The organism is Bradyrhizobium sp. LTSPM299, from assembly GCF_000938235.1.
Classification (GTDB): Bacteria; Pseudomonadota; Alphaproteobacteria; order Rhizobiales; family Xanthobacteraceae; genus Bradyrhizobium.
Genome location: NZ_JYMU01000006.1, coordinates 1 through 111,595, shown reverse-complemented (window position 1 = coordinate 111,595; position 111,595 = coordinate 1). Strand labels below are relative to the sequence as shown.

Here is a 111,595-nt window from a genome sequence, read left to right as displayed (position 1 = left end):
CGATCAGCCCGTGTCCACTCCTGAGGGGAGTGCGGAGATGGGCTGATCGGATTCTTACACGCTCTAGCGCCTGAACTGCGCCAGGAACAACCGCAATGAATCGTGCGGGCTCTCGACATCTGAGATCACCCAACCCTCCGGCCCATTGACCACGATGAAGTTGAGCGTGATCGTGCGGCCCTGGTTGTCGAAGCGCGCCGTCACGTAGGTCTTGTCGAACTGTCTGCGCAGGATCGCGATCGAGACAGCGCCGAGCCGCCAGGTTGGGCTCTGCACCAGGAAGTCATAGGGCGCATCGTGCGGGGCGGTCCACGCGTTGCGCAGGCCGGGGTCGAAGAACTGCCGGGCCGTGGCGTCGTCGCGGGGCAGGCCGTTGGAGAATTCCGAGCTACCGTTGCCGTAATGGGCGTAGACGTTGCGGACCAGCGATCCCGGCGAGCGGAACCCGGCATCGGCGGTGGCCACGCCCAGAGCGGCCGCCGCCAGCGAAAGGCCTGCGAGGAATTTGGCTTGCCGCATCGGCTTTATTTGCTGTTGTCCATGACATATCTTGCAGGGAAATCCTCGGAAACGAAAGTCGGCCGGCGCGATGCGCGAACTCTTTGACGAAGCTGCAGGACAATCCCCGTTCGACCCGCAGGAGTTGGTGCGGCGCCAGATGCGCGTGCCCCAGCGCAAGCGGTTCTATACCAGCGCCGGTGTTGCCGAGGCCGATGGCGGATTTTCGGTCACGCTCGATGGCCGGCCGATCCGTTCGCCGTCGGGCAAGTCGATCGTAGTGCCGAGGCGCACCATTGCGGAGGCGATCGCGGCGGAATGGGATGCGCAAGGCGAGACCATCGCTCCCTTGAGCATGCCCGTGACACGCTTTGCCAACAGCGTTGTCGAGGGGGTGATCGAGCGCGTCGGCGAGGTGGCGGAGGACGCCGCAAAATTCCTCCGGAGCGACATGCTGTTCTATCGCGCCGGCCATCCCGAGACGCTGGTGGCGCGGGAAGCCGCGCATTGGGACCCGGTCGTGTTCTGGGCCGCCGAGGCGCACGGCGCCCATTTCATCCTGGCCGAGGGGATCGTGCACGTCAGCCAGCCTGAGGCCGCGATCAAGGCGGCGCGTGCGGCGTTCCCGGCCGATCCCTGGGCGGTTGCGGCGTTCCACGTGGTGACGACGCTGACCGGCTCGGCGCTGCTCGCACTCGCGCTGGCGCATCGGTTTCGCGACGAGGACCAGGTCTGGGCGGCGGCGCATGTCGACGAGGACTGGAACATCGAGAAATGGGGCATCGACGAGGAGGTCGCCTCGCGCCGGGCCGCCCGGCTGGTCGATTTCAGGGCTGCCGCTGATATCCTCAGGGGCCTGATGCCGGCCGGCGGTTAACGAGGGGTTTACGGCGCCGGGCTAGCCTGCGGCACGACCTTGCCGCATGGCCGAGACCCCCGACATGGCAAATTCCATCAATCCCGTGCTGCCGGTGCTTGCCGCCCAGGAGGCGGGCAGTGTCGCGCCCGATCTCACGCTGCAGCAGGGCAGCGTCGTCAATGCGCAGGTGCTAAAGGTGCTGTCCGCCGATCTGGTGCGGATTGCGATCGCGGGCCTGTCGATCGACGTCCAGAGCGAGGTGCCGCTGCAGCCGGGCCAGAACCTGCAGCTAGCGGTCTCGCAAACCCAGGATGGCATCCGCCTTCAAATGGTTGGATCAGGCGCTGAGGCGACCGGCACATCCAGCGATGCGGTGCGGCTGTCGCCGGGGATCGTGACCGGTCTTGGCGCCGCTTCCCAGGCGAACGCGACCGTATCAGGCGCGGTGTTGACGCCGCTCGAGCGGGTCACTGTCACTGCGGCCGTGCAGAGCGCGGCGGCGGTGCAGGGCAGCCAGGGACCGCTATTTGCCAACCTTGCCGCGATCGTATCGGCCAATCTGCCGCCGGGGCTGCAGGCCGCGATTGCGCAGGTGCTGGCGCAGCAGACCAATCTCGACGACGATCTCGGCGGTGACGGCCTCAAGGCCGCGTTCCAGAAGTCCGGCCTGTTGTTCGAGGCCACGCTGGCCTCAGGTGTCGCGCCGTCTGATGGCAGCGCGCCGGATCTGAAGGCCGCGCTGATTGTGCTGCGCCAGACGTTGCAATCCTCGCTCGGTCCGGACGACGCCGTCAAAACGGGCGCGCAAGGCGCGCCATTGCACAGCGCGGCGCCGAGCCTGGTGCCGGCGGGGACGCTGGATCTTGAATTTCAGGAAATCCTGCTGCCGCAGGCGCGCCTGCCGGTCGCGGACGATCTCGTGACGGGACGTGCGGGCTTCGCCGGCGCGCTGGCCGATGCGCTCGACGCCGGCCCGTCAGCGGGCGGTGCGCTCAATCTGATCCAGGAAGCGCTGCAGGAGCTGGACGGTCACACTCTTCAGGGTGCTGATACAGATGACCTGACGGCCGGCGACGTCGTTGTGCGCACCAACACACCGCCGCCGCCGTTTCGTGGATCGCTGCCATCAGCCCAGGCCATCGCCGAGCCGTCGATCGCGCCGGACGCGCCGCTTGCGACCGTCGCGCACCGCCTGTTGGATGACACCGATGCCGCGCTGGCGCGGCACACGCTGCTGCAGGTCGCCTCACTGCCTGATCGCCTCGACGGACGCTCGCAGATCGATGCGATGCTGCCGCGCTGGAATTTTGAGATCCCGTTCTTGACTCCGCAGGGCACGGCGATGGCGCAGTTCGATATTTCCCGCGACGGCGGCAGCGAGGCCACTGATGCGTCCAAGCGGGTCTGGAAGGCGCGCTTCACGCTCGACGTCGAGCCGGCCGGTCCGGTGCATGCGCTGGTCTCGCTCGCCGGTGAGCGCACCTCGGTGCGGATGTGGGCGGAGCGGCCGGTGACCGCCGCGCGGCTGCGCGCCGGCGCCTCCGAATTGAGCCTGGCGCTCACCCAGGCCGACCTGACGCCCGGCGCCATCGAAATTAGCGACGGCGCGCCACAGCAAGCCATGCCGGCCCGGGCCGGCCATTTCCTGGATCGCGCGCTATGAGCGACACCAAGAACCAGCTTGCGATCGCCTTGCACTACGAACATGGCGGCGCGCCCCGCGTCGTCGCCAAGGGCAGGGGTGCGATCGGCGCCAGGATCATTGAGGTCGCCAAAGCCAACGACATCCCGATCCGGGAGAACGAGGTGCTGGCCGGCGCGCTCTCCAATGTCGATCTCGGCGAGGAAATTCCGGCCGACCTCTACAAGGCCGTCGCCGAGGTGCTGATCTTCGTGCTGAGGCTGTCGCGCCGGGTGCCGCAGCGATAGAACCGCGTCAAAAGGGAGCGGCTGGTTGCCATCCTTTCACCACGATGGCATCAACCATCGTCCTCAGTCCAAACCAGTCCAGGTCCCCGTCGTGATCCATCGCCGCCATGCGCTCGGTCTGCTTGCCGCAGCGAGCATCCTGCCGTCCCGCAGCTTCGCCAACGTGTCCTCCCAGCGCAGCGAGTTTCGCGAGGATCTGGCAAAACGGTTCTTCGATCTCGGCACCGAGGGCAGCTTCGTCGGCTACAAGGTCGACGACTACCTGATCATCGCGAGCGACAAGAACCGGTCGGGCGAGGGCCGGCTGCCAGCCTCGACCTTCAAGATCCCGAACTCGCTGATCGCGCTCGAGACCGGCGTGGTCGAGGATCCCGACAAGGATGTGTTCAAGTGGGACGGCGTGACCCGCAGCATCGAGGCCTGGAACAAGGATCACACGCTGCGGTCGGCGATCGCGGTGTCGGCCTTCCCGGTCTATCAGGAGATCGCCCGCCGGATCGGCGCGGAGCGGATGCAGAAATATGTCGACGCGCTCGACTATGGCAATCGCGACATCGGCGGCGGCATCGACCAGTTCTGGGTGGCGGGTAACTTGCGGATCGATCCGGTCCAGCAGGTCGATTTCGTCGACCGGCTGCGCCGCGGCGTGCTGCCGGTCTCAAAGCGCAGCCAGCAGCTGGTGCGCGACATCCTACCGGTGACAAAAGTCGGCGACGCCGTCATCCGCGCCAAGACTGGACTGACCGACAAGGAGCACGGCGCGCTCGGCTGGCTGGTCGGCTGGGTCGAGAAGGGCAGTGCGGTGACGGTGTTCGCCATGAACATGGACTGCAAGACGCCGGCGCAGATCGACGCGCGGATGACGGTGACGCAGCAATGCCTCGCCGATATCGTCGCGCTCTGACGGGCTGACCTGCGCGCGCCACGGCTGGCGGCCAAGGCGCGGCTCGACTAACATGCCTCCGATAAAAGAAGACCGGAGGAAACCAATGCATTCAGCGCCAGTCTGGCTGTCGTCGCTCACGCTCGCCGCGGCCGGCGGCTGGTTCGCGGCGACTGTCTTCGCCGGCCCCGCCACCAGCAAGGAGCCGCGCTTTCCGCAGCTCACGATGGAGCAGCTCAACGATCAGCAGCGGCCGCTCGGCGAAGCCATCATGAAGGTGTCGAGCGTCGGCATCGGTGGCCCCTACAATCCGATGATCCGCAGCCCCGTGCTCGGCCAGCGCCTGTACGATCTGTTCTACTATTTGCGCTGGCAGACCTCGGTGCCGACCAAGCTCAACGAGTTCGCGATCCTGATCATCGGCCGGCAGTGGCGCTCGCAGGTCGAATGGTTCGCGCACGCGCCGCTCGCAGCCAAGGCCGGATTGTCGGCGGACGTGATCGCCGACCTGAAGGCCGGCAACCGGCCGTCCAAGATGGCCGAGGACGAGGCGCTGGTGTACGATTTCGTCACCGAGCTGACCACGACCAGGAAAGTCTCCGACGAGACCTACGCGCGGGCCAAGAAGCTGTTCAACGATCAGCAGATCGTCGACCTCACCGCGCTCGCCGGCAACTACGTGATGGTCGCGATGCTGCTGGCGATGGCGGAAGAGACCGTGCCTCCGGGCAAGGAAGAGCCGTTCAAGGTCGGGGAGAAGTAGGGGCGGGCGCCGTTACGGACGAGCGCAGGCGAGGCATACTCGATGTGCCATGCCCCGCTTCAAGCGGGGCATCCAGTACGCCGCGGCCTCTCCATTGAAAACTGCCGTCTCTGGAATACTGGGTCGTCCGGTCAAGCCGGACGACGACAGAAGCAGCGCCTTGCGGGCCTCGATCGCCGTGGCTGCATTGTCGCCGACATGCGGGCCGAGCTCGGCGCAGGCATCCTGGTAGCAGCAAGCGTCCGTCACCCTGTCAATTTGTCCTTCCCGATCCGCCCGAGATGGGTGAAGCCAAAGCCGTTGGAGTATTTCAGCCCGTAGCCGAGCGCGCGGTCGATCCCGATATGGGCGAGCCAGATCATCGCGATCGAGAGCACCAGCGGTCCGGAGCCGGCGAAGCCGAACGTCATCAGCGCGACCGGCGCCAGATAGGTGTGGGCGGCGTTGTAGGCGATGGCGCCAATTCGGGGGCCGGCCAGATAGGCGGCAAAGCTCAAATCCGGCACCAGGAACAGCAGGACATAGACCAGCCACGAGCCCTCCCATTGGTAATAGAGCAGGGTCATGCCGAGGAACAGCACCAGCCCCTCCAACCGGAGCAGGGTGCGCACCCCGCCGGTCGCAGCGCCGGTCTCGGCCGTGGTCGTGTCAGTCATCGTCGTCTCCCCCAGATATCGGAAAATGCTACCGTTTTTACCATCCGGGCTGCCCACAACCCGGTTTCCGGTTGGGAAAATGCCGTGTTAGAACCCGGCCCAATCCCTCACGCAGGTCCAGTAGCTAATACGGGCGGAAGCAAATGAAAGATATCCTCGACACCCTCGAAGAACGGCGCGCCGGCGCCAAGCTGGGCGGCGGCGAAAAGCGCATCGAGGCGCAGCACGCCCGCGGGAAATTGACGGCCCGGGAGCGAATCGAGCTGCTGCTGGACAAGGGCTCGTTCGAGGAATTCGACATGTTCGTCGAGCACCGCTCGACCGAATTCGGCATGGAGAAGAACAAAATCCCCGGCGACGGCGTCGTCACCGGCTGGGGCACCGTCAACGGCCGCAAGACCTTTGTGTTCGCCAAGGATTTTACCGTGTTCGGCGGCTCGCTGTCCGAGACCCACGCGCTGAAGATCACCAAACTTCAGGACATGGCGATGAAGGCGAGGGCGCCGATCATCGGCCTCTATGACGCCGGCGGTGCGCGCATCCAGGAGGGCGTCGCCGCGCTGGCAGGCTATTCCTACGTGTTCCGCCGCAACGTCATCGCCTCGGGCGTGATCCCGCAGATCTCCGTCATCATGGGCCCCTGCGCCGGCGGTGACGTCTATTCGCCCGCGATGACCGACTTCATCTTCATGGTGAAGAACACCAGCTACATGTTCGTTACCGGCCCGGACGTGGTGAAGACCGTCACCAACGAGGTGGTCACCGCCGAAGAACTCGGCGGCGCCTCGGTGCACGCAACGCGCTCCTCGATCGCCGACGGTGCGTTCGAGAACGACGTCGATACGCTGCTGCAGATGCGCCGCCTGATTGACTTCCTGCCGTCGAACAACACCGACGGCGTGCCGGAATGGCCGAGTTTCGACGACATCGAGCGGGTCGACCTGTCGCTGGACACGCTGATCCCCGACAATCCGAACAAGCCCTACGACATGAAGGAGTTGATCCTGAAAGTCGTCGACGAGGGCGACTTCTTCGAGATCTCGGAGACGTTTGCCAAGAACATCGTCACCGGCTTTGGCCGCATCGCCGGCCGCACGGTCGGCTTCGTCGCCAACCAGCCGATGGTGCTGGCGGGCGTGCTCGACAGCGATGCCTCAAGAAAGGCCGCGCGCTTCGTGCGTTTCTGCGATGCCTTCAACATCCCGATCGTCACCTTCGTCGACGTGCCGGGCTTCCTGCCGGGCACCGCGCAGGAATATGGCGGCCTGATCAAGCACGGCGCCAAACTGCTGTTCGCCTATTCGCAATGCACGGTGCCGCTCGTCACCATCATCACCCGCAAGGCCTATGGCGGCGCCTTCGACGTCATGGCCTCAAAGGAAATCGGCGCCGACATCAACTACGCTTGGCCGACCGCCCAGATCGCCGTGATGGGCGCCAAGGGCGCGGTGGAGATCATCTTCCGCAGCGACATCGGCGATGCTGAGGCGATCGCCGCGCGCACCAAGGAATACGAAGACCGCTTCCTGTCGCCCTTCATCGCAGCGGAACGCGGCTACCTCGACGACGTCATCATGCCGCATTCGACACGGAAGCGGATCGCCCGGGCGCTGGCGATGCTCAGGGATAAGAAGGTCGAGATGCCGGCGAAGAAGCACGACAATTTGCCGTTGTGAGGGATCGTCGGCGCATGATTGCGACTCTTGAAGAGCTGATTGAAGCCGTCAAAGGTATGACTCCGACGCCAGAGCATCTGGAGCAGCAGCGACGAAGCTTTGACTACGGGAACACGCATCTTGAGAATGAGTTGATCACGCGAGAAATGGTTGATCGCGCAGCGGAGAGTTTAGCGCGAAGCGTAACCCGCCATCTTTCGTGAACGACGAGTGCGGCGGTTATAACTGTGCCTCATCCGCTCCGCGGGACCTTGAATCCGATGACCGAAGACGACCCGACGGATGAGATTTCAGAGATCGAAGATCGGATCGAGGCGCTTGCCGAGATCTCCGAACGATGCCGGAAGATCATTCTGGCGTCCAAGACGGCCATCGGTGGCGGTTTCGCGTTGCTGTTCATCACTTTGCTCGGCTGGCTCGGAGCCAGTGAGGTCGTCGCGCTGGGGTCGATTGCCTTGATCATCGGCGGAATCGTGTCGCTCGGATCGAATGTCGGGACGCTGCAACAGACCGAGGCCGCCGTCAGCGCTGCCGAAGCGCGCCGGTCGGACCTGATCAGCAGGATCGATCTTCGCGTCGTTCACGATGCGCCGATGAAACTGATATGAGCCGATGGCTCGTTAGCGCGTAGGGCGGGTTAGTACTACTGAGTCAGAAGGCCGCAGGCGTCGGGTCTGAGAATCAAATAATTGAAGAGATTCAGATTTTGGCACCATGGCGGCTGGCGCCATCGGCATTGGCACCACCGGCATTGGGGCTGGCGTCGCCGCCATTGGCATCGTCACTGGCACCGCCGCCGCTGGTGAGGCGCGCGCCAGATTTTGAGTGAACCGTTTTTGAAGTGCGCGAACCTAGTAACTGTTGTGTATCAACGGAAAGGATTGGTCATGAAAATTTTTGCTGCTTCAGTGCTTGCGCTCGGCCTCAGCCTCGCCGCGATCTCAGCCTCACAGGCGATGCCGGTTGCGCCGCTCGACCAGGCCCAGGCCGGATCAGACAACACCATCCGCGTTGCCGGCGGCTGCGGCCCTGGCTGGCATCGCGGGCCCTATGGCGGTTGCCGTCCGATGTTCAATTGCCCGCCCGGGTGGCACTCGGGTCCGTTCGGCCGCCGTTGCTTCCGCAACTGGTAGCGTTGGTTTGCGGCGGGGACCGCATTGTCGTCCCCGCCGCAAAAGAAAAACCCCGCAATCGTGCGGGGTTTTGTTGGCCGGGGAGCAGGATCCGGAAAAGTGGAAGCCGGTTTTCCGACTAGATCATGCTCAAACAGAGAGTCGCGATCAGATCGGGCGGCAACGGCCGTAGCGCCAGGCGAAGCCATAGGGGCAGGCGCGGACGATTGGCGCCACCACCACGGGCCGCTCGACGACGACGGCACCCGGAACGACGACGACTTCGCCACGATTCCTGGCGCATCCGCCATAGGGGCCGCGATGGAAGCCGGGGCCGCATCCGCCCGCAGCGTCAGCCGCACTGATGCCGGCGAATGCTGTCGTAACCAAAACTGCTGCTGCAAAAAGATACTTCATGTCTTCTCCCTTGGATTTGGTCCGCACTGCGGCACCGCAACAAACTTTTCGTTCAACGATTCGCCCGGCGGAATATTCGCAGACGCCGTGCCCGATGTCTTGGACCATAGGGCCTCCGGCTGAACGCGGCATGAACATGCCAGTCCGTTGCTACGTCACTGCGACGCAAGGAAGCCGAGCAACAATTCGTCATACTTCGCCGGCGCTTCCAGAAACACCAGATGCCCGGTGTTGGCGATCACCTCGACGCGGGCGTTCGGCATCTGTGCCGCCAGCGCTTTCGCGAGGTCGGCGTTGTGCCCCATCTTCGGCCGCAGCGCCTCCGGCGCGTTCGGCCGGCCGGGCGCGTTGTGATCGTCGGCGCCCATGATGAACAGCGTCGGCTGCGTGACGAGCGGGATCTCGTGCACGACCGGCTCGCGATAGATCAGTTGCGCGGAGGCGACGAAGGCGCGCAGCCAGCGCGGATATTCGGCGCTGCCCTTGATGTTGAAGCGCGCGTCGATGAACGGCGTCACCTGGTCGGGCGGCAGCTTCAGCGAATAGTTGGTCTCGAGCTGCTTGCGATAGCCGTCGGCGGTCAGCTTCTCCTCGTTCTCGAGAATCTTCTCGGTCGGCGTCGGCGGCACGTAGAGCCGGTAGTCCTCCAGCCCGATCGGTGCGGTCAGCAAGAGATGATTGACGCGATCCGGATAGGCGCGGGCGATGCGGATTCCGACCATGCTGCCCATCGAATGCGCGACGATGTCGGCCTTGGCGATTTGCAGTTGATCGAGCAGCACAACCGTGTTGCGCGCGAGATTGTCGAAATGCAGGTTGCCTTGCGGCTTGGAGGATTTGCCGAAGCCGACCTGGTCCGGCACCACGACGCGATAGCCGGCATCGGTCAGCGTCTTGATGACCGGCGCCCAGTAGCTCGAGGGGAAGTTGCGGCCATGCAGCAGCACCACGGCGCGCCCGTTCGGCTTTGCCGGCGCCACGTCCATATAGGCCATCCGGAGCTGCTCGCCGTCATTGACCAGCGGCAGCATCTGGACGGGGTAGGGATAGGGAAAGCCTTCGAGCCCGATGCCGTAGGGTTCGCGCTCGGCGGCGGATGTGGGCGCAAGCGGCACAGCGAGCAGAACGCCGAACAAAGCAGCGGCGGCGAGGAAGCGAGGATTCATCGAAGGCTCCGGAGGCGAGGTCACGCGTTCGTGCACGCCAGCCGTGACGGCTGGCTTGAATGCGCGCCGTTATTCACCCGCCCCGAACAGCGCTGCAAACCGCTTTTCGCCGTTTCGCGAAAAATTGACCACGCGGCTGCCCGGCGTGATGTCGCGCGCCGCCCATTTCAGTTCCGTGAAGCGGTCCATCATGGCCGCTCCGAGCGTGCCTGCGAGATGGTGCCGGCGTTCGCTCCAGTCGAGGCAGGCCTTGCACACGGGACGGCGCGGATGCGCCAGCGTATCAGCATCGATCTGCAGCGCCTCGGCCATGAAGCGCTTGCCTTCGCCGGTCAGCTCGATCGCCTGCTTGGTCTGGCGGATCAGCTTCTGGCTCTTCATGCTGTCGAGCATCTGCACACCGAGGTCGCCGGCGAGATGGTCGTAGCAGATCCGCGCACGCCGGAGCTCCGGATCCTTCGGCCCGGTGCGCACGCGCATGTGACCGGCGCGGGCGGCGATGCCCTGCAGGCCCTCGAGCATGTCAGCGACGTCAGCACCGGTGAGGCGGTAATAGCGATGGCGGCCCTGCTTCTCCGGCTCGATCAGCCCGCCGGCTTCGAGCTTCGCCAGATGCGAGCTCGCCGTCTGCGGCGTGATGCCGGCCTCCTGCGCCAGCTCGCTTGCGGTCAGCGCACGGCCGGTCAACAGCGCGGTCAGCATGTTGCAGCGGGCGGGATCGCCGACGAGCGCGGCAATCCGGGAGATGTCGGGTCCTGCTTTCATAGTTCGATGATAGCCGAAGCATCGACGTCGGGCAAGGGGCTAGTGTCGCAATGACGCCAGCATGCATCGGAGGCCATCAATGACCATCACCGTCTTCATCCGCTACCAACTCGATCCGTTCAAACGCGCGATGTTCGAGGAATATTCGAAGAAATGGCTCTCGATCATCCCGCGATGCGGCGGCGATCTGATTGGCTATTGGATGCCGCACGAGGGCACCAACAACATTGCCTTCGCGCTGATCTCGTTCGAGAGCCTCGCCGCCTACGAGGCCTATCGCGCGCGGTTGCGCACCGACAAGGAAGGCATGGCGAACTTCAACTTCGCGGAAGGAAACAAGTTCATCCTGGCGGAGGAGCGGACATTTCTGCGCAAGGTGGAAGGATAAGGGCCGCGGGCTCGCACGCCGGACTGGCGCGCCGCGCCGCGCATGCCTATCTCTGCGCGGCGAACCAAACAGGGAGAGAACGATGCCAGTGACAACTGCTGACAAACGCGCCGCCTTCAAGAAGCTGCATGACAGCGGATGCTTCATCATTCCGAACCCGTTCGATGTCGGCAGCGCGCTGGCGCTGCAGCATCTTGGCTTCAAGGCGTTGGCCTCGACCAGCGCCGGCTTCGCCTGGACCATCGGCAAGCCCGACAACCGCGTCACGATCGATGATGTTTGCAACCATCTGACCGCGGTGTGCGCGGCGGCCGACATCCCCGTCAATGCGGACTATGAGGACGGCTTTGCGGTCGAGCCGGAGAAAGTAGCCATCAATGTCGCGCGCGGTGTCAAGACCGGCGTCGCCGGGCTCTCGATCGAAGATTTCACCGGCGATGCCGCCAATCCGCTGTTCGAACACAAGCTCGCGGTCGAGCGCATCAAGGCGGCACGCAGGGCTATCGATGCCGACAACAGCGGCGTGCTGCTCACTGGCCGCTGCGAGGCGTTTCTGCGGGGAGTGAAGGACCTGAAGCTGGTGATCGAGCGGCTGCAGGCCTATGCGGACGCCGGAGCCGATGTGCTCTACGCGCCGGGCATTTCAACCAACGAGGAGATTTCCGCCGTCGTGAAAGCGGTGGCGCCGAAGCCGGTCAATCTCCTGATCGGCGGCGCGTCCGACCTGTCGCTGCAAAAGGTCGCCGAACTCGGCGTGCGCCGGATCAGCATCGGCGGCGCGCTGGCGCGGATGGCGTGGACCGGCGTCATGAACGCCGCCAAGGAAATGGCCGAGAAGGGCACCTTCACCGAATTCGCCAATGGCTATCCCGGCGGTGAGCTCAACAAGATGTTTAAATAGCCGACGCAAAAGGCGGCGGGCCGATTGGGCCCGCTGCCTGCGTGGTTCTCGCCTATCAGCCGCTTGCTTACTTGGCGTTGGCTGGCGGGGTCGCGGGCTGTGCCGGCGCCGCGCCCGTCGTCATCCCGGGTTGACCATTTGTCCTCGGCGTCACGTCGCGCATGCCGGGAGGCGCCCCGGCGGGATTGACCGGCTGGGTCTGTGCGGTCTGCGTCGACGGCGTCGTGCCGGCCTGGTTCACCGACGTGTTGTTAAGCCCATAGAACAGCGCGCCCAGCACCACGGCTACCGCAACTGCGAACATAGCGATCTTTGTGCTGCTGCCCGGACCTTCCGCGAGTTCCGGATCCGGCTGCAGCTCGTTGTCGAGGCTGTTGAAGCGCGCCTGACGGCGGATGTCGTCATCGGTCAGGTTGGCGCGATACGGATCGTTGGGTTCGTAGGTCATTATCGTTCCTCCGTGAGCACCCCAAAGCTAAACGCAGGAGACAATGGCTGGCGCGGGAGGATGTTCCGCGCCAATGTTGCAACCCGTTCATGATGGAACTGCCGATTCCCGGTTCCAAACCCTGTTTCCATGGGGCCTTTCCGATGTGGACCATGCCACCCGTCGATTCGGTGCTGCACGTGCTCTCGTTCATTGCAGTCGCGGCGCAGGCCATGACGGCGGCGCTCGCCGCGGGCCGGCGCAGGATGGACTGGGCCGGCGTCTGCATGCTCGGGGCCATCACCGCGCTCGGCGGCGGCACCATCCGCGACGTGCTGCTCGGGCACTATCCGCTGCTCTGGGTCGCGCAACCGGTCTATCTTGCGATTGCGGGGGCTGCGGCCTTCGCCACCATCCTGCTGGCGCGGCTGGTGCATCGGCTCAATCTCGCATTCCTCGTGCTCGACGCAATCGGGCTCGTCGTGTTCACCATGGCTGGTTGCGACGTTGCCTGGCAGGTCGATGCCTCGCTGGCGATCGTGATCGTCTCCGGCATGATCACCGGCTGCGCCGGCGGCGTGTTGCGCGACATCCTGTGCAACGACGTGCCGCTGTTGTTTCGCAGCGAGCTCTACGCCAGCGTCTCCGTCGTCACTGGACTGTTCTATGCGACCGCCTTCGGCCTGCAGTTGAACGAGCACCTCTGGACCGCGCTGACCTTCGTGCTTGGGCTTTCGCTGCGGCTGCTCGCGATCCGCTATAAATGGGAAATGCCGAAATTCGTGTTCAGCGGCGAGGAGCGGTGACTGGCTATTTTGTCTGGCGAGCCGTCGCTACCTGGTCCGCGGTCACCGCGGGGGCCGCATTGCCCCAGGAATTGCGGATATAGGTCGCAACATCGGCGATCTCCTGGTCGGTGAGCTTCGGATAGGACGGCATCGAGCCGGCGTTCGGCGCCCGTGGCGTGGTCACGGTCTGCGCGCCGTCGAGGATGATGCGCAGCGTGCTCGCGGGGTTGGCCGATTGCAGATTGGCGTTGCCCGGCAGCGGCGGATAGATCCGCGGCGCACCTGAGCCATCGAGCTCGTGGCAGGCGACGCAGGCGCCGCGATAGATCCGTTCGCCGTCGCTCATCTGCGCCGGCGAGGGCGGGGTGACGTCCGGCTCAGGTGTGCCGGCCGGCAGCGCCTTCAGGTAGACTGCGATCGCGCGCACATCGGCGTCGCTCATCTGCGAGGTCGAGTTGACGACGACCTCCGACATCAGCGGGCCGGCATGGCTGCGCCCGTTGCGGCCGCTCTGCAGATATTCGACGACGTCGTCGACGCTCCAGGATTTCAGCCCGCTGCGTTCCACGCCATCGAGCCGCGGCGCGAACATGCCCTGGACCATGCCGCCGCCGAACGCCTGGCCGCGCTTGTCGGCGCCAAAGGCGTTCTTCGGCGTGTGGCAGGCGCCGCAATGCGCGACGCCTTCGACCAGATAGCCACCCCGATTCCATTCGGCAGTCTTGCTCTGGTCCGGCTGGAAGATGCCGGGCACAAAGAACAGGTAGTCCCAGGCCCGCATCAGCACGCGGTAATTCAGCGGCCAGCGCAGCTCCGGCGGCGGCTCCTTGTTGCTGACCGGCGCAAGGGTCGCGAGATAGGCCCGGATCGCCAGGATGTCGTCGCGGATCAGCTTTGTGAAATTGGGGTAGGGGAAGGCGGGGTAATAGTGCGCGCCATTGGGCGAGACGCCGGTGCGCAGGGCGCGGAGGAAATCGTCGTCGCTCCAGCCGCCGATGCCGGTATCGCGGTCGGGGGTCAGGTTCGGCGAAAACACCGCGCCGAACGGCGTGTCGATCCGTTTTCCCCCGGCAAAGGGTTTGTCTGAAACGGCAGTGTGGCAGCTCGCGCAGTCGCCGGCGATCGTCAGTGCCTTGCCACGGGCGATCACCTCATCGGACGGCTCGGCCGTGCACTCGCCTGATATGAACGCACCGCACAACAGAAGGGCCGCCAGAATCGCCCGCATCGCCTGAAGCCGTTGCCGCATTCGTCCACCTTCCGGTCCGCACGACGCGTTACGCCGTTGCGCCGCGGGCCTGTTCTGCGACAGAAAACGAAACGGCGCTCCGATATTCCCGGCACTAAGTTGCGATTTTCGAACCCCGGGCGTCATGGCCCAGAATTGTGGTGCGCGCGTTGGAACATCCGACATAGACTGGTTCTAACAAGCTCGGATGACTAGCTAAAACACAGTCGTCGCGACCAGGAAAAAGAGGGCTAAATGGGTATCAACCAAGGGCCTATCAGCCTCGACCAGAAATACACCCAAGGCACCGGCCATGTCTTCCTGACAGGCATCCAGGCGCTGGTCCGCTTGCCGATGGCGCAGATCAGACGCGACCGCGCCGCAGGCCTCAACACCGCGGGCTTCATCTCCGGCTATCGCGGTTCCCCGCTCGGCGGCTACGACCAGCAGCTGTTCGCCGCGCGCAAGCATCTCGAGCAATATAACATCAAGTTCCAGCCCGGCGTGAACGAGGACCTGGCTGCGACCGCGATCTGGGGCTCACAGCAGCTTGGGCTGTCGCCCGGCGCCAAATATGATGGCGCGGTCGGCATCTGGTACGGCAAGGGCCCCGGCGTCGACCGCTGCGGCGACGTGTTCCGTCATGGCAACGCAGCAGGTTCGGCCAAAAATGGCGGCGTGCTCTGTCTGGCCGGCGACGACCACGGCGCAAAGTCTTCCACCGTCCCGCATCAGTCCGACCACGCCTTCATCTCCGCGCTGATGCCCTACCTCTACCCCTCCAGCATCCACGAAATGATCGAGATGGGCCTTCTGGGTATCGCGATGTCGCGCTACTCCGGCTGCTGGGTCGGCATGAAGGTAATCACCGAGACGGTCGAGACCACAGCCGAGATTGACCTCACCGACGAGATGACGCCGTTTATCATTCCTCCCGATTTCGAAATGCCCCCGGGTGGGCTGAACATCCGCTGGCCCGACGATCGCTTCGAGCAGGACCGGCGCTTACAGGACTACAAGGGCTTTGCCGCGATCGCCTTTGCCCGCGCCAACAAGGTCAACCGCATCACCATGGACTCGCCGAACGCGCGCTATGGCATCATGGCCTCGGGCAAGAGCTACGAGGACATCCGCCAGGCGCTGCGTGAGCTCGGCATCACGCCTGACATCGCCGCCAAAATCGGCATCCGCCTCTACAAGATCGGCATGCCCTGGCCGCTCGAACCGGAAGGCGTCCGCAATTTCGCCGTTGGTCTCGAGGAGATATTCATCGTCGAGGAACGCCGCGAGATCGTCGAGAACCAGGTCAAGCAGGAGCTGTTCAACTGGCGCGACGACGTGCGCCCGCGCATCGTCGGCAAGATGGACGATCACGACAAGCGCTTCCTCACCTTCGCCGCCGAACTCAGCGTCGCCTCGCTTGCGAGCTCGCTCACCGAGCGGCTGCTTCGACTTAATCTCAATCCTGAAATCGCCGAAATGCTGCGCGCCAAGGCCGACTGGTTCAACGGCCGCCAGTCGACCCAGATGCAGGCGGTCGCTCCGGTCAGCCGCACGCCCTATTTCTGCTCGGGCTGTCCGCACAACACCTCGACCAAGGTGCCGGAAGGCAGCCGCGCGCTCGGCGGCATCGGCTGCCATTTCATGGCGCTGTGGATGAACCGCTCGACCGAGACCTTCACCCATATGGGCGGCGAGGGCGTGCCGTGGGTCGGCATCGCGCCGTTCACCAACGAGAACCATATCTTCGCCAATCTCGGCGACGGCACCTATTTCCATTCCGGCATTCTGGCGATCCGCCAGGCGATCGCCTCCAAGGCCAACATCACCTACAAGATCCTCTACAACGATGCGGTCGCGATGACCGGCGGCCAGCATCATGACGGCGACCTGTCGCCGCAAAAGATCACCTTCCAGATCCACGCCGAGGGCATCCGCGAAATCTACCTGGTCTCGGAGACTCCCGATGCCTATCCGTCTGACACCATCGCGCCCGGCGTAAAACTGTTCCATCGCGATGAACTCGAAAACGTCCAGAAGATGTGCCGCGACACCAAGGGCACGTCGGCGATCGTGTTCGTGCAGACCTGCGCGGCCGAGAAGCGCCGCCGCCGCAAGCGCGGCCTGATGGAGGATCCGGCGCGCCGCGTGCTGATCAATCCGGCGGTCTGCGAAGGCTGCGGCGACTGCTCGGTGCAGTCGAATTGCATCTCGGTCGAGCCGCTGGAGACGGAGCTCGGGCGCAAGCGCGCCATCAACCAGTCGACCTGCAACAAGGATTATTCCTGCGTGAAGGGTTTCTGCCCGTCCTTCGTCACCGTCGACGGCGGCAAGCTCAAGCGACGTGCGCCCGCCGAACTTGGCGATGTCGGCGCCTTGCCGGAACCGGCCTCGAAGCCCGCGCTCGACCGGCCCTATAACATTGCGGTCGGCGGCGTCGGCGGCACCGGCGTGCTGACGATCGGCGCGCTGCTCGGCATGGCCGCACACATCGAGGGCAAGGCCAGCATGATTCTCGACATGTCCGGCCTTGCGCAAAAAGGTGGCGCGGTGCTGAGCCATGTCCGGCTCTCCGAGCACACCGCCGACGTCACCTGCTCGCGCATCGTCACCGGCACGGCCGATCTCGTGCTCGCTGCTGACGAGGTCGTGGCGGTGTCGAAGGACACCATCTCGCTGTGTGACAGTAGCCGCACCGTCGGCGTCATCAACAGCCACATCATCCCGACCGCGGATTTCATCCTGAATCGCGATTTCAATTTCCAGAGCCGCAAGGTCAACAATGTGCTGGAGACCGAGCTGCGCAAGGACTCCGCGTTCTTCGACTTCACCAAGCCGGCCGAGGCGCTGCTTGGCGACTCCATCGCCACCAACATCATGATGATGGGCTTTGCCTATCAGCGCGGCTTCCTGCCGCTGTCGGCGGAGTCGATCCAGCAGGCGATCGAGGTCAACGGCGTCTCGATCAAGATGAACACCCAGGCCTTCCAGCTCGGACGCCTGGCGGCGGCCGATCCGGCGCGCCTCGCCTCAATGATGAAGGGGCAAGACGACGACGTCGCGGCCCCTGTGAAGTCGCTGGATGCGATGTCGCTCGACGAGATCATCACCCATCGCATGGCACTATTGACCGACTACCAGAACGGACGGTTGGCAAAGCACTATCGCAAGCTGGTCGACCAGGTTCGCGAGGCCGCGACCAAGGGTGGTTATGACGAGGCGCTGCCGCGCGCGGTCGCGATCAACTACGCCAAGCTGCTCGCCTACAAGGACGAGTACGAGGTGGCGCGCCTGTTCACCGATGGCCGTTTCGAGAAGCAGTTGCGCGACCAGTTCGAAGGCGATTTCAAGTTCAACTTCAATCTGGCGCCGCCGATCCTTGGCGGCGGTCTCGACGCGCAGGGCCGGCCGAAGAAGCGCGAGTTTGGCGCCTGGATGATGTCAGCCTTCAAGGTGCTGGCGAAATTCCGTGTCCTGCGCGGCACGCCGCTCGACGTCTTCGGCTACAATTCCGACCGCAAGCTCGAGCGCGACTTGATCGCGGGCTACGAGAAGGACGTCGCGACCGTGCTCAACCTGTTGTCGCCGCTCAATCACGATATTGCGGTCGAATTGCTCTCGCTGCCCGATCGCATCAGGGGCTACGGCCCGGTGAAGGAGAAGGCGGTCACGGACGCCAAGGTTCGCTACGCGCAACTCGCCGCCGACCTCGCCAACCCGCCGCCCGCGCCGCGGCAACTGGCGGCGGAGTAGGAGAGGTCGCCCTGATGAGCGAGTGGCTGGCTCTCCACTGGCCCGAATTGTCGGTCGGTTTCGTGTGCGGAGTCATCTGCTCGCTCCACCCGCAGTTTTGGCGGAGCTTCTTGCTCGCCGGCGGGATCGTCCTGTCGACCTACTTTCTTATGGTTCGCGCAGTGGCCCACGCCGGATTCAGGTGGGACAACGAAATTGCCGCCCTTGGCCTGCTGGGCGCTTTGCTGGGATGCTCTGTGCGTCCCGCGCTGGGTTTTCTCTACCGGAGAACGATGAACCCGTAGCTCGTGTAGGGCGGGTTCTCTTTAACCCGCCACCTCGCACGGCATTCGGCGGGCTAAAGAGCACCCGCTCTACGCAGCTGCTGATCGTGGGTTACGAAAGGATGTCGCCACGGTGCTCGGCCCTCAATCGTTCACGGACAGCACCATCACCGGATTGGGGATCTTCTCCGGTGCGATCTCCTCAGCGAGCGGCAGCACGGCGGTTCCGATCGCAAAAAACTCGATCACATGGGTTTGCCAGCCATGACTGCCCTCGTGAATGTCGACGCCAACGACCCCTTCGGCCTTCGCCGCCTCGGCTTCGTACTGCATCCGATCGATCGCGATCTCGCGGGCTTCGTACATCGCGGAGGTGTAGTTTTCGAGCTCGACGTTCTGGCCGACGCTGGCGAGGCCAGCCAGGATGCCGCGATGCGCCACGTGATAGACGCAGCTTCCCATCACCATCTCGACCGGCCGATATCCGGAATGCAGCAGCGACCAGAAATCCTGTCCCGACAGATCGGAGGTGAAGGGACCGCCATCATGTGCGCGGAATCCGGTATGTCCCTCGCCGTGGACCACGCCGGTGCCGATGGCGATGAATTCGAGTAGATGCTCGTCCCATTCCAGCCGCTTGATCGTCAGCTTCACGCCGACGATGCCATCCGCCCCCATCGCGGTGGCTTCCGCTCGCATCCGGCTCATCGCCAATTCGCGCGCGTGATACATCGCCTTGGAGAGAACATCGAGCTCCTGGTTCTTGCTCCAGCTGCGGTACTGAATTCCGACGTGATACACACAGGTGCCGACGCAGAGGCCGATCGGTTCGAACCCGGCCTTGCGCACCAGCAGAAATTCATTGACCGAAAAATCGGAGGTGAACACGCCGGTCGCATGCGCCGAACTGCGCAGGCCCTTCAGGCGGTCTTTGGCGTGCGCCGGCATCTCATCGGTCATGTCAAATGGCTCCCTCGGATTCATTGGACGCATAGGATTGGTGATGCTGCGCGGTTCCGACCAGCGGCGACCGGCCGGCGTGCATATCCACCACCATTCTCACCTCGTGCGGAATTGTGGTGCCACGCTTGGCATCGACTGTTGTCGCCACCACGATATGGCGTGCCAGATATTGCTTCTGCTTGTTCTGGCCCTCGCGTTCAAACATCTCGCTGAAGTTGAGATGCGCCAGCACGCCATTGCCTTGCGCGCGCGCATTGGTGCGCAGGTTCTGGTGCGCCCGCTGGCGGACGTGTTCCCACAATTGGCTCAACCGTTCGGACTCGATATTGCCCATCCACGTCAAATTCGTATTGTTGAGCCAGTCGTTCATCCACTCGTAATAGGCGCCGATGGCAATGCCGGTCGGTACCACGTCGGCTTCCAGCAGCTTGACGAATTCGAGGGCAGGGACCGTCGCGATGATCGGCTCACGGCTTGGCGGCAGCCCCTCGACGCGGACCGCCGTTCCGACCAGCGTGAAGTCCATGCTGTTCTCGACGTCCAACGGGATCGTGCGCATCTTGACGTCGAGGACGGCGTTCGCACCGGCCGCCAATGCTTCCTCCCGCATTCGGCTCAATGCCATATTCCAGCCTTCGGAGTGTCCGTTGGTCCACGACCATCCATAGTGCAGCCAGCAGGTGGCCGAGATCGCCGCGATTGGCTTCAACCCATGTGATCGTGCAATCAGCAGCTCGGCCGGCCGCAGCGTTGCGGTCCATGGCCGACGCCCGCTGCGCGCGCCCTCCAGCCGATCCTTGATCGCGGCCGGCACCCCGCCGTTGCGGAGAGAATCCTGAATGTCGGCGATGCGTTCGTCATGGGCGGCGCGCTGGGCGACGGTGTCGGCATCCGGCCCCTTGAAGATGTCGAAAATGCCCATCTCAGTTCACCATGAAGTCGCTGAGTGACCCACTCAGCGCCCGCGCATAGTCGCTCGCCTTTCTGGTTTCTTCCGCCAGCCGCGCGAACCATTCGGCCGGGTCGACGCTTTTGGTATTGAGGACGATGCCGTGAACCACCATGGCGATACTGGCCTTCAGCCTGCCGCCATCGATTTCAAGATTATATCGCTTCTCGCCCAGTTCGACCGAGACCCCCTTGGTCTTCACGCTGCGCGAAAACAGGCCCCGGCTTTCGTGGACCGTCACCAGTTCCGGCAAGGCCTCCTTCAGTCGAAGCGCGAACGCCCTGAGATTGCTTTCGGCATCGGACTTGAAACGGCGCAGCCACGCTGCGTGCATGTCGAAATCGAGTTTCTCGGTCACCGCTGCACCGCCGCTGCGTTCACGCCCTGCATGCCCTGCACCAGGCGGTCGCGGATCGCGGTCAGCTTCGCCTCGCGCTCGCGATCGCCTGAGGCGACCTCGCGCTCGATCTCGATGACTTCGTGCATGGTCTTGATCGCTTCGTCCGCGACCTGCGCCAGCACGTCGATGTTGCGCTGATCGCCGCCCAGGCTGCGCGCCGCACTGGTCGCCGCGTCGTGCGCACCTTTCGAGGCCAGGATCGTGATCTGCCGCGCGGCTTCGTCCAGCTTCTCGGATTCCTGGGCGGCTCGGGCGATATCGACCTGCACCACCGCCTGACTTGCGACCGCCATCAGGCGCGGGATCACCACCAGCATGCCGTTGGATATCTTCATGATCCGGGTTTCGGCGGCCTTCTTGTTTTGCCCGATGATCGGAATCAGCATCGCCGACGCCACGAGGTTCTCGCGCATCTCGGCGATCTTGCCGCGAAAGTTCGCGACCGCCGAACGAAACTCCATCACGTCAGCGGCGTCGGCGGCATCGCCGGTGCTGACTGCGTTTTGCCGCAGCGCCTCCAGGTCTGCCTGACCACGGTCAAGTGCGAGTTGGCCGCCCGCGATTTCGATCTTCAGGTCGTTCAGGCTCTGTCGTATCGCCAACGCCTGCTGGTCGAGCAGTTGGACCGACACGGTCAAATCGGCCTTGGTCTTGCGCGCCTTGGCCTGCTCGGAATCCATCAGATCGAGAAACTGCTTGCGGTTCTCCATGAATCCCTTGAACGCGGTGTGGGCATCGGCGGCGACGCCGAGCAGCTTGCCGATCAGTCCCTTGCGCGCGACCGGCCGATCGCCCCTCGCTTCGGCCTGCAGGTCCTGGATCCGCAGGATATTCACGCCGTCGATCACGCTCGCCGCGATACGTCCGACTTCGCCGGCATCCTCGAGCCGCACCCCCGTCAACAACTGCCGCGAGGTCTGGGCGATGGCGGCAAGCGCACCATCGCCATGCGCGAGGAGCGTCGTGGTGTTGCGGAAATCCACCTTCGCGGCCGACGTCTGCGCGGCTGCCAGATCCGCCGCGCTCAGATTGGCAATCTCGACCAGCCGCTCGGGGGCCGGTTCCGGCGTCAGCCGCGGGTCTGTGGTGGTCAAAGGCTGTGCTTCCGGACGGAGCGCCGGCACTTGTCCCGGGGGAGGTTCTAGATTGTCAAAGACGGAAAGATCGAGTGGTGGTGCGGTCGGCTTATTGTCGGGCATTTTCAGCTCCACCGATCGCTCCATGTTTCCCGGTCGGTCGGGTGAACGGAGCAGATTCTGCCGCCACAACATAAACGTGTTGCCGACGGGCGTATAGCGCTCGAGTATGCCGATTCCGACGGAGCGGCCAACATGCTTGCCTATGCGTTAGTGCCTTCCCGGCGGTTCGCGTTCAAAAGACGGTGTGTCGGGAAGTAACCACACAACCGATGTCGTCCCGGGCAAGCCAACCGGTCGCTCGAATGCGCGTCCGATGACAGGCTCCGCGCGACCCGGGACGACATCATTATTGCAGCACGCATACGTCACGCGCCGCGGTCTCGCCTGACGGAATATTTCCGCGCTTGCCAAGGTCGTGCGAGCGGTTCAGAAAAAAGCTGGACATGAAGAAACGCCAGCGGAGAACGATTTGACCATCAAGGGCAAGGCCTACATTGCCGGGATCTACGAGCATCCCACCCGGCACGCACCCGATAAATCAACCGCGCAGCTTCACGCCGAAGTCGCCAAAGGGGCGATCGAGGATGCCGGGCTCACCAAGGACGATATCGACGGCTATTTCTGCGCCGGTGATGCGCCGGGCGGGCTGTGGCCGATGGTCGATTATCTCGGGCTCAATACCAAGAAGCTGCGCCACGTCGATTCCACCGAGACCGGCGGCTGTTCCTACCTGATCCATCTCGGCCACGCCGCCGAGGCGATCGCCGCCGGCAAGTGCTCGGTGGCGCTGGTGACGCTGGCAGGCAAGCCGCGCACTGGGGTGATGCCGCCGCGCGCCTCCGGCGCCGAGGCAGATTTCGAACTCGCCTACGGGGCGACCACGCACAATGCCTATGGCATGTGTGCCATGCGTCATATGCACGACTACGGCACCACCTCCGAGCAACTCGCCTGGATCAAGGTCGCGGCCTCGCATCACGCGCAATACAATCCGCATGCGATGCTGAAGGAGGTCGTCACGGTCGAGGACGTCCTGAACTCGCCGATGATCTCCGATCCGCTGCATCGGATGGATTGCTGCGTCGTCACCGACGGCGGCGGTGCGATGATCGTCACCACGCCCGAAATCGCCAAGAGCCTGAAGAAGCCGCTGGTGCGCCTGATCGGCCACGGCGAGGCGGCAAAGGGTCCGCGCGGCGGCAAGGATCTCGACCTGACTTACTCCGCCGGCGTGTGGTCCGGTCCGCGCGCCTTCGAGGAAGCGGGCGTGACGCCGAAGGATATCAAATACGCCTCGATCTATGACAGTTTCACCATCACGGTGCTGATGCAGCTCGAAGACCTCGGCTTCTGCAAGAAGGGCGAGGGCGGCAAATTTGTCGCCGACGGCAATCTGATCTCCGGCGTCGGCAAGCTGCCGTTCAACACCGATGGCGGCGGCCTCTGCAGCAACCATCCCGTCAACCGCGGCGGCATGACCAAGATCCTCGAGGCCGTCCGGCAGCTGCGCGGCGAGGCGCATCCCAAGGTGCAGGTGCCGACTTGCGATCTGGCGATCGCGCACGGCACCGGCGGTCTGCTCGGCGTTCGCCACGCCGCCTCAACCTGCATTCTGGAGCGTGCGTGATGCCTGAAGCGAAGAAGTACAATGCCCCGGTAACCAACCCGGAGACCGCGCCGTTCTGGGACGCGGCCAAGGCCGGCAAGTTCATGATCAAGCGCTGCACCGCCTGCGGTGAAGCGCACTACTTCCCGCGCTCGATCTGCCCGTTCTGCTTCTCCGACAAGACCGTGTGGGAAGAGAGTTCGGGCGAGGCTGTGGTCTACACCTACAGCCTGATGCGGAAATCGCCGACCGGTCCCTATGCGATCGCCTATGTCACGCTGAAGGAAGGTCCGTCGCTGCAGACCAATATCGTCGATTGCGATCTTGAGACTGTGAAGATCGGCCAGAAGGTGAAGGTGGTGTGGAAGCCGACCGACGGCGCGCCGCTGCCATTCTTCACGCCGGCCTGAGTTTTTACCCTCTCCCCTTGTGGGAGAGGGTGCCTTCGCTGAAAGCGAAGGCGGGTGAGGGGTTCTCTCCGCGCGAAGAGTCTCTCTGCGGCACGAACCCCTCACCGAAGCGAGTTTGCTACTGAGACCGGTGTAGCCCTCTCCCACAAGGGAAGAGGGCGCAGCAATGGCCACCGGCAAGAAAGAACAGGTTTCGGGAGAAAACGACAATGCCGATCGTGTACGAACAGCTGATGGCCCTGAAGAACCTCGGCCAGAAATACAGCTACGCCGACCGCGACGTGATGCTCTATGCCTATGGCATCGGGCTCGGCGCCGATCCGATGGACGAGAAGGAGCTCGCCTTCGTCAATGAGGGCACGCTGACACCGCGCGCCCTGAAGGTGGTGCCGACCTTTGCGTCGGTTGCGGCCTGGGGCGCAGGTCCCGGCGAGATGAACCTCAATCGCGTGATGGTGGTCGATGGCGAACGCGACATCACCTTCCACAAGCCGTTTGCGACGGCCGCGCACATCACCGCCGATTCCACCGTGCTCGACGCCTTCGACAAGGGCAAGGACAAGGGCGCGGTGATCCGCCACCAGACCGTGCTCCGGGATGAGAAGGGCGAGAAGCTTGCCACATTGGTCGCCTCGCGTTTCGCCCGCGGCGACGGCGGCTTTGGCGGCCCGCCGGAAGGCCAGCCCGAGCCGCACAGAGTGCCGGAGCGCGCGCCCGACAAGGTCGTCGACATCACCACGCGGCCCGACCAGGCGCTGATCTACCGGCTCTGCGGCGACCGCAATCCGCTGCACTCAGATCCGGAGTTTGCGAAAAAGGCCGGCTTCCCGCGGCCGATCCTGCACGGCATGTGCACCTACGGCATCACCTGCCGCGGCGTGCTGCAGACCTATGCCGACTACGATCCATCCGCCTTCAAGCAGCACGCGGCGCGGTTCTCCTCGCCGGTGTTTCCCGGCGAGACCGTGACGATGGAGCTGTGGAAGGACGGCAATGTGGTGTCGTTCGAAGCCAAGGTGAAATCGCGCGGCGTCACGGTCATTAAGAGCGGCAGGACGGTGCTGGGTTGATTCATCCGTCGTTCCGGGGCGCGCGTGAGCGCGAACCCGGAACCTCGAGATTCCGGGTTCAGCCCTGCGGGCTGCCCCGGAATGACGGCAACTAAAAGGGAGAAGAAACCATGGGATTACTCGACGGCAAAGTCGCCATCATCACGGGCGCCGGCGGCGGACTTGGTGAGGCCTACGCAAAACTGTTCGCGCGCGAGGGCGCGGCGGTTGTGGTCAACGACCTCGGCGGCCCGCGCGACGGCACGGGCTCCGACAAATCGATGGCCCAGAAGGTCGTCGATGCGATCAAGGCCGAGGGTGGCCGTGCAGTCGCCAACGGTGCCGATATCTCGACGCTCGCCGGCGGCCAGTCGGTGTTCGACGACGCCATCAAGAATTTCGGCCGCGCCGATATTCTGGTCAACAACGCCGGCATCCTGCTGGACGAGACCTTCCACAAGGCCAAGGAAGAGAACTGGGACAGGGTGATGAAGGTGCATCTCAAAGGCACCTTCTGCTGCACCCAGCCGGTGTTCAAATGGATGCGTGACAATGGCGGCGGCGTCATCGTCAACACGTCCTCGACCTCGGGCCTGATCGGCAATTTCGGCCAGACCAATTACGGCGCGGCCAAGGGCGGCATCTGGGGTCTCTCCAACGTGCTGGCAATCGAGGGCCGCAAGTACGGCATCCGGATCTGGACCCTGGCGCCGGGCGCCTTGACCCGCATGACCGCAGACCTGCCCCGCTACAAGGAGAACCCGGGTGCGGCGCTCGGCCCCGACGGCATCGCGCCGGCCGTGCTCTACATGGTCAGCGATCTGTCGGGCGACCAGACCGGGAAGGTCCTGGGCGTCTCCGGCCCGCGCGGCGTCCGCGAGATGCGGATGATGGAGATGGACGGCTGGAAACCGCCATTTTCGGGCTGGAAAGCCGAGGATATCGCCAGCCATGCCAAGGAGATCTTCTTCTCCGAGGAGCAGATCAAGATGGGCGCGCGGCGTTTTTAGATGATAAACGTCGTTCCGGGGCGATGCGGCAGCATCGAACCCTCAGGTGCGCAATTGCGCACCGAGAACCTCGAGATTCCGGGTCTGGTGCTTAAGCACCATCCCGGAATGACGATCAAAAATTGAGGCATACATGACAAAACTCACCGCCGAGGCCGCAGGCACCTTCGCCATCGCGCCGACCCCGTTTCATGACGACGGCCGCATCGACGAGGCCTCGATCGACCGGCTGACCGATTTCTACGCCGACGTCGGCTGCGATGGCGTTACCGTGCTCGGCATCCTCGGCGAGGCGCCGAAGCTCGACGCCGCCGAGGCCGAGCAGGTCGCGGTGCGCTTCGTCAAGCGTGCGAAAAACATGCAGATCATCGTCGGCGTCTCGGCGCCGGGATTTGCCACCATGCGCTCGCTGGCGCAGAAATCGATGGATGCAGGCGCCGCCGGCGTCATGATCGCGCCGCCGCCGAACCTGCGCACCGACGACCAGATCGTCACCTACTTCAAGCAGGCGCAGGAAGCCATCGGCACCGATATTCCCTGGGTGCTGCAGGATTATCCCCTGACCTTGACCGTGGTGTTCACGCCGGCCGTGATCCGCAAGATCGTGATGGATTCGCCGTCCTGCGTGATGCTCAAGCACGAGGATTGGCCGGGACTGGAGAAGCTCTCGACCTTGCGCAATTTCCAGAAGGACGGCTCGCTGCGGCCGCTGTCGATCCTGGTCGGCAATGGTGGCATGTTCCTCGACTTCGAGATGGAGCGCGGCGCCGACGGCGCGATGACCGGTTATGCCTTCCCCGAACTCCTGATCGACGTGGTCAATCTCTCCAAGGCCGGCAAGCGCGATGCCGCGCACGATCTGTTCGACGCCCATCTGCCGATGATGCGCTACGAACAGCAGCCGGGCGTCGGCCTCACGGTGCGCAAATATGTGCTGCAGAAGCGCGGCATCATCTCGTCCAGCGCGCAGCGCAAGCCCGGCGCCGTCATCACGCCGCAGGCGAGGGCGGAGGTCGATTATTTGCTGTCGCGCGTGGCGCGCGTCGACCGCCGCGCCAATCTGCAACCGCAATCCAGCGCAGCAGGCTAGCGCATGACCGACATCGTCGCCCCACGTCTCGCGTCGACCGTATTGCTCTTGCGCGACAGCAAGAGCCGCGTCGGCGACAGCAAGGCTGCGAACGAGATCGAGATCTTCATGATGGTCCGCCATCACCAGATCGAGTTCAATTCGGGCGCGCTGGTGTTTCCGGGCGGCAGCGTCGACAAAAATGACAAGGAGATCGCGGCCAACCCCGCGCTCTATTCGGGCGGGGACGGGCTCGACGCCGATGCGCTCGGCTTTCGGATCGCTGCGATCCGCGAAACCTTTGAAGAAAGCGGCATCCTGCTGGCGCGGCCGAAAGGATCGAATGACCTGGTCGATGCCAAACGCGCGAGCGAGATTGCGACCGCGCATCGCGCCGACCTGAACGAGGGCAAGATCACCTTCCTGAAGGTGTTGACCGACAACGGCATGCTGCTCGCGCTCGACGATCTCGTGCCCTATGCGCACTGGATCACGCCGGAAGGCATGCCAAAACGCTTCGACACCTGGTTCTTCCTCGCGGCAGCACCGCCGGAGCAGCTCGGCGCCCATGACGGCAAGGAGTCGACGGATTCGATCTGGGTGTCGGCGCGCGAGGCGCTGGCGGGCGGCGAGACCGGCCGCTTCAAGCTGCCGTTCCCGACCACACGCAATCTGATCAGGCTCGGCAAGCAGGGCAGCGTCGAGGCCGCGCTTGCCGACAGCCGTGGCAAGTCGATCGTCACGGTCATGCCCGTCATGACCAAGACCGCCACCGGCCGCCAGCTCCGGATTCCCAAGGAAGCCGGCTATGACGGCGAGGTCTTCGACGTCGGCGCGGTGGGGTAACCCAGCGGCGAAACATATTCGATGTCGTCCGGGCGAAGGCCGGGACCCATAACCACCGATGCCAATTGTTGCGCGACGCTGGGGCCACAGCGCAGTTCAACAACTCAACCCTGTGGTTATGGGTCCCGGCCTTCGCCGGGACGACGATAGAAAGAGAAGCGCTCCTTCCACACTTCGGTCCATACCGAAATATCGTCGTCCTCCAGCGGGGTAGAGTCTGTCCTGATCAACGGACGGAACCTTTGCCATGACCACCTCGCGCCCGCCCAACATGGCCTTCGAGATGGCGCTGCTGCTGGCGCTCGCCACGCTCTGGGGTGGGTCCTACACCTTCATCAAGCTTGGGGTCGCGACCATTCCGCCGATCACGCTGATCGCGGCGCGCACCGCGATCGCAGGCGCCCTGCTGCTGGTCATCATGCGCTGGCGCGGCGTGGCGATGCCGGCGGATCTTCCGACTTGGCGCCGCTTCGTCTTCCAGGCCTGCCTCAACAGCGTGATCCCGTGGACGCTGATTGCCTGGGGCGAGCGGATGGTCGACGCCGGGCTGACCACGATCCTCAATTCGGCCTCGCCGATCTTCACCTTCCTGTTCACGGTCGCGATCACCCGCCATGAGGCCGCAAGCCCGAGAAAGCTGTTCGGCGTGGTCGCCGGCATGGCCGGCATCTGCCTGATCGTCGGGGTCGACGCGTTCCGCGACCTCGGCACCGGGATCGTGGCCGAGGTCGCGATCGTCGTCGCCACCATCAGCTACGCCTGCGCCGCGATCTTCAGCCGGGGGTTCAAGGACCTCGACCCGATGGCGCCGGCGGCGGGCTCGCTGATCGCAGGCGCCGTGATCCTGATTCCGGTTAGCCTTGTCGTCGACCAGCCCTGGACGCTGTCGCCGTCGACCAGTTCGCTGCTGGCGCTGTTGGCGCTCGCCGTGTTCTCGACCGCAATCGCCTTCGTGATCTATTTCCGCCTGATCCAGACCCTCGGCTCGGTCGGGACCACGGCGCAGGCCTACCTGCGGGTGCCGATCGGGGTCGCGCTCAGCGTCGTCTTCCTCGGCGAAGGGCTGAGCCCAACGGCATGGATCGGGCTCGCCTGTGTCGTGGTCGGGGTCGCAGCGATGACCATCCCGGCGCGAAAGGCCGCCACGGCCTGAAACCGGCAACGGTTGTGGCCCCCGGAGCTTGCACGATTTCGGAATAATGGAATAATGCCACTGATTTGCCCGACGTGTCAAGTTGTCGTGTCGAAAGCCGGCGGCCCACCGGCTACTTTGCATGGGGTTGTTTTCGATATTTTAGCAGTGCACCCCTGCGATAGCCCTGCGGCGGCCGGGGCCGGCGCGGCCGCGCAAGTCCCGGATTGAGGCGATCCGCGTCATCAGCGTGACGCAAATCACCCTCGGTCGCGCCGATGCCCTGTTGGTGAGCGTCAGCCTGTTCCCCACAGCCCGTAATTTCCCCTATATTGCGGCCGACTGGACCCCGGCCTCGATGACATGACCGCTGAATTGCCGCCGAATTCGCAACCGCCGCGCGCATTTTCCCTCTCGATCGGACAGCTCACGTTCGGCAGCTTCCTGTTGGTGCTGGCCGTGATCATCATCACATCGACCGCGAGCGTGTTCGCGATCCGCCACATCGACGCGACCTTTGCCGAGCTGCAGCGGCTGCAAAGCGTCGGCGACATCGCCGAGGATATCGACCGCCGCATGAACGAGCTGCGGCTGGCGGCGCGGGATTTCGTCACCGAGCCCGGCAGCCAGTCGGCCCAGGTCGCGGAAGCTGCGCAATCGCTGAGCGACATCCTGAAGAAGACCCGCATCGTGCTGGCGCCCGAGCAGCAGGAGATGATCGACGGCGTCACCCAGCGGCTTGCGACCTATCGCGGCGGCATCGATCGCATCTCGACACTGCTCAGCCGCCGCGCCGAACTGGTCGCCGGAGTGCCGCCGCTGCGCGATGCCTTCGACCAGGCGATTGCATCGATCGCCGATCCGGGTCTGGCGACGACGCTGCTGGAAGCGCAAAGCCGCATCGCCACGGCGCTGCTCGCCCACAATACGTCTGCGGCCGAGCAGGCCGCGCAGAGCATGCGGGTGATGGCCATTTCCGACGCTGCCTTGCGGAGCGCGGTCGACAATTACGCCGAGGCGATCATCGCGATCTCGGTGCGGGAAGGGCAGATCGCCGATATCGACAAGGAAGTGCTCGGTGAGGAAGGCCGGCTGATCCAGCGCGTCACCGAGCTCTTGCGCGAACTCAGCACAAGGCGTGGCCACGTGCTGTCGCGGGATTTCGCGCGCACATTGGCCGAGGCAAAGTGGCAGAGCATCGTGCTCGGCACGGCCGGCGTCCTGATCGGGCTGTTCGCCGCGGCGCTGGTGGTGCGCCGCACTGTGCGGCCGCTCGCCAAGATTGCGCGCTCGATCCGCAGGGTCTCAGGCGGCGAGAAGGACGCGTTCATCCCGGGCGCCGATCTCGACAACGAGATCGGCGACATCGCGCGCGCCGCCGAAGTGTTCCGCCAGGCCCTCGTCGATGCGGATAGCGCGCGCGAGGCGGCGCTGCGTGCGCTTGCCGAGCAGCGGCTCGCCGAGGAGAGCTACCGCAAGCTGTTCGAGGCCTCTGTCGAAGGCATCTATGTGACGACGCCGGGCGGCGCTTTGCTCAATGCCAACCCGGCGCTGGCGCGGATGATGGGTTATGCCACCCCGCAGGATCTGATGAACGGCATCGCCGACATCGCTTCCGCCGTCTATGTCGATCCGGCGGCGCGGACGCAGTACCAGCAACTGATGCAGCGCGACGGCGTTGTGCGCGACTACGAGTACCAGGTGCGCTCGCGCGACGGCTCCGTGCTCTGGCTGTCGGACTCCGCCACCGTCGTGCGCAACGACGAAGGCGAAGTGATCCGCTACGAGGGCACGGTGCGCGATATCACCGACCAGAAGCGTGCCGAAGACGCGATCGCCGAAGGCCGCCGCCTGCTGCAGATGGTGATCGACACCGTGCCCGCCGTCATCAACGTCAAGGACCGCGATCTGCGTTATGTGATGATGAACCGCTACATGGCCGGCATCTTCGGCGTCGAGCCCCAGGACGCCACCGGCCAGACCACCGCCGATCTGATGTCGCGCTACGGCGCGGCCAAGACCGATGAAAACGACAAGCGCGTGCTGTCGGCGCGGCGCGAACTCGGCTTCTACGAGGAGGAGTACAAGGATTCCGCCGGCAACATGCGGCAATGGCTGGTCAACAAATTGCCGATCCTCGGCCCGCAGGGCGAGATCGAGAACATCGTCACGGTCGCGCTCGACATCGGCGAGCGCAAGCGCTCCGAACAGGAGATGCGCAAGGCAAAGGATTCCGCCGAAGCCGCGCTGCGCAATCTGCGCGAGACCCAGAACTCGCTGATCGAGGCCGAGAAGCTTGCAGCCCTCGGGCGGCTGGTGGCCGGCGTCGCGCATGAGGTCAACAACCCGGTCGGCATCAGCCTGACGGTGGCCTCGGCGCTCGAACGCAAGACCGCGATCTTCGGAGGCCAGGTCGAGCGCGGCGATCTGCGCCGCTCCACCCTCAATGACTTCCTGGAAACAGTCCGGGATGCGTCCTCGCAGCTGGTCGCCAATCTCAACCGCGCCGCCGAGCTGATCCAGTCGTTCAAGCAGGTGGCCGCCGACCGCAACTATTCGGACCAGCGCAGTTTCGACCTCGGCGATCTCACCGAGCAGGTGGTGATGAGCCTCCGGCCTGGCCTGCGTAAGCACAATTTGACGCTCAACGTCGATTGCGAGCCGAACCTGGTGATGAACTCCTATCCTGGGCCCTATGGCCAGGTGCTGACCAATCTGTTCCTCAACGCGGTCGCACACGCATTTCCGGACGGCAAGGCCGGCGAGGTCGACATCCAGGTGCGCGCGTCGGGCAATGACAATGTCGAGGTGATCTTCGCCGACAATGGCTGCGGCATGAGCCTCGACGTGCGGCGCCGCGCCTTCGATCCGTTCTTCACGACACGGCGCGACCAGGGCGGCACCGGGCTCGGCCTGCACATCGTCTACAGCATCGTCACCACGCGCCTCGGCGGCCGGCTCGCGCTCGAGTCTGCGCCGGGCACCGGCACGCGCATCCAGATCGTGCTGCCCCGCGTCGCACCGCTGGAGCAGGCGGCGGAGTAGGCGGGCACGACGAGCGGAGAACAAGTCCAGCCGTCATTGCGAGCGGAGCGAAATCGCTAGTTGATATCGGCGAGCTTGTGCAGCGTAGCGCCGAAGATCAGGCTGGCTTTGCCGACCAGCGCGGTTCCGTTCATGGTGCCGCGGGTGTCGGTGAAGGTGCCGGTGACGCCGATGCCGACCGGAGCGGGTCCGCCGAACAGCGGATTCTGCGTTTCGCGCGGCGTGGTGTGGCGCTGCACGAGCACTTCGCCCTTGAAGGCGTCGCCCTTCACCGTGTAGCTGCCGGTGTAATAGAGATAGGCATCGCCGCCGAAAATCTGGCCATCGCGGAATAGAATCACGCCGCTGCCTTTGCCGACGCGTCCGTCCAGCAGGGTCACGTGAATCGAATATAGCCCGTTCTTCATAGTGTCCCGATCGCCGGCCGCCGCGCCCACGGAAAGCCGGTTGTTTTTTATGCCAAAGCGCGCACGATCGTGCAACGCGGCAGGTTGATTCCGGGGCGCGCGCAGTTGGGTGGACCCTCGGTTCCTGCCAGCCTGTGTGACGGCGCAATGACAGCGGACCATGCCCGCGAATCATTATGGCCCGCGAAATGCATAGCTCTGGTTGCACTGGCCGGTGAGTGCTGGAGCAAGAGACATATGGCAGACTGGATTGATTCCGGCGGCCGTTTGGCACGCCATCGTAATGACAATGGAACTTCAGCTTGGCGTCGTATCGGTCGTGTGACGGCGCTATTGAAGCTCGGCCTGATAGTGTTGGTGTCAGTGGCAGCCGTGCAGTTCGCACAGGCGCGTGATCCCGATGGCCGCTACGCCAATTCGCCGCTCAAGCAATGGTTCGATGGTTTGCGCAGCGGCAAGGGCCCGTGCTGCTCGGATGCCGACGGCAGCGCGGTCAGCGACGTCGACTGGGAATCCAAGGACGGGCACTACCGTGTCCGTCTCGATGGCCAGTGGATCGACGTGCCCGAGGAGGCCGTGATCACCGAGCCGAACCGGGCCGGTCGCACCATGGTGTGGCCGATCCGCGGCTACATGGGCGTGACGATCCGCTGCTTCATGCCGGGTAGCATGACGTAGCGGCGCACGATCACGTTCCGCGTCATCGACGCGCAACGGCAACGCCGTTGCGCGGGGATGACGGTGACGCGCGCGCCGACTTGCTGGTCGCGCTCACGCGTATTTCTTGTCGCGCTCCAGGAGCTCGATCGAGATGCCCTGCGGGCCGCGGATGAAGCAGATGCGCACGCCGGGGCGGATGGTGGTCGGCTCCTTGGTGAACGCGACGCCCTTGGCCTTGATCTCGGCGGCGACCGCGTCGATGTCCTTGACCGTCAGCCCGAAATGATCGAGCCCCTGATAGGGCGTCAGCGGGGCTGCGTTGACGCCGTCACCGGCAGTCACTTCCGCGATAAATACTTTGGCGCCGCCGAGCTGGATATCGATGCGGCCGGGGCCGCGGATGATCTCGGCGCCGAGGACGTCGCGGAGCCAGGTGGCCGTTGCCTCGGGATCGGGACTGCGCAGGTGGACGTGGTCCCAGGTCACGGTCGGCATCGCGATCTCCTTGGTTATTCATGCCGCGCGGTGAGCGCGACGGAAGCGGGCGCAAATCTAGCGGCCAGTCGGACGCAATTCCATCCCCGCGTGACATCGGCAGCAATATTGAGCCGCAATCTCGCCGTGCCGGAATGAAACCAATTTGGCTCTCGGCGATTGTCCCGACAGTGGCGCCCCGTACAGCGGTCATCGTCGCTGGAAGCCTTACGGTGCGGCGCCCGTATGGCTTTTTTCATGAGCGGCAGCGGCCGCCGGGTGAGGGAACGGCAATGCGAATCGGCTGGGCGTCGTTTCGTGGCCTTGTAGGTCCAGGTTTTGGACATCTTGGTACCGCCGGCCTCGGCATGAGCCTGGTTGTGCCGCTGATCGCCGTTGCAGGTATCGCGGCATGGCTGATGCTCCCCGATCCGAGCGATGCCGATGATCTGGATGACGCGCCAGCGTCCTCTGCGATCATCCTCGCGGCACAGAACGCCTCGATACAGAATCCATTGGCCGAAGCTCGGCCGGGCCAAGCCGCTACTGCAACCGTACCCGCAGTTGAGCCCGCCGCGGCCGGGGTCGCCAGTGAGCCGGAGGCCAAGCCGGAGAAATCGCCGCTCGATGGCTTGCGGATCGCATCGCAATCATGGCGCCGGGGCGGGCTTGGCTCGAAGGCGCTGGTCACTCTGACGCTGCGCAACGCCAACGACTTCGCGGTGAAGGATATCGAGATTGCCTGCGCCTTCATCCGCCGCGACGGCAGCCCCCTGACCGAGCGCAAGCGCCTGATCAGCGACACCATCGCCATGAAGAGCCGCAAGACCTATCCGCGGATGTTGATCGGATTCGTAAATATTAATGCAATTAAAGCGAAATGTTCCGTGGTGACCGCGAGCCGCCTCTAAACCCTGCATCTCGAAAAAGTGACTGCCGGGGGTGAACCATAAACGGCCGCAAGGAACTAACTGATACATCGCCAGTTAGACCATGACCCGGCAGCGCGGATGAGGGCTCCCCGGGTGATCATGCGCAAACGAACACAACGTTGGCGCACGGTGGCGTTTGCCGCTGTGCTCCAGGCGAGTTGAACCGCGCCCGTTGCGCGGGGGGAGCTACCGAAATGCCAGTCGCGCGTTATTTCCTGTTCGTCGGCGGAGTTCTGCTCGCGCTGCTGTTCGTGATCAACGCCATTGTCCCGCAGGAGACCGTGGTCGCCGCCGTCACCAACCCGTCGGCCCCAAGCTTCGACAGGAGCACGGTCCGCATCAGGTCGACCCAGAAATTGCCGGAGCGGGTGGTGTATGACACCAGCCTGCCAACCGTGGTTCCGCCGCAGGTTAACGTTGTCGCCGCAGCTGCTCCCGCGGCCGCGCGGGAGACGTCGGCTCAGGCGCGCGTCCGCGACACCTTCGCCCAGTTCATTCCTGCGGAAGCCAAAAACGACGTGAAGACCGATGCTCGCGGCAAGCCGGCTGTGGCGGAGGCGAAGCCGCTCGAGCAGCAGGCGCAGCTCCAGCCGGTACAGGCACCGAAGAAGCGCAAGGTCGCCAAGACCCACACCAACCCGCCGACGCAGTTGCAGCCGACGCGCTTGGCGCAGCCTGGCCCCTTCCAGCCGTTCCGCGTCGCCCAGCAGCAGCCGCGCTCCGGGCTGTTCAGCGGCTTCGGCACCTGGTAGCCGGATTGACCAGCCTGCAATTGACCGGGCGGCGGCACCGTCGGTCATGATCGCATCGTCAAGCTGACAAGCGAACGTCCGGATCGCCGCCGCATCAGCGACGGCGATTGTGGTTAACGCGGCAGCCGCGGGATCTTGTCGGCAAAGCCGTTGTAGCAGGTCAGCCGCTCGTCCTCTTCCTTCAGGAAATGGCAGTCGCTCACACCCTTCGCCGCCGGAGGCTTCGGCTTCGGCTGCGGCTTGAAGATCGCGTCGTAGCAGATCAGCCGGTCCTTGGTCGCATCGTCGATGTCCTGACACTCCTGCAGCCGGAGCGCGATCGATTGCGGCTTGCCCGGCGCGGCTGATTTCTCGCCCTTCTTGGCGGCGGGCTTCTTGCCGACCTGGACCAGCGGCTTGTCGCCGACCATCGGCGGTGGCGAGGCGGCTGGCTGGGCGGTGGCGGCAGGCGGGGTAGCCCCTTGGGCAAGCGCAGCGGCCGGGTACAGGAGCGCGAGCGCGAGGATGATCTGTCTCATGTCGAAATGTCCGAAATGGCGTGATGACCGGGAGGAGGGCGCCGGGGATCGGAAAAGCCCGGCCGGCGCCGTGACTTATCGCAACTTATTGGTAAATCCTACCCCAGAGTTTGACGGTATTATGTAACCGTGACGAGTTAGCCGATTGCGGCCCTTAGGGCCGATGCGGTGATTTCCCATTGTCCGGCCGGGCCGCTATGAAAGCGCCATCTGCGCGACTGGCGCTTGGATGGGATACCATCGGGGAGCGCAGAGACTGACGCCGCGCGCCTGGGCATCGCTTCGACATCGGAGGTGCCATATGACGGCGATCATTCTGGATGGGCACGTACACGCCCAGATTCTCATCGACAATATCGCAGACGAACTGGATCGGATGCCCCGGGCGCCGGGGCTTGCCGTGGTGCTGGTCGGCGACGACCCGGCCAGCCACATCTATGTGCAGAGCAAGATCAGGATGGCCGAGCGGCTCGGCTTGCGCGGCGAGGTCGAATTGCTGCCGCACGATGCCGGCGAGGGCGAGTTGCTCGCGCTGATCGAGAGGCTCAACGCGCGCGACGATGTCGACGGCATCCTCGTGCAATTGCCGCTGCCGGCACATATCGACGCGTTGCGCGTGATGGCCGCGGTCGATCCGTCCAAGGACGTCGACGGTCTGCATGCGCTGAACGCCGGTCGCCTGTTCCACGGTGACGACGCGCTGGTGTCGTGCACGCCGCTCGGCTGTCTCCGGCTGATCAAGTCGATCCGGCCGGATCTCACCGGCGCTCATGCCGTCGTGATCGGAAGCTCCAACATCGTCGGCAAGCCGATGGCAGCACTGCTCCTCAAGGAGCAGGCGACCGTGACGCAGACCCACATCCACACCCGCGGCATCAGCGGCATCTGCCGTCAGGCCGACATCCTCGTCAGCGCGGTGGGCAAGGCCGGGCTGGTGCGTGGCGACTGGATCAAGCCGCAGGCGATCGTCATCGATGTCGGCACCACCCGCGTCAAGACGCCTGACGGTGGCTACGCGGTGCGTGGCGATGTCAGCTTCGATGAGGCGGTTCTGGTGGCCGGCGCTATCACGCCGGTGCCGCGTGGCGTCGGTCCGATGACGATCGCCTGCCTGATGGAGAACACGCTGAAGGCGGCGAAGGCGCGAGCCGCGCGGCTGCATTAGCTAGTCGAACTTGACGACCGACGCCACCGCGCGCCGCAGCGGAACCTGCATCGCGCGGTCAAACTGCGTGCGACGCGGGGAACGTTTCGCTGCGGCATCGGTTCGGGAGTCCGAGGCCCCCTGAGGAAACGGGCGAAGCGGGGAGGAGACCAGCCAAGGCCGGAACCCAAAACAGGAGCAGCTGATGAAGCTAAATTCCGAACAGGTGAAACGGACGATGATGCAAATGGAGGCCGAAGTGCTTCCCGAGGATCATCCCGCCGTCGCTCGATTGAACAGCGTCTTCGGAGACCACACTTTTTTTGTCGACAGAAGCGGTCTCAAGGTGCTCGAGCCCGCCGAAACGCGCGACATCGAGGGAGAGGCCGGCGAGGTCGTGAGTCTCGCCGCGTGGAGCGACGCGACGTTGACGAGTCTGCAGCCGCACGAGCCGGAACCGACCGGCGTGATCGTGGTGCTTGACCCAACCAAGCACTGATCGGTTCTCTTAGGACAGAACGGTGCCGTGGCCGGCCCCTTGCGGGGCCGGTGGCGGGCCGATTCCTTTTGATGCGTCGCCCGTCGCAGCCGCTGCATCGCCGACAGTCCCCTTTGCCACATCAAGAGGTGCCGAAAGTCACATGGCAAATCAGCTTCGCCTGCGTATGCATCGGGTCCAGGTGGAGCGCATCCTGGCGATGAGGGGCAAATGGGGACCGTGCGGCGCTGGACCTTTGACGAAGATGAGAAGCTCAGGGACCTCGCGAGAGCCGGCAGGAATGCCCTCGAGATCAGCAACGAGCTGACCCGCAGCGCCTCGGCGGTGCGGCGGCGCGCCGAAGTTCTGTCGGTCCTCATCGTTGCGAAAGCCTATCGGGCGCGCCCGTCGCACGTCGCCACCCATCTCGAACGGGTGGCGATCGACGCGATCACGAACGGCCGCCGGTTTCCGGCCGGCGTAGGCCCGAGCACCATCGCCGGAATGATCGATAAGGGCTGGATCGTTCCCGAGGGCGGACGGACCTATCGTGTCGCCGACGCCGGCGTGGAAGCGGTGCGCCGCAAGATCCCGAGCAGTTCGTAAGCGGACGAAGACAGCCTCGCAATTCTCCTTCATCTCCGCGGCTGCATGGATGATTTGTAATCGTCCGTCCGGGCTCGCGCCCGAACGCGATTCAAACAGGCTTCGACCAATTGGCAGGCGACCCATCCATCCGGAGATGTCACATGCCGATCAAATCCAGCATCGCCACCTCAGCCCTGGTGGCACTCGCACTGACTGTCGCAGCCGTCACAACCCAACCGGCCGCCGCCGGAGAACTTCATATCGACGGCGGCATGATCGACGGAATCCTGAACAACGCCCTGGCCGCCAACCGCAGCTACTACGGCACCGGCGATCCGCGTTGCCCGCTGGTTCACACCTCCGATTACTACGGCCATTATGTCGGCTGGGTTCACACCTGCATGCTGCCGCCGACCATCTCGCACGGCGTCCTGCAACTCCGCTCGCCGCGTTTGATCGTCGGCGATGAAGACCGCCGCGCGGCGCGGTGGTGACGCGTGGACGCATGCAGCGCGACTCGCTATCACCGCGGCAAGCCTGCGGTTTCGCGTGACCGGACCGCCATCTTCTACAATTACTTCTCGCGCCGGCCGCTGCGTCCGTTCCTCTGCGAGCGCTCCGGTCTGTCGCGCGCCCAACTCGCTTCGCTCGCCGTCGGCCTGTCGCCCGAGCAGCGCGCGTGCCTGCTGTGGCGCGACGACCTGCCATGGATCGCCAAGGTGATTCCTCCGGCGCCGCTCTGACGTTGCTTAGAAGGACATGACGGCGCGTCGTTAAAACAAACGCGGCCTTACTGCATTGCAACTCACTACCGAGCGCGACACTTGAGACGGGATGGTGAGCAGCCATCACAGAACGGTGGCGCCGGCCATCAAATTTGCGATCACGAGCATGCGTGCCTTACGAGTCCACACCGAGCCCATCATAGCCATCGCTCCATTTTGAACAATGGGGGGGCGCTAGGCCGGGTTTGTTTCGGGTCGGCTTCGTGGTCTGGGAAAATGATTTCGTGGGCCGCCCGGCCGGTTTCTTCTTGCGGTATCGTGCGCTAGCGCTCTAGGCTGCCACCATTACTTGAAAATGGGAGAGCGGACGTGGCGACAGGCACTGTGAAGTGGTTCAATCCAGTCAAGGGATTTGGGTTCATCCAACCCGACAGCGGTGGCAAAGACGTATTCGTGCACATCTCGGCGGTGGAAAAGGCCGGTCTGAGCAGCCTCAATGAGGGTGCCAAGGTGAGCTACGAGGAGAAGGAAAACCGCGGCAAGACGTCCGCGGAGAATCTGAGAGTCGGCTAGGCCCGATTTGGTTCCGCGATTGCGCTCACCGGTTCACGCCGGTGGGTTTTCACTTTGTGGCTCCCCGCCCAGCTTCGAATTGGGGTGCCCGCGGGGTTGAGATCGAGCGCGGAGTTACGGTGCACTCAATTGACAACGAAGGCGCGTGCGGTTGTTGTTGTGCGAGGTGATGTTGCGCGGTGTACCGGGGACGACGATGCGGACGAGGCGGGCTCTGCCTGCGTGATGGGTGCGGAGACGGAGTAGGTCAATTGAGTGCACTGGACTGCACCCCGTAACTCCACAGCCGTGGTCGCCAAATTGTAGCGTTGAAATGGCGCGCTCGGAGAGATTCGAACTCCCGACCCTCGGAATCGAAATCCGATGCTCTATCCAGCTGAGCTACGAGCGCGTAAGTAATTTCAATGGGTTAGCAGAAAGAGCTAAGTTTTTGGCTCTTTTTTGGCTCTCCCGTTGCCGATGCGTTCCGGCACGAAGCGTCAGACCGCCGCAGCTAATTCGCACTTAGCCAGTTCGTTTTCAAGCCGCTTCCAAACGGGTTCCTATCCCGCCTTCCGGCGGCCCGTAGCTTGCTCGGGCTTGGTCGCCTTCTTTGCTGCGGGCTTCTTCCCCTCGATCGGAAGGAGCATTTCCTTCTGGCCGGCAGCGGCCTTGCGGGGCTTCTTGCCTTTGCTCGGCGGCGCCTCGCCGGCAATGCTTTTCTTGAGTGCATCCATGAGATCCACCACGTTCTCACCGCGCGGGCGCGCCTTAGCCGCAATGGTCTTGCCGTTGCGCTTCGCGTTGATGAGTTCCGTCAGTGCCTCTTCGTAGTGGTCTTCGAACTTCTCAGGATCAAAGTCGGCAGCCTTCTGATTGACGATATGCTTCGCCAAATCGAGCATGTCCTTTGTGACTTTCACGTCCTGGATCTCGTCGAAATATTCCTTCTCGTCCCGGACTTCGTAGGGGTATCGCAAGAGCGTGCCCATGAGGCCTTTGTCGAGGGGTTCCAGGCTGATGATGTGCTCGCGATTGGTCAGGACGACGCGGCCAATGGCCACCTTGTCTAGGCTGCGGATGGTCTCGCGGATCACCGCAAATGCGTCGTGTCCGACTTTGCCGTCGGGGACCAGGTAATATGGACGGATGAGATAGCGCGGGTCTATATCGCTCTTCGGGACAAACTCATCGATATCGATGGTCCGGGTGGATTCCAGAGAGATGTTCTCAAGCTCGTCCTTCGACACCTCAATGTAGGTGTCGGTATCGACCTTGTATCCCTTGGTGATGTCCTCGCTAGCAACTTCCTCGCCGGTGTCGGCGTCGACCTTCAGGTACTTGATACGGTGGCCGGTATTCTTATTGATCTGGTTGAAGCTGATCTTCTCGGAATCGGAAGTGGCCGGGTACAAAGCGACCGGACAGGTAACAAGCGAAAGGCGCAAAAAGCCTTTCCAGTTGGCGCGGGGGGCCATTCAAATACTCCAAACGCTACAGAACCTGGATTCAAGACGAACGAGGACCGTTGGTTCCGACAACCGTTTGGGTGTTTTTTTGCTGCCGACCCACCATCATTCCTAGCGGCTTGCCGGTGCTGTCCTAATTCGGACACTCGCAATCGGGAACTAGGACACTCCCAATGTCAGGAGTCAGACCGACACCGCGTCGAACTAGTGTTTAGCTTGATTAGTGACGGGATAGGTGGAGACGCCTGCGTCGTCCAAGTGAAGGACGGCCCCAGCCATTGCGCCAGCCCCCAGTGCTGGGGCCGCCTCTTTGAGCGCACCCGACAACACAACGCCGCCCACTTGAAAAGATTGCAGACGGCGCTGGTCCTAGCCCCGGGAAGGTGATCGTAAAATCCCGTTATGAGTGTGTCAGCACACCCGGCGCAAAGGTTCATGGCCCAAACGGGTTACGGGCCTGTTTGCGAGATCATAAATCCGGGCTGGGGATAGAAGCGGGGATTTACTCCTACGGCGCTACGGGGATGTGGCAGGCAGCGCACCGAAAATCGGTGCCGTATGGCCCCTCATGGACCTCAAACCCGACTGGAATGATGTCGTAGCTATTTCTGAACTGGGCGATCTCGGTCAGCGTGGCTTGCCCAGTTCGACCGCACCTGGGGCACCTAAGATTTTCGGTCCATGTATCGCCCGTCATAAAGGGAGCATCTGCGCTGACCGCGAACCGCGCTGTTCAAAATTGATCACTCCAGTCGAACTATCAGGCCGGTTGCGAATGACCACGCAGGGCAGAATGCGGATATTTGCTGGACAGCTCGCCAGCTGAGGCGGCCTCACTTCTATTCCGGTGCCCTAAGCCCGGGTGATGAAAGCCAGTCATTGACGTGAAAAGCGGTTTCGGCCTGGCGAGCCTTGCGAAGAAGTTCGTCCCGTTCGGATCCGGGCGGCAATTTTTCGGCCTCTGTTCGGAGACGCTTGGCTTCCTGATCGAGACGTTCTGGGAAAGTCAGAATGTGTTTGAAACGACGACGCTGCATGACACACCTCTTGGCTTCCGGGTCCTAACCGTTGGGTTCCAGAGTTCCGATCCTAACTATGCCGAAATCGCCCGGTCTGTTCAATTGTGAACACAATCAAACTAGGCCACTGCATATTTCAAATTAGGCCACCAGGGGTCGAAACAGGCCAGGACCCCAACTGAGGCGGCCTTCGACTTCTGTCAAATTGCGCGCGGCGCTTGGAGGTCTAAGGTGATCGCATGCGTGGGGCGATCATCATAACGGTGGGATTATTGGCGCTGGCGTTCGCTCTGCAGCATAGGCATCAAACGGCTATCATGCCCACGCGGTCGCTTCCCCCGGTGAACGCGCCTGACAAATAGCCCCAGCCAACCGCTCGGTCGCACTGGAAGGTGCGACCGAGCGGTTTCATGGGCAGGCTGCATACCGGGCAAAGGGGCGACATTGGGTCCCAGCCTTACTGCACGAAGGCACCCGTTAGCATCGCCACGCGCCGATGATCGCGATGCCAAGACAGATGCGCGCTCGAACCAAATACGAATCGGGGATAAAAAAGGCTAGCACGGGCTTGCCAGCAAGAACATTTAGTGAACAAATACTGCGAGTAACTCTGAGGCTGGCTATGGGACTGGACCACATCCGAAATGAAATCGAGCGCATGCGTACCCAGGTAGGGCGGCAGCGTGGTGAAATCCGCCAGCTGCAGCGGGCAGGGATACCTACAGTCGCGGCCGAAGCGCTCCTAGAGCGAATGCTCAACAAGATCGATGCGCTTTGTGCGGAGCGGGACAAGTTGAAGCGCGAGCTTCCTGCTCACTCGAAAGGGAAAGTTTTGGGTGGCCGCCAATGGTGAGCGAGCCTCTCAAGTACTTCCAAGACGAAGCCAATCCTCCGCCGTGGATTAAAGTTTTGGCGGAGGTCCGGCACTTAGCGGCCAGGGAAGGGTACCTGCTATCAGCACGTCCAAGCGATTATGGTGGCCATAGATCAGTACGCGGAGAAGGCTTTGGGCAATCGAAACTACTTCTTAAATAGGCCCTACAGTATTGGCGGCCGCAGAGACGATTCGATACCTTAAAGCTCAGATCGCAAGGGCGGTAGGGTAGGGAAGCTTATGAGTAGCGACGAATGGCTGCCTGAAACCGAGCCTCTGCTGAAAGCTCCGGTCGTGAAGTTAGATCGTCGGCCGCTTGCGGAGCGCTCCAGGCTTTGCGATCGAGGCCTCGTGGATTTCCGTCGGGTCTGCGATCGGATGGGCATTCTCGATCGCGCGATGGATACGATCATTCCTGGGAAAGAATATCTGGAGAAGGGACTAGAGAAATAGATGAAACTCGAAAGCCATCATAGGGAAGACCGGCGGAGGCGCTAGACGCCCCCTTTCGTATCCATCAATGTTGAACTCCTCCGGGATATTGGACAATGGACGGTGCTTAGGTTGTGCAGGCCCATGAGCCTCTCCTCACACGCGTTGAAGCAATCGCTGCTTCAAAGAAAAGTAATTCTCGGTGAAATGCACCGTAACTTATTTTTCCAGCCAGCGCGCGTAAGCGCGGATGTCGATCATAGGAACCGTCGCGAATTCTTGAAGACGCGCGATTAACTCCAGCAAAAACGAAGTTGCAGCCTTCTTTTCGGGGACAAGTGAGTAGGATTGCCCGATACGATAGAAAATCCCGTGTGCGGCAATGCAGCCCAAGTCGAGGCTGTTGGCCTGATCGCCTGTTTCCAAAGCCGTTGTGAGCGGCTTGCCAAGAGGTGGGGACCACTCGCTTTCAAAGGTTAGAATGCCGGCAAGAATGGAGTGAGGTGGCTTTGGCTCATAGGTGCCGCCCGCGTGTGGAATTGGAAGACTCGTCCGCTTGAGCTTTCTAACGCTAGCAGCCTTTGCTCTCGCGTAGGCCACGAGTTCTGCATTTATCGTCTGCTTTGCCTCGAAGACCGCATACACACCCTCTGACGGAATGATCATCTGCCCTTCAAATTTAAAGATAAACGGCGTGTAGTGTCGGTCGAAGATGACAACGTCAATCTGCTCACTGAAATTGCCTTCGCTATCCACTACATGAGCTGTCTCGGCGCTATAGCGCTGCGGAAGGTAATTCTTGAAAAGTTCAAGCCAAACGTGCTCGCTGGCATCGCCTTTGGTCGGAGCGTGCGCGAATGATTTGCGAGCGAGGCTTAGGCGCGCTTCAATGTCCTCGTGCAAACCCGATAGAAGTTGGGGAAGAGACCAGCTCATACGACAATCTGATTCCAGCTAGTGGCTGCAATTGCTTTCTGAGCTTCAGCCTTGATCTTGGCGCGGTCCGCCGCCGAGAGGTCGTCTGAGATAATGTTATTCGTATTCGCAGGATCGACAAATCGCGCCGTCGGAAACGTGTCTCGCAGATACTCAAACACGCTAAGAACATTGTGCGAGAGTTCTTTTCCTTTGCCAGATAGTGCGGCAATTACGACCAGCTCCAGATAAAAGGAAGGGAAGTCCAATTTCTTCTGGTCTCTCCATAGCTTTATGATGCGAATTTCGGAAATGCGGTTTCCATTTTGGACTTTGACAATGTGAGTGGTCACGTTCGTCTTGGTCCAGGTGTCCGCCCGTCTCCGGTACAAGCTGTGGTCTTCGCCCTGACCGCCTTGATGTTTGGCGGGCACAAGGTCAACGTCGTAGCCGCCGACGCGTATGTTTATGGAAACGTTTTGCTGCTTTGGCGAGTAGCCCTTACTCTTGAGTGTATCAAAGAGCTTTGTGTAGATATCTTTCAGAGTATCGGTAAGGTCGCTAGAGAGTGAAACAAAGAGATCAATGTCTGTGCCGCTGCTGTTCGCGGAGCCTTTCGCGAACGAGCCACTGGGGTGCACCCCTCGCAATAGCTTACCGGCCCATTCGGTTAGGAGCGGCTGCAAAGTGGTCTGTACGGCCCGAACTGGAGACGTCGCTGATGTGTCAACGGCTTCTCGCGCCAATATATTTCTGAGATATTCGTCGGCAGTCATGGAGATATCCTTCGAGTATGGCTTGATCATACTCCCAAACGATTTAGCGTACTAGTTGTATCAATTAAATTAGTCGCTTCTGACTAAGCCCTGAGAGGTCTTGAGGTAGATATGGCGCCGGAGATTCAGTTCGAGTTGTTTGCGAACGGGAGCCCGATCGGAAAGGACTTGGTGCGTCATTGGCACCGCCGAGCTAAATCGGCTGGGGAGAGGCAGGACTACGACTCTTTTGATGCCTTCACCCGGTTGTGGACCGGGTTCAACCAATGGGGAATGAGAGTAACTGAAGTGGACACGGATGCGGAAATGATCCGCAAATTGGCTGAGAGCCCGGCACTTAGCAGAGCGTTCACTGAGCTGTTGGAGCGCGATGTCCCCTCTCTAACCTACGCCAAAGTGTTCGCTGCATTCTGGCCGATCTTCAATGTGAAGGACATAAGAAAAAAGCGGCTTCGGGAGCAATTTCTAGGGCTCGATCGTCCGGAGTATATTAGGTGGATGCGCGGTAGGCACGTACAACATCAGCCGCAAGGTAATTTCGATCGAGAGAAGCCTTCATGGAGCCAGACGATCCGGGCAATTTATCAGGTCCGGTGCAACCTGCTGCACGGTGAGAAGGGAGACTCGTCGGAGGACTATCGTATCGTGGAGGGGGCCTACCGCATCCTACTTAGCTTCATTGACGGTGTGGAGCTTTATCGTTGGCCACAGGCAGCCTCCGGAGCAACTGCGTAAGGCGGCCAGAGGATCGAGCCGCTCGGTGGCGTGGACCCTCTGAGGCAGGCTAGGAGTTCATAGTATTCAGAGGTTAGGCTAGGGAAGGTAAGGCTTAATCTTTGGTGCGAGCCAATTTGCAAAATAGTAGGCTCCTTGGGCATTGAGGTGACGCCCGTCTGAGGTGACGTAGATGCTCGCATTATATTGAGATCCACATGGGTTGGATACGTTACATCCGACGGTGCCTGTTATCGACCCGGACAATGAGACAAAGCCCATAACGTTAGGGGACGAAGTGGCCGCCGCTTGAATTGCGGAGTCAAGAAACGAATAGTTTGCACTCGAAAGTTGGGTTACATATTGCGACCCCACCACGACAACCGGGACGCCGGGCAAGGCGGCCGCAATCTGGGCGTAGGTAGAGGATGCGGCTGCCGTCAGGGAGGCGGGCTCCCCAGGTTGGCCAACGTCGTTTACGGACCCAACAATCAGAACTGCTGTTGGGTGTTGTGCCGCAATCATTGCTATACGAGTTGAAGATGCGAATGTGCCGCGAGCACCTCCGCCCCCGTTGTTGAGATAACCGGTGCTAGCCTCGCCGAGGCTGACGACGTTGTCATAACCTAACAGCGATGCCAGCTGAAATTGGAAATTGGTCGCAACACATCCTGAGTTGTTGCCGCCCACCCAGCTGTCACCAAGAACGACCAGCGTCTTCTGAACGGTATGCGGATTGGCCGAAAGAGTAAAAGCTGATTTCTGAATTACACCTCCGAATCCTTGCGCATCCGTTAGTATGCGAATCGTCCTTTGCTCGGCATCGGGAAATGTAAAGAGAACCTTATTTGCCGTATTTGCAGCACTCGAAGTTCCATACACGTTTGCGAGTGTGGAAGCAGGTTGGCCGTTGACGAAGAGCTGATAGGATCCGCAACCCAGGTTTCCGTCGGTGTAGAGAGGAACCTCGAACTGATCAGCGTTGGTATTAAACTCAACATAAAATCCCTTGTTCTGATCAGAAAGCCCATCTGATTTATTCAAGTTAGAAGTGTTGTAGATGCTGGAGCCAATGGTTCCTCCCCAATAGGTGAATGCGCTATTGGTGTAGGACGTTAGAGTGGACCCAGAAATCTGCGAAGAAGCGCCGAGCGCGCCGACTGATACGATTGGTGGCGTTGTCAACGTTTGATCGGTAGATGTCGCAAGGTGCCCCTGTACATCGGTTGATACTACTTGAAAGTGGTATGTAGTGCTCGGGCTGAGACCACTAAGGACCACTTGGTGGGACGTCACATACGCGCCATCCAACACGGTAGATGATGCATAACTTGTCGTTGTGCCGTAATTGACCTGCGAATTGGCAGTCTCATCGGTTATCCAGGTTGTGGTAGCGATTGTCAGTCCTGGAAATCCGAATGAAACGGCAGAAATAGCCGGAGCACTGTTGCGCACCGTCACTGCAATGCTTGAGGTCGCGTAATTACCCGAGCTATCCTTTGCGACCGCATAAAGCGTGTGCGAACCATCCACGACACCGGTACTGTTCCAGCTTGCCGTATAGGGTGATGAGGTGATCGCGGAGCCGATGTTGGAGCTATCAACTTTGAACTGCACATTGGCCACCGCAACATTATCGGACGCCGTGGCGGTCAAGGTGACGGATGATCCGCCGACGGTAGAGTTTGCCGAAGGTACAGTGAGGGAGACCGACGGGGGAGTGGTGTCTGGAATCGTAGCGGGAGTGGTGGGGGAGCCTCCTCCTCCAATAAATATAATCTGTCCGGGTGCATAACCTGGCAGTGGTGTCGAAAACTGCGCTGTAGATGTTGCTGCAGTTGTCGTTGCAGCATTGGAAGTTGAAGGAATAGACGACGCCCCAGTAGTTGGAGTCGATGGAGATTGAGGTGTAGTGCGAGTTAGAGCGGCAAGTAGTGAGCGCGTTCTTGGCCCGACGTATCCAACAGGATCAAGCTTGTTGTCCCACTGAAATGCGGCAACAGCCTTCCACGTAACGGGACCGTAGTATCCGGTGATGGTTGGATAATGAAAATATCCGCTGTTCTGTAGGAAGACTTGAAGAGCGGAAACATCGGTGCCGGTTGCGCCTACCTGCAATGGCCGGTTGATTTGCAGCGGTGCGGCAAACGCCCGCACCGGATGGGAGCTAATCAAAAGTATGCCGGCGGATCCAGCAAGAAAAAAGCAGAGCGCAAAAAGAACTGTTCTGGTGGTGCGAGCGGCAGCGGCCCAACGCGGTAGCATGTGAATTGAATAGTACCACCCTTCTTTTCTTAGTGCACGGTGTGGATAACACGTGATGCGAACGAAGGTTGCGGCAAGAAATATCTGTGGTAATAAGACCCCCTCACAAATTGAGGGAAAATAAGTGGCGAAGAAGACAAAGAAGATGGCCAAGACAAAAAAGATCGTGCGCCGCGAATACACTAAGGCCGATGTGAAAGAGTTGCGCGAGCACTCGAAGGCGAAAACGCCCGTTGTCAAAATTGCGAAACTCACAAAGCGTAGTGTGGGGTCTCTGCGACAGAAGGCGCTCAAGCTGGGCATTCGTCTAGGCCACCGGCGTTAGGAGCGGCACGTCGCATGACGCTGTTCAATAAGATATTCTCGACGAAGACGCTGTTGCCGATCGTCTGCGTGCTTGGCGCTGTCGTCGTTATGAAAGTGCTGAGCGCGCATTATGATTTCAGCTGGGCCACCGCGCTAGCTGCGGAATAAGAAAAACCCCGCGACTTAGCGGGGGGTTAGCTTCGCACTTTGCGGGTCCTACGTTCTCAACGCGGATTCCAAAGTCCCTCTCCGCGCCAGCGCCCGTCGCCGCTGCTCTGGGAAGATTCGCACAAAGCTATCCGAATTTGATTCTACCATTCAAAGAAAAAGCCCCCGAAGGGGCTCTAGAACAACTCAACCGTATCGCAATGCTTTGTCGCCATCAGCGCTGCGAGCATTTCGATTTGCAGCGCCGATATTTCAGTGAGGAAGCAAACGCAATTCGTGACGCCGCTTTCGTGGGCCTTCAGTACGTCGAGCACGTCCCGAACCAAGTAGAGTGTGCCGGCTTCAACGCGCTCGCCGCCGAAGATGATCTCCTGCGGGTTGATCCCGTTGGGGATAGTGAGCGCTGGCTGCTCATCGCCGAGCGATCGGCCGGCGAAGCCCAGAATGTTCCCATCCCGGTCGTGGAGGGCTATGGCCAGCCTTCCGCGGTTGGTGCCGGAGTTTGAGTATCCGGCTTTCCAAGCCTTCAGGGTCTCGGCTGACAGACCTAAGGGGGCCAGAGACGCATGCGAAGCATCAAGACGCGCCGCATACGCCTCTGGGTCAAACGCCGGTTGCTTTCTAGCTTCCGGTGCTTGGGGAACTGTGGCCCGGTTCTTGCTAACTGTACTGGTACCGTTCTGTACAGTTCCGAAGGCGCGGTCGAGCTGGTCGGCCGCTTCCTTTACCGAGATGCCACGTATATGGGCGGTGAGGGCGATCGTGTCGCCGCCGGACTTTTCTGCAAAGCAATAGAAGAGGCCTTTGGCCGGGGTGACGATCAGGGCACGGTCGCCGCCGGTTTGGCAGACGGGACACGCGCCGCGGTACTGGCTGCCGTGCGCCGCTAGCTTGAGGCCGAGCCACTGCACGGCCTGTTCGATCGAGACACGGGTCTTCAACTCCGCGAAATTCACGAAGGGCATGGGACCATCCTTTGGGTGAGTGGGGAGGTGCTTCTGCCGCTATTCTACCACCTGGTATACTGGGAGCAGATGCAGGTCGTGTGTGGAAAACCGGAGGTCGCACTGCGCCCGGCCGCGATTGGATCGGCTAGGAGTCCCGCGATCCGGTTTCCCGCACATGAACCAACAGCGGGAAGGAGAGTGAGATGCCAAAAGCAAACCAACCCGCAGCAAAGTTCCGCCTCGGCTACGTCACCGCAACCGTGTGGAAGAATGACGACTTCTTCAACACCGTGTTATCGAAGTCCTACAAGGACGGCGACGATTGGAAGGACACCGATCAGCTCGGTACAGGCGATCTTCTCAACGCAGCCAAGGTACTGCAACGCGCTGAAGAATTTATCTCGCAGCAGTGACAAAAAAGGCCCGCACGAATGCGGGCCTTTTTCTATATCGTGTTGAGTGGAGGCTCCTTTGGCTTGTTCGGCCCGCGCTTTCTCCTCTCCTTGGGTTCGGCCGGATCGGCTCCGAGTAGCAGCTCTACCGCAGCGATTTGCTCGTTAGTTCGATCTCGAAGAGCGTACAGGTCTTGCAGTTTCGCTATCGCATCCATTTAAACCTCCTGGCTGATGATGAAGTTGTCGTGTCCCACTCGCCGAAAGGGAAGGTCGAGTAGTTCGATCAGGGGCTGGGGATAAGTGTCCCGCGATCCCAAGATATCGATGCCCATGAACATCATCGACGATGAGGACATGGCGAGTTCGTCGCGCATAAAGGCCATGATGTTATCGGCATGGGTAGGGCTGGTGGTGATATTGAGTACCAGCATGTTTGGAATCAGCTCTTTGTAGGCGCCCGACTTCAGGACCGCCCGGTATTGCAGGATCTTGCGCAAGTAGCTTGACGTTGCCAACGTGGGTCTAGTGATCGGCTCGTTCTGCCGGTCGGCCTCTAGGATGAAATGAGTTTCGTTGATGGCGAAAAGCTCGTCCGGCTGCAGCACACCTGAGTAGTGATCGAAATGTTTTGGAAATTGATGCGAAATGGCGGTCGGGAAAGTTAGCGGGGCGGTGCCGATAATGTCCTTGCGGTGGCGGAACCGGAGGCCACGTTTCTTGCACGCAATTTCAATCGACATGACCACGTCGGCGACCATGAGCTGGTGCCAAAACTGGCGCTCTCCCACCCAATGGGTTGGCGTTATGCCGTGCGCGGCGAGCGCGGCTTTCCCTTTAGGGGAAAGCTCGTAAACGCGGGGGGTGTACCGATAGTTCGCGGAATTCTTTTGTTGCTCGGGTGCGGACAAGAGGCCCCGGCGTTTGAGAGTGCCTAGGTCGCGTTTGCGATGCTGTTGAGAGCCACCGTGATATGCCGCGACGAAGTTGCTCCGCAAATACCGGTAGCGGTCGAGAGCTTTGAAGGTTTCGAGATTATAAGCGTCCATGTAATGAAGATAGATCAACTAGATATTCGCGTCTAAGGCAGCCATGTGCACCCAGGCGTGGCCATGACCCGCATACGAATTATATCGCTCTAAAAATCTTCTAGCTGCGCTATTTCAAGTTCGATCCACACGTTACCCATGCTTCCATCGGGCCGCCGAATTTGGCTTTGACCAGGGATGCAAAAGCGGTAGCCGTGCTTGGTGCCAGCCGGAATATTTTCCAGATGGCTTCGCCTGTTCGGCAATATCACTGTCAAAACAGTTCCGCGCTTCGCCTTCGCCGGACTTAGGTTTTGTTGCCAGAGCAAATCGTAGCGATCGTCGTACTTGGTGTCGTCGATCGGCGCATTTTGCTTCGGTCTTTCCTGCTGCGGTGCTTCCTGCTCGGGCGATTCGGTCTGGCTCTTCTCCTGCCGGCCTTTCTGATTAGCAGCGCGCGGAGTCAACTTCTCCAGCTGACCAAACGTCAGACGGAAGGTGTCAGCCGAATGTTTCCCCCGGAAGTACAGGCCAAAGTCTGCATAGCGGGGCTTGTTGCCTCGCTCGGCATACTCGCGCCGCCACGCGTGAACCTGCTCCTGTTCGACGCGAAATTTCGTGCTCATTTCGCGCACGTCGTTGGTGTTGGTATTAGTAGTTAGCAGGGTACCGACCCCAAGTAGCGCATCGCGCAAGCTTTGATCGGGGACATCTGCAAGGCGCTGGTGAGCAAATACACAAGCGACATTGCGCTTACGGGCGAGATTAAGGAACGGAATCATTACCGATGCATCGAAATATTGCTGCACCTCGTCAACGATGAACAGAAGAGGGTGGCTGTGCATTTGCCGACCGCCGATCTGACGGTCGAGCATTTTGAAAAAGAACCGGCCAAAGAACGAGGAACTGGCCGGTCCCAATAGATGGCGGTTGGTGTTTACGAGGAGCATCCCGCCATTTTCGATGCTGTCGAGAATATTGAGGGTGCTGGTTTGCTTTTTGAACAGCGGGCGTAAGGGCGTAAACGGCCCACAGATGTTGGTCAGTCGCTGCAAGATTTCCGAATGGCTCTGACGGTAATTGGCATATTGGCTGTAGTACCAAGCCTTCACGTCGTCATCCATGGCGTCCACGGCTTGGTGCGCGCGAGGCGTCAGCTCGAGGCCTTTCTTGGCCCCATTGAGATAGTCTTCAAAATCTTCAATCGTCGCGTGATGCCCGAAGGCCTTTGGATATCCTACGATCATTAGAGCGATGCCGTAAGAGAACGGTGTGTATTGTCGGTCGGTTAGGGGTTGCGAACCGGCTTCGAAGAGATACTTGAAAGTGTCGAGCGTGGGAGCGAGTGATGGACTGTCGTCGAAACCGTTCGGGGCAAAAAGGTCCAGGCTCGGTGGATTGCTATCCGGGTCAATCATTATCGCGTCAGGAAATTTGTTCTTCAATTCCTGAAGCATTTTGTTTTGGCTATCGATAATCACGAAGCCGGGTGGGCGCGCCTTCTGCATCTGCAGTGCGATGATCGTTTGGAGCAACTGCGTCTTACCGCCGCCACTCTCGGCTAGCAGGTACGCGTGCTCGGCCCACATATATTCGGGAATGAGGTCGAGCGCGAACTCGCGCGGTGGCGTCGGAGAGAAATCACCGATTGATTCGATGCCGCCGGTCGCGTTACCACTTAGCGCATCGTTAAATCGCTTAAGTCCCTCAAATAGCTTTGCGTGAAAATCCTTCGCCTCCAGCTTGCTGTCAACATGCCAGCTCGTTCGTCGTTGATAAAGATGCGAAAAGTAGATGTTGTTATCTTGCTCAATCTTTTCCTTCTTGCCGTCCTTAGAGACAACCGTGGTGTGAGTGGGGTCAGCCTCCACAATGGTGAGCCGGGTCATATTATTTTTGCGGATGATCTCCTCTTCTTCCGGCGAGAACGCCAGGTGGATGATGAGATTGACGCCGCGGCCAAACAGCGGCTCTCGGTGCTCAATGCGGTGCTGCATCGAACTCTACTCGGATGCTGGAGCCGTCCGCAATCCCAGTGATCAGGCCACCTGCGCGAATAATGATGGGTGCGTTGCCGGGTGCAACAAACGAATCGAAATGTGCGAAGGGGTTGTAAATGCGGATCTGGCCAGTACGCACATATAGGTAGGCGATGCGACGGCCTGAGATGCTAAAGAGGTTTCCGGCGAAGATCGTATAGTTGCCTGCATCGTACATCGGAATGCAGCGGTCAACGCGGTCGCTGAAGATCGCGTCGTTGGGGCAGTTATTTTTCGATCCAGCGACGAAGATGTTTGCCGTTCGGCGATGCCCTGGAATGCAGCCGGCCAGATGCTCAACATAGATTGTGCCGTCCGGGCAGCTGTCAGCCTTCATTATCGGCGGCGGGGCAGGGACGATCCGCTGCGATTGAACCGTGGGTGCTTGGATGGGAAAGGCCGGCGTCGGATATGTTAGCGGCGGCTTCGGACCATTGGTCTGAATTGCGAGCCCGAGACCTAGGATGACAATAATGAAAATATAGATGCCCGGCGGCGTGCGAATCCAATAGAGGGCGTCCCCGGCCCAAACGTGCCAATCAGGGTTTTTCCTAGCACTCATGCGCAAGCTCAAGGCACAAATGGAACGGATGACCAATCAACGTATGTGCGAGGATCAACACATTCCGACGGGATCGAGAACTCTGAACTCGAACACACAATGAACTGATGATCGATGTGTTTGAGTGGGCGATTATGCGCGGGAGGGGCATGCCAAATCGCTGACAGAATGCGTCTGGAACGCCTGACTACGCGCGCAAACCGTTTGATCGTCTTATTCATGGCTGTGCTCCACATGTCAGGCCGCCAGCAACATCAGTGTATCGAGTTGGCGCGTATTGCCTTTGACCGTTGGCGTTCGACGCCTAGCGAGATGAGCCATTTGATGACTATTCAAATATCGATAGAGGCCGGCACGTTCGTCCTCATCGTAAAGTGCTGCGAATTGATCGAGGGCCTTGTGCCATTGCCATTCGGGGCCGCTGATAACCGTGCGGATCTCCGCTCCCCGGCTTGAACGCGCGACCAGTGTTGGCTCGTTACACGTTGGATCGAAGCGGGCGTCGATCGCGCCGAGACCCAGAACCAAAGTGACGAGGCGATTTTGAAGGTTGTTTCCTAGGCGCAGCGGAAAATTAGCGTTAGCAGCCACCGGCGCAGATTGAGAAGTTGCGGGGAAATAGTCTGCGAGCTGGTCCAGGCGGATATAGCTGTTCATTGTCATGGTCTCTGCAGTGGAGGGGGCCGGCCAGGGTTGGTGCTGGTCCGGACGGCGGGGCCTCACCCCCGCCGCCCCATTGACATGCCATAACTGCAGAATGACTAAAATGTAATGTTATCAGCGGCTTGCGCGCCAAAGGTGCGACGCTTGAGCGTCCACACTGAAGCCTTTGAGAGAACAAAACTGAGAAAGTGTTCGAACAATTTTTGGATTTTGTTACTGTACACCCTTTAGTTGAGGGGGGAGTTAATGAGTACCACCACCAATAGGGAGGCAGTTTCGGCCGAGATAGAGTTCTGGCTGAACGTGTCTGCAAGCTTTTTCCAGATTTTTCAGATTAAGCGCGATGCTGGACCAACGTGGTTTTTCATAAATGAGCTACTCAAATATCCTGACGGCGTATGCACCGTTGGAATTGCGGCAGACGCGCTCCAAGCGCGTAAGGCTGCGGGGGAAAAGCCCCCGTCCGACGTGTCCACGTATTCGCGTCGGTTGCGATCCGATGGATTGCTCAAGATTGAACAGGAAGGGAAAGAGGGAAGAGTGTTCCTGGTCGAAACGGTAATTACCGCAACGGACAAAATGAAGGATCACGTCGGAACGTATGTTCGCCGAATGCTTCGGCTGCTCTTCGATGCCACCGTCGCTGACAAGCATGCACAAGAACCCATTCCTGTTATGAACGGGATTTATGATTTCATGATAGATACTTACATTCGGGAATGGGAAATATTTTTGACGCAGATTGCCCGGATCTCAATAGTAGGAAAGACAGGGAGTGACACCCCAATAGTTCGCGAACTTCAAGGGAGCAGTGAATACTTTGTGCTGTTGCTGAAGTTGTGGGAATCTCGATTGAATGGCGACGACAAACGCGGCTACACGATCGAGCAACTACAAAACCTGCACCCCAGGGTAATGATAATTACGGCCAACGATATGGAAAGGCGTACGCTGTATCTCCAGGGATTGGGATTGCTCAAGGAGATTGGCAAGGAGCACAATGGTGATGCCCAATACGCGCTTGTCGACAAATTTCATCCAGCGTTCGAACGATATGGTGCAGTTTTCGCATCAATGCGTGAGTCACTCAGAGATCATCTGCAGGCGACCATTTCCAGCTTTGGGAATACGACGGGGTGCGATGTATCCTTGAGTTCGGCGTGATTGCTCGCTGATCAAGCTGGACTTCGTCATGTTGATTTAAAGTATTCAGCGATTGTTCGCTCGATCTTTAATCGCCGGCCGGCGTGACATGCTCTTGTGCGTCTTTTCAAAGCTCTTAGGCGATTTAGCGCCGGAGGACGTTCCGGTCGCAGCAGTCCGCGGATACCTCGCGCTTCATCAGTGGCCAATTCCGTAAGTTGGCGCGGGTTGAGGACGCCTACGTAAAACGACAGCTCTTCGGCGTCCTTCTTATTCGTTCTAAATACGTACTTCTCGTCGATTCCTAGAATCGCTTGTTTCAATATTGGCGCCAGCTCGTCTAGAAAATTGACTGTTACGGTGAAGCGGTCCTGGGGAAGGGGAAGCGGAGCGCCAAAGAATCCGTAGTCGGCTATCGCTACGTTGCCCGTGCTCCGGGCGATCAAAAGCCCTCCAAGAAGCTTTGCGGTCGTGTCACCCAGCTTGGCCCGGTCTAAATTGGCGATGACAATGGAGGCGTTTTGGAAGGTCGTCTCTCGCTGGCCAACAATATTCCTAATCATGGGGGACATGAGGAGCGTCCCTATTTTGTTTTGTAGGGGCGCCATCGCCGCCTGCCGCTGCCGTTGGTCCCAGCCGTTGATGATCGCCCAGTTCTTGGCCACGACCGGATCCGTGCATTTTGGGAGCAGCACTTTGCTGAAGGATGGATCGGTCAAAAGTCGAAGAGCCCCAAGGAATGTTTCATTATTGTCCAGCAGTAACCGCAGGCAGTTGGCGAACAGAAAATTTGATTGCGCGCCCCAACCGTTGGGCCACATCGCTTCGAAGTAAGAACAGAGCTGTTCGGTAAGCCTCTGCCGATCGTCGGGAAGAACGTTCTCAAGTACGTTCAAACCGAGCGGATAGGCCATGTCGGCGGGCTCAAAATAGATAGCCTGTTCGGTCAGATCGACCGAAAGCTGGTCTGCGGCGGCCTTGGCCAGCTCTCCGGTAGGGTCGATAACGGTAACCCCATCAGGAAAGTCCCGTTGCAAGAAATGCAAAAGCAAATCCGTTTTGTCAGTCGCACCGATGAGTAAGCGGTTCATGGGGTGAAGTCGCAATGCCAGCCCGGAAGCCAGAGCCTTCTGTGGAGGATGGCACGGTGTCGGGCATTGCAACGTTACAACACGAAAGACCAGTCCAAGTTTATTGTAGCGTAAAAACGCAAAATCCTTCCGCCGATGAAGCGGAAGGATTTTGTTGGGAAGCGGTGCGCGGTAATTCTTCCGCGCCACTCTGTTTCGTGCTGTCCCGCATCACTGTCGTCTGGGCGAAGCCTCGACTAAATCGCTTGCTCCCGAGCGGTAGCGAGTGGCTTGGCTCTTTCTTCGAACATAAAAGACACGATAGTTGTCTTTTTAGCGGAGCGCGCGATAGCGCGCTCAGCGTATGAAGAGAAGAAGAGCAGAAAGGGATTTAGTCGAGGCTGATAAGCCGAGCGACAGTGTGCGGAAATGTATGTAAAATATGTGGAATTTGAGTTTTGTGCCCTGACAAGCAGGGAGTTAGTGCATTGTTGGTCTGCTTGTCAGCCAAAATGCGGTAACGCCGGGCCGTCGGCACGGATAGCGGCGCGAAATAAAACAGGAAACCCGCCGTTTGGAGGCGGCGGGGTGCTCCTATTCAGAGCTTCGGCTGGCGAGTGGCTGCGCGAACATCAATCCACTCGATGACTTCGCAGAGCATCCAGACCCTCGGTGAGTTGCGATGCTCCGCGAGCTTAAAGCTCTTTGGAAACGTCGCGATCTCTTCCAAACGTCCCAGGTGCACCTTTGAATATCTAATGCCGAGTGCCTTGAGGCCTTTGTAGTCCACCAGTTCCTTACCTGTCATTGCTTCGACTCCTGGTTGGAGCCGTTGCAACGGCGGGGGTTACCGGCCGAAACGGCATGTTACTGTATCTGGCGCGCGATAGGCAATACGAACATGGCGTACTTATGCAGCGCACAATAAGGGGTGCTTAAGCGCCGCGATGAAGGCGGTGAAATTCCTCCATCTCATCTTCGGGAGCAAAATGGCCCACGTCCGCCGCGTCTATTCCCTGGCGGATCGCCCCTCTTTCGGTGGTCGAAAGGCGATAAGTACCGGTGCTTCTCTCAAGATATAGCTCTAACGCCTCCACTATATTCGCCTGCAGCTCGGCAGAAGTGTTGCCCTCGGTGACGATAGCCACATCGACACCGGAGGCCGTGTAAACTCCCTGTTCTTTGGTCACCTTGAATAGGATCTTCTTTTTCACCTCTATATTTTATCACGGACCGTGAGTTGCTCGGTCGAAGCCGACGGCAGGGAATGGCCTAATAGCCGGTCCAGCTACGGTATTATACGAGGTCTTCCGCAGCTGCTCGAATGCGGTCCTCGAAAAATGCGAGCAGCCGCTTGGGAGTAATAACTTCCTTCAGAAATTGGATTTCAGTATCTTGTACGTCGCCTAGATAGACGAGTTGTTCAAGAAACAGACGTGCATTGAATTGGTCTCCAAATTTCTTCTCTGCATTGGTAATAATCTCGGGCAGCGTCGTGTGACCCTCGGCAAGAACAAAATACAGGTCCACGTAGTCTTTGTAGGAACCGCGCCGGCCGATCGTATAGGCTTTCGTAGCTGCGATTTCTCGCACTGAGAGCAAGGGCAGTCCGTCATAAATCTCGAAGGGGTCAAGGACAGGGAACGGATAATTTAAAAACGTGATTTTGACCCCATGTATAGCGACCGTAAGTTCGTCTGAGTTGTTGACCAGTGGGGTAGCAGGGAAGGGGAATGTCCGCTCAACGCGCGGAAGGAGGGAACGAGTAATGGGCTCGTTGCGAAATAGATCGAAATCGACCGACAACCGATGACCAATTTGCAAGGCCAAGGCGGTGCCGCCGGCAAGATAGAAACCAGAGAAGCGGCTGAGCGTAGGCAGTAGGGCGGCTCCTTCCTTAGTGAGTACCTCTTGATGCATGGTTGAAATTCTCGATGCCGAAAACGAGCGCAGCGAGGTGACGCGAAAGTGGCTTAAGTTCTGTGGCAGATATTGTGCTGAGGACTTGGCGGAGTCGGGCGCGACCGTAGTGCTTGAGAAGCCAGCGCCAGTGCACTAGCGAGCCATAGTTGATGGCTTGAACAATAATGGACTTATCGTGCGCGGCCGGATCGACCTTATCAAAATCATACGACCAGAGGATCGGTCGAAACATTTCCGGGAGGCGAGTTTGCATGCTGTCATTGTACCATACTCGGAGTGCCCTTCGCAGGAAGCGTGGGTGCGCCGTTCTATCGAGGTAGTGGACGGTTGAGTCGTTCTCCTCAGTCTATTTTAGCAAGATCAGAGAACGTCTTCTCGTACCCCTTAACCGCAGCACTACCAGTGCGGGTAATCGCACGTGAAGCGGACTTCGCGTCCGCGTTGGTCTTTTGTCCGGAGGATTTCAGGAATAAGCGGCCCTAGCGACAAAGGTCACCCGGAGTGGCGGGTTCGGTCTCAGCACGAAGATCGACTGGGTGGAGGGATCCGGATCATTCAATTTGTTGTTGCAACCCGCCAAACTTTATGCGCTAAGTATGGCAGTTTCAATTAACGATTGTTATTATTCAGTGGGGTCGCTGACATGCGATATTGCTTGGCTATTTCAATCTTGGCCTGCCTTGCACCTAGTCTGTCTCAGGCAGAGGGAAGCGCAGCTGATACCCAGTGTAAGGCTGAGCAGGATGGTATAAGTGCCATAAAAGATAAATACCAACCAATCTTCGATAAACTGCAGTCAGAAGGCGAAGGCCTCAAGAATTCGGACGACGCTAAGAAATTCGCGGTTGATTTGAGTTGGACCGATACCAGCATTGTCTTCAGTACTCCGTCGGTAACGATAAAGGACCAGAAGATTACTTTCGGGGTTCCGCAAGTGACGATGCGGACTAGCGACGTCATTTTCGGGACGCCTAGTGTCAGGATGGAGCAGATCAAGACCGGACAGTACCCGGAATTTACCTGTCACGACACCTGGATTGGTCTTCCCTTCGGAGGAAAAACAAAGGGTCCTCCAGCTTGCACAACCACGTGGCACGACACCTTCGCAAGCGTGCCACACACGTTTATGCAACAGCAGCACATCAAAGTGGACATACCGGAATTTAAATTTGCCGACACCAGTATCGTTGTTGGTGTTCCGGAGTTTTTTATGCAGCAACAGAAGATTGTTATGGGGGTTCCTCAGATAAAAGTGAGCTCCGTAATTTTAAATGCTAAACCGTTGAAAGATAAGTCCGACCATCTTTCTGACGAGGTCGCTAGCACAAAGACGGCCGAGACAAAGGAGATGGCGAGTAGCATTCATGCTCTTTTTGCATGCTACCGGACAAATCTTTCTCAGCAGAGGGCGTCAGCTGAAGGGCAGTTCGCAGTCGGACTGGCCCAACTTGATGCCATCATCCAGAGCCTCAAATCTCAAGGCGCTGACCCTACGAACGTGACCGGTCCCGATGGAGCGGTTAATCTCGTCCAGCAGCGGGAAAGTGTTGCTAAGGCTCGTGATGACGCACTCGCCAAATTCGATGACGCGCTTGCCAAATTGGATAGCAGCGAAAAGGATGCGATCGCGAAATTGCAGTCCTGAAAACAGAATTCAACGAGTGACGACGAATGGCTGTTCTATGAAAACAAAATCGATTGTTGTTCTATTCATCACTATGAGCTCTGCTCATTCAGGCTATGCCGCCCAAACCTGTGGTACCGAACAGACCGCGATCAGCGCATTGTCAAACAAGTATTCGGCCGCGTTTGCTTCGTACCAGGATGAAAGCCAGTCAGACCAAAGCAAAACTAATGCTAGCGCGTCGTTTGACGTAAAGTGGGCCGATACGGAGATGATATTCGATACACCCACTATAACTATCAGGCAGCAGAAACTAATATTTGGTGTCCCACAGGTCACGATGAAGACCCGGGACATTACGTTCGGCACTCCAAGCGTTCGGACGAAGACCATTAAAACTGGACAGTATCCCGAATTTTTTTGTGACACCCACACGGTCATACCGAGCTGCACGGTGAAGTGGAGTGACATATCTGCAGACATACCGGAACCGTTTCTCGAACAGCAACACATAAAGCTTGATATCCCCGAGTTCACTTTTGGGGATGTTACGATTCTGATGGGCGTGCCTGAATTTTCAATGCAACGTCAACGTTGGGTTGTTGGCTTACCCCAATTTACGTTGAAGAATATCAATGTAACTACCTCGACGGGCGGCGAAAACACGCCAGACCCGTCGAGCGACGAGTCCTTGGGAAGTGAAGCATCTCTCCAGCAGCGCGTGACCCAAACGAAGGCATCTGCGTATGGCGATCTCGTTACCGCGACGAACAATCTTTACGCCTGTTTCAGAGGGGACGTTCAACGGCAGTCATCATCGGTTAGAGCTCAATACAATACGTCGATAGACGAGTTAACGTCTGTAATCGCTAATTTGACCGCGCGCGGCGCAGACCCTTCGCTGTTGCCAAATTCCGATGGTACCACATCTGACTTGGTCAGCATGCGCCAGAAGACGATAGCGGCGCGAGAGGCGGCGCTGGCATCATTAGACAGCGCTCTTGAAGGCCTTGCTGCTTCAGAACGGCAGACAGTAGCAAATATCCGCTAGCGATCGGCCGCTTTGTTCTATGTCCATTCGGTTCTCCGCGAAGCGTTGGTGGTTGGCGATTTCGGAGTTTCCGGTTAGGTCCGAATGGTCAACCTCCTGAAGGTTCACGGCTAGCTACTTAAGGATTAAGGGGCTGCTGTCTTCGTTTGTTGGAGTGGTTTTTTAGTTGGCGCACAAAGGGATCGAACCTCGGGTGATTATAGTCTGAAACAGATCCTGAGTGGTTGTTTTCGATTTCAAACGGCGTTGCGGCGGACTGCGCTCATGCCGGCTCAGCGCATGGTTGCGGTGAAAAGGAAATCGTACAGAATTGTGCGCGTAATTGGCCGGGAGAGCGATAGAGCTGATCTATTTCTTCGGATTCTTCTTCTTCAGGAGTCGGTCAACCGAACGTTCGGCAGCCCGTAATGCAGCTCGTTCTTCCCGCGCTATCTCATCGGTAAGTTTCAACTTTCGCTTCGCCGCGCTTTTCCGCGCTGTCTTTTTCAGGTACTTCAGCGAAGGGTGTTCTTTGAGGTTACGTTTTCGCCGCGCAAGCGACAAATTTTTGTTAGACTTCGGACGCGCGGACTTAAACTTTCGAGCAGTGAATCTCTTCGGAACTCGCTTGCCTATTATTGGCTTCGCACTCAGGCTTGGGCCGTTCTGTGGGTGCTTCATAGAGCCCGCCCGTTAATCTTTTGGTCGCGATAAGAAAGGAAGCCGCCGTTCAAACGCGCGGCGGCGACCACCACTCCCCTAAAAAACTCCGCCGTCGGGCTCGGCACCGTCAAGCGGCCGCTAGTTTAGCTTCACACATTTGCCGAGTTCCCACCAACAGGTACAGCCGCTGGGACAGCTACTGTTTGATTTGCTGCATGCCTGTCCACAATCAGCACATTCGGCAGTTTTCGGCGCGGAGACCAAGGCGGCCGACAATGCCGCTGCTCCAACAACGGCTCGGCCAAATGCGCGCAGCGCAGCACGTCTCGCGTCAATTTCCACCCGCTTGAGAGGAAGGGAACGTATGGCCCGGGTGCTGATATGTGCCAACCACAAGAACGATAAGGCAATAGACACCATACCGACCACTGCCGTCACATCGGAACCCAGCGTCATAGCCCCGAGCACCAGCAACCAGGAAAGAAGCATTGCTGAGAACGAGATTTGCATACATTTCGGACACATTCCAAGATTCCGAAAATCCAACATTCTCACAAAGGTCGATGCGGTCTCCATCTTCTGCGCCTTTCGTTCGGCCCGTCGGGTCAGCTGCGTTCACGTATCGAGTATGCATCCGTGACTGAAAGCTTGCAACTTCTGGATGAGACACCCGCCCAATTCGAAATTGGGCTGAAGATCACCGCGCATGTCGCGTCTTGGTCCAAGACGAACTTGGTGCGATGTCTAATTTGTCCATTTCCGGCTCAAAAGCGAGAGCGTTCGGCTAGATGACGATCTCAGAGAGGGAATGGCTCAACAGAGCCATATAAAATAGGTCGCACAAGATCTCTTTCGCGACGCTATATGCATTTCGTGGCTCAACAGGGCCATATTTTGATTTTGAGCCGTTGAATCTGACGCCGAAAAATTCGGTCATTATGAACCAGCTCAGACTTTGAATACGAGGGTTCTTGACACATTCGCATATGTGTTGTGTCGCACAATTTTCCCCGATTTAAGCGAGTTTCTGTCCTTTTTTCAAAGAGAACACACAGGGGCTGACAGTGTGTAGAGGGTTATATAAGTATATATGGAGTTTTGGTCGTTAGCTGAAAAACCGTTGTGGCGCTTGGTATAATGCTCATCTCGGGGTCCCGAGTTTTCGTTCAAACCACCCATTCTTTTCGGTCAAACCACCCACTGGTTTCGGTCAGAACACCCGGTCTTTCGGTCAAACCACCCGGTGCGCATTCGGATGCTTTAGGCTGCGTGAGACGCTGACCACTTTTCAAAGTCGGCAACGTCGTCGGGATGTCGCTCGGTGGTGAGACGAAGCTTTTCCACCCGTAGAAGAGTGGGCACCATAAAGTCAGAGACGGGGCCTCCGGTCTGTAGTTTGGCGCGTGCTAGGCTCTCGATCGCGGCTTGTTCATCTGGATGAAGGTTATCGAACAGTCGCTGGGCCTCCGAGCGGCGGTACTGATCGTAGTCAAGGCGGAGTTGGGTCTGACGCTCCTGCGATTGCCGGGCGGCGGCCGCCGCGTGGCCAGAGGTTCGGCGAGCGCGGTCCTGCACATAGCGGTTCAGGTACTGCCGGGCCCCGCCGAGGGTCTGCGGGTCAAACCGGGTCTTCCCCGCCTCCGCGAACGCGTAGGCTAGAAACTCCGGGATCTCTGCCATGCTGAGCTGCGCCAGAAGTTCCTTGGCGGTCTCGACCTCCTTCGTCGAGACATACGCGGCAGCGTCGGACTTTCGACCAGTGCGCTTTTCCATAAATAGGTACGCGACCCGGTGCGGGTCCCCCATGTCGCGGTTCTCGTCATGAAAGGTGAATCGGACCTCGCCCGGAGCGCGGCGCGTATAGAAGGTGCGGTAGTCCGCCTGAAAGCGCTCGCCCGGCCGAAAGGTGAGCACGAAGCCGTCGCGGCTTTCCGCGGGGGTGAGTGCATAGGAGCGCAGAAATCCCACACTCACGAGTTGATCCAAGTGGGTGCCCAGCTGCTCCCCTAAAATTTTTGAGCGGTGGTTGAGGACAGTGATGCCGCCGAGCCATTCAGTGCAAATGTCATCGTATCTCTTTTTGAAAACGATCCGGTCCAGGTGGTGCCCATCGTACTGCGGCGCGAACTGCGCAAACAGTCGCATGTAGAACGCCGCCCCGATCGTGCTCAGTTCTTGCAGCAGTGCGTGGTTGAGGCAGGTAAAATGTTTGTCGTTGAGAGATTGAATGATCGGATCGGCGATGACGATCGTGCAAGCGACGATCGGATCGGTGGGAGATGTCCGGCGTTCGATCAGCACTTCGTTGAAGATACTGAAGTCGTGCTCAACAAACCGGTCTTCTATTTTGAAGTGCGCGAGTACATGGCTGTAGCGAATTTGTTTTAACGCCAGCGCAAGTTCTTCACTTTGTCTTCCTCCCCAATTTTTGCGGCCGGTCATCCGGATCAATTCGCGTTGTGAAAACGAAATCGCTTTTTGCGCCGGGCGTCCGAAGCCGGATTGTTTTCGGATCACGGCCATCGCAACCTTGTGCGCGAACGGACCTGGCTGCGCGTATTCCGGATCGAAGCGAACCGCGATTCCCTTTTCAGCAATACCGCGGTTGATTTCAATTTTTCCGGTGCGACTGCGTGCGCGTTTTGGATCGTGGCAAAACAAGACGCCGAACACGCGGAGCAGTGTGCTTTCAAGATAGACCGGCTCGGCCTGTTGTCGCTGATTGTCGGTGTGTTGTGTCGCTTCCATATCGTGTCATCGAATTATGACACGGAAACAAATTGCTGCCGACCGAGACTGTGGACTGTTAGTGCGGCTGATCGGAGTGATCTTGCGTGTCGTCCCTTCTTTCTTTTGGACTGCCTAGCAAAGGCGTCAACATTTTCTGAAGACCCGCGATGAGTACATTCGTTTCGCGGGCACGTTCTGTCATTTCTTTTATCTGATTGTCTTTCACATCCATCTGGCCACGCAGAAAATCGATGTCGCCTTCTAGCCGTGCGACATAGCGCGACAGGTCTGGACTTGTCGCGACTGGTCGCGACTGGTCGGTGGTTGTCGCTGGTTCTTGTCGCTGCGTGTCGTCCTTATTTTCTCCGGCGACAGTTGTCGCGACCTGTCGCGGCAAGTCGTGACTGGTCGTCGGTGTAACCTCCTTGATGTACGCGATATGCTTCTCAACGGACGCGCGGGTGATCAGAAATTTTTCGCCGAATTCCGTCTCAACCCGTCGAGCAGAAAGGTGCTCGTTGCCACAGTATCTCTGGACGCTGCGGGGAGTGCGGGGGATGCCAGCCTGGGCATAGAGCAAAAGGGCATCGTCAACTGTAAGCGTGAACTCGCTGTCGCTGCTGGTCGCGACAAGTCGCGACGGGTCGTGGGTTTCCATGGATTGATGATAGCGCACCACCCCCGTGGCGCTGCCGGTTATCCCCAAGCTTGATGAAACCACATAGGGATTAACATACTGTATTCGTTGCATTTTTCATCGTGATATGCGCCTCTCACTCTGTGGTAGTATCGACTCATCGGGTATCTGGTAAGCTATCCGGCTAACGACAATTTCACGCCGTCCCGCGAAAGGCCATCATAAGGGGCAGGGAAGTGGCGTGGGTTTCGCGGAGACGTTTTTATAAACAAAAGTGGCAGCCGCAAAAGGTGGCTGCATCTGGGGGCAACTAAACTTCATGTTTGAACAAGCATTTAAAAATATCGACGATGTGCTCCGCAAGGAATCTGGCTGCACGACAGAGTTAGACTACACCGAGCAAACCTCATGGCTGCTGTTCTTGCGCTACCTCGATGGGTTGGAGGAAGACAAGTCAACAGAGGCGAAGCTGAATGGGAAAAAATATTCCTATATTTTGGAAAAGCAATATCGATGGGAAGCCTGGGCTGCACCAAAAGGGAAGGATGGCGCGCTCGACCACAACAAAGCGCTGACGGGCGATGATCTCCGCGACTTCGTCAACAATAAGCTGTTCCCATACCTTAATGGTTTCAAGCAACGAGCGACCGGCTCCGATACGATCGAATACAAGATTGGCGAAATATTCAGCGAAATAAAGAACAAGATCCAGAGCGGCTACAATCTCCGAGAGATCATAGATCACGTTGATGAGTTGCGCTTCCGCTCACAAAGCGAGAAGCATGAGCTCTCGCATTTGTACGAAGCGAAGATCAAGAATATGGGGAACGCCGGTCGCAACGGCGGTGAGTATTACACACCTCGGCCGCTCATCCGCGCGATGGTGCAGGTTGTGCAGCCGAAGATCGGTGAAAAGATTTATGACGGAGCTTGCGGCTCCGCAGGGTTCTTGTGCGAGTCGTTCGATTACTTGGTTTCGAAAGGGAAGCTCACAACCAAAGATCTCAATACGCTGCAGTCGCGTACTTTTTATGGAAAGGAGAAGAAGTCGCTCGCTTACGTGATCGCAATTATGAACATGATTTTGCATGGCATCGAAGCGCCAAACATTTTGCATACAAATACGCTTACAGAAAACCTCGCTGATATCCAGGAAAAAGATCGCTACGACGTAGTGCTTGCGAACCCACCATTTGGCGGACACGAGCGGCCAGAGGTGCAGCAGAACTTTCCGATTAGAACCAGCGAGACCGCATCCCTTTTCCTCCAGCACTTTATCAAGATCGTTAAGGCAGGCGGACGTAGCGGTATCGTAATCAAAAATACGTTTCTATCAAACACTGACAACGCGTCAGTAAGTCTACGCAAGTTGCTGTTAGAAAGTTGTAATCTCCACACGGTGCTCGATTGTCCCGGCGGCACATTCCAGGGCGCGGGCGTGAAGACCGTCGTGCTCTTCTTCGAGAAGGGCAGCAAGACACGCAAGGTCTGGTTCTATCAACTCGACCCCGGTCGCAACCTTGGCAAGACCAATCCACTCAACGATGACGACCTAACCGAATTCGTGAAGTTGCAAAAGAGTTTCGCCGACTCGCCTCAAAGCTGGAGCATTGACGCCAAGACCATTAATCCCATTACGTTTGACCTCTCCGTGAAGAACCCGGATGGCGGCGAGGAAGTGTTGCATCTTAGCCCAAAGAAAATCATGGACGAAATTGCTGCGCTGGACGCCGAGAGCGCGAAGGTGCTCGGTAACATCAAAGCGCTGCTATGAAGATGCAGTGGCCCAGGAAGCGGCTTGGCGAAGTGTGTGAAGTTATAAATGGTGGCACGCCCAAAACTGGTGTGCCCGAATACTGGGACGGCAAGCACCGCTGGATCACACCTGCGGAGATGGGCAAGCGTCTAAGCCCTTACGTCGCCAACACCGAACGCAAGATCACAGACTTGGGTCTTTGCAACAGCTCGGCTCAAATGCTGCCCCTGCACTCGGTGATTCTCTCGTCACGCGCCCCAATCGGCCACCTGGTCATCAATACCGAACCGATGGCGACGAACCAAGGCTGCAAAGGTTTGATTCCCGGCAGGCAGCTCAATAACAGGTTTTTGTATTATTACCTGAGCAGCATAGTTGATTTGCTGAACTCTCTCGGCACTGGCGCGACCTTCAAAGAGTTGTCGGGCGGCAAGCTCAAGGAAGTCACGATTCCTGTCCCCCCGCTCGCCGAACAGCAGCGGATCGTCGACTTGCTGGACGAAGCATTTGCGGGCCTCGCCACTGCTAAGGCCAACGGCGAAAAGAACCTGCAAAACGCCCGCGCCCTCTTCGAAAGTCACTTGCAATCCGTATTGCGGAGCAAGAAATGGAAATGGAGAACTCTGGGTGACTTGTGCGACGGGGTCGAATATGGCTCGTCAGCGAAATCAAAGAAGGAAGGTAAAGTCCCGGTTCTGAGGATGGGAAATATACAAGATGGGCGGCTCGACTGGGAGAACCTCGTTTACACCAACGACAAAGATGAGATTCAGAAATACCTGCTCAACCATAACGATGTTCTGTTCAATCGTACTAACAGCCCTGAACTCGTTGGCAAGACCGCGATCTACAAGAGTGAGATGCCCGCGATCTTCGCTGGTTATTTGATTCGTATCGTTCGGAATGAAGGTTTGTTGGATGCGGATTTTCTGAACTACTTCCTGAATAGCCAGATCGCTTTTGACTACGGCAAGACGGTGGTCATTTCGAGTGTCAATCAAGCGAACATCAATGGCACAAAGTTGAAGGGCTACCCAATTCCAGCCCCATCATTGGCTGAACAGAAAGCAATCGTTGCGGAGCTCGACGCCTTATCGGAAGAAACCAAACGCCTCACATCCCTCTACGAACGAAAGCTGGCTGCGCTGGAGGCGTTGAAGAAGTCGCTGCTGCACCAAGCATTCGCTGGAGGTTTTTAATTTATATATGAATGAAGCCGAAACGAGAGCTGAACATATCGATCCCGCACTACAGGCGGCTGGTTGGGGCGTTGTAGATGGTAGTCGTATCCGTCGCGAATATCCTATTACGCCTGGCCGGATCGAGGGGCTAGGTCGGCGCGGCAAATCGCTAACCGCCGACTACGTTCTTGAGTTTCGAAATACGAAATTGGCGGTTGTTGAAGCTAAGGCTTGGGAGGAGGCCCTTACCGAAGGTGTCGCACAGGCGAAGAATTATGCGGGAAAGCTTGCTATCCGATTTACGTATTCAACGAATGGCCAAGGAATCTACGGCGTTGACATGGAGGAGGGGACGGAGGGCGAGTGGCCTCGGTACCCAACCCCAGAAGAGCTTTGGAACAAGACTTTTGCGATCCAAAATGCATGGCGAGATCGATTTTCTCTAGTTCCGTTCGAAGACAAAGGGGGCTCACATCCGGGCCGCTATTATCAAGACATCGCGGTTGAAAGAGTGTTGGACGCTGTCGCGAACGGCCGCCAACGCATTTTGCTTACGTTAGCAACTGGTACCGGTAAGACATTTATAGCCTTTCAGATTGCGTGGAAGCTGTTTCATTCCCGTTGGAATCTTAGCCGCGAGCCATCTCGTCGACCGCGTATTCTCTTTCTCGCCGATCGAAATATTTTGGCTAACCAGGCGTACAACGCCTTTTCCGCGTTTCCAGAAGACGCATTGGTGCGGATTGATCCAGCCGATATAAGGAAGAAGGGGAAGGTACCGAAAAACGGAAGCCTCTTCTTTACTATCTTCCAGACCTTTATGAGCGGCACCGGCGAGGAAGGGAAGCCAACTCCTTACTTCGGTGACTACCCGCCTGACTTTTTCGATTTGATTATTATAGACGAGTGTCATCGGGGCGGTGCCAACGATGAAAGTAATTGGCGAGACATCCTTGAGCATTTTTCGCCAGCAGCGCAGCTCGGTCTGACTGCAACGCCGAAGCGTGACGACAACGTCGATACATATAAGTATTTTGGAGATCCGGTCTTTATCTACTCGCTAAAGGAGGGCATCAATGATGGCTTTCTAACGCCATTTCGGGTGAAGCAAATTTCAACGACGCTCGACGAGTACGTGTATACGCCCGACGATAAGTTGGTTGAGGGTGAGATCGAAAGTGGCAAAAGATACACTGAGTCGGACTTCAACAAAATCATAGAGATTAAAGAGCGTGAGGCGCACCGCGTTAAGCTCTTCATGGACCAGATCGATCAGAAGGAAAAGACGTTGGTCTTTTGCGCTACGCAAGAGCACGCCTTGGCCGTGCGTGATCTGATAAACCAGATGAAGAAGAGTAAGGACCCGAACTATTGCCAGCGTGTGACGGCTGAGGATGGGGCGCTTGGTGATCAATATCTGCGGGAATTTCAGGACAACGAAAAGACCATACCAACAATTCTGACCACATCTCAAAAGCTATCGACCGGCGTTGATGCTCGGAATGTCCGCAACATTGTTTTGATGCGGCCAGTAAACTCGATGATCGAATTCAAGCAAATCATAGGTCGCGGTACACGTCTCTATGACGGCAAGGACTACTTTACTATCTACGATTTTGTTAAGGCACATCATCACTTTAGTGATCCGGAATGGGATGGCGAGCCTATCGAGCCAGAGCCGAAGGAGCCAAAGCCAGTCGCCGGTGGCGGAGAGCCGAGCGAGCCCGGTACCGGGGAAGGCGATACTGATCCGTCGCCGCCCAAGAAAAAAATAAAGATCAACCTTGCAGATGGTAAGTCGCGCATTATTCAGCACATGATGAGCACCACCTTTTGGCACACCGATGGGACGCCAATGTCCGCCCAGCAATTTATGGAAATGCTGTTTGGGAAGCTGCCGGAATTTTTTAAGAACGAAGCTGAACTTCGCACGCTCTGGAGCGCACCCGAGACACGAAGGAAGTTGCTCGAAGGTCTGGCTGAAAAAGGATTCGGCCATGATCAACTTGTCGAAATGCAAAAGATTATTGACGCGGAGAAAAGCGACCTCTTTGACGTTCTCGCTCATGTTGCCTACGCGATGCCGACTCTGACGCGAGAGGAGCGGGCTGCAAGAGCTAAGGTTTCGATCAGCGCCAAGTTCAGCACCAAACAACAATCGTTCATCGATTTTGTATTGGCTCACTATGTGAGTGTTGGTGTTGGCGAGCTGGATACGGAGAAGCTTACACCTCTGCTTAGGCTAAAGTACCGCAATTCTATATCTGATGCGGTCGCCGATCTCGGTAAGCCTGAGGAAATCGGGTCAGTGTTTGCTGGCTTTCAGCAATTTCTGTATGAGGCGACGGTATAATTCAGTGCGATAAGAACTCTGGCCTGTAAGAGGTACTCAGGCCGCTAGGGCGGCAGGGGTATCGATGCAAACGCTCTTCACGAACGCTTCCCATTTCTCCATCGCTTCACGCATTTCTGGAAGGTAGGTCCACAGGTCGTAAGTGTCTTCCATGTCCGTGCGAGCGGAAATGTGGTTGACCAACCGCTCCGCAATATCGGGGCGGACTTTCAAGCGGCCAAGGTTTGTTCGAAATGTTCGGCGTAGGTCATGCAACGTCCAAGGCGCAATGTTGGCGATCTTGTCGAGCGCCTTCTTACATTTGCTCCAACCGTTGAAAGGTCGATCCCCCTCAAGCACGGGCCCGCGAGCGGGGAAGAGCAGGGGACTGTCGCGATTCTCTTGAATTTTCTTCTGGATGATTACAGATGCGATCGGCCCGACCGGGAAGGTGTGCTCCCGATTGTTTTTGGTGAGTTCGCCCGGAAGGGTAATGGTCTGTTGGTTGTGGGAGTAGTAGATTTTAGCCAACGCTCCGGTCTCGCCGCGGCGCTGACCCATTAAGATGAGTAGCCGGACGATCTCTCCAAAATCTCCTTCAGCCTGGCCGGCTGCATGCCAAACCGTCCGCAGTTCGTCGTCCGTCAGGATGCGCTTGCGCTTCTTTGACTTGGCAATTTGCATCCCCTCAAGGGGGTTGACGGTGATGTAGCGTCGCTGCGGCCGAATAGCCCAGCGGAAGAATATCCGGCAGACGGCCAAGGCGTGGGCCTGCTCGCTGGGGGTATCGATCAAGGGGTCTGTGATGGCCGAAAGCATAAACGGCGTAACCGCGTCCATACGCTTGGGCTTTAGCGTTGGCAGGAAGTACTTCTCCATCATCCGCTTGTAGTCGCGCTGGGTGCGCTCCTTCCGGCGGGCGATATAGTCGGTCTTGAAGGTCTCATAGGCTTCGCCAAAGCTTACCCGCTCACCGCTTAGGTGCGTCGCAGCAAGAAGCCGCTTCGCCTCCTTCCGGGCGTCCGCAAGACTGATCGCGGGGTAGTGGCCAATCCGAATGCGCCGCCGCTCCTGGCCCCGCATCACAATCCACGTGCGTCGATGCTTGCCAACCCGGATGCCAAAGGCCGGCGTGGTCTCGTCAAAATGCGTGCCCGCCGGAAGCGAACGCACGGTCAAATCGGTGAGGCGCGCGGTGGGCATTTGGCTCTTTTTGGCTCAGCAATCGCGCGTGCTGTGGTGTTACGCGCGTGAGCACTATGAGCGAGTTATGCCTGCAAATAAAGGGCAACTTGCATTTCGACGCGCGCCATGTAGCACCATGAATCGGTGCAAAAAATAAATCGAAATCCGATGCTCTATCCAGCTGAGCTACGAGCGCGTGTGATCGGTCGATTACCAGACCTGAGCCGGAACGGCCAGTGGCGCCGGCCTCAGAAGCAGGGATGCCGGTGGCGGTCCTGGCCGATATAGGCGGCCGAGCTCTGGTAGCATTTGCTGGTCGAGGGGCCGTCGTAAAAGGCGAAGGTGCCCGCGTCCAGGCCGGGGCCGTAATTGTGCAGATAGCTGATGTGGTAGGGCAGGCCCCAATAGGCGTGCCGATAGTGGTGATGCCGGTGGTGCGGATAGGCGGAGAGGTCGGCCGCGACGGCCGGGGTGAAGGCCACGGCGGCAGAGGCTGCCATGGCAACGGCGAACGCGGCAAAAAGCTGGATCTTGGTCATTGGCGGCCTCCGGGCATCACGCTGGAATCGGCCATTTGGGCCGCTTCATGGTCCATTTAACCCGGAATTGGGCGGAAAGCTGCGGGAAATCAGTCACAGCGCGCCAAAATTCGCCTTTTTGCGGATGCTTAACCGATTGCCAACACAGTCCGGCCAGAGTCTTGGGGTGAGGTCCGTCCGGGCCGACCCATCCTGACCAGGCATTTCGGTTTCGAACGTTCCATGCGCATCACGCCCCTTGCCTTGCTGTTTCTCGTTCTGGCTGCCGCGCCTGCGCGGGCGGATCTGCACATCACGCGCGACCATGGCGGCTATGTCGAGGAGTACAAGGCCAAGTACAAGCGCATCAAGGAGCGCGGCGAGCGCGTCGTCATCGACGGCATCTGCAATTCCGCCTGCACGCTGGTGTTCGGCATCGTGCCGATGAACAAGATCTGCGTGACGCCGAAGGCCAGCCTCGGGTTTCACCAGGCCTATTACGACAAGGCCTTCACCTTCGGCATCAAGGTCACCAGCATGGAAGGCACTTCCGACCTGATGTCCTATTACCCTGATACGGTGAAGGACTGGATCCGCCGCAATGGCGGCCTCACCACCGAGATGAAGAAGATCAAGAACGGCGTCGATCTCTGGAAGATCGTCGATCCCTGTCCAGACGAGTGGTAGGGCGAGCCGTCTCGCGCGTCGCGTCTTCGGTGTGACGTCGCCATCCGACACCAGCAACACCGACGCTTTCGACTTGCTCAGCACGGCCGTGGCGACGCTGCCGACCACGACGAGACTGTTGCCTGGACCCCCGGTGGATGGCACGTTAAACGCCCGATATCATCCATCTTGGTGAAGTTCTCTCGTGAGTGGCAGGCAAAACAATCTTCTTGCTCAGGCGTTGCAACAAGGCGCGCAGGCGCTGCGAACGCAGCAGTTCGGTCTGGCGGAGAAGATTGCAACCGAGATCCTGAAATCGAGCCGCACCGACCGGAATGCGGCGCTGATCCTGGCTCACGCCCTGAGGGGCCAGAATCGGGCAGGCGAGGCGATTGCGCCGCTCGAAAGGGTTGCACGCCGCGGCAATGACGGGGAAATCGAGACCCTGCTTGGTGCATCGCTGTGCGATTCCGGGCGGGCGCCTGACGGCATCGAGCAACTCCGGCGTACCGCTGCGCGGCGCCCACTCTATTTGCCCGCCTTTCAGGAGCTCGCAGGTCAGCTTGCCAAAGCCGGACGATTCGACGAGGCCATCCGGACCATCCAGGATGGCGTCGAACTGGCCCCCGAGAGCGTCGACCTGAAACTCGACCTCGGACGGCTGTTGCAGCAGAACGGTGAGCGTGCCAAGGCGCGCGACGTCCTGACGATCGCGCGTGACGCTGCGCCCGGACGCACCGATATCCTGAGCGAACTTGGCCGCGTGCTGCTCCTCGAGGGAGACTACACCGCTGCTGCGGACGCCTACCGCCACGCGCTCGCGCTGCGTCCGGACGACGGCTTGACCCGCGCCAACCTCGCCACCTGTCTCATGGAGAAGGGAGAGCGCGATGCCGCCGAGGCGGCGCTGCGCGTGGTCATGAAGGGCCGACCCCATTTGCTTGGCCGTGCCGCCTACGTGCTTGCCGCGTCATCGCATGGCCGCTTCTTTTTCGATTTGAGCGCGGTTGCGAAATTCCTGGGGGAGAATCGTCTTGAATAGCTCGGCCGATCTCCTCACAAACTCGTCATGCCCGGGCATAGCCGTCCGAAGCACGGCGTCGCTTCCGCTCCGCCTATGTCCCGGGCATCCACGTCTTCGTTTCGATAGCCCCGCCCGCAAGCGGGAGCCGACTTCCTTCGCGGTTGCTATTCAACCCAATCTCATCGCGCTTCAGGGTCTGAAATTCTTCCGGTAGAGATCGTGCTGCCGCCCCAGCTCATTTCGGAATTCGTGAACCCGCTTGGTTTCTTCCGCCGTGAAGACAGACGTCTGCGCGGTCCAGCTGTCTCGTTTGACGGGAATACACTGCGCGATCGGCGTGCCCTTCGGGAGGACGCCGCTGAAATTCCTGTCATGCCAGTGCGCAGGGAAGTGCACCCAGGTATCGGTATAAACGTCGCAATTGACCAACCCGGTGAGCGTGGTGAAGGGCAGATCGAAGCGATTGGCAGGGTGCGTGAAGTAGACCGCATACCCTTCCGGGGCTTCAATGGCCCACAGATTGTGGAATTTCATGAAGAAGCGCTCGGCGTCGAAAATCGGCGTACCGGTGACCTGACCTGGATCGTGGAATCCGATGGGCGAGCGCGGAAAATCGAGTTCTCCTCCCGGAGGGATATCATTGTCCCAGGTGATCTCTCCGTTCTCGACCTTCAGGTCGCAGATCAGCGGTAGCAGAAACCCGTGGGTCATGGCGTCGACGAATGGCGGGCACCGCTTGACGGTTTCCTCGTCGCGCAGGTTGATCGAGCTGAAGGCTTTCGCCGGCATCGCCTTGAGCCAGTCGGGAACGCCTTGGGCGGCCGGCACCGGCCGCGGAAGATATCCTTCGAGTTCTCGCGGACAGCGAAATTTAAGCGTCAGTTTGTCGTTAGTGGGCATTGGGCGCTTCCGTGGCCTGATTGGCGGCGTGACAATGTCACAGACTAAAGCGTTTTCAAGCGAAGTGGATACCGGTTCGCGCTGGGAAATGCGTCAAAACAACAATCCAGAGCCCCGTTCCGATTCCATCGGAACGGAAGCGTCTCTTGCGCCCAAGATCAATTAAGCGGAGCGCGCCAGGCGGATCGTTCAGCCACGGTCATCTCACCGGCGGCGCTGCGCGCAGTTCTTTCGACAGTTGGAGAAGCGCGGGCCGATAGGGCGGGTGAGGGTCGTCGTCATCGGGGATGGCGCAATCCCCAAATTCCTGGTGGATGCGCTGGATCTCCATGACGCGATCGTTCAGGCGCTGCAGATGCTCCAGCGATCTGGCTTTCCAGTAACGGAACGTATCGCGCGTGGTCGGCACGAAGGCGGTGCCGAATAGCGTTGGATCGGGCACGATTGTCCGCCCAAGCAGGAGGTATTTGTCGGAGCCAACGATGACGAGGGTGGCGTAGTTGCGGGGCCCGTTCGCCTTGAGGCCGTTGAGCGACAATTCGCACAATTTGCTGAAGTAGGGCTCCTCCCGCCAGCGGTCGGGACAGTCGAGATCGACCTGGATGTTGAGCGCGTCCAGGCTGAAATGCGGGACGATGCCCGTCGCCTCCGGGAACCAGTCATCATCGAGATGTCCCTGCAGCCAGGCGCAGCTGAACGACCGGCACTGTCGCGGGCGTTTGTCGTAGATCTCGCAGCCTCCGCCCGTTCGAATGTGGTTGCATGCCGTGTTCACCGGTTTCCCGAGATCGGTCACTTCGAGCACCTTGCAACAGAGCGTGCATGTTCCGCACTGCCGCACGGTCGGCGTCGACGGCGGTATCCCGAGGGCCCACGAACCCTGGCTTTCGCGAAATAGCAGCTTCTGCTTCTCCAGCGCGCTCAACGCGCGTTCGACCTTGAGCCGGGACAGTCCGGTCGCATCAATGATGCGTTTTGTCGTCGTCGCGCCACTTTCGACCGCCCGAACGACCACCAATGTCACTTGATCCATGTTTCCAGCCGGCTTCTTGTGCCTTGTTGTGGGCCGTCGGCATCGGCGGCGACAGATCGCCAGCACGTGGTATCGGGATAGCCGCAGCCGAGATAGCACGAGCCTATCCGGGCGAACAAGGTGCCGCAATGTGCAAAGGCTCCTCGGAAGGCGCCCTCTGCTTAGAGAGGGCGGAACGAAGAGCAAAGCTCGGGCAATCATGTCGCGAGAATGCGAAGCTGCGTCCCCATCCACAGTGTCATCGCCCGGCCTGTGCGCAATTGCGCACATGGACCGGGCGACCCAGTACGCCGCGGCTCATCGACTCAATCACTGACGTCTCTGGAATACTGGATCGCCCGGACAAGCCGGGCGACGACAGCACCAACCTGGTCAGAGCATCGCCTCGCATCACGCCCTGCAAAACTTCGCGATTGCCCGCCGCCGCGTCTTCAGGCAATGACGGCCGCAAATGAACAAAAGCTTCGAGGAAACTGCCGCTCGTCTGGCACCGGCGATTTTTGTCGTGCTGTGGAGCACGGGATTCATCGCCACCAAATACGTCATCAACAATGCCGATCCGCTGACCTATCTGGCGATCCGCATGGCGCTCGTGGTCGTGGTGATGGCTGTGATCGCCGCGGTCGCGCGGCCGAAATGGCCGGACCGCATAGGTGTGGTGCACAGCGCGGTGGCCGGTATCCTGGTGCATGGCATCTATCTCGGCGGCACCGCGATCGCGATCGCGCATTCGATACCGGCCGGGCTGTCGGCGCTGATCCCGGGCCTGCAGCCGATCCTGACCTCGACGATTGCCAACCGCTGGTTAGGGGAGCGCGTCACGCCGTTGCAATGGGGCGGGCTTGTGCTCGGTCTCGCCGGTGTCGTCTTGATCCTGCACAACCGGCCGATGGCGGGCGAGGCGGGCTGGGGCTGGTTTGCTTCCGGCGTCTCGCTGATCAGCATCACCTTGGGCACGCTCTATCAGCGGCGCTTCTGCAACGCGATCGACTGGCGCGCCGGCAATCTCGTGCAGTACATCGCGGTCACGATCTTCTTTGCGATCGGCGCGTGGCTGTTCGAAGCCAACGTCGTGCACTGGACCGGCGAATTCATCCTGGGGCTGGCGTGGCTGGTGTTTGCGCTGTCGATCGGTTCGATCGGGCTGTTGTACTGGCTGATCCGCCACCATGCCGCGACCTCGGTCGCGAGCCTGTTCTATCTGGTGCCGGCGGTGACCGCGCTGATGGCCTATGTCCTGTTCGGCGAGCGGCTCGACATTGTTGCGATCGTGGGCATGGCCGCTTGCGCAGGGGCGGTGCTGCTGGTCAATCGCCGCGCTTAATCCTTGCCGCGGATCTTGGCATAGGCCGCCAGCGCGCGCTCGCGGCCCTGCTTGTGATCGACGATCGGCTGCGGATAGGTCTTCCCGAGTTCGACGCCGGCGCTTGCGAGTTCGATCGGCGTCGCGGTCCAGGGCTGATGGATCAGGTTGTTGGGCAGGTGAGTGAGCTCCGGCACCCAGCGCCTGACATAGGCGCCGTCGGGGTCGAACTTCTCGCCCTGCAGGATCGGATTGAAGACGCGGAAATAGGGCGCGGCATCGGCGCCGGAACCCGCGACCCATTGCCAGTTGGCGGGATTGGAGCCGGCATCGGCATCGACCAGCGTGTCCCAGAACCATTGTTCGCCGGCGCGCCAGTCGATCAGGAGATGCTTGACCAGGAACGAGGCCACCACCATCCGCACCCGGTTGTGCATCACGCCGGTGTGCCAGAGCTGACGGATGCCGGCGTCGACGATCGGATAGCCGGTCCGGCCGCGCTGCCAGGCCTTGAGCGCCTTGGCGTCGCGCTTCCACGGAAAGCCGTCGAATTGCGCCTGCAGGTTCCGATCGGCCAAATCGGGGACGTCGAACAGCAGATGGCGGCAGAATTCGCGCCAGCCGAGTTCGCTGAGGAATTTGTCGATGTCGCCGACAAGGCGAGGGTGCTCGGCGGCGGCGAAGCGGGCGGCGTGCCAAATTTGGCGCGGGCTGATCTCGCCGAAGCGCAGATGCGGCGACAGGCGCGAGGTGCCGTCGCGGTCGGGCCGGTCGCGGTCGCCGCTGTAGCCGCCGATACCATCATCGAGGAATGCCTTGAGCTGCACCTGCGCTGCGGCCTCGCCGGGACTCCAGCTCTCGCGCAGGCCGCCCGCCCAATCGGGCCGCGTCGGCTCGAGCGCCCAGTCGCTGACGGCCTCGCTCGCGATGCCGGGAACGGATGTGAGCTTCTTCGGCACCGGCAACGGCTTCGGCGGATCGCCGAGCCCCTGCACGCGCCGCCAGAACGGCGTGAACACCCGCAGGCCGCGGTTCTCCTTGTTGCGGATCGCCTTGGGTTCGACGAGCAGGTCGCCTGGGAAGATTTGCGAAGAGATGCCGTCACTTGCGAGCGCGGCCTCAACATCCCCGGCAACGGCTTGATGCGGCGCCTGCGCGATCTCGTTCCAGAACACGGCGAAGGCATTGGTTTGGCGCGCCAGCGCTGCGATCACGCTCGCCGCCGGTCCCTTGCGCAGCACCAGCGACCCGCCGATCGCTGCGAGATCGTTGCCGAGCGCGCGCAGCGACTGCGCGAGCCACCAGCGCGCCGCGCCCCCGAGGGGGCGCGCGGCCGGTGGTTTCAGTGCGCGGCTTTCTTCGTCCAGCACATAGAGACAGGTTACCGGCACACCGCGGCTGGCTGCTTCGTGCAGGGCCGGGTGATCCGACAGCCGCAGGTCGTCGCGGAACCAGACGATGATCGGCTGAGTGGGTGTCACCCCTACCTTACGTGCCTGCCGTTACTTCGGTTGCGGCACGATCCGGATATAAGGCTTCGGCGACTTCCAGCCGTCCGGATAGATCGTCTTGGCCTCGTCGTCGCTGACCGAGCCCGCGATGATCACCTCCTCGCCCTGCTTCCAGTCGGCGGGGGTGGCGACGCGGTGCTTGGCGGTCAGCTGCAGCGAGTCGATCACGCGCAGGATCTCCTGAAAGTTCCGGCCAGTGGTCATCGGATAGACCAGCACCAGCTTGATCTTCTTGTCCGGGCCGATGACGAAGACATTGCGAACGGTCAAATTGTCGGCGGCGGTGCGGGTGAGGGGATCGCCGGAGGTCGAGGCCGGCAGCATGTCGTAGAGCTTCGACACGTTGAAATCGGTGTCGCCGATCATCGGATAGTTCGGTGCGACGCCCTGGGTCTCCTTGATGTCCTCGGCCCATTTGGCGTGGCGGTCGACCGGGTCGACCGACAGGCCGAGCAGCTTGACGCCGCGCTTGTCGAATTCAGGCTTGAGATGGGCGAGCGCCCCGAGCTCGGTGGTGCAGACCGGGGTGAAGTCCTTCGGGTGGGAGAACAGCAGTGCCCAGCTGCTGCCGATCCAGTCGTGGAACTTAATTTTGCCCTCGGTGGTCTGGGCTTCGAAGTCAGGGGCCGTCGCGCCAATCTGGAGTGCCATGATATTACCTCATGCTATTGAAGTTGCTTATTAATCTGATTTCGAAGCGTCGCCTTCACTATACGAGGCAGCGAGGCACAAGTGAACCGGGCGATGAAAAAGGCGAAATCCTTCCCCGTGGAGAGGAATACGGAGCAACTTGTTTTGATCCTTGCCCCTGCGACGAAATAACAACTGCGACAGTAAAAGCTTGGAAATGCCCAGATAATGCCTTTTATGACCGCCATCTCACCGGTGCCGGCTGCTATACGACCGAACCGTGACAGTGATCACAGCGACCAAATAGCAACCATCTAAAAATCTCGGAACGCAAGTTCCGAATCATTAACCACTCGTTTACGCCCGCATGGAAAAGCTGGCCTAAGAATAGGAATTGAAAGTCAAACTATGTCCGCCCCAAGTACCAAGACCGCTGAGGCTCTCAGCGGTGCGTTGCAACCCTCCTGCCGCAACACCGCCGCCCATGCACTGACCATTGTGCGCGACGGCGTCATCACCGGCGAAGGCCCGACCACCAAGGGCCGTATCCATTTCTCCCGGTCGCTCGATGCCGATGACGCCCAATGGTGCGCGCGCATCCTGACGGCTGACGCCGTCGCGGATCAGCCGATCAGCCGGGCCGAGGTCGAGGCGCTGTTCCAGATCGACGAGGCCGCCGCCGAGCGTAGCGATGACGGCCGGTTCGACGACCTGCTCGCCAAGGCGATCGCCCATCATGCGGCGTCCGAGTCCGGCCTGCCGGTGCCTCCCCGCGCGGTGGCGTTGTCACCCGACACCGATATCGAGGGCTGGGCGCCGGCGCGGGCGACCAAGATCGACACTAAGGTTTTGGAGTGGATCGCAAGCCAGATGCGCGGCAAGCGCCGCGCCGGTCATGCGCTGGCGGCTATGGTTGCGACGCTGGTCGGCGCGACCGCGCTGCCGCTCGCGACGCAGCTGCCCAACGTGTTCGATATCGGGATGATGTAAGCCATCATCCCGATCGCAAGATCCTCTTGAGAGCGGCGGGGTTACTTCCCCGCCGTTTTCTGTTTGTCGTCGGCCTCGAGCCCGAGCGTCCGCCCCGGGAACCCGGCGACGTCGAAATAACGGGTCGAGAGCACGCGCTGGAACTTGATCACGGTACGCAAGCCATTGGCCGAAGGCTTCGAGGTGAGGGTGCCGTCCGCCATCTTCGGCACGATGCCGTTCGGCAGCGCCTCCGACATCACCCGGCCGGTCAGCCCGCCATTGTTCGGGGCGCGCAGGCCGAGCAGCTGGGCGGCGGTGATGCCGACATCGGCGTTGCTGACCGGAAGCGGGTCGACATAGCCCGCCTTGAAGTCCGGGCCGATCGCCGCGGTGAAGTTGTAGGTGTCGCCGCGGCTGAAGCTGCCATGCATGCCCTGGCCCTGGCGCAGCACGGTGTCGGCGATCTGCACCGAGCAGTTGGTCGGGATCTCGCAGCCACTCGACCAGGAGCGGAAATTGACCACGATCGACGGGTTCGGGGTCGCAGCCTTGCCCTTCAAATTGAGGTTCGACATCGGAAGCGTGCCGGCGAATTTGCCGAGCTTGTCGTCGACGAACAGCCCGCTGATATAGTCCTGCTCGAGCAACGCCTTGACAACGCGGTCAGCGAGCTTTTTGTCTCGGTTCGGCAGATAGATCAGGTCCGAGCCGCCATTGGTCGCGATCACGACGTCGGGCTTGGCGGGGTCCTGGCCGAGCACGCCGTTGCCGGCCTTGGGGTGGGCATTGTCGGCGATGCGGGCATTCTTGTCGTTGGGGTCGTAGAGCGGCAGGCTCAACGCCTTGGCGAGATCGATCGCCAGGAAGCCCATTGGGAGGAAATCCTTCGGCGTGTCGTCGTAGGCGATCTTGGCCGAGGGGCTGGTCTTGCTCTCCTTCGAGATGGTCGAGAAGCCGTGGTCGGAGGAGACGATGATGTTGGTGGTGGCGGCAAGCCCGAGCTCGTCGAGCGCCTTGCGCAGCTGCGCCAGATTGTTGTCGGCGTTCTTGATGCCCGCCAGCGAGGTCGGGCCGTTGATGCCGGGGGTGATGGTGTTGAGGCTGTCGCCGGTGTTGTGCTGGCTGCCGTCGGGATCGCGCGACCAGAACACCAGCACGAACGGCTTGTTGCGCGTCTTGAACATCGGCAGCACGACCTTGGTCGCGACGTCGGCCATGTAGGCCTGCTGCGCAACGTTGGCGACCGTCGTGCCGGGTGTCTTGGCGTCGCCGGCCTTGGCGTTGTCGCCGCGACCGGGCGTGGCCAGCGGCAAATTGGCCTTGGTCAGCGCGTCCTTCATCTCGTCGGAGATCGGAACGCCGGTCTTGCCGCCGGTGGAATCGTCGATCACGATCGTGTTCTTGCCGCGATCGGTGTGGTCGAACAGCAGCGTCGGGCCGACCTTGCCGATCGCTGCCGTGCTGAAGCCCTCGCGGCGGGCCATCTTCAGCAGCGTCTCTTCGTTGAGATAGTCGCCGTTGAAATGATCGTCGATGTCGGCAAGCACAGCATCATTCTCGATGAAGGGAACGACCGTGTCGCCGGCCGGCACCGAGCTGTAGCCGGTATAGATCGTATTGGAGAAGGTGCCGGTGTCGCCGAGATAATGCCCGGTCGACAGCGCCGAGCCGTTCGCCATCGTGAAGGTCGGAAACAGTGAATGCGAATTCTTGAAATGCACACCCTTGTCGCGGATCGCGGCCATCGCAGGTGCCGTTTCCGGCGTCACGATGCCGCCGCGCAGGCCGTCCGGAACGAACAGGATGAGGTTGCGGGGTTTGGCGTTCTGCGCCGAGGCGGCCCCCGCTGACAACGCGATCATGCTGGCGGACAACAGTGCAATGGCGCGACGCATTTATGATTTCCCTATGAAAAGCAGCCCGCGGCTGGTCGCCGCTGCCCTCGTTTAGTTTTGTCACATGACAGAATTGTTACAGTGCCTTCCCGGCGCGCCAATAGCCCCAGTTTTTCCGGTCGAGCGCCGCCAAACACGCCGTCATTCCGCAGGCTGAGTGGCTGTGCTCTCATTGCGCGCGGCATTCCCGGCATGACCGTACCGCGCATACAGCGCCGGCAGCACGGCGAGTGTCAGCAGGGTTGCGCTGATCAGGCCGCCGATCACGACGGTGGCGAGCGGCTTCTGCACCTCGGCGCCGGTGCCGGTGGCGAACGCCATGGGGACGAAGCCAAGCGAAGCAACCAGCGCGGTCATCACGACGGGCCGGAAGCGGGTCAGGGCGCCTTGCTCGATCGCTGACAGCATCGGCACGCCTTGCTCGCGCAATTGGCGGATGTAGCTCAACATCACAAGCCCGTTCAGCACGGCGACGCCCGACAGCGCGATGAAGCCGACCGCAGCCGAGATCGAGAACGGCATGCCGCGCAGCCAAAGCGCGGCGACGCCGCCGGTCAGCGCCAGCGGTACGGCGCTGAACACCAGGAGTGCATCGCGCGCCGATCCCATGGCCGCGAGCAGCAACAGGAAAATCATTGCAAAGCAGGCCGGCACCACGACGCCGAGGCGTTGGTGGGCCGCGGCCAGATTCTCGGACTGGCCGCCCCAAATCATCCAGTAGCCCGGCGGCAGCTTCACCGATTGCGCCACTTTGGCCTGTGCATCCTCGACCACCGAGCCGAGGTCGCGGTCGCGGACATTGGCCGTGACCACGATGCAGCGCTTGCCGTTCTCGCGGCTGATCTGGTTCGGTCCTTCGGTGAAAGAAAATTTCGCCACGCGGTTGAGCGGCAGGCTCTGCACGGCTGAGTTCGGCGTCGCTTTCGGCAATGCGACCGGCAGATTGCTTAGCGCCTCGAGATCGGAGCGCACGCTCTCCGGCAGCCGCACCACGATATCGAAGCTGCGGTCGCCCTCGTACACGACGCCGGCATCCTGGCCGCCGACTGCGGCGCCGATCACGTCCTGCACGGCCGAGACGCTGAGGCCACGGCGGGCAATTGCCGCCTTGTCGACCTTGATCTCGAGCACGGGGAGGCCACCGGCCTGCTCGACCTTGACGTCGGTCGCGCCCCGCACCGTGCGTAGCGCAGACGCAACCTCGTTGGCGGCCTTCAGCATCGGCTCGAAGTCGTCGCCGAACACCTTGACCGCGATGTCGCCGCGAACGCCGGCGATTAGTTCGTTGAAGCGCATCTGGATCGGCTGGGTGAATTCGTAGACGTTGCCGGGCAACCTGCCGACCGCTTTGGATATCTCCTCGATCAGCCGCGCCTTGGTCATCGACGGATCCGGCCACTGCGCGCGCGGCTTGAGGATGATGAAGGTGTCGGATGCGTTGGGTGGCATCGGATCGCTCGCCACTTCCGCAGTGCCGGTCTTGGAGAAGACGAACGACACCTGCGGAAAGCGGCTGACGGTCTTCTCGACGGACAGCTGCATCGCCTGCGATTGCGACAGCGCGGTGCTGGGAATCCGCAGCGCGTGCATGGCGATATTCTTCTCGTCGAGCGAGGGGATGAACTCCTGGCCCAGGCGACTGAAGCCGAACAAAGCGGCTGCGAACAGCACGACAGCAACCGCGATCATCGGCACGGGCGCCGCGACCGCGCGCAGCAGCAACGGATGGTACCGGCCCTTCAACGCCGCAACGAGGCGGTTTTCCTTCTCCTGCACGCGGCCGGTGATGGCGAGTGCGATCAGCGCAGGAACCAGCGTCAGCGACAGCACGAAGGCGGCGGCGAGCGCGAGGATCACGGTCAGCGCCATCGGCTCGAACATCTTGCCTTCGACGCCGGTGAAGGTGAGCAGCGGCACATAGACCAGCAGGATGATGGCCTGACCGTAAAGGCTCGGCTGGACCATTTCGATCGCCGAGGCGCGCACCGTCGCGAGCCGCTCATCACGCGTGAGGACGCGGCCGAGCGCCTGCTGCTTCTCGGCGAGATGGCGCAGGCTGTTCTCAGTGATGACGACGGCGCCGTCGACGATCAGGCCGAAATCCAGCGCGCCGAGGCTCATCAGATTGGCGCTGATGCGCCCCTGCCACATGCCGATGGCGGTCATCAGCATGGCGACCGGGATCACCAGCGCGGTGATCAGCGCCGCGCGGAAGTTACCGAGGAGGACAAAGAGAACCGCGATCACCAGCAACGCGCCCTCGGTGAGGTTACGGGCCACCGTGCCGATGGTCGCATCGACCAGCTGGGTGCGATCCAGCACCGTCTTGACTTCGACACCCGCGGGCAATGACGGCGCGATGGCACGCAGCCGCCCGTCGACAGCGGCTGAGACTGTCCGGCTGTTGGCACCGATCAGCATTAGCGCCGTGCCGATCACGACCTCACGGCCGTTCTCGCTGGCGCTGCCGGTGCGGGTTTCGCCGCCGATCGATACCGTCGCGATATCGCGGATCCGGACCGGAACACCGCCGCGGGTGGTGACGACGACGGCGCCGAGCTCGTCGATGGTCTCGATGCGCCCGCCGGACCGCACCACAAAGCCTTCGCCGTTGCGCTCGATATAGCGCGCGCCGCGGCTGACATTGTTGCCCTCGATCGCCTTGGCGACGTCGGCAAAGGTCAGGCCGAGCGCGATCAGCTTCGCCGCATCGGGCTGGACCTGGTACTGCTTGAGATAGCCGCCGATCGAATCGACGCCGGCAACGCCCGGCACCATCTTGATCTGCGGCTTGATGATCCAATCCTGCACCGTGCGCAGATAGGCGTCCTTCTCGACCTCGCTTTGCAGGATCTGGCCATCCGCCGTCAGAAAGCGGCCATCGCTTTGCAGGCCCGGCATGCCGTTGGTTGGCGCGGGTTGCCCGGAGAAGTGGACGGTCCACATGGTGATTTCGCCGAGCCCGGTCGAGGTCGGGCCGATCCGCGGCTCGATGCCTTGCGGCAGACGCGCGCGGACTTCGGTCAGGCGCTCGCCGACCTGCTGGCGGGCGAAATAGATGTCGGTCGCCTCGCTGAACACGGCCGTGATCTGAGAGAAGCCGTTGCGCGACAACGACCGCGTGCTCTCCAGTCCCGGCGCACCGGCCAGCGCGGTCTCGATCGGGAAGGTGACCTGTTTCTCGATCTCCGTCGGCGACAGTGCCGGCGCCGTGGTGTTGATCTGGACCTGCTTGTTTGTGATGTCAGGCACCGCGTCGATCGGCAGCCTGGTCAGCGCGATGCCGCCGAGCAGCATCAGGATGGCGGCAAGGGTGACGACGACCCAGCGACGCTCGATCGCAAGGGCGATGATGCGCTCAATCATGATCGTGCTCCGCGTCGTCCTTCTCGAGTTCGGCCTTCAGGGTGAAGGTGTTTTCCAGCGCGATGGTCTCGCCGGTGGCAAGACCGGCCAGGACCTCGACATCATCGTCGTCCTCCCGGCCGGTGCGCACCGACCTCGCTTCGAAGCCGTCAGCTTCGCGCACGAAGAGGGTCGGCGTGCCCTTGATGGTCTGCAGTGCCTTCTTCGACACGATCACTGCCGACGATGCACCGGTGAGGGGGACCTCCGCCGTGACGAACGTGCCGGGCTTCCAGCGGTGGTCCCTGTTCGGCATGGTCGCGATGACGCGCGCGTTGCGGGTTTCACGATCGAGCAGGGGGCTGACGAAGATCACGTCTGCGACGGCTTCGTCCTCGCTGCCGATGGTGCGGATCCTGATCGGAACGCCTTCGTGAACCGAACCGATGTCTTCCGGCGAGACGGCAAGATCGACCCAGATGTCGTCGAGATTGACGATGACGAAGAGCTCACTCTCCTGGCCCTCGCGGCCGATCAATCCGCCGAGATCGACGCGCCGCTCCGAGACGCGGCCCGAGATCGGCGAGCGCAGGAACTGCTTGCGCAGGCTTTCAGCCGGCTGGCTCGGCAGGTCGGCGATCTCGCCTTCCGACAGGCCCAGCGCAAACAATTTCTGCCGCGCGCCGTCCAGCTTGATCTGGGCATCGTTCGCGGTCAGCCGCGTGCGCAGGAACTCGTTCTCCGACACAATGCGGCTCTCGACCAGCGTCTTCTGCCTGGCATAGAGCGTCTGCTGCAGGTCGTTGGTCAGCCGTGCGGCGAGGTATTCGCTCTTGGCGTCGGCCACCTCGCGACTCTCGATAGCGGCGACGATCTCGCCCTTCTCGACACTGTCGCCGAGCCGCTTGCTTAGTTCCGCGACCGTCGCTAGCACGCGCACCGACACGCGGCCGATGTGATCGGCGTCGGGGATCAGCGATCCCGGCGCAAGGAAATGCCGTTTCAGCATGCCGCCACCTACCTTCGCGAGCGTGATGCCGGCTTCCCGAATCTGGTCTTCGTTCAGCTCAATGTGTCCTGGCGCCTGATGCCCGGTCTCGACCTTCGGCGACTTCGCCGTGGCCGTCTGCTGCGTCGTAGCCGGGACGGGCATTGGCCATCCTGCCCATGCCGCTGCCAGAACGACGAGCCCAATGCCGGCGACGACACCGGCGAAAAATAGAACAGTCCGTTTCATCTGCGTCTCTCCGCGAGCGCAGGCCAATGGCCTTGCGCTGTCGCCACGTCGATATGTGCGGAAACCTGCTCGCTGCCTGATGGCAGCGAGACGCGACCGGTGATGCCGATCAGATCAGGCGCGTGGCGGCTTGAATGGAGAGAGGCGGTCGGCCGATGCCGGCAGGCCAATGCTGACGTCGCCATAGGCATGCGGCGCATACGCGATGGCAACCACCGCGTCCTGCGGCGCGACGGAGGCGACGTGGGTCAGGCAGTGATCGCCATGCAGCGATGCCGGGTGGGTTGGAGCCTTGCCACCGGTGTCGTCGATCGACTGCGCGATGGACACGGCAAATCCTGCGTCGTCGTCGGAGGTCCAGCCATGGAAGAAGGACAACACCAGCGCCAGCGAAATCAATCCCGCGAGCAGACTGCGCCATCGGCGCGATCCTGCTTTGCGTAGGGAAGACTGAGTCGTGGCTGGTGAAGCGCCCATGCGCCCTAGTTAGCGCCGGCCTCCTGCGCATTCAAGCGCAAGCGCGCGACAGAATTGCTGCGAATACTATAACGTTACATGCTGGCTGCGCCGCGACGCATCAGCCATCGGCGCGCAGCGACGACGGCCCAGACCGCTTCGACCAGGCCGAACGGCCATGCACCCTGCAGGAATCCGTAGATCGAGCCAAGCGCACACGCGACCGCGAATGCGAGGATGAACCACGGGCTGCGCTCTTCGGCCGCATAGCAGACGAGCATCATGCTCACGGCGAACAATCCGAACAGGGTGAGTGCATCCATCGAACGGCAAGGCCCCGGTCACGTCAGTGTTGGCATCTGACCATGCCATGGGTGGAATATCCATCTGGCCCTGCGCGCGGACGGCCCGCGTCAAGCGACGGACAGTGGGCGCGCGGATGAATCGACGCACCCGACTACCGCCGTAAGCAAAAGTTTAAGGCCTGCGACATAAGATCGCTTGATAAACGTATTCGCGCTAACCGCCGGTTAACCATGCGGCTTCTGCCAATCAAGGATCCCGAGCGGTCCTGGCGCAACATCAAGGCACAGTGGAAGAAGGACGCTGAAGGCGTCGGGGAGGAATTTGCCACCTTCGGCGGCTTCGCCGCCCTGGAGGCGCTGACCTCCAAGGAAGAGGATAGTCAGGGCCTGTATTATCTGACCGACGGTGAGCGCGTTCACGCGGTCTGCCAGGTCAGGCGTTTGCTGATGAGCAAATATCCGACGCCTGCCTTGCGCGCGCGCTTCGTCAACGTCTCCCCGATCTATGACCTCGGCCTTGCCGCTACCAGCGACTACGCCCAGATGCTCGTCGCGCTGTTCTCCGGCGTCGTCTGGCTGTCGCGGGATGCGCTGTCGGCCAGCCACATCCGCTTCTTCCTGAAGAGCCCGGGCGACTCGCAATTCTTCGCGGCACTTCAGGTCGCGACGCCGCTTTCACCGTTCTCGAAGTTCACCATCGAGGGGGCGCTGATCGAGTGCAGCCTGAAAGAGGCGAGGGCGGCGCCCGGAGCGGTGAGGGTGGCTTCCTGACGACGTATCGCCGGGGTGGGCCGCCGTTGGGTGTGTGGACACCTTAACCGACCGATAACTGACTTTCCTAACCGCGCCTTGGGTTGTGGTCCCGTACAAGGGCACCCGCAGGGTCAGGAAAATGTCAACGCGTTCAACGAACGGCAATATGCCGGAACACCGATGGCTGTCGATAGCAGGTGTGCTGCGCGCCACAAGGCTCGGCGCCATTCAATGGCTCGTGCTGAGTGCTGCCCTGCTGGTGCTCGCGATCACGCTCGGCACCGGCTACCTTGCCTTGCAGTACCGCCAACGCGCGTTGCAGGTTTCCGAGCGCGAGCTCGACAACACCGCGCTGCTGCTGTCGCGGCATTTCGATCAGCAGCTCAGCGATCTCCAGCATGTCCACGATGATATCGTGAGCTATATGCAGACAGGGCAGATCGAGACCGCCGATCAATTCGAAGAGAACATGTCGTTGTTGAGCGCGCACGAAATGCTGCGCACCCGCCTGGCGACACTGCCGCACGTCGGCGGCCTCAGTCTCTTCAATGCCAAGGGATGGCTGATCAACTCGTCCGAGATGTGGCCGGTGCCTGATGTCAGCATCGCGGAGCGGCGCTATTTCCGGGAATTCACCTCGGGAAAGCCGACACCCGACGTCATCGTCGAACCGGCGATGAGCAAGGTGACGGGAAACTGGACCACGATCTTCGCGCGCAAGATCACCGGGCGTAACGGCGAGATCATCGGCTTTGCCAGCCGCGGCGTCGAACCCAGCCATTTCGAGGACTTCGTCGCCTCGCTGGCCCTGAATGGCGACACCGTGATCTCGATGATTCATCGGGACGGCACCATCATCGCGCGCTACCCGCAGGATACCAGTGTCGTCGGCCGCAACATCATCGACCAGCCGCAGTTCCGGAAGGTGCTGAGCGAGGGCGGCAACAGTTCGGGCCGCTTCTTCAACTCGCAGGGCGAGGAGAACGTCGGGGCCGTCAAAGCGCTGTCCCACTTTCCGATCCTGATTCTTGCGACGACCAGAGTATCGAGCGTGCTGGAGGATTGGCGCGCGCAGACCAAGCTGGAGTTCTTCGCCGCGGTTCTCGCCGTGGTCGTCGTTATCGTCATGATCTTCCTGATCGTACGCCAGCTGAGACAACAGCACGATGCAGCGCAGCGCCGGTTGTCCGAGAAGAGTCAGCACCTCGACACCGCCATCAACAACATGACCCAGGGGCTCCTGCTGTTCGACGCATCGTCGCGGCTCGTGATCTGCAATCAGCGATATATCGACATGTTCGGCATCTCGCCTGAGGTCGCGAAGCCGGGATGTCACCTGCGCGATCTGATCCTGCATCGGCAGGCGACCGGCTCCTTCGTCGGCGACGTCGACGAATATTGCGCCCGGTTCACGAACCGGGACGGCGACAAGGTCCAGGACACCACGGTCACGACGCCCGACGGCCGCAACATCCGCCTGATCTACAAGCGATCGCCGGATGGCGGCTGGGCCACCACGCTCGAGGATGTCACCGAGGGGCGGCGGGTGCAGGCGCGGATCGAGCATCTCGCGCATTACGATGTCCTGACCAATTTACCGAACCGCACGCTGTTCCAGCGCCATGCAGAAGGGCTGCTGTTCGAGTCCGCTGCGCGCGCGTTCGCGATCCACTATATCGATATCGACGAGTTCAAGCGCATCAACGACACGCTGGGTCATCTGATCGGCGACGAATTCCTCCGCGGCGTTGCGGACAAGCTGCGCCAGTCGATCGGACCGAACGACTTCATCGCGCGCCTCGGCGGCGATGAATTCGCCATCGTCCAGCACGACATCAATTCGGACGACGATGTCAGCGACCTCATTGCGCGGATCTATCAGTCGCTGCGCACGCCGTTCGACTGCTGCGGCCATCGCCTGTCGAGCGATGCGAGCATCGGGATCGCGGTCGCGCCGCGCCACGGCTCCGACCTGTTCGGCCTGCTCAAGAGCGCCGATCTTGCGATGTACGCTGCCAAGGCTGCTGGCCGCAGGACCTATCGCTTCTTCGATCCCGCCATGGAGAAGCAGGCCAATCTGCGCCGTGAGCTGGAGGCGGACCTGCGAACCGCGCTGGCCGAGGCCAGCTTCGAACTTTACTACCAGCCGCTGGTCGACCTGCGCAGCAACGAGGTGACCGGCTGCGAGGCGCTGTTGCGCTGGCGCCACCCGGTCCGCGGCATGATCTCGCCGATGGAGTTTGTGCCGGTGGCCGAGGAGACTGGCCTGATCGAGGAGATCGGGCTGTGGGTGCTGCGCACTGCCTGCATCGAGGCGGCGGCGTGGCCGCCGCATGTGCGCGTCGCGGTCAACGTCTCGCCGGTCCAGTTCAAGTCGGAAACGCTGGCGCTGAAGGTCGCTGGCGTGCTCGCCGAGAGCGGGCTCAACCCGCGGCGGCTCGAGCTCGAGATCACCGAGGCGGTGCTGATCGCCGACGACGATGCGGCGCTTGTCACGCTCGGCCAGCTCCGCGCGCTCGGCGTCCACATCGCGCTCGACGATTTCGGAACCGGATACTCGTCGCTGCAATATCTGCAGCGTTTCCCGTTCGACAAGATCAAGATCGACCGCTCTTTCGTCAAGGAAGTGGCCGGCAACTCCGGTTCGGCCTCGATCATCCGCGCGGTGGTCTCGATCGCGGCCGACCGCAACATGATCACGACCGCCGAAGGCGTCGAGACCGATCAGCAGCGCGACACCGTGCAGATGCTCGGCTGCACGCAGATGCAGGGCTATCTGTTCAGCAGGCCGGTTCCGGCGCAGGATGTCCGGATGCTGCTGGCCGTCGCCGGCGTCGAGGACGCGGCGTAGCGGCTGCTGACTGCCATCATCGCATAGGACATCTGCTGGAACGGCGTCGCCGGAACCGGGAACCCTTCTGCCGGAACCGAGTTCCTTTGCGGGGCTCGACCGGTAGGTAACCATGAAAACCGCAGTAGCGTCAGCGGCTGTGCTGCTGTTTGCCTCTTGCACGGCAAACGCAGAGAGCGGCCTTGCGTCCTATTATCGTGGCATCGGCAGGAGTGGCGAAATGACCTGCGCACATCGCAGCAGACCTTTCGGCAGCATGGTCACGGTGTCCTACCGAGGGCGATCGATCCAGTGTCGTGTCAACGATCGCGGCCCGTTCATCCGCGGACGGATCATTGACGTCTCAACCGCGGCAGCCCGCGCGCTCGGCATTCTCGAACTCGGCGTCGCGCATGTGATGATCGAATAGGCTGCAATCGCGCGCAGCGTCATTGCGCCTTCGAGGCGGTTGTTCGTTGCTCGACGATCGCCTTCCTGAGCGTGCGCGACAGCGCTTCGACTGAATAGGGCTTCTGGATCAATTCGAAGCCCGAGTGGGCGTTCTCGGCGAGTACGTTGCTGTAGCCGCTGGTCAGCACCACGGGCAGGCCGGGAAACCGATCGCGGATGATTCCGGCGAGTTCGACGCCGTTCATGCCGGGCATGATCACGTCGGAGAACACGAGGTCGGCAGAGAACTCGTTCTCCGACAGGATTGCCAGCGCAGCATTGGCGTTGGCGGCGCGCTTCACGGAATAGCCGAGGTCTTCAAGCAGCTCGGTTGAGAAGCGACCGACATCGTCGTTGTCCTCCACGACAAGGACGCGATAGCCGCGGCCGATCGACGTCTGCTCGTTGCCGGCAGAGGCGGCGACCTTCGCATCCGCGGGCCGCATCGCCTGCGGCAAATAGATCGTGAAGCTCGCGCCGTGTCCGGGCGTGCTGGTGACCTCGATGTCGCCGTCGGACTGCTTGACGAAGCCGAAGGCCTGGCTCAATCCGAGACCGGTTCCCTTGCCGACCTCCTTGGTCGTGAAGAACGGTTCGAAGATCGCGTCGAGATTTTCGGGCGAGATGCCGCTGCCGGTATCCTGGATCGAGATCGCGACGAAGTCGCCGCTGCGTGAAGCCTGGGCGCGCAGCGCGGGGATGGTGTGGACCTTGCTGACTGCAATCGTCAGCTGGCCCTCGTTATCCATGGCATCGCGGCCGTTGACGGCCAGGTTGATCAGCGCGGTCTCGAACTGGCCGATATCCGCGATCGCAAAGCAGTCGGGATCGTCGATCCTGACCTCGATGTGGATCCGCCCGCCGACCAGCGGCCGGATCAATTGCGCCACGCTGTCGACCTGCGCACCGACGTTGAACACTTCGGGATTGAGCGGCTGCCGGCGCGCAAACGCCAGCAACTGGGCCGTCAGCTTGGAGGCGCGCTCCACGGTCTCCGAGATCGCATCGATGTAGCGGCGGCGGCGTTCGTCGGGGAGCTCGCGGCGGCGCAGAAAATCAGTCGCAGAGCGGATGATGGTCAGGAGATTGTTGAAGTCGTGTGCGACGCCGCCGGTGAGCTGCCCGACCGCTTCCATCTTCTGCGACTGCCGCAAGGCTTCCTCGCCACGGCGGCGCTCGGTGATATCGATGGCTTCCGGCACCGCGCCGACAATCGTGCCGTGCCGGTCGTGCAGCGGCCGCATCTCGAAATCGAAGTAGCGCTCGCCGATCGGCAACCGCAGCAGCATTTCGAGCTTGACGTCCTCGCCGCGCATCACCGTGGCGAAGGCGCCCTTGACCGCCTCGGGAATGCCTTCGGTCGCACTGAACCACGGCGTGTCCCAGAACGGCTTGCCGACGACGTCGGCCGGGTCGGCGCGGATGCCGGCCAGTGCGGTCCTGTTGGCATACAGCAGGTCGCCATCCTGGTTGAGCAGCCCCTGGTATTGATGGCTGGTCTCGAAGATCGCGCGCAACTGCGCTTCGTTGGACTCGAGCTGTGCGGTACGCTCGGAGATGCGCCGCTCCAGCGACTCGTTGAGCTTCCGCAGCTCGATTTCGGCTTCCTTGGCGGCCGTGATGTCATGGGCGACGCCGATGAAGCCGATATGCTTGCCGTTCGGATCCCAGCGCGGCTGCGACTCCGAGCGCAGCCAGCGCCAATCGTCAGTGGCGTTGCTGTAGCGTGCCTCGAGCACGAATGGCTTGAGCGAGAGCTCACCCGTGATCTGCTCCTGCAGCATGCGGGGCAGATCGTCCGGATGCAGCGCCTTGCGCCAGTCGAACACGATCGCCTCCTCGAACGGCAGGCCGAGAAAGTCGAGATAGGCCTGGTTGGCAAAGGAGCGCGTGCGGTCGAGCTTGGTCACCCAGATCGGAACCGGCGCGCTGTCGGCGATCAGGCGGAAGCGCTCCTCACTCTCGCGCAACGTCTCCTGCGCCAGCATCTGGTCGGTGACGTCGAGATCGGCGCCGACCAGGCGCAGCGCGCGTCCGCTGCGGTCGCGTTCGATCTTGGCGACGACGCGGATCCACCGGCTCTCGCCGTCGTTCGGGCGGATGATCCGGTACTCCGCCGTATAGTCCTCGCTTGCACCCTTGAGCACGCCGAACAGGTGCTCGACCGTCCGCTCGCGGTCCTCGGGGTGAATTCGTCCGACCCAATTCTCGTAGGTTTCATTGATTTCATCGGGCGGTAGCCCGTGCACCAGCAGATATTCGGGGGAGCGGCGGTTCCGCACGCCGTCGCGGAAATCGATCTCGAGCCCGCCGACCCGCGCGATGCGCTGGATTCGCGCGAGTTCGGCTTCGCGATCCTGCAATGCACGATGGGCTCGATCGCGTTCGCGCGCGATCTCCTCGAGATGCTGCCGCAGCCGTTCCGCGGCCGCGGCCTCGGGGAGCACATCGGAGGGATCGGGAGGGGTCATTCGTGCCGGCAACCTCTTGGGCTTAGTCTCACACAGGACGAGGCGGTTTTGCCAGCGGTGATTTTCTGGCGCTCACTTGCTCTTCGCACTGGGGCGGCAATTATAGGCCCTGCGGAACCCGGCGGCCTGCGCGTCTTCCTCCGAGCAGAACCAGCGATCCGGATTGGTTAAGCCCGGGTAACTGCGGCATGCCTGCAGGTGATAGATGCCGACATTGCCGGTGACGCGGGCGCGCACCGCGTACTTGCCCTTGATGTTGCAACTGGCCGGCATTGCGAGGTCGTCGGGAAACAGCGCCGCGCGGATCTGCGTGTCGCGGTCGGCCGGGCAGGAGTTGCCGAGCAGCGCGCCGTCCTTCTTGCCGCTGCGAAATTCGTGCGGTGCGACGAAGCAGCCTTTCCAAAGTCCCTGGCGGTCGTCCTTTGCAGCCGCTTCATCCGGTTTGAAGCGGCCGGTGGCGGATGCCTCGACATTTAGCGCATAGCCCTGGCGGACCAGCACCTGGCTCAGGCTGGTCGGATCGCCCTCGATCTTGCAGACGCCGAGGCGGCGCTTCTTTGCGGTGGGATCGACGCCGATATCGTCGCAATGAATGGGCTTGCCGCCGATCAGTCTGGTCAACTGGTCGCGCGCTTCGACGCCGCAAGCCCAGGGATCGGCGTGCTCGTCGATACAGGGCTGATCGACCGCCGGCGCGTCGATGCCGTCGAGGCGATAGGTTACATTGCCGAGCTGGATCGTGCTGCCGTCCTTGACGACCGCGGCCGCGGCCGCGGCGAGGCCGGGATTCGCTGGCAGCCATGCAAGCAGAAGTGCGATGGCGACGGGATTTCGGAACCGCATATTTTCACTTCAGGTCTTTGGCGGGCAGTCGAACTTCTAGCACAGGCTGACGCGATCGAACCAAGGCCTGTTTGCAAGACGAGCATGCGAGGCTTCACATCCGGTGGTTGGTGCCGACCTGAAGCGCGAGGCATTGCAATTGAAGGATGCGCGCATGGCCGGTGGGCTATCGGTGTCATCGTCGAGGTCGTTGCTGACATCTGGAGCCCGTGGTGCCTCGCACGCTGGCGGAGCAAATGGCGCCCCAGAAGACGACACCCGGCCAAAGATCTGATTGACTTGATGAGAACAAAATAGGAACATAAGGTCGCAATCGATACCGGATATCCCCATGACGTCTGCACGGCCCGAATCTGACGACGATGACGGGCTGGAAGCGGCTGTCGATCAGGCCATCTCAGCTTGCGGCGGGGACATGCGCGCCACCATCCGCGCGCTGATCGTTGCCAACGAATTCCTGGAAAACGAGGTCGGCGAGCTGATGAAAGCGGTCTCGCGCGCCCATTCCCGTGGCCGCTTCCAGACCTATTCGGGCTGAAGTCCCCCTCTGACTACCGCCAGACACCGGGCCGGCTCCCACGAGACCGTTGCCTCCGGTTCGTTTTGCTGTACCACGGGCTGGTGACGTCCAATCGCCCGTGCCAGATTGCGCGGGAGGGATCCTGCCCAAGTCGAAATCCAGTCGAAAATCCAAGCCAAAAGCCCAAGCAACAAAAGCATGTTCAAACGAATCCTGATCGCCAACCGCGGCGAGATTGCCTGCCGGGTCATCAAGACCGCTCGCCGTATGGGGATTGAGACGGTCGCCGTCTATTCCGAGGCCGACCGCGACGCGCTGCACGTCGAAATGGCCGATGAGGCCGTGCTGATCGGCCCGCCGGCCGCGGCCGAGAGCTACCTTTTGATCGACAAGATCGTCGAGGCCTGCCGCAAGACGGGCGCCGAGGCCGTGCATCCCGGCTACGGCTTCTTGTCCGAGCGCGAGGCGTTTCCGCGCGCACTGGAGGCGGCCGGTATCGTGTTCATCGGCCCGAACCCCGGCGCGATCGCCGCGATGGGCGACAAGATCGAATCCAAGAAGGCCGCCGCGAAGGCCAATGTCTCGACCGTGCCCGGCCATCTCGGCGTCATCGAGGACGACAAGCACGCAGTGCTGATCGCCGACGAGATCGGCTATCCCGTCATGATCAAGGCCTCCGCCGGCGGCGGCGGCAAAGGCATGCGCATCGCGCATTCGAAGGCGGAAGTGGCCGAGGGCTTCAACCTCGCGAAAGCCGAGGCGAAATCCTCGTTCGGCGACGATCGCGTCTTCATCGAGAAATTCATCGTCAACCCGCGCCACATCGAAATCCAGGTGCTCGGCGACAAGCATGGCAACGTGATCTATCTCGGCGAGCGCGAATGCTCGATCCAGCGCCGCAACCAGAAGGTCATCGAGGAAGCACCGTCACCGCTGCTCGATGAGCAGACCCGCCGCAAGATGGGCGAGCAGGCGGTCGCGCTGGCCAAGGCCGTGAATTACGATTCGGCGGGCACGGTGGAATTCGTCGCCGGCCAGGACAAGAGCTTCTTCTTCCTGGAGATGAACACGCGCCTGCAGGTCGAGCATCCCGTGACCGAACTGATCACCGGCGTCGATCTCGTCGAGCAGATGATCCGCGTCGCCGCCGGCGAGAAGCTTGGTCTCGCGCAGAAGGACGTGACGCTGACCGGCTGGGCGGTGGAATCCCGCGTCTATGCCGAGGATCCGTTCCGCAACTTCCTGCCGTCGATCGGGCGCCTGGTGAAGTATCGCCCGCCGGCCGAAGCAAGCCATGACGGAATCACCATCCGCAACGACACCGGCGTGCAGGAAGGCGGCGAGATCTCGATCTATTACGATCCGATGATCGCCAAGCTCGTCACCCACGCCCCCTCGCGTGCGGCCGCGATCGAGGCGCAGGCGACCGCGCTCGATGCGTTCTATATCGACGGCATCAGGCACAACATTCCGTTCCTGTCGGCGCTGATGAACCATCCGCGCTGGCGCGAGGGGCGGCTCTCGACCGGCTTCATCGCGGAGGAATTCCCGAAGGGATTTTCGGCGCGATCACCGGAGGGTGAGATCGCGCGCCGGCTGGCCGCGGTCGGCGCCGCGATCGATCACGTGCTCGGCGAACGCAAGCGGCAGATTTCCGGCCAGATGGGCGGCCGCGTGGTCCAGCGCGAGCGCCGCCGCGCGGTGTGGCTCGATCGCGCCGAGATCGCGCTCGACGTCGCGCGTGAGGGTGATGCGATCGCAGTGCGCTTCATCGGCGCTGACGGCTTGCCGGGCAACCCGCACAACCTTGTCTCGACCTGGGCGCCGGGCGAACCGGTCTGGCAGGGCACCATCGACGGCAATTTGGTCGCCTTGCAGGTGCGCGCCATCAACAACGGCTTCCGCCTGGCCCACCAGGGCTTTGAGGTTCCGGTCTATGTCTTCACCGAGGCCGAGGCCGCGTCAGCGCGGCTGATGCCGGTGACCACGGCGGCCGACACCGGCAAGAAGCTTCTGTGCCCGATGCCCGGGCTCGTGGTGTCGATCGCGGTGACCGAGGGGCAGGAGGTCAAGGCCGGTGAGACGCTGGCCGTGATCGAAGCGATGAAGATGCAGAACGTGCTGCGCGCCGAGCGCGACGGCACCGTGAAAAAGATCCACGCCGCCGCCGGTGCCACGCTGGCGGTCGACGCGCTGATCCTGGAGTTCGCGTAGACACAGTCCCGTCATTGCGAGCCAACGGGTCGCGCGAATGCGCGCCCGATGATAAACTCCGCGAAGCAATCCATCTTACCACACATGACGAGCGATGGATTGCTTCGTTGCTTCGCTCCTCGCAATGACGTTGATAGAGGGAGACACCATGGCCTTCCACAAACGACGTGACGCTCTCAGGTCGATTCTATCAGGTTCGACCTGTATCCGTCCGGGGTCGGTCTATGACGCGACTTCGATCCGGATCGCCGAGGATCTCGGCTTCGAGCTCGGCATGTTCGGCGGCTCGGTGGCGTCGCTCGCCGTGCTCGGCGACCCCGATATCGCCCTGATCACACTGACCGAGCTTGCCGAGCAGATGCGGCGGATGTCGCGCGCATCGGCCTTGCCCGTGCTCGTCGATGCCGACCACGGCTACGGCAACGCGCTCAATGTTCGCCGCACCGTGCAGGAGCTCGAAACCGCCGGCGCGGCCGGCCTTACCATCGAGGATACGCTGCTGCCGCAGGCGTTCGGGGAGGCGAAGACGCAGCTGATCTCGCTGGAGGAGGGCGTGGGCAAGATGAAGGCCGCGCTCGACGGCCGCGGCGATCCCTCGCTCGTCGTCATTGGGCGTACCGGTGCCGTCTCGATCACCAATCTCGACGATGCGATCGCGCGTGCCAGGGCCTATGAAGCCGTCGGCGTCGATGCGCTGTTCTTCACCGGCATCAAGTCGCGCGGCGAGTTGGAGGCGATCTCGGCTGCGACGCGGCTGCCGATCGTGCTCGGCGGTGCGCCGGAGGAGATGACCGCGCTCGACTATCTGGCAGGCCAGCGTGTCCGGATCGCGTTGCAGGGCCACGCACCGTTCGCGGCGGCGACGCAGGCCGTCTACGAGACCTTGAAGGCGCTGCGCGACGGCGCCTCGCCAAAGACCCTCAAGGGGATCGCCTCGTCCGAACTCACCGGCCGCGTGATGCGCGAAGCGGATACCAAGGCGCGCAGCGGCGAGTTCCTCGGCCTGAGAAAATGAGCGGCGCGATCTGCCACGTCACGGTTCGCGGCCGTGTGCAGGGCGTCGGCTATCGTGCCTGGGTGGCGGAGCAGGCTGTGTCGCGCGGCCTCGACGGCTGGGTCCGCAATCGCCGCGATGGCAGTGTCGAGGCGGTGTTTTCCGGACCCGAGGATATTGTTGCCGAGATGATCGCGGCCTGCCGGCGAGGGCCGTCGTCGGCGCGCGTGGAGAACGTGCAGGCGGGCACAGCCACGTCCGACCTGCTGAATCTGCGCGGGGCAGGCGAGCGCTTTACGTTTCTCCCGACCGTCTAGAGCATGATCCGGAAAAGTGTGAAGCGGTTTTCCGAAAGATCATACTCAAACAAGGAGCTAAAGCGCGATGACTATTCAACCCAATCTCATCGCGCTTTAGCCGCCGAGGTCCTAAGCGACCGCCGAGATCACCAGAGCCTGAATCTTCCCTTCGATAGGGCCATTGCCGAAACGGTGTGCCAACGCTTCTGCCACGCGCTGTGTTGCCGCTTCGAGACTCGGCTCACCCAGCGCCTCGATCTCACCGCGCATCGGCGTGCCTTGGCAGTAGGCGATGGCGGAATCCTGCGGCGAGGCCGCCGGACTCCGATGAGCGACCATCTCGATTCCAATGTCGCGAAAGCCTGCGGCGGTCAGGTCATCGCGAATGCGCGCCGGATCGTGATAGCCGTGCGGTGTCCGCGCCATGAATTGCGGAGGGTTGCTCGGAAACACCTGGTGCATCGTCTGCTGCATGACGTTGGCGAAATCGTTCTCTTCGATCTTGTCCCAGACGTTGAAGAGAAACCGTCCGCCTGGCCTGAGCACGCGCCGCGCCTCCGAATACCCCTTGATGCGGTCCGGAAAGAACATGGCGCCGAACTGGCAGGCGACAATATCGAAGCTCGCATCGCCAAAGGGGAGGGATAGTGCGTCGGCCTGCTGCCAGCTGATGTTTGTCTTGCCTGTGAGGTGCGTCTTGGCCTGCGCCAGCATCGGTTCGTTGAGATCGGTCGCCGTGATGTGGGTATCAGGCAATTCGCTCGCCAAGACAGTCGTGACGGCGCCGGTGCCAGCCGCGATCTCGAGCAGATCGCGGGGCTGGTGCGCCTTCGCGCGCGCGGCGAGATCGCGGGCATAGGGAGCGAAGATCATCGGGACCATCAGCCGGTCATAGGTCTGCGGGATCGAGCCGGTGAACGCCTTGTCGGATGCGGAAGCGGTCATGAAGCGCTCCTTTCAGGAGGCCGTGCGAGCGGGGCGGCCAAGGCGCGGACTATGCACCGGCGTTCCGGCCCGGCCAATCCGTCCGGTGACACGCGAGCCGGACCAAAGGGTGGGGGTCGGCCGTAGCGCTTGACTTCCGCTCCGTAGTGTCTGATATTTCTGTCATGACAGAAATAACCGCCAAGAAGAAACTTCCCGCCGCCGTTGAGCGCTTCATCCTGCATTGGGGCGACATGGGCGACGAGTGGGGGGTGAACCGCTCGGTCAGCCAGATCCACGGGCTGCTGTACCTGGCGGAATCGCCGATGACGGCGGAGGACATCGCCGAGACGCTTGGCATGGCACGGTCCAACGTCTCCAACTCGATCAAGGAATTGCTATCCTGGGGATTGATCCGGCGCGTGCCGATCCTTGGTGACCGCCGCGATCACTTCGAGGCGGAGACCGACATCTGGGAGGTCGCGGCGCGGATCGCGGCCGGACGCAAGGAACGCGAGATCGATCCTGCAGTCGACGCCTTGCGCGCCTGCGTCTCCGATGCCGCCGACGATCCGACCATCAGCCCGGTCGCCAGCAAGCGTCTGAAGGAGATGCTGGCGTTCACCGAGCTGGTCGACCGCTGGTACGCCCAGATGCTGAACGTGCCGCGACCGCGCCTGGTCGCGCTGATCAAGCTCGGCGAGAAGATCGTGAGTTTCCTCCCCATGGGCAAAGCCAAATAGGGACAGCGCGGTACGGGAGTGTGCGATGGCGTCAGCAAGAAGATCCAGCCTTAGGACATCGCCGGTCTCCGATCCAAAGCTGCTCGATGATCATCGCTTCCGTGCACTGCTGCCGGACGAAGAGTGGGGCCGCCTGCCGCTGGCGATCTGGCGGCGATTTTCAAAGCGCGTCGCGGACGGCAACAGCGTCGTCTATGTCGGCGAGGTCGAGGAGGCCTGGTCGAGCCGGCTTGGCTGGTGGCTGGCGCAGGCCGCGCGTTTGATCGGCGGGCCGCTGCCGACGGGCACCGAGACGCGGGTGCCGATGATCGTTACGGTGACAGAGGACGCGGCAAGCGGCGGCCAGATATGGACCCGCATCTGCGCGCGGCGCGACGGTTTTCCGCAGGTGATTCATTCCGCAAAACGCTTCGCCGGCCCGACCGGGCTCGAAGAGTATGTCGGCTTCGGCATCAGCATGGCGCTGCGGATTGCGGTCGAGCATGAGGCATTGGTGTTCCACAGCGTCGGCTACGCGCTGCAGGTCGGCCGCCTGCGGCTGCCGCTGCAGGTCGGCCGCCTGCGGCTGCCGCTGTCGGTCTGGCTGACGCCCGGCGATCTCACGGTCACTCACTCCGATCTCGGTGGCGGCGACTTCCGCTTCACGCTCGAGATTATCCATCCGCGCTTTGGCCGGCTGATCCGTCAGTCCGCCGTGTTCAGGGAGGCCTCGTTATGACGCCGCTGCTGTGGGCCCTGGTTGCCATCCAGATCGCGATGGGTGCCTTCGACACCTTCTATCACCATGAATTCACCGAGCGGCTGGCATGGCGCCCCTCGCAGCGTCACGAGCTGAAGCTGCACAGCCTCCGCAACATGCTCTATGCGCTGCTGTTCCTGGTGCTCGGATGGCTGGAGGTGCACGGCATCTTTGCGATCGCAATCATCGCGGTGCTGGTGATCGAGGTCGTCATCACGCTGATGGATTTCGTCGAGGAGGATCTGAGCCGAAAGCTGCCGCCGAGCGAGCGGATCAATCACACGCTGCTCGCGATCAATTACGGCGCCATTCTCCTGTTGTTGCTGCCGGTCCTGATCGACTGGGCGATGCGGCCGACTGCGATTGAACCCGCCTATGCTGGGCTGCTGAGCTTCTTCGCGGCCGCCTCGGCGATCGGCGCAGCTGTCTTTGGCGTGAGGGATATTGCCGCTGCCAGGCGGCTTGGGCGGATGACCAGCGTGCCTGCAGCAACTCTCGTCGACAAATTGCCGGCACGGCAGACCGTGCTTGTCACCGGCGCGACCGGTTTCATCGGCAGCCGGCTGGTCGCAAGCCTGACCGCATCGGGCCATCAGGTGATTGCGCTGATCCGCAATCCGGCCAAGGCCGAGATGCTGTGGCCGCCGATCACGCTGATCACCAGCCTCGACCAGTTGCCGGCGGAGACGAGGATCGATGCAATCGTCAACCTCGCGGGCGAGCCGATCGGCAATGGGCTGTGGACCGAGACCAAGCGCCGCGAAATCCTGACATCACGCGTCAACATGACGACTGATATCGTCAAGCTGATCGCGCGGCTCGACCGCAAACCATCCGTGCTGGTGAGTGGATCCGCGATCGGCTGGTACGGGCTCTGGCAGGACCAAGTGCTGACCGAATCGGCGAAATCACACGCCTGCTTCAGCCATGAACTCTGCGAAGCCTGGGAGAGTGCGGCCAGACCCGCCGGCGATCTCGGCGTGCGCGTGGTGTATCTGCGGGTTGGTCTCGTGATCGGCACCGATGGCGGCTTCATCACGCGGATGCTGACCCCGTTCGAGTTCGGCCTCGGTGGACCGCTCGGCTCGGGCAAGCAATGGATGTCATGGATCGAGCGCGACGATCTCGTCCGCTTGATTGCGCATGTGATTGCCAAGCCGGATCTTTCGGGGCCGATCAATGCGACCGCGCCGATCCCGGTGACCAACACGACATTCACCGAGGAGCTCGGACGCCGCCTGCACCGGCCCGCGATCTTCCGTGTTCCCGCCGCGTTGTTGCGCGTGGCCGGTGGCGACTTTGCCGAAGAGCTCCTGCTCGGCGGCCAGCGCGTACTGCCGAACAAGGCACTGAGCAACGGCTTTGTGTTCCGGCACGAAACCTTGCGTAGTGCGTTCGAGGCGATTTTGTAGGGCTGCATGTCAGGCAGCAGCGACACTCCGAAACGTTGCCGCCAATGTCCGCAGCGCCGCCAGCTTGGCGGGATCGCTGACCTTGGAATGCAGCATCACCTTTGACGGACCGAGCCGCGGCAGCTTGTGGGCCCGCCCGATATCGATCAGCCCTGGCGGTGCGATGCGGCGGACGAGGGGCGCGACGGCAAGACCCGCAAGCGCGGCGGCGACCACGGCGGTGACGCCGCCGCCGACGAAGCTTTCGGTCCAGGCGATGCCGGCCTTGTCCAGCGCGCGGACCGCCACGGCGCGGACGCCGCAGGGCGGCGCCAATGTTGCCAGCGGCAGCGCGTCGCCGCGCGGCCACACGAAGCGTTTCGTCGCGAACCAGCCGAACTCGTCCTCGGCCAGTTTCTCGCCGCCGCGCCGGCTGCCTTCCTGCCGCACGATCACGGCGTCGAGCGCGCCGGCATCGTAGGCGTCGAGCATCTCGCGCGAGAAGCCGATGGTGACGGCGAGCGCAAGCCGTGAAGCCATCGCATGCAGCCGTTCCAGCAGCGGCACCAGTTCGGGACCGGCGGCATGATCGCTGATCCCGAGCGTGAGTTGCTGCCGCGCCGGCGTCTCGCCTGACAGCGCGCGATCATGCGCCTCCATCAGGGCGCGGGCATGGTGCAGGAAGGCCGAGCCGTCGGCAGTCAGCCGCACCGCGCGCGGTGAGCGCTCGACCAGCCGCTTGCCAAGAACCGCTTCGAGCCGCTGCAGCTTCATGCTGATCGCGGCCTGCGTGATGCCGAGCGCTTCGGCGGCACGGGTGAAGCCTTGCAGTTCGGCGACGAGGAGGAAGGCCTGCACGGTATCGATGTCGAGCGTTGTCATGGATAATCAGATATCGTTATCACTGATATTAGAATTGATAAGATACCAGAATGATGAGGAGAGGTCTAGCTAGAGGAGGCGCGGTTCACTCGTGCGTATGAATTCAAGGAGACCGACCATGCCCCTTCTCACTGTCACCTATGCAACCTCCCGCCAGTCGCCGTCGCTGAAATCGGATATTGCCGCGGCCGTGTCCGAACTCACGGCCAAGATCCTGCACAAGGATCCCCGTGTCACCGCAATCATCGTGAAATCCGCCGATGCCGCCGGCTGGTTCGCGGGCGGAAAGTCGCTCGCCGAGCAGAAGCTCGCGAGCTATTGGCTCGACATCCATGTGACCGAAGGCACCAATACCAAGGACGAGAAGGCGGCCTATCTCGCAGCCTTGTTCCAGCGGATGGAAGAGCTGCTCGGCCCGCTGCACAACGAGACCTACGCACATGTCGACGAGGTCAAGGGCGACGCCTACGGGTTTGGTGGCCTCACACAGGAGCGACGTTACATCGCCGGCAAGCTCGAGGTCTCGCCGCAGAAGGCGGCTGCGTAATCGTGGCGGGCGCGTCGCTCCAGATTCTTGTTTTGACGCGTTTTCTTCACGCGAACCGGCGTCCACGGAGCCTGTCATCGGGCGCGCATTCGCGCGACCCGTTGGCTCGAAAACGCTCTAGGGACACTGCGCGCTGATCGCGCTCTCGATCGTGCTGGTCCAGGCGGCGTATCCATCGGCGCTGAGATGGACGCCGTCTGCGACCACGGGGCTGGTCTTGGTCTGCAGCGTGCCGACATCGATCAGCGGGATCGAACGGTCGTGCGCGGTCTGCCGGATCGCCTGGTCGATCTCCGACAGGCGCGCCCGATCGATCTCGTCGGCCATCACGCCTGACGCTGCGACCGGCGTCGGCGACACCACAAAAACCTTGTCGGCAAGCGCGGCGGCCCGCTGCACGATCTCACGATAGGTTTCGGCAAACGGACGCCGGTCGACGCGAATGCTGTTGTTGATGCCGACCGAGATCACCAGCACGGCCGGAGCAAACCGGATGCGGTCGAACGCCTCGACCATGCGGAGCACACCGCTGGCGACCGCGCCACCATAGGCGGCATTGATTACGGGCTGGCCGCAGAGGGTGGGCGCGAAGTGCGCGTCCTGGACAATGCTGTCGCCGACGAAGACGACTGCTTTCTCACCGTTTCGCTGCACCATGAAATCCTGGATGCGCTGCAGGATTTCGTTTTCGCGGCGTTCGGCAATCGATGTGTCCAGCATGTGAAACGACAATCCAGCTACGACCAGAACAACAAAGGCGACCAGGAAGCGCTTGCGCATCAGCTCACAGCGCGGGCGCTTCGCTGCCGGCTTTTGCAGCGGCACCGAACACCTCGGAAAACGCCTGCCGGAGCGCGACATCGACATCGGCCATGGTGACGGGAAGCCCGAGATCGACCAGCGAGGTGACACCGTAGCGGGGATCGACCACGCCGCATGGCACGATGGCCTGGAAATGCGACAGGTCCGGCTCGACATTGATGGCGATGCCGTGGAACGAGACCCAGCGGCGCAGGCGGACGCCAATCGCGGCAATCTTGTCCTCGAAGCCCAAGCCCTTGTCGGGGCGCCTGACCCAGACCCCCACGCGGTCCTCGCGGCGCTCACCGCGGATGTTGAAGGCCGCGAGCGTGCGGATGATCCATTCCTCGAGCGAGGCGACATAGGCGCGCACGTCCGGCCGCCGCCGCTTCAGGTCGAGCATCACATAGCCGACCCGCTGGCCGGGGCCGTGATAGGTGACCTGACCGCCGCGACCGCTCTGAAACAGCGGAAAACGGGGATTCAGCAGGTCATCGTCCCTGCCGCTGGTTCCTGAGGTGTAGAGCGGCGGGTGCTCCAGCAGCCACACCAGCTCCGGCGCGCCGCCAGCGGCAATGTCCGCCACCCTGGCGTCCATTTCGGCAAGGGAATCGGGATAGGGGACGAGACGGTCCGAAACCCGCCATTCGACCGCGCCGCTGCCGGGGGGCAGGGCAAAGGTCGTCAAATCAAGGCTTTGGCGGTCGTTAACCATTGGCTAACCCTAACGTGATCAGTTGAACTCACAATTTAGTTCCAGTTCGGCGGTTCAGAAGTGCCCACCCTCGATAAAGTCAGCGTTGATCTCATGGTGGTCCTCGGCACGACCACCATGCCTATCCACCAGGTGATGCGGCTGTCCCGCGGCGCCATCATCGAACTGGACGCCACCGAGGCTGACGAGGTCAAGATACTCGCCAACAACCTTCCGGTGGCCAGCGGCGTGGTCCTGGTCGACCGCAACCGGATCGCGGTCGAGGTCAAGCAAATGCTGCCGAAATTGCCCGGTGTTCGGTAGTTAATTCCGTCACCAACCGCCTTGTCCCTGCATCTCTGATTTGTTAAATGGCCCCGTCGATCCGGCTGATCCCCATGGGGTCCAAGCCGGAATCCCCAGCGCTCGTGGCGGAATTGGTAGACGCGCTGCCTTGAGGTGGCAGTGAGTAAAATCGTGGGGGTTCGAGTCCCTCCGAGCGCACCAACAATATCAGCATAATTTCGGCTTGCCCGACCGTGTCGGGGAGCAGGATGCACCATGCCCGCCTGCCTGCACCGGGAAATTGGGCGCGGCCGGGCCCAGCCGATGCCGTCCTGTAACAGCGATCGGCTAGTTTCGCGGACGGATGGCCTGCCGGTTCGGCGCTGCCGGCCCGAGGGGCCTGATTCTGCTGGCAGCGTGGGCTGGGGAACAAGTTTCACCAGGAGCGCCAAATGACGTTTTTGAGCTACGCCTACCGTGCCCTCTCCAATTTCGTGTTCCTGGGGCTGGTCTATTTCAGCCTGAATTACCTGGAGAAGTACGAGCAGCGCGCGATTGTGGCGATCCTGGTCTTCATCTATGCGGCGATGCATGCGTTCTCCGCCCTGCGCTCCTTCTCCTTCTTCCAGCGCATCGAGCGGCTGGAAGGCGAGACGCGCCGGCTGGTCGCGGCCTCGGGCGAGGGGCCCAATTCGGCGGCCTCGCGCAAGCAGATCGTCAGTGACGTCACCGCGCTCCGGCACGCCGGCGAGATCAAGGCCTATATCGATCTGTTCTTCCTCGCGCTGGTGATTCTGCTCTGCATCGCCAAGATCGTCACGAACTAATCCGGCACCCGCTTGGCGATCGCCGTTGCCTCCGCGTGCGGCGTGCGCTTCTTCAGGCTGGCGATGCGGACCGAGCCTGGTTTCCTGGTTTGCACGGCATGCTCAGGCGCGGCGCGACCTTTGCCATGCGCGATGGCCGGCGGCAGATGCGCGGTCCGCTTGGCGGGTTTGGCCTGGCGTGCGGAGAGGGCCTGCGATCGGGGCGCAGCCGGCGTGGCCGCGCTCGCCACGCGAGCGGCTCGAGATCGCGCTGCGAGCAGGGTCGGGCGCTCTCCTTCGGGGATTCTGAAGACGCCCGCTGCCGGGATCGCCAAGGTCGGGGCTGAATTCAGCTGCGCGAGCTGCGGCTGCGGCCAGAGTGCCCGCCGGGACTCGCCGATGTGGGCGTGTTGCGCGTGATCGAGCGCCTCGGCGTCGCGCCAATCCAGGTTCGAAAACACCGGTGCGGGCAGCGCCCTCGTCTCGGCGAAGATGAAATTCGGAACGCTCGGCCAGCGCTTGACCGCCACCCTCTCTGACGGCGGATTCATATACCATTGCTGCGGTTCGGTCGGCGTCGCCGGCAGCTCCGGCGTTGCGGGCACGACGTGGACGATGCGGTAGCCGCGTTCCTTCAGCGTGGCCAGGATTCGTGGCAGCGCCGCGACGGTGCGCGGCTGGATGTCGTGCAGCAGCAGGATGCCCTTGCCCTTGGCTTCGATCCGCTGGATCGCGAGGTCATAGACCCGCTGCGGCGAGACATGGCGCCAGTCATCGGCCGGGAAATCCGCGCTCCAGACCTGGATGCCCTGCGAGGCCAGATATTGCTCGACGCCCGCGGCGCGCAGCAAACCGGGAATTCGGAAGAACGGCGCAAGCTTGCTCTTGTCGCCATTCAGCGCGGCCAGTGTCGAGGCGATACCGTCGTCGATTTCCTGCCGGGCCTTCTCGATCGGCATCTTGTTCATGGTCAGCGGATGGTGCTGGGTGTGCGTGCCGACGGTATGCCCGGCCGCGATCAGCTTGCGCACACCTTCCGGATTGGCATTGGCCTGGCCGCCGATGGTGAAGAAGGTCGCCTTGACGCATTGGCTGGCGAGAATGGCCAGGATCTGGTTGCTGTATTTCGGCAGCGGGCCATCGTCGAAGGTCAGCACTACCTCGTGATCGGCGAGCGGCAGCGTCTCCGGATACTGCATGGTGCCGATCCGCGGATGTTCCCGGGGATCGACCACGAGGGTCCGGGATGTGCCGAGCGCGTTGGGGTTGCCCGGGCAGTCCCCCGCAAGCGCCGTTTGGGCCATGAAGCAACCCAGTAACGCGCCGCCAACGACGGTCCATGACCGCTTCCGGATACTCACCAGGACACCAGCTAACATAAATCCTCGGCCGCATTCCAAACGCACTGCAAAATCCTTAACGGCGGCGCCATGAACGCGGCCTTAATGATCTGTAATCCAGCCGATCTGTAGTCCAACTCCTGGTTCGGGTTCAATGTGTCCGATCGGACACGACTTTGGCGGCAGCCGGGACGATATGGACGATGCGGTATTCATGCTCGCGCAGGTACCGCAAGAAGGCCGGCAGCATGTCGTCCGTTCGCTGCTGCGGGTCATGCAGCAGGATAATTCCCTTGCGGTGGGCTTCGAGCCGCGCGGTGAGCAGTTTCAGTTCCTCTTCGGGCGTCATCTTGACCCAGTCGCTGGCCCAGAAATCGGCTCCAAACACCGCGATACCGCGCTTTTCCAGGACGTCCAGCAGCTCGGGCGTCGATTCGAAATAGGGGAACCGGAAAAACAGCGTCTTTGGGGTCGTGCTCGCCGTCCCGTGCAGCGCCTTATCGACCGCTGCGATGCCGCGGTCGATGTTGGCTTCGGCCTCGTCCGTCGACGGCTTGTTGAGATGCGGATGGTCCCAGCTGTGATAGCCGACGGTGTGGCCGAGGCGGGCGACCTTGCGCACCATATCGGGATGATCGGTCGCGTTGCGACCGACCATGAAGAAGGTGGCGCGCACGCATTCGGCTGCCAGCGCCTCCAGCACCTGGTCGGTGCGCCCCGGCGTCGGCCCGTCGTCGAAGGTCAGCACGATCTCGTGGTCCTGCAGCGGCAGGGTCTGCGGAAAGCTCTTCAGCCCGACGCGCGGATAGGTCGCGGGATCGACCTCGAGCACCCGTGAGGTGCCGAGCGCGTCCTCGCGCGGGCAATCGGCGGCGCGCGCGGAGGTGATCAGAGAGATGGGCGCAACGGTGATCGCGACGAGCAGCGCGAGGGCATGCCGTTTTGATCGTGTTCCGTTGGACACATTTCTCATTGCACAGGTCACCACCGATTAGGTAATCCGTTCCGCACAACTCAGACCAATTCTCCACTCCTGTCAAACCGGCGAGACGCGGCATGGCCGAGGACATCGACGTTGCCCAACCCGTCGGCACAGGCGTGCTCGATCGCACGCCAATGCGTGACGAGGAGGGGCAGCTCCGCCACGAATTCGTCGAAGGGATCACGCGCGCCATCCACGCCGCCGATCGGCCGTTGTTGTGTGAGGTGGTGGCGGAACTGCACGAGGCCGATCTCGGCGATCTGATCGAGGCGCTCGCGCCCGAGGACCGGGTCTCTCTCGTCGAGATCACGGGTGCGGATTTCGACTTCTCGGCGCTCAACGAGGTCGACGAGACCGTCCGCGAGGAGATTCTCGAGGAGCTCGAGCCGGAGACGGTCGCCGAAGGCGTCCGCGAGCTCGAATCCGACGATGCCGTCGAGCTGCTGGAAGGCCTCGACGAGGAGGACCAGGAAGAGATCCTGGAAAAGCTGCCGGCGGCCGAACGCGAGGACATCGAGCGCAGCCTGCTGTATCCGGAAAACTCCGCCGGCCGGCGGATGCAGACCGAGTTCATCGCGGTGCCGCCAAGTTGGACCGTCGGGCAGGCGATCGACTACATGCGCGACACGCCCGACCTGCCGGAGCGCTTCTACGAAATCTATGTGGTCGACGCCGACAAGCATTGGCTTGGTGCGGTCTCGCTGGATGCGCTGTTGCGCGCGCGCCGCCCGGTGCCGATCACGGAACTGGTCGATGAAGACCGCCGCCGGGTCTCCGCACTGGAGGACCAGGAGGAGGTCGCGCGGATGTTCGGCAAGTACAATCTGGTCGCAGCCCCCGTGGTCGACACGACAGATCATCTGGTCGGCGTGATCACCATCGACGACGTCGTCGACGTGATCGAGGAGGAGGCCGACGAAGACCTCAAGGCGCTCGGCGGCGTCACCAGCGACGAAGAGCTCTCCGACACGGTCTGGACCATCGCCCGCGGCCGCTTCAACTGGCTGCTGGTCAACCTTGCCACCGCTTTCCTGGCCTCGTCGGTACTCGGCCTGTTCGAGGGCCAGCTCGAGAAGATGGTGGCGCTCGCGGTGCTGGCGCCGATCGTGGCGAGCCAGGGTGGCAATGCTGCGACCCAGACCATGACGGTGGCCGTACGCGCGCTCGCCACCCGCGAGCTCGGCTCCTTCAATGCCATGCGCGTAGTGCTGCGCGAGACCACGGTCGGGCTCGTCAACGGCCTCGCGTTCGCCATCATCACCGGCATTGCCGCGGTGGCCTGGTTCAAGATCCCCGGCCTCGGTATCGTGATTGGCCTCGCCATCGTCTGCAATCTCGTTGCCGGCGCGCTCGGGGGCATTTTGATCCCGATCGTGCTGGACCGGGTGCGGGTCGACCCCGCAGTCGCTTCCGGCACATTTGTCACGACGGTCACTGACGTGGTCGGGTTCTTCTCGTTTCTCGGCATCGCCACTTTGTGGTTTGGTCTGAATTAGCCCCGCCCTTATCGTTAATTGGACCTTAAGCGGCTTTGCGGATGATGTCGCCATGCCCAAGGGGGACATCATGCAGCGCTTGCGGCTCAAGGCGGACGGACGGATCGTCGAATTGCGCGACGGCAAGGAATTTCCGTTGGCTCCTGCGATGCCGGCACCCGCGCCATGCGCGTCACAGCCCGCGGTCCGTGACTTGCGCCGCCGTGCGCAACTGACCCAGCTCGAATTCGCCGCCAAGCTCGGCGTCCCCGTGGAAACCATCCGCAACTGGGAGCAGGGCAAGCGCGCGCCGCGCGGCCCCGCCCGCGCGCTGCTCGCCGTGATCGCCCATTCGCCCGAGACGGTGTTCGCGGCGCTTTCGAGCGAGCCTGCGCCGGCTTGAGGGGGGCTGGCTCTCGCTGTCGGAACAAATGCTCTCACCCCTTTTCCGGTGTCGTCGCCCGCGAAGGCGGGCGATCCAGTATTCCAGAGACAGTTGTGCTTGAGCCGATGGGCCGCGGCGTACTGGGTCGCCCGGTCAAGCCCTACGAGATTCACACATCTGCTCGGAGTTTCCAGCCGCGAAGCATGGCCTTGAGAGCTTGCAGCCCTTGCATCATTACGATTGGTCCTGGTTTGCCGTAGTAACCGGTCCATCCACCAAGTCGCGCGCACACCCAACTGGCATACGCGAGCGATCCTTTGGGATGAGGGTTCTTCTGTTTCTCGGTCTTGCCTTCGAGGCTTTGGCAAATCGCCTCCAGCGCGGGCTGGTCCTCGGGGTCGAGCGCATCGTGCAACGGCCGCCCAGCCGTACCATCGCGCTCGCGCACCATTTGCAGCACTTGGATGGCGGCGATCAGCGTCGCGGTGGTCAGGTTCTCGAACGGCCCATCCTCAGCGATACGCACCGCCTCGATATCGAAGCCCTTGGTTTTCATCACTCGGAACACCTGCTCGATGGTCCAACGCTGACGGTAGAAGTGCGTGATCTGGAGCGCATCCGCGAGCGTGGCCACCTTATGCGTTGTCAGCAACCGCCAATGCACCGGCGTTATGCCATCCGGCGGATCAACTTCACGCGCTTCGACCAAAGTGAGCGTGACCGTCTTCGGCAGTTTTGCCGCTTCGGCGGGATGGTTGCGTTTCGGCCGCTTCAGGATGATCTCACGTGCGCGCAGCGCCAGCACCGCCTGACGGGCAGGCCGGCCCGGATTGGCCGGCAGATCAATCGTCTCGCGGCCCAGTTCAGCGACACCTTCCATGCAGTTATAGAGCGTGCCCCCACCTTCCAGCACGCGATCATGATGAGCGCGGATCAGCAGCTCGGTCTCAGTGGGACGGCAGGCGAATTCCTCGTAGATATCTCCTTCCCGGTCGGCCACGACGGTGACGCAGGCAGCTCCAGAGGTGACCAAGCTGGCCGCTGTATTTGTCGCGTCGAGCCAACGGCTGCTCTCCTTTTCAGCGAAAGGCCGCTTCTTACAGAGGTGCTTCTTGCCGCCAACGTGATTGAGGAACACCGCATCCACAAGTCCGAGCAAGCCGCCATCGTGGGCGTCTACCGCAATCATTGGATGCAGGTTCAAACTGCGCTGCTTACCATCGTCGCGCAGGGTCGTCGTATCCTGGATCGCGAGGATATGACGCTCCT

General features: G+C 61.2%; 113 protein-coding genes, 2 tRNA genes and 1 riboswitch. Of the genes, 64 read left to right on the top strand and 51 right to left on the bottom strand.

All coding sequences use genetic code 11. The annotated features are described in order from the left end of the window. Nucleotides 1–63: 63 nt before the first annotated feature. On the bottom strand, nt 64–519 hold the full coding sequence (locus UP10_RS01580; RefSeq protein ID WP_044585689.1) for a hypothetical protein: 456 nt from the start codon (nt 517–519) through the stop codon (nt 64–66). A gap of 70 nt (nt 520–589) precedes the next feature. Between UP10_RS01580 and UP10_RS01575 the strand changes: the two genes are divergently transcribed. From UP10_RS01575 to UP10_RS01555, 5 genes are all read left to right on the top strand, one after another. After that, entirely contained in the window at nt 590–1,375 is a 786-nt protein-coding gene (locus UP10_RS01575) for an ATP12 family chaperone protein (protein ID WP_044585688.1), read from the top strand. A gap of 64 nt (nt 1,376–1,439) precedes the next feature. Then, on the top strand, nt 1,440–3,020 hold the full coding sequence (fliK, locus tag UP10_RS01570; RefSeq protein ID WP_044586112.1) for a flagellar hook-length control protein FliK: 1,581 nt from the start codon (nt 1,440–1,442) through the stop codon (nt 3,018–3,020). Beyond that, nucleotides 3,017–3,286 (top strand): EscU/YscU/HrcU family type III secretion system export apparatus switch protein, encoded by a 270-nt coding sequence (locus UP10_RS01565; protein WP_044585687.1) that lies wholly within the window; start codon nt 3,017–3,019, stop codon nt 3,284–3,286. The genes fliK and UP10_RS01565 overlap by 4 nt, the downstream gene beginning before the upstream one ends. A 91-nt stretch (nt 3,287–3,377) precedes the next feature. After that, on the top strand, nt 3,378–4,190 hold the full coding sequence (blaOXA, locus tag UP10_RS01560; RefSeq protein WP_044585686.1) for a class D beta-lactamase: 813 nt from the start codon (nt 3,378–3,380) through the stop codon (nt 4,188–4,190). 85 nt (nt 4,191–4,275) lie between these two features. Beyond that, nucleotides 4,276–4,932 carry a carboxymuconolactone decarboxylase family protein gene (locus UP10_RS01555; protein WP_044585685.1) on the top strand — a complete coding sequence of 219 codons (657 nt, stop codon included), beginning with the start codon at nt 4,276–4,278 and terminating at the stop codon, nt 4,930–4,932. Nucleotides 4,933–5,177: 245 nt separating this feature from the next. Here the strand turns inward: UP10_RS01555 and UP10_RS01550 are convergent, their stop codons facing one another. Then, nucleotides 5,178–5,588, bottom strand: a complete 411-nt coding sequence (locus tag UP10_RS01550; RefSeq protein WP_044585684.1) for a DUF4260 domain-containing protein — start codon at nt 5,586–5,588, stop codon at nt 5,178–5,180. A 143-nt stretch (nt 5,589–5,731) separates the two neighbouring features. Between UP10_RS01550 and UP10_RS01545 the strand changes: the two genes are divergently transcribed. The 4 genes from UP10_RS01545 (at nt 5,732) to UP10_RS01530 (ending at nt 8,397) form a co-directional block, all read left to right on the top strand. After that, a complete protein-coding gene (locus UP10_RS01545) occupies nt 5,732–7,264 on the top strand; it encodes an acyl-CoA carboxylase subunit beta (RefSeq protein ID WP_044585683.1) in 1,533 nt (510 codons plus the stop codon). 14 nt (nt 7,265–7,278) lie between these two features. Next, nucleotides 7,279–7,467, top strand: a complete 189-nt coding sequence (locus UP10_RS01540; RefSeq protein ID WP_044585682.1) for a hypothetical protein — start codon at nt 7,279–7,281, stop codon at nt 7,465–7,467. Nucleotides 7,468–7,524: 57 nt separating this feature from the next. Then, nucleotides 7,525–7,872 carry a hypothetical protein gene (locus UP10_RS01535; protein WP_044586111.1) on the top strand — a complete coding sequence of 116 codons (348 nt, stop codon included), beginning with the start codon at nt 7,525–7,527 and terminating at the stop codon, nt 7,870–7,872. A gap of 279 nt (nt 7,873–8,151) precedes the next feature. Next, nucleotides 8,152–8,397 (top strand): GCG_CRPN prefix-to-repeats domain-containing protein, encoded by a 246-nt coding sequence (locus tag UP10_RS01530; RefSeq protein WP_044585681.1) that lies wholly within the window; start codon nt 8,152–8,154, stop codon nt 8,395–8,397. 147 nt (nt 8,398–8,544) lie between these two features. Here the strand turns inward: UP10_RS01530 and UP10_RS01525 are convergent, their stop codons facing one another. The 3 genes from UP10_RS01525 to UP10_RS01515 all read right to left on the bottom strand — a co-directional run bounded on the left by UP10_RS01525 (nt 8,545) and on the right by UP10_RS01515 (nt 10,724). After that, nucleotides 8,545–8,793 carry a GCG_CRPN prefix-to-repeats domain-containing protein gene (locus tag UP10_RS01525; protein WP_044538601.1) on the bottom strand — a complete coding sequence of 83 codons (249 nt, stop codon included), beginning with the start codon at nt 8,791–8,793 and terminating at the stop codon, nt 8,545–8,547. 155 nt (nt 8,794–8,948) lie between these two features. Next, a complete protein-coding gene (locus tag UP10_RS01520; RefSeq protein ID WP_044585680.1) occupies nt 8,949–9,959 on the bottom strand; it encodes an alpha/beta fold hydrolase in 1,011 nt (336 codons plus the stop codon). Between the two features lie 69 nt (nt 9,960–10,028). Next, nucleotides 10,029–10,724, bottom strand: coding sequence for an ArsR/SmtB family transcription factor (locus tag UP10_RS01515; RefSeq protein WP_044585679.1), 696 nt, complete (start codon nt 10,722–10,724; stop codon nt 10,029–10,031). Nucleotides 10,725–10,803: 79 nt separating this feature from the next. On the opposite strand from UP10_RS01515, the gene UP10_RS01510 reads away from it, so the two are divergent. Continuing rightward, entirely contained in the window at nt 10,804–11,112 is a 309-nt protein-coding gene (locus UP10_RS01510) for an NIPSNAP family protein (protein ID WP_044585678.1), read from the top strand. A gap of 82 nt (nt 11,113–11,194) precedes the next feature. Beyond that, nucleotides 11,195–12,013 (top strand): isocitrate lyase/PEP mutase family protein, encoded by an 819-nt coding sequence (locus UP10_RS01505; protein WP_044585677.1) that lies wholly within the window; start codon nt 11,195–11,197, stop codon nt 12,011–12,013. A gap of 67 nt (nt 12,014–12,080) precedes the next feature. On the opposite strand, the gene UP10_RS01500 is transcribed toward UP10_RS01505, so the two are convergent. Further along, entirely contained in the window at nt 12,081–12,461 is a 381-nt protein-coding gene (locus UP10_RS01500; RefSeq protein WP_044585676.1) for a hypothetical protein, read from the bottom strand. A gap of 143 nt (nt 12,462–12,604) precedes the next feature. On the opposite strand from UP10_RS01500, the gene UP10_RS01495 reads away from it, so the two are divergent. After that, complete coding sequence (locus tag UP10_RS01495) at nt 12,605–13,246, top strand: trimeric intracellular cation channel family protein (RefSeq protein ID WP_044538606.1); 642 nt, start codon at nt 12,605–12,607, stop codon at nt 13,244–13,246. 4 nt (nt 13,247–13,250) lie between these two features. On the opposite strand, the gene UP10_RS01490 is transcribed toward UP10_RS01495, so the two are convergent. After that, on the bottom strand, nt 13,251–14,456 hold the full coding sequence (locus UP10_RS01490; RefSeq protein WP_044585675.1) for a c-type cytochrome: 1,206 nt from the start codon (nt 14,454–14,456) through the stop codon (nt 13,251–13,253). A gap of 255 nt (nt 14,457–14,711) precedes the next feature. On the opposite strand from UP10_RS01490, the gene UP10_RS01485 reads away from it, so the two are divergent. Both UP10_RS01485 and UP10_RS01480 read left to right on the top strand, forming a co-directional pair. After that, entirely contained in the window at nt 14,712–18,209 is a 3,498-nt protein-coding gene (locus tag UP10_RS01485; RefSeq protein WP_044585674.1) for an indolepyruvate ferredoxin oxidoreductase family protein, read from the top strand. Nucleotides 18,210–18,223: 14 nt separating this feature from the next. Continuing rightward, nucleotides 18,224–18,493 (top strand): hypothetical protein, encoded by a 270-nt coding sequence (locus tag UP10_RS01480; protein WP_044585673.1) that lies wholly within the window; start codon nt 18,224–18,226, stop codon nt 18,491–18,493. Nucleotides 18,494–18,616: 123 nt separating this feature from the next. Here the strand turns inward: UP10_RS01480 and UP10_RS01475 are convergent, their stop codons facing one another. Genes UP10_RS01475 through UP10_RS01460 form a run of 4 tightly spaced genes read right to left on the bottom strand, consistent with a single transcriptional unit; the run spans nt 18,617 to nt 21,878 of the window. Next, complete coding sequence (locus UP10_RS01475) at nt 18,617–19,432, bottom strand: heavy metal-binding domain-containing protein (protein WP_044538609.1); 816 nt, start codon at nt 19,430–19,432, stop codon at nt 18,617–18,619. A 1-nt stretch (nt 19,433) separates the two neighbouring features. Then, nucleotides 19,434–20,357, bottom strand: coding sequence for a heavy metal-binding domain-containing protein (locus tag UP10_RS01470; protein ID WP_044585672.1), 924 nt, complete (start codon nt 20,355–20,357; stop codon nt 19,434–19,436). 1 nt (nt 20,358) lies between these two features. Continuing rightward, the gene (locus tag UP10_RS01465; protein WP_044585671.1) at nt 20,359–20,742 is read right to left on the bottom strand and encodes a hypothetical protein; all 384 of its coding nucleotides are present in this window, start codon (nt 20,740–20,742) and stop codon (nt 20,359–20,361) included. Further along, a complete protein-coding gene (locus UP10_RS01460) occupies nt 20,739–21,878 on the bottom strand; it encodes a toxic anion resistance protein (RefSeq protein ID WP_197086714.1) in 1,140 nt (379 codons plus the stop codon). The genes UP10_RS01465 and UP10_RS01460 overlap by 4 nt, the downstream gene beginning before the upstream one ends. 514 nt (nt 21,879–22,392) lie before the next feature. Between UP10_RS01460 and UP10_RS01455 the strand changes: the two genes are divergently transcribed. The 8 genes from UP10_RS01455 (at nt 22,393) to UP10_RS01420 (ending at nt 32,090) form a co-directional block, all read left to right on the top strand. Next, nucleotides 22,393–23,550 carry a thiolase family protein gene (locus tag UP10_RS01455; RefSeq protein WP_044585669.1) on the top strand — a complete coding sequence of 386 codons (1,158 nt, stop codon included), beginning with the start codon at nt 22,393–22,395 and terminating at the stop codon, nt 23,548–23,550. After that, a complete protein-coding gene (locus tag UP10_RS01450; RefSeq protein WP_044585668.1) occupies nt 23,550–23,939 on the top strand; it encodes a Zn-ribbon domain-containing OB-fold protein in 390 nt (129 codons plus the stop codon). The genes UP10_RS01455 and UP10_RS01450 overlap by 1 nt, the downstream gene beginning before the upstream one ends. 209 nt (nt 23,940–24,148) lie before the next feature. Beyond that, a complete protein-coding gene (locus tag UP10_RS01445; RefSeq protein WP_044585667.1) occupies nt 24,149–25,009 on the top strand; it encodes a MaoC family dehydratase in 861 nt (286 codons plus the stop codon). Nucleotides 25,010–25,119: 110 nt separating this feature from the next. Further along, a complete protein-coding gene (locus UP10_RS01440; RefSeq protein ID WP_044585666.1) occupies nt 25,120–25,998 on the top strand; it encodes an SDR family oxidoreductase in 879 nt (292 codons plus the stop codon). 133 nt (nt 25,999–26,131) lie between these two features. Then, nucleotides 26,132–27,088 carry a dihydrodipicolinate synthase family protein gene (locus tag UP10_RS01435; RefSeq protein WP_044585665.1) on the top strand — a complete coding sequence of 319 codons (957 nt, stop codon included), beginning with the start codon at nt 26,132–26,134 and terminating at the stop codon, nt 27,086–27,088. Nucleotides 27,089–27,091: 3 nt separating this feature from the next. After that, nucleotides 27,092–27,913 carry an NUDIX hydrolase gene (locus tag UP10_RS01430; protein WP_044585664.1) on the top strand — a complete coding sequence of 274 codons (822 nt, stop codon included), beginning with the start codon at nt 27,092–27,094 and terminating at the stop codon, nt 27,911–27,913. A 247-nt stretch (nt 27,914–28,160) separates the two neighbouring features. Further along, nucleotides 28,161–29,066: a DMT family transporter gene (locus tag UP10_RS01425; RefSeq protein WP_044585663.1), complete on the top strand. Its 906-nt coding sequence runs from the start codon at nt 28,161–28,163 to the stop codon at nt 29,064–29,066. A 342-nt stretch (nt 29,067–29,408) separates the two neighbouring features. Then, a complete protein-coding gene (locus UP10_RS01420; RefSeq protein ID WP_044585662.1) occupies nt 29,409–32,090 on the top strand; it encodes a PAS domain S-box protein in 2,682 nt (893 codons plus the stop codon). A 56-nt stretch (nt 32,091–32,146) separates the two neighbouring features. On the opposite strand, the gene UP10_RS01415 is transcribed toward UP10_RS01420, so the two are convergent. Further along, nucleotides 32,147–32,497 carry a GrlR family regulatory protein gene (locus UP10_RS01415; RefSeq protein ID WP_044586110.1) on the bottom strand — a complete coding sequence of 117 codons (351 nt, stop codon included), beginning with the start codon at nt 32,495–32,497 and terminating at the stop codon, nt 32,147–32,149. Nucleotides 32,498–32,734: 237 nt separating this feature from the next. Here UP10_RS01415 and UP10_RS01410 point away from each other — a divergent pair, with 237 nt between their 5' ends. Then, nucleotides 32,735–33,175, top strand: a complete 441-nt coding sequence (locus UP10_RS01410; protein ID WP_082076943.1) for a hypothetical protein — start codon at nt 32,735–32,737, stop codon at nt 33,173–33,175. 93 nt (nt 33,176–33,268) lie between these two features. On the opposite strand, the gene UP10_RS01405 is transcribed toward UP10_RS01410, so the two are convergent. After that, nucleotides 33,269–33,652, bottom strand: a complete 384-nt coding sequence (locus tag UP10_RS01405; protein WP_044585661.1) for a VOC family protein — start codon at nt 33,650–33,652, stop codon at nt 33,269–33,271. A 359-nt stretch (nt 33,653–34,011) separates the two neighbouring features. Here UP10_RS01405 and UP10_RS01400 point away from each other — a divergent pair, with 359 nt between their 5' ends. After that, entirely contained in the window at nt 34,012–34,542 is a 531-nt protein-coding gene (locus UP10_RS01400; RefSeq protein ID WP_156179607.1) for a hypothetical protein, read from the top strand. Nucleotides 34,543–34,757: 215 nt separating this feature from the next. Further along, the gene (locus UP10_RS01395; RefSeq protein WP_044585659.1) at nt 34,758–35,315 is read left to right on the top strand and encodes a hypothetical protein; all 558 of its coding nucleotides are present in this window, start codon (nt 34,758–34,760) and stop codon (nt 35,313–35,315) included. 113 nt (nt 35,316–35,428) lie between these two features. On the opposite strand, the gene UP10_RS01390 is transcribed toward UP10_RS01395, so the two are convergent. After that, nucleotides 35,429–35,833 carry a hypothetical protein gene (locus UP10_RS01390; protein WP_044585658.1) on the bottom strand — a complete coding sequence of 135 codons (405 nt, stop codon included), beginning with the start codon at nt 35,831–35,833 and terminating at the stop codon, nt 35,429–35,431. A gap of 204 nt (nt 35,834–36,037) precedes the next feature. Then, nucleotides 36,038–36,116, top strand: a riboswitch (ZMP/ZTP riboswitch). A gap of 18 nt (nt 36,117–36,134) precedes the next feature. On the opposite strand from UP10_RS01390, the gene UP10_RS01385 reads away from it, so the two are divergent. The 6 genes from UP10_RS01385 to UP10_RS01360 all read left to right on the top strand — a co-directional run bounded on the left by UP10_RS01385 (nt 36,135) and on the right by UP10_RS01360 (nt 39,341). Further along, nucleotides 36,135–36,998, top strand: coding sequence for a bifunctional 5,10-methylenetetrahydrofolate dehydrogenase/5,10-methenyltetrahydrofolate cyclohydrolase (locus tag UP10_RS01385; protein WP_044585657.1), 864 nt, complete (start codon nt 36,135–36,137; stop codon nt 36,996–36,998). A 184-nt stretch (nt 36,999–37,182) separates the two neighbouring features. Beyond that, nucleotides 37,183–37,476: a hypothetical protein gene (locus UP10_RS01380; protein WP_044585656.1), complete on the top strand. Its 294-nt coding sequence runs from the start codon at nt 37,183–37,185 to the stop codon at nt 37,474–37,476. Nucleotides 37,477–37,686: 210 nt separating this feature from the next. After that, on the top strand, nt 37,687–38,061 hold the full coding sequence (locus tag UP10_RS01375; RefSeq protein WP_044585655.1) for a hypothetical protein: 375 nt from the start codon (nt 37,687–37,689) through the stop codon (nt 38,059–38,061). 143 nt (nt 38,062–38,204) lie between these two features. After that, nucleotides 38,205–38,537 (top strand): hypothetical protein, encoded by a 333-nt coding sequence (locus tag UP10_RS01370; protein ID WP_044585654.1) that lies wholly within the window; start codon nt 38,205–38,207, stop codon nt 38,535–38,537. 3 nt (nt 38,538–38,540) lie between these two features. Beyond that, on the top strand, nt 38,541–38,786 hold the full coding sequence (locus tag UP10_RS01365) for a hypothetical protein (protein ID WP_044585653.1): 246 nt from the start codon (nt 38,541–38,543) through the stop codon (nt 38,784–38,786). A gap of 351 nt (nt 38,787–39,137) precedes the next feature. After that, a complete protein-coding gene (locus UP10_RS01360; RefSeq protein WP_044585652.1) occupies nt 39,138–39,341 on the top strand; it encodes a cold-shock protein in 204 nt (67 codons plus the stop codon). Nucleotides 39,342–39,655: 314 nt separating this feature from the next. On the opposite strand, the gene UP10_RS01355 is transcribed toward UP10_RS01360, so the two are convergent. Then, nucleotides 39,656–39,732, bottom strand: a tRNA-Arg gene (locus UP10_RS01355). Between the two features lie 151 nt (nt 39,733–39,883). Next, nucleotides 39,884–40,798, bottom strand: a complete 915-nt coding sequence (gene ku, locus UP10_RS01350) for a non-homologous end joining protein Ku (RefSeq protein WP_044585651.1) — start codon at nt 40,796–40,798, stop codon at nt 39,884–39,886. 875 nt (nt 40,799–41,673) lie between these two features. Here ku and UP10_RS46465 point away from each other — a divergent pair. The 3 genes from UP10_RS46465 to UP10_RS01335 all read left to right on the top strand — a co-directional run bounded on the left by UP10_RS46465 (nt 41,674) and on the right by UP10_RS01335 (nt 43,135). Beyond that, complete coding sequence (locus UP10_RS46465) at nt 41,674–41,916, top strand: hypothetical protein (RefSeq protein WP_044585650.1); 243 nt, start codon at nt 41,674–41,676, stop codon at nt 41,914–41,916. 514 nt (nt 41,917–42,430) lie between these two features. Continuing rightward, the gene (locus tag UP10_RS01340; protein WP_044586108.1) at nt 42,431–42,661 is read left to right on the top strand and encodes a hypothetical protein; all 231 of its coding nucleotides are present in this window, start codon (nt 42,431–42,433) and stop codon (nt 42,659–42,661) included. A 261-nt stretch (nt 42,662–42,922) separates the two neighbouring features. Further along, a complete protein-coding gene (locus UP10_RS01335; RefSeq protein ID WP_044585649.1) occupies nt 42,923–43,135 on the top strand; it encodes a hypothetical protein in 213 nt (70 codons plus the stop codon). A 198-nt stretch (nt 43,136–43,333) separates the two neighbouring features. Here UP10_RS01335 and UP10_RS01330 read toward each other — a convergent pair whose 3' ends face one another. Together UP10_RS01330 and UP10_RS01325 are read right to left on the bottom strand one after the other, a co-directional pair. Then, a complete protein-coding gene (locus tag UP10_RS01330; protein WP_044585648.1) occupies nt 43,334–44,050 on the bottom strand; it encodes a DUF6602 domain-containing protein in 717 nt (238 codons plus the stop codon). Further along, complete coding sequence (locus UP10_RS01325) at nt 44,047–44,805, bottom strand: nucleotidyltransferase family protein (protein WP_044586107.1); 759 nt, start codon at nt 44,803–44,805, stop codon at nt 44,047–44,049. The genes UP10_RS01330 and UP10_RS01325 overlap by 4 nt, the downstream gene beginning before the upstream one ends. 111 nt (nt 44,806–44,916) lie before the next feature. Between UP10_RS01325 and UP10_RS01320 the strand changes: the two genes are divergently transcribed. After that, the gene (locus tag UP10_RS01320; protein ID WP_044585647.1) at nt 44,917–45,540 is read left to right on the top strand and encodes a hypothetical protein; all 624 of its coding nucleotides are present in this window, start codon (nt 44,917–44,919) and stop codon (nt 45,538–45,540) included. A 78-nt stretch (nt 45,541–45,618) separates the two neighbouring features. Here UP10_RS01320 and UP10_RS42710 read toward each other — a convergent pair whose 3' ends face one another. After that, nucleotides 45,619–47,937 (bottom strand): Ig-like domain-containing protein, encoded by a 2,319-nt coding sequence (locus UP10_RS42710; RefSeq protein ID WP_156179606.1) that lies wholly within the window; start codon nt 47,935–47,937, stop codon nt 45,619–45,621. Between UP10_RS42710 and UP10_RS01315 the strand changes: the two genes are divergently transcribed. After that, nucleotides 47,930–48,109: a hypothetical protein gene (locus tag UP10_RS01315; RefSeq protein ID WP_197086713.1), complete on the top strand. Its 180-nt coding sequence runs from the start codon at nt 47,930–47,932 to the stop codon at nt 48,107–48,109. The genes UP10_RS42710 and UP10_RS01315 overlap by 8 nt on opposite strands. A 14-nt stretch (nt 48,110–48,123) precedes the next feature. Continuing rightward, nucleotides 48,124–48,258 carry a hypothetical protein gene (locus tag UP10_RS46310; RefSeq protein ID WP_283807612.1) on the top strand — a complete coding sequence of 45 codons (135 nt, stop codon included), beginning with the start codon at nt 48,124–48,126 and terminating at the stop codon, nt 48,256–48,258. Between the two features lie 176 nt (nt 48,259–48,434). Here the strand turns inward: UP10_RS46310 and UP10_RS01310 are convergent, their stop codons facing one another. Beyond that, a complete protein-coding gene (locus tag UP10_RS01310) occupies nt 48,435–49,223 on the bottom strand; it encodes a CHC2 zinc finger domain-containing protein (RefSeq protein WP_044585645.1) in 789 nt (262 codons plus the stop codon). 185 nt (nt 49,224–49,408) lie between these two features. Here UP10_RS01310 and UP10_RS01305 point away from each other — a divergent pair, with 185 nt between their 5' ends. Beyond that, complete coding sequence (locus UP10_RS01305; protein WP_044537470.1) at nt 49,409–49,618, top strand: hypothetical protein; 210 nt, start codon at nt 49,409–49,411, stop codon at nt 49,616–49,618. A 197-nt stretch (nt 49,619–49,815) separates the two neighbouring features. Here UP10_RS01305 and UP10_RS01300 read toward each other — a convergent pair whose 3' ends face one another. From UP10_RS01300 to UP10_RS43880, 4 genes are all read right to left on the bottom strand, one after another. Then, the gene (locus UP10_RS01300; RefSeq protein ID WP_156179605.1) at nt 49,816–50,664 is read right to left on the bottom strand and encodes a replication-relaxation family protein; all 849 of its coding nucleotides are present in this window, start codon (nt 50,662–50,664) and stop codon (nt 49,816–49,818) included. A gap of 71 nt (nt 50,665–50,735) precedes the next feature. Further along, nucleotides 50,736–52,622 carry an ATP-binding protein gene (locus UP10_RS01295; RefSeq protein WP_044585643.1) on the bottom strand — a complete coding sequence of 629 codons (1,887 nt, stop codon included), beginning with the start codon at nt 52,620–52,622 and terminating at the stop codon, nt 50,736–50,738. After that, nucleotides 52,606–53,226 carry a hypothetical protein gene (locus UP10_RS43885; protein WP_156179604.1) on the bottom strand — a complete coding sequence of 207 codons (621 nt, stop codon included), beginning with the start codon at nt 53,224–53,226 and terminating at the stop codon, nt 52,606–52,608. The genes UP10_RS01295 and UP10_RS43885 overlap by 17 nt, the downstream gene beginning before the upstream one ends. A gap of 237 nt (nt 53,227–53,463) precedes the next feature. Next, nucleotides 53,464–53,883, bottom strand: a complete 420-nt coding sequence (locus UP10_RS43880; RefSeq protein ID WP_156179603.1) for a hypothetical protein — start codon at nt 53,881–53,883, stop codon at nt 53,464–53,466. Between the two features lie 252 nt (nt 53,884–54,135). Here UP10_RS43880 and UP10_RS01280 point away from each other — a divergent pair, with 252 nt between their 5' ends. After that, complete coding sequence (locus tag UP10_RS01280) at nt 54,136–55,053, top strand: hypothetical protein (RefSeq protein ID WP_044585640.1); 918 nt, start codon at nt 54,136–54,138, stop codon at nt 55,051–55,053. 26 nt (nt 55,054–55,079) lie between these two features. Here UP10_RS01280 and UP10_RS01275 read toward each other — a convergent pair whose 3' ends face one another. From UP10_RS01275 to UP10_RS46590, 5 genes are all read right to left on the bottom strand, one after another. Next, nucleotides 55,080–56,123, bottom strand: a complete 1,044-nt coding sequence (locus UP10_RS01275) for a type IV secretory system conjugative DNA transfer family protein (protein ID WP_044585639.1) — start codon at nt 56,121–56,123, stop codon at nt 55,080–55,082. A gap of 577 nt (nt 56,124–56,700) precedes the next feature. Continuing rightward, a complete protein-coding gene (locus UP10_RS01270; protein ID WP_044585638.1) occupies nt 56,701–56,910 on the bottom strand; it encodes a hypothetical protein in 210 nt (69 codons plus the stop codon). Nucleotides 56,911–57,037: 127 nt separating this feature from the next. After that, nucleotides 57,038–57,316 carry a hypothetical protein gene (locus UP10_RS01265; RefSeq protein ID WP_044585637.1) on the bottom strand — a complete coding sequence of 93 codons (279 nt, stop codon included), beginning with the start codon at nt 57,314–57,316 and terminating at the stop codon, nt 57,038–57,040. 82 nt (nt 57,317–57,398) lie between these two features. After that, a complete protein-coding gene (locus UP10_RS01260) occupies nt 57,399–58,022 on the bottom strand; it encodes a nucleotidyl transferase AbiEii/AbiGii toxin family protein (RefSeq protein ID WP_050043527.1) in 624 nt (207 codons plus the stop codon). Further along, entirely contained in the window at nt 58,000–58,257 is a 258-nt protein-coding gene (locus UP10_RS46590) for a DUF6922 domain-containing protein (protein WP_502692153.1), read from the bottom strand. The genes UP10_RS01260 and UP10_RS46590 overlap by 23 nt, the downstream gene beginning before the upstream one ends. Nucleotides 58,258–58,680: 423 nt before the next feature. Between UP10_RS46590 and UP10_RS01255 the strand changes: the two genes are divergently transcribed. Then, nucleotides 58,681–59,670 (top strand): hypothetical protein, encoded by a 990-nt coding sequence (locus UP10_RS01255; RefSeq protein ID WP_156179602.1) that lies wholly within the window; start codon nt 58,681–58,683, stop codon nt 59,668–59,670. 37 nt (nt 59,671–59,707) lie between these two features. Next, nucleotides 59,708–60,700, top strand: a complete 993-nt coding sequence (locus tag UP10_RS01250; RefSeq protein ID WP_044585635.1) for a hypothetical protein — start codon at nt 59,708–59,710, stop codon at nt 60,698–60,700. Between the two features lie 1,902 nt (nt 60,701–62,602). Here UP10_RS01250 and UP10_RS01245 read toward each other — a convergent pair. Both UP10_RS01245 and UP10_RS01240 read right to left on the bottom strand, forming a co-directional pair. After that, on the bottom strand, nt 62,603–64,090 hold the full coding sequence (locus UP10_RS01245) for a replication initiator protein A (RefSeq protein WP_044585634.1): 1,488 nt from the start codon (nt 64,088–64,090) through the stop codon (nt 62,603–62,605). Between the two features lie 58 nt (nt 64,091–64,148). Further along, on the bottom strand, nt 64,149–64,823 hold the full coding sequence (locus UP10_RS01240; protein WP_156179601.1) for a hypothetical protein: 675 nt from the start codon (nt 64,821–64,823) through the stop codon (nt 64,149–64,151). 160 nt (nt 64,824–64,983) lie between these two features. On the opposite strand from UP10_RS01240, the gene UP10_RS01235 reads away from it, so the two are divergent. The 3 genes from UP10_RS01235 to hsdR are packed head-to-tail and all read left to right on the top strand — an operon-like array spanning nt 64,984 to nt 69,999. After that, on the top strand, nt 64,984–66,483 hold the full coding sequence (locus UP10_RS01235) for a class I SAM-dependent DNA methyltransferase (RefSeq protein WP_245321640.1): 1,500 nt from the start codon (nt 64,984–64,986) through the stop codon (nt 66,481–66,483). Then, nucleotides 66,480–67,664: a restriction endonuclease subunit S gene (locus UP10_RS01230; protein WP_050043526.1), complete on the top strand. Its 1,185-nt coding sequence runs from the start codon at nt 66,480–66,482 to the stop codon at nt 67,662–67,664. Before UP10_RS01235 ends, UP10_RS01230 begins: the two co-directional genes overlap by 4 nt. Nucleotides 67,665–67,671: 7 nt before the next feature. After that, the gene (gene hsdR, locus UP10_RS01225) at nt 67,672–69,999 is read left to right on the top strand and encodes an EcoAI/FtnUII family type I restriction enzme subunit R (RefSeq protein ID WP_044585631.1); all 2,328 of its coding nucleotides are present in this window, start codon (nt 67,672–67,674) and stop codon (nt 69,997–69,999) included. 36 nt (nt 70,000–70,035) lie between these two features. Here the strand turns inward: hsdR and UP10_RS01220 are convergent, their stop codons facing one another. Beyond that, a complete protein-coding gene (locus UP10_RS01220; RefSeq protein WP_044585630.1) occupies nt 70,036–71,181 on the bottom strand; it encodes a tyrosine-type recombinase/integrase in 1,146 nt (381 codons plus the stop codon). Nucleotides 71,182–71,411: 230 nt separating this feature from the next. Then, nucleotides 71,412–71,702, bottom strand: coding sequence for a hypothetical protein (locus tag UP10_RS01215; protein ID WP_044585629.1), 291 nt, complete (start codon nt 71,700–71,702; stop codon nt 71,412–71,414). A gap of 222 nt (nt 71,703–71,924) precedes the next feature. Between UP10_RS01215 and UP10_RS01210 the strand changes: the two genes are divergently transcribed. Both UP10_RS01210 and UP10_RS01205 read left to right on the top strand, forming a co-directional pair. Next, the gene (locus tag UP10_RS01210; protein WP_044537486.1) at nt 71,925–72,368 is read left to right on the top strand and encodes a hypothetical protein; all 444 of its coding nucleotides are present in this window, start codon (nt 71,925–71,927) and stop codon (nt 72,366–72,368) included. Nucleotides 72,369–72,552: 184 nt separating this feature from the next. Further along, nucleotides 72,553–73,389: a tetratricopeptide repeat protein gene (locus UP10_RS01205; protein ID WP_082076941.1), complete on the top strand. Its 837-nt coding sequence runs from the start codon at nt 72,553–72,555 to the stop codon at nt 73,387–73,389. 171 nt (nt 73,390–73,560) lie between these two features. Here the strand turns inward: UP10_RS01205 and UP10_RS01200 are convergent, their stop codons facing one another. Together UP10_RS01200 and UP10_RS01195 are read right to left on the bottom strand one after the other, a co-directional pair. Continuing rightward, nucleotides 73,561–74,271, bottom strand: coding sequence for a hypothetical protein (locus tag UP10_RS01200; RefSeq protein WP_044585627.1), 711 nt, complete (start codon nt 74,269–74,271; stop codon nt 73,561–73,563). 199 nt (nt 74,272–74,470) lie between these two features. After that, the gene (locus UP10_RS01195; RefSeq protein ID WP_044585626.1) at nt 74,471–75,304 is read right to left on the bottom strand and encodes a hypothetical protein; all 834 of its coding nucleotides are present in this window, start codon (nt 75,302–75,304) and stop codon (nt 74,471–74,473) included. Between the two features lie 451 nt (nt 75,305–75,755). On the opposite strand from UP10_RS01195, the gene UP10_RS01190 reads away from it, so the two are divergent. Next, nucleotides 75,756–76,628, top strand: a complete 873-nt coding sequence (locus UP10_RS01190) for a DMT family transporter (RefSeq protein ID WP_044585625.1) — start codon at nt 75,756–75,758, stop codon at nt 76,626–76,628. Here UP10_RS01190 and UP10_RS01185 read toward each other — a convergent pair. Next, nucleotides 76,625–78,088, bottom strand: coding sequence for a cryptochrome/photolyase family protein (locus tag UP10_RS01185; RefSeq protein WP_044585624.1), 1,464 nt, complete (start codon nt 78,086–78,088; stop codon nt 76,625–76,627). The genes UP10_RS01190 and UP10_RS01185 overlap by 4 nt on opposite strands. 21 nt (nt 78,089–78,109) lie before the next feature. Beyond that, nucleotides 78,110–78,769 carry a peroxiredoxin gene (locus UP10_RS01180; protein WP_044585623.1) on the bottom strand — a complete coding sequence of 220 codons (660 nt, stop codon included), beginning with the start codon at nt 78,767–78,769 and terminating at the stop codon, nt 78,110–78,112. A gap of 387 nt (nt 78,770–79,156) precedes the next feature. Here UP10_RS01180 and UP10_RS01175 point away from each other — a divergent pair, with 387 nt between their 5' ends. Continuing rightward, nucleotides 79,157–79,738 carry a hypothetical protein gene (locus tag UP10_RS01175; protein WP_044585622.1) on the top strand — a complete coding sequence of 194 codons (582 nt, stop codon included), beginning with the start codon at nt 79,157–79,159 and terminating at the stop codon, nt 79,736–79,738. Between the two features lie 41 nt (nt 79,739–79,779). On the opposite strand, the gene UP10_RS01170 is transcribed toward UP10_RS01175, so the two are convergent. The 5 genes from UP10_RS01170 to UP10_RS01150 form a co-directional block, all read right to left on the bottom strand. Beyond that, nucleotides 79,780–81,615, bottom strand: coding sequence for an alkaline phosphatase family protein (locus tag UP10_RS01170; RefSeq protein ID WP_044585621.1), 1,836 nt, complete (start codon nt 81,613–81,615; stop codon nt 79,780–79,782). 141 nt (nt 81,616–81,756) lie between these two features. Continuing rightward, a complete protein-coding gene (locus UP10_RS01165; protein ID WP_044585620.1) occupies nt 81,757–84,981 on the bottom strand; it encodes an efflux RND transporter permease subunit in 3,225 nt (1,074 codons plus the stop codon). Further along, on the bottom strand, nt 84,974–86,197 hold the full coding sequence (locus UP10_RS01160) for an efflux RND transporter periplasmic adaptor subunit (protein ID WP_044585619.1): 1,224 nt from the start codon (nt 86,195–86,197) through the stop codon (nt 84,974–84,976). The genes UP10_RS01165 and UP10_RS01160 overlap by 8 nt, the downstream gene beginning before the upstream one ends. Before the next feature lie 114 nt (nt 86,198–86,311). Continuing rightward, nucleotides 86,312–86,575, bottom strand: coding sequence for a hypothetical protein (locus UP10_RS01155; protein ID WP_156179600.1), 264 nt, complete (start codon nt 86,573–86,575; stop codon nt 86,312–86,314). Between the two features lie 173 nt (nt 86,576–86,748). Further along, a complete protein-coding gene (locus tag UP10_RS01150; RefSeq protein ID WP_044585617.1) occupies nt 86,749–86,976 on the bottom strand; it encodes a hypothetical protein in 228 nt (75 codons plus the stop codon). A gap of 213 nt (nt 86,977–87,189) precedes the next feature. Between UP10_RS01150 and UP10_RS01145 the strand changes: the two genes are divergently transcribed. The 3 genes from UP10_RS01145 (at nt 87,190) to UP10_RS01135 (ending at nt 90,971) form a co-directional block, all read left to right on the top strand. Then, the gene (locus UP10_RS01145; protein ID WP_044585616.1) at nt 87,190–87,729 is read left to right on the top strand and encodes a hypothetical protein; all 540 of its coding nucleotides are present in this window, start codon (nt 87,190–87,192) and stop codon (nt 87,727–87,729) included. A 121-nt stretch (nt 87,730–87,850) separates the two neighbouring features. Then, on the top strand, nt 87,851–90,562 hold the full coding sequence (locus UP10_RS01140; RefSeq protein WP_082076940.1) for a bifunctional diguanylate cyclase/phosphodiesterase: 2,712 nt from the start codon (nt 87,851–87,853) through the stop codon (nt 90,560–90,562). A 112-nt stretch (nt 90,563–90,674) separates the two neighbouring features. After that, on the top strand, nt 90,675–90,971 hold the full coding sequence (locus UP10_RS01135) for a septal ring lytic transglycosylase RlpA family protein (protein ID WP_044585614.1): 297 nt from the start codon (nt 90,675–90,677) through the stop codon (nt 90,969–90,971). A gap of 19 nt (nt 90,972–90,990) precedes the next feature. On the opposite strand, the gene UP10_RS01130 is transcribed toward UP10_RS01135, so the two are convergent. Next, nucleotides 90,991–93,462, bottom strand: coding sequence for a PAS domain-containing hybrid sensor histidine kinase/response regulator (locus UP10_RS01130; RefSeq protein WP_044585613.1), 2,472 nt, complete (start codon nt 93,460–93,462; stop codon nt 90,991–90,993). Between the two features lie 72 nt (nt 93,463–93,534). Then, complete coding sequence (locus UP10_RS01125; RefSeq protein ID WP_050043525.1) at nt 93,535–94,305, bottom strand: thermonuclease family protein; 771 nt, start codon at nt 94,303–94,305, stop codon at nt 93,535–93,537. A 331-nt stretch (nt 94,306–94,636) separates the two neighbouring features. Here UP10_RS01125 and UP10_RS01120 point away from each other — a divergent pair, with 331 nt between their 5' ends. The 4 genes from UP10_RS01120 (at nt 94,637) to UP10_RS01105 (ending at nt 98,350) form a co-directional block, all read left to right on the top strand. Next, nucleotides 94,637–94,843, top strand: a complete 207-nt coding sequence (locus UP10_RS01120; protein WP_044585612.1) for a hypothetical protein — start codon at nt 94,637–94,639, stop codon at nt 94,841–94,843. 180 nt (nt 94,844–95,023) lie between these two features. After that, a complete protein-coding gene (locus UP10_RS01115) occupies nt 95,024–97,039 on the top strand; it encodes an acetyl-CoA carboxylase biotin carboxylase subunit (protein ID WP_044585611.1) in 2,016 nt (671 codons plus the stop codon). 148 nt (nt 97,040–97,187) lie between these two features. Continuing rightward, on the top strand, nt 97,188–98,054 hold the full coding sequence (locus tag UP10_RS01110) for an isocitrate lyase/PEP mutase family protein (RefSeq protein ID WP_044585610.1): 867 nt from the start codon (nt 97,188–97,190) through the stop codon (nt 98,052–98,054). Next, nucleotides 98,051–98,350, top strand: a complete 300-nt coding sequence (locus UP10_RS01105; RefSeq protein WP_044585609.1) for an acylphosphatase — start codon at nt 98,051–98,053, stop codon at nt 98,348–98,350. Before UP10_RS01110 ends, UP10_RS01105 begins: the two co-directional genes overlap by 4 nt. 111 nt (nt 98,351–98,461) lie before the next feature. On the opposite strand, the gene UP10_RS01100 is transcribed toward UP10_RS01105, so the two are convergent. Then, entirely contained in the window at nt 98,462–99,277 is an 816-nt protein-coding gene (locus UP10_RS01100) for a class I SAM-dependent methyltransferase (RefSeq protein WP_044585608.1), read from the bottom strand. 164 nt (nt 99,278–99,441) lie between these two features. On the opposite strand from UP10_RS01100, the gene UP10_RS01095 reads away from it, so the two are divergent. From UP10_RS01095 to UP10_RS01085, 3 genes are read left to right on the top strand one after another with little or no spacing between them, the layout of a single operon-like run. Further along, the gene (locus UP10_RS01095) at nt 99,442–99,999 is read left to right on the top strand and encodes a GbsR/MarR family transcriptional regulator (protein WP_044585607.1); all 558 of its coding nucleotides are present in this window, start codon (nt 99,442–99,444) and stop codon (nt 99,997–99,999) included. Between the two features lie 25 nt (nt 100,000–100,024). Next, nucleotides 100,025–100,717 carry a DUF4166 domain-containing protein gene (locus tag UP10_RS01090; RefSeq protein WP_044585606.1) on the top strand — a complete coding sequence of 231 codons (693 nt, stop codon included), beginning with the start codon at nt 100,025–100,027 and terminating at the stop codon, nt 100,715–100,717. Further along, the gene (locus UP10_RS01085) at nt 100,714–102,150 is read left to right on the top strand and encodes a TIGR01777 family oxidoreductase (RefSeq protein WP_044585605.1); all 1,437 of its coding nucleotides are present in this window, start codon (nt 100,714–100,716) and stop codon (nt 102,148–102,150) included. Before UP10_RS01090 ends, UP10_RS01085 begins: the two co-directional genes overlap by 4 nt. 9 nt (nt 102,151–102,159) lie before the next feature. On the opposite strand, the gene UP10_RS01080 is transcribed toward UP10_RS01085, so the two are convergent. Continuing rightward, nucleotides 102,160–103,011: a LysR family transcriptional regulator gene (locus UP10_RS01080; RefSeq protein WP_044585604.1), complete on the bottom strand. Its 852-nt coding sequence runs from the start codon at nt 103,009–103,011 to the stop codon at nt 102,160–102,162. A gap of 118 nt (nt 103,012–103,129) precedes the next feature. On the opposite strand from UP10_RS01080, the gene UP10_RS01075 reads away from it, so the two are divergent. Further along, on the top strand, nt 103,130–103,558 hold the full coding sequence (locus tag UP10_RS01075) for a tautomerase family protein (RefSeq protein WP_044585603.1): 429 nt from the start codon (nt 103,130–103,132) through the stop codon (nt 103,556–103,558). Nucleotides 103,559–103,675: 117 nt separating this feature from the next. Here the strand turns inward: UP10_RS01075 and UP10_RS01070 are convergent, their stop codons facing one another. Beyond that, nucleotides 103,676–104,383: an SGNH/GDSL hydrolase family protein gene (locus UP10_RS01070; RefSeq protein ID WP_044585602.1), complete on the bottom strand. Its 708-nt coding sequence runs from the start codon at nt 104,381–104,383 to the stop codon at nt 103,676–103,678. Further along, nucleotides 104,343–105,074 carry a lipoyl(octanoyl) transferase LipB gene (lipB, locus tag UP10_RS01065; protein WP_044585601.1) on the bottom strand — a complete coding sequence of 244 codons (732 nt, stop codon included), beginning with the start codon at nt 105,072–105,074 and terminating at the stop codon, nt 104,343–104,345. Before lipB ends, UP10_RS01070 begins: the two co-directional genes overlap by 41 nt. 60 nt (nt 105,075–105,134) lie before the next feature. Between lipB and UP10_RS01060 the strand changes: the two genes are divergently transcribed. The 3 genes from UP10_RS01060 to UP10_RS01050 all read left to right on the top strand — a co-directional run bounded on the left by UP10_RS01060 (nt 105,135) and on the right by UP10_RS01050 (nt 106,165). Then, entirely contained in the window at nt 105,135–105,377 is a 243-nt protein-coding gene (locus tag UP10_RS01060) for a FliM/FliN family flagellar motor switch protein (protein ID WP_044537514.1), read from the top strand. Between the two features lie 98 nt (nt 105,378–105,475). Beyond that, nucleotides 105,476–105,560: transfer RNA gene (locus UP10_RS01055), tRNA-Leu, on the top strand. A gap of 230 nt (nt 105,561–105,790) precedes the next feature. Beyond that, nucleotides 105,791–106,165 carry a hypothetical protein gene (locus UP10_RS01050; protein WP_044585600.1) on the top strand — a complete coding sequence of 125 codons (375 nt, stop codon included), beginning with the start codon at nt 105,791–105,793 and terminating at the stop codon, nt 106,163–106,165. On the opposite strand, the gene UP10_RS01045 is transcribed toward UP10_RS01050, so the two are convergent. Further along, nucleotides 106,162–107,523 carry a polysaccharide deacetylase family protein gene (locus tag UP10_RS01045; RefSeq protein ID WP_044585599.1) on the bottom strand — a complete coding sequence of 454 codons (1,362 nt, stop codon included), beginning with the start codon at nt 107,521–107,523 and terminating at the stop codon, nt 106,162–106,164. The two genes, UP10_RS01050 and UP10_RS01045, sit on opposite strands and share 4 nt — an antisense overlap. 112 nt (nt 107,524–107,635) lie before the next feature. After that, the gene (locus UP10_RS01040) at nt 107,636–108,457 is read right to left on the bottom strand and encodes a polysaccharide deacetylase family protein (RefSeq protein WP_082076937.1); all 822 of its coding nucleotides are present in this window, start codon (nt 108,455–108,457) and stop codon (nt 107,636–107,638) included. A gap of 83 nt (nt 108,458–108,540) precedes the next feature. Here UP10_RS01040 and mgtE point away from each other — a divergent pair, with 83 nt between their 5' ends. After that, nucleotides 108,541–109,962: a magnesium transporter gene (mgtE, locus tag UP10_RS01035; RefSeq protein WP_044585598.1), complete on the top strand. Its 1,422-nt coding sequence runs from the start codon at nt 108,541–108,543 to the stop codon at nt 109,960–109,962. Between the two features lie 70 nt (nt 109,963–110,032). Beyond that, nucleotides 110,033–110,344, top strand: a complete 312-nt coding sequence (locus UP10_RS01030; protein ID WP_044586102.1) for a helix-turn-helix domain-containing protein — start codon at nt 110,033–110,035, stop codon at nt 110,342–110,344. A 151-nt stretch (nt 110,345–110,495) separates the two neighbouring features. Here UP10_RS01030 and UP10_RS01025 read toward each other — a convergent pair. After that, on the bottom strand, nt 110,496–111,595 hold a 1,100-nt coding region (locus tag UP10_RS01025), incomplete at its 5' end, for an IS4 family transposase (protein WP_044585443.1).

Bases quoted from the DNA above. Each gene is read 5' to 3' on its own strand.
- UP10_RS01085 (WP_044585605.1), top strand. From the start codon at position 100,714: ATGACGCCGCTGCTGTGGGCCCTGGTTGCCATCCAGATCGCGATGGGT.
- UP10_RS01195 (WP_044585626.1), bottom strand. From the start codon at position 75,304: ATGGATCAAGTGACATTGGTGGTCGTTCGGGCGGTCGAAAGTGGCGCG.
- UP10_RS01335 (WP_044585649.1), top strand. From the start codon at position 42,923: ATGAGTAGCGACGAATGGCTGCCTGAAACCGAGCCTCTGCTGAAAGCT.
- UP10_RS01420 (WP_044585662.1), top strand. From the start codon at position 29,409: ATGACCGCTGAATTGCCGCCGAATTCGCAACCGCCGCGCGCATTTTCC.
- UP10_RS01135 (WP_044585614.1), top strand. From the start codon at position 90,675: ATGAAAACCGCAGTAGCGTCAGCGGCTGTGCTGCTGTTTGCCTCTTGC.
- UP10_RS01520 (WP_044585680.1), bottom strand. From the start codon at position 9,959: ATGAATCCTCGCTTCCTCGCCGCCGCTGCTTTGTTCGGCGTTCTGCTC.
- UP10_RS01075 (WP_044585603.1), top strand. From the start codon at position 103,130: ATGCCCCTTCTCACTGTCACCTATGCAACCTCCCGCCAGTCGCCGTCG.
- UP10_RS01095 (WP_044585607.1), top strand. From the start codon at position 99,442: ATGACAGAAATAACCGCCAAGAAGAAACTTCCCGCCGCCGTTGAGCGC.
- UP10_RS01470 (WP_044585672.1), bottom strand. From the start codon at position 20,357: ATGGGCATTTTCGACATCTTCAAGGGGCCGGATGCCGACACCGTCGCC.
- UP10_RS01280 (WP_044585640.1), top strand. From the start codon at position 54,136: ATGAGTACCACCACCAATAGGGAGGCAGTTTCGGCCGAGATAGAGTTC.
- UP10_RS01530 (WP_044585681.1), top strand. From the start codon at position 8,152: ATGAAAATTTTTGCTGCTTCAGTGCTTGCGCTCGGCCTCAGCCTCGCC.
- UP10_RS01210 (WP_044537486.1), top strand. From the start codon at position 71,925: ATGCGCATCACGCCCCTTGCCTTGCTGTTTCTCGTTCTGGCTGCCGCG.
- UP10_RS01405 (WP_044585661.1), bottom strand. From the start codon at position 33,652: ATGCCGACCGTGACCTGGGACCACGTCCACCTGCGCAGTCCCGATCCC.
- UP10_RS01145 (WP_044585616.1), top strand. From the start codon at position 87,190: ATGCGGCTTCTGCCAATCAAGGATCCCGAGCGGTCCTGGCGCAACATC.
- UP10_RS01180 (WP_044585623.1), bottom strand. From the start codon at position 78,769: ATGGCACTCCAGATTGGCGCGACGGCCCCTGACTTCGAAGCCCAGACC.
- UP10_RS01080 (WP_044585604.1), bottom strand. From the start codon at position 103,011: ATGACAACGCTCGACATCGATACCGTGCAGGCCTTCCTCCTCGTCGCC.
- UP10_RS01050 (WP_044585600.1), top strand. From the start codon at position 105,791: ATGACGTTTTTGAGCTACGCCTACCGTGCCCTCTCCAATTTCGTGTTC.
- UP10_RS01445 (WP_044585667.1), top strand. From the start codon at position 24,149: ATGCCGATCGTGTACGAACAGCTGATGGCCCTGAAGAACCTCGGCCAG.
- UP10_RS01505 (WP_044585677.1), top strand. From the start codon at position 11,195: ATGCCAGTGACAACTGCTGACAAACGCGCCGCCTTCAAGAAGCTGCAT.
- UP10_RS01440 (WP_044585666.1), top strand. From the start codon at position 25,120: ATGGGATTACTCGACGGCAAAGTCGCCATCATCACGGGCGCCGGCGGC.
- UP10_RS01500 (WP_044585676.1), bottom strand. From the start codon at position 12,461: ATGACCTACGAACCCAACGATCCGTATCGCGCCAACCTGACCGATGAC.
- mgtE (WP_044585598.1), top strand. From the start codon at position 108,541: ATGGCCGAGGACATCGACGTTGCCCAACCCGTCGGCACAGGCGTGCTC.
- UP10_RS01475 (WP_044538609.1), bottom strand. From the start codon at position 19,432: ATGACCGATGAGATGCCGGCGCACGCCAAAGACCGCCTGAAGGGCCTG.
- UP10_RS01175 (WP_044585622.1), top strand. From the start codon at position 79,157: ATGTCCGCCCCAAGTACCAAGACCGCTGAGGCTCTCAGCGGTGCGTTG.
- UP10_RS01250 (WP_044585635.1), top strand. From the start codon at position 59,708: ATGAAAACAAAATCGATTGTTGTTCTATTCATCACTATGAGCTCTGCT.
- fliK (WP_044586112.1), top strand. From the start codon at position 1,440: ATGGCAAATTCCATCAATCCCGTGCTGCCGGTGCTTGCCGCCCAGGAG.
- UP10_RS01110 (WP_044585610.1), top strand. From the start codon at position 97,188: ATGGCCTTCCACAAACGACGTGACGCTCTCAGGTCGATTCTATCAGGT.
- UP10_RS01375 (WP_044585655.1), top strand. From the start codon at position 37,687: ATGGGGACCGTGCGGCGCTGGACCTTTGACGAAGATGAGAAGCTCAGG.
- UP10_RS01260 (WP_050043527.1), bottom strand. From the start codon at position 58,022: ATGCATCAAGAGGTACTCACTAAGGAAGGAGCCGCCCTACTGCCTACG.
- UP10_RS01030 (WP_044586102.1), top strand. From the start codon at position 110,033: ATGCAGCGCTTGCGGCTCAAGGCGGACGGACGGATCGTCGAATTGCGC.
- UP10_RS01320 (WP_044585647.1), top strand. From the start codon at position 44,917: ATGGCGCCGGAGATTCAGTTCGAGTTGTTTGCGAACGGGAGCCCGATC.
- UP10_RS01315 (WP_197086713.1), top strand. From the start codon at position 47,930: ATGGCCAAGACAAAAAAGATCGTGCGCCGCGAATACACTAAGGCCGAT.
- UP10_RS43885 (WP_156179604.1), bottom strand. From the start codon at position 53,226: ATGAGTGCTAGGAAAAACCCTGATTGGCACGTTTGGGCCGGGGACGCC.
- UP10_RS01230 (WP_050043526.1), top strand. From the start codon at position 66,480: ATGAAGATGCAGTGGCCCAGGAAGCGGCTTGGCGAAGTGTGTGAAGTT.
- UP10_RS01540 (WP_044585682.1), top strand. From the start codon at position 7,279: ATGATTGCGACTCTTGAAGAGCTGATTGAAGCCGTCAAAGGTATGACT.
- UP10_RS01140 (WP_082076940.1), top strand. From the start codon at position 87,851: ATGTCAACGCGTTCAACGAACGGCAATATGCCGGAACACCGATGGCTG.
- UP10_RS01325 (WP_044586107.1), bottom strand. From the start codon at position 44,805: ATGACTGCCGACGAATATCTCAGAAATATATTGGCGCGAGAAGCCGTT.
- hsdR (WP_044585631.1), top strand. From the start codon at position 67,672: ATGAATGAAGCCGAAACGAGAGCTGAACATATCGATCCCGCACTACAG.
- UP10_RS43880 (WP_156179603.1), bottom strand. From the start codon at position 53,883: ATGAACAGCTATATCCGCCTGGACCAGCTCGCAGACTATTTCCCCGCA.
- UP10_RS01435 (WP_044585665.1), top strand. From the start codon at position 26,132: ATGACAAAACTCACCGCCGAGGCCGCAGGCACCTTCGCCATCGCGCCG.
- UP10_RS01215 (WP_044585629.1), bottom strand. From the start codon at position 71,702: ATGACCAAGATCCAGCTTTTTGCCGCGTTCGCCGTTGCCATGGCAGCC.
- UP10_RS01305 (WP_044537470.1), top strand. From the start codon at position 49,409: ATGCCAAAAGCAAACCAACCCGCAGCAAAGTTCCGCCTCGGCTACGTC.
- UP10_RS01565 (WP_044585687.1), top strand. From the start codon at position 3,017: ATGAGCGACACCAAGAACCAGCTTGCGATCGCCTTGCACTACGAACAT.
- UP10_RS01040 (WP_082076937.1), bottom strand. From the start codon at position 108,457: ATGAGAAATGTGTCCAACGGAACACGATCAAAACGGCATGCCCTCGCG.
- UP10_RS01295 (WP_044585643.1), bottom strand. From the start codon at position 52,622: ATGCAGCACCGCATTGAGCACCGAGAGCCGCTGTTTGGCCGCGGCGTC.
- UP10_RS01390 (WP_044585658.1), bottom strand. From the start codon at position 35,833: ATGAGACAGATCATCCTCGCGCTCGCGCTCCTGTACCCGGCCGCTGCG.
- UP10_RS01125 (WP_050043525.1), bottom strand. From the start codon at position 94,305: ATGCGGTTCCGAAATCCCGTCGCCATCGCACTTCTGCTTGCATGGCTG.
- UP10_RS01545 (WP_044585683.1), top strand. From the start codon at position 5,732: ATGAAAGATATCCTCGACACCCTCGAAGAACGGCGCGCCGGCGCCAAG.
- UP10_RS01515 (WP_044585679.1), bottom strand. From the start codon at position 10,724: ATGAAAGCAGGACCCGACATCTCCCGGATTGCCGCGCTCGTCGGCGAT.
- UP10_RS01410 (WP_082076943.1), top strand. From the start codon at position 32,735: ATGGCAGACTGGATTGATTCCGGCGGCCGTTTGGCACGCCATCGTAAT.
- UP10_RS01130 (WP_044585613.1), bottom strand. From the start codon at position 93,462: ATGACCCCTCCCGATCCCTCCGATGTGCTCCCCGAGGCCGCGGCCGCG.
- UP10_RS01575 (WP_044585688.1), top strand. From the start codon at position 590: ATGCGCGAACTCTTTGACGAAGCTGCAGGACAATCCCCGTTCGACCCG.
- UP10_RS01275 (WP_044585639.1), bottom strand. From the start codon at position 56,123: ATGAACCGCTTACTCATCGGTGCGACTGACAAAACGGATTTGCTTTTG.
- UP10_RS01450 (WP_044585668.1), top strand. From the start codon at position 23,550: ATGCCTGAAGCGAAGAAGTACAATGCCCCGGTAACCAACCCGGAGACC.
- lipB (WP_044585601.1), bottom strand. From the start codon at position 105,074: ATGGTTAACGACCGCCAAAGCCTTGATTTGACGACCTTTGCCCTGCCC.
- UP10_RS01165 (WP_044585620.1), bottom strand. From the start codon at position 84,981: ATGATTGAGCGCATCATCGCCCTTGCGATCGAGCGTCGCTGGGTCGTC.
- UP10_RS01270 (WP_044585638.1), bottom strand. From the start codon at position 56,910: ATGACAGGTAAGGAACTGGTGGACTACAAAGGCCTCAAGGCACTCGGC.
- UP10_RS01555 (WP_044585685.1), top strand. From the start codon at position 4,276: ATGCATTCAGCGCCAGTCTGGCTGTCGTCGCTCACGCTCGCCGCGGCC.
- UP10_RS01395 (WP_044585659.1), top strand. From the start codon at position 34,758: ATGCCAGTCGCGCGTTATTTCCTGTTCGTCGGCGGAGTTCTGCTCGCG.
- UP10_RS01170 (WP_044585621.1), bottom strand. From the start codon at position 81,615: ATGCGTCGCGCCATTGCACTGTTGTCCGCCAGCATGATCGCGTTGTCA.
- UP10_RS01495 (WP_044538606.1), top strand. From the start codon at position 12,605: ATGTGGACCATGCCACCCGTCGATTCGGTGCTGCACGTGCTCTCGTTC.
- UP10_RS46310 (WP_283807612.1), top strand. From the start codon at position 48,124: ATGACGCTGTTCAATAAGATATTCTCGACGAAGACGCTGTTGCCGATC.
- UP10_RS01245 (WP_044585634.1), bottom strand. From the start codon at position 64,090: ATGGAAGCGACACAACACACCGACAATCAGCGACAACAGGCCGAGCCG.
- UP10_RS01330 (WP_044585648.1), bottom strand. From the start codon at position 44,050: ATGAGCTGGTCTCTTCCCCAACTTCTATCGGGTTTGCACGAGGACATT.
- UP10_RS01220 (WP_044585630.1), bottom strand. From the start codon at position 71,181: ATGCCCACCGCGCGCCTCACCGATTTGACCGTGCGTTCGCTTCCGGCG.
- UP10_RS01485 (WP_044585674.1), top strand. From the start codon at position 14,712: ATGGGTATCAACCAAGGGCCTATCAGCCTCGACCAGAAATACACCCAA.
- UP10_RS01340 (WP_044586108.1), top strand. From the start codon at position 42,431: ATGGGACTGGACCACATCCGAAATGAAATCGAGCGCATGCGTACCCAG.
- UP10_RS01105 (WP_044585609.1), top strand. From the start codon at position 98,051: ATGAGCGGCGCGATCTGCCACGTCACGGTTCGCGGCCGTGTGCAGGGC.
- UP10_RS01385 (WP_044585657.1), top strand. From the start codon at position 36,135: ATGACGGCGATCATTCTGGATGGGCACGTACACGCCCAGATTCTCATC.
- UP10_RS01160 (WP_044585619.1), bottom strand. From the start codon at position 86,197: ATGAAACGGACTGTTCTATTTTTCGCCGGTGTCGTCGCCGGCATTGGG.
- UP10_RS01535 (WP_044586111.1), top strand. From the start codon at position 7,525: ATGACCGAAGACGACCCGACGGATGAGATTTCAGAGATCGAAGATCGG.
- UP10_RS01240 (WP_156179601.1), bottom strand. From the start codon at position 64,823: ATGCAACGAATACAGTATGTTAATCCCTATGTGGTTTCATCAAGCTTG.
- UP10_RS01490 (WP_044585675.1), bottom strand. From the start codon at position 14,456: ATGCGGGCGATTCTGGCGGCCCTTCTGTTGTGCGGTGCGTTCATATCA.
- UP10_RS01580 (WP_044585689.1), bottom strand. From the start codon at position 519: ATGCGGCAAGCCAAATTCCTCGCAGGCCTTTCGCTGGCGGCGGCCGCT.
- UP10_RS01550 (WP_044585684.1), bottom strand. From the start codon at position 5,588: ATGACTGACACGACCACGGCCGAGACCGGCGCTGCGACCGGCGGGGTG.
- UP10_RS01200 (WP_044585627.1), bottom strand. From the start codon at position 74,271: ATGCCCACTAACGACAAACTGACGCTTAAATTTCGCTGTCCGCGAGAA.
- UP10_RS01525 (WP_044538601.1), bottom strand. From the start codon at position 8,793: ATGAAGTATCTTTTTGCAGCAGCAGTTTTGGTTACGACAGCATTCGCC.
- UP10_RS46590 (WP_502692153.1), bottom strand. From the start codon at position 58,257: ATGTTTCGACCGATCCTCTGGTCGTATGATTTTGATAAGGTCGATCCG.
- UP10_RS01190 (WP_044585625.1), top strand. From the start codon at position 75,756: ATGAACAAAAGCTTCGAGGAAACTGCCGCTCGTCTGGCACCGGCGATT.
- UP10_RS01120 (WP_044585612.1), top strand. From the start codon at position 94,637: ATGACGTCTGCACGGCCCGAATCTGACGACGATGACGGGCTGGAAGCG.
- UP10_RS01510 (WP_044585678.1), top strand. From the start codon at position 10,804: ATGACCATCACCGTCTTCATCCGCTACCAACTCGATCCGTTCAAACGC.
- UP10_RS01100 (WP_044585608.1), bottom strand. From the start codon at position 99,277: ATGACCGCTTCCGCATCCGACAAGGCGTTCACCGGCTCGATCCCGCAG.
- UP10_RS01415 (WP_044586110.1), bottom strand. From the start codon at position 32,497: ATGAAGAACGGGCTATATTCGATTCACGTGACCCTGCTGGACGGACGC.
- UP10_RS01425 (WP_044585663.1), top strand. From the start codon at position 28,161: ATGACCACCTCGCGCCCGCCCAACATGGCCTTCGAGATGGCGCTGCTG.
- UP10_RS01150 (WP_044585617.1), bottom strand. From the start codon at position 86,976: ATGGATGCACTCACCCTGTTCGGATTGTTCGCCGTGAGCATGATGCTC.
- UP10_RS01090 (WP_044585606.1), top strand. From the start codon at position 100,025: ATGGCGTCAGCAAGAAGATCCAGCCTTAGGACATCGCCGGTCTCCGAT.
- UP10_RS01370 (WP_044585654.1), top strand. From the start codon at position 38,205: ATGCCGATCAAATCCAGCATCGCCACCTCAGCCCTGGTGGCACTCGCA.
- UP10_RS01045 (WP_044585599.1), bottom strand. From the start codon at position 107,523: ATGTTAGCTGGTGTCCTGGTGAGTATCCGGAAGCGGTCATGGACCGTC.
- UP10_RS01380 (WP_044585656.1), top strand. From the start codon at position 37,183: ATGAAGCTAAATTCCGAACAGGTGAAACGGACGATGATGCAAATGGAG.
- UP10_RS01115 (WP_044585611.1), top strand. From the start codon at position 95,024: ATGTTCAAACGAATCCTGATCGCCAACCGCGGCGAGATTGCCTGCCGG.
- UP10_RS01430 (WP_044585664.1), top strand. From the start codon at position 27,092: ATGACCGACATCGTCGCCCCACGTCTCGCGTCGACCGTATTGCTCTTG.
- UP10_RS01310 (WP_044585645.1), bottom strand. From the start codon at position 49,223: ATGCCCTTCGTGAATTTCGCGGAGTTGAAGACCCGTGTCTCGATCGAA.
- UP10_RS01480 (WP_044585673.1), top strand. From the start codon at position 18,224: ATGAGCGAGTGGCTGGCTCTCCACTGGCCCGAATTGTCGGTCGGTTTC.
- ku (WP_044585651.1), bottom strand. From the start codon at position 40,798: ATGGCCCCCCGCGCCAACTGGAAAGGCTTTTTGCGCCTTTCGCTTGTT.